At 71.0% G+C, this 115343-nt stretch carries 96 protein-coding genes (2 of these 96 only partly in view); 50 read left to right on the top strand and 46 right to left on the bottom strand.

From position 1 onward, the window contains the following. On the top strand, window positions 1-1934 hold the 3' portion of the coding sequence (locus AB0N80_RS10670) for an alpha/beta fold hydrolase (protein ID WP_363578726.1). Its footprint begins 736 nt before the window's first position; 1934 of the gene's 2670 nt are visible here — the last part of the coding sequence; its start codon lies off the left edge, out of view; its stop codon occupies window positions 1932-1934. Further along, window positions 1931-2890 carry an NAD-dependent epimerase/dehydratase family protein gene (locus AB0N80_RS10665; protein WP_363578725.1) on the top strand — a complete coding sequence of 320 codons (960 nt, stop codon included), beginning with the start codon at window positions 1931-1933 and terminating at the stop codon, window positions 2888-2890. The genes AB0N80_RS10670 and AB0N80_RS10665 overlap by 4 nt, the downstream gene beginning before the upstream one ends. A gap of 723 nt (window positions 2891-3613) precedes the next feature. Here the strand turns inward: AB0N80_RS10665 and katG are convergent. The 3 genes from katG to AB0N80_RS10650 form a co-directional block, all read right to left on the bottom strand. Further along, window positions 3614-5866, bottom strand: coding sequence for a catalase/peroxidase HPI (gene katG / locus AB0N80_RS10660; RefSeq protein WP_363578724.1), 2253 nt, complete (start codon window positions 5864-5866; stop codon window positions 3614-3616). Then, the gene (locus tag AB0N80_RS10655) at window positions 5863-6324 is read right to left on the bottom strand and encodes a Fur family transcriptional regulator (RefSeq protein ID WP_315993314.1); all 462 of its coding nucleotides are present in this window, start codon (window positions 6322-6324) and stop codon (window positions 5863-5865) included. Before AB0N80_RS10655 ends, katG begins: the two co-directional genes overlap by 4 nt. Window positions 6325-6513: 189 nt before the next feature. Then, complete coding sequence (locus AB0N80_RS10650) at window positions 6514-7509, bottom strand: stage II sporulation protein M (RefSeq protein WP_315993315.1); 996 nt, start codon at window positions 7507-7509, stop codon at window positions 6514-6516. A 16-nt stretch (window positions 7510-7525) separates the two neighbouring features. On the opposite strand from AB0N80_RS10650, the gene AB0N80_RS10645 reads away from it, so the two are divergent. Then, window positions 7526-8356, top strand: a complete 831-nt coding sequence (locus AB0N80_RS10645; RefSeq protein ID WP_363578723.1) for an RDD family protein — start codon at window positions 7526-7528, stop codon at window positions 8354-8356. Window positions 8357-8522: 166 nt separating this feature from the next. Here AB0N80_RS10645 and AB0N80_RS10640 read toward each other — a convergent pair whose 3' ends face one another. Beyond that, a complete protein-coding gene (locus AB0N80_RS10640; protein WP_136587001.1) occupies window positions 8523-8729 on the bottom strand; it encodes a DUF3499 family protein in 207 nt (68 codons plus the stop codon). 260 nt (window positions 8730-8989) lie between these two features. Here AB0N80_RS10640 and AB0N80_RS10635 point away from each other — a divergent pair, with 260 nt between their 5' ends. Further along, window positions 8990-9424, top strand: a complete 435-nt coding sequence (locus AB0N80_RS10635) for a hypothetical protein (RefSeq protein WP_315993317.1) — start codon at window positions 8990-8992, stop codon at window positions 9422-9424. Window positions 9425-9457: 33 nt separating this feature from the next. On the opposite strand, the gene AB0N80_RS10630 is transcribed toward AB0N80_RS10635, so the two are convergent. The 4 genes from AB0N80_RS10630 to manA form a co-directional block, all read right to left on the bottom strand. Continuing rightward, window positions 9458-10849 (bottom strand): DUF5719 family protein, encoded by a 1392-nt coding sequence (locus tag AB0N80_RS10630; RefSeq protein ID WP_363578722.1) that lies wholly within the window; start codon window positions 10847-10849, stop codon window positions 9458-9460. After that, window positions 10846-13689, bottom strand: a complete 2844-nt coding sequence (locus AB0N80_RS10625) for a glycosyl transferase (protein ID WP_363578721.1) — start codon at window positions 13687-13689, stop codon at window positions 10846-10848. The genes AB0N80_RS10630 and AB0N80_RS10625 overlap by 4 nt, the downstream gene beginning before the upstream one ends. A 101-nt stretch (window positions 13690-13790) precedes the next feature. Beyond that, entirely contained in the window at window positions 13791-14114 is a 324-nt protein-coding gene (locus tag AB0N80_RS10620; protein ID WP_058232110.1) for a WhiB family transcriptional regulator, read from the bottom strand. 143 nt (window positions 14115-14257) lie between these two features. Further along, on the bottom strand, window positions 14258-15421 hold the full coding sequence (manA, locus tag AB0N80_RS10615; protein WP_363578720.1) for a mannose-6-phosphate isomerase, class I: 1164 nt from the start codon (window positions 15419-15421) through the stop codon (window positions 14258-14260). Between the two features lie 61 nt (window positions 15422-15482). Between manA and AB0N80_RS10610 the strand changes: the two genes are divergently transcribed. From AB0N80_RS10610 to AB0N80_RS10595, 4 genes are read left to right on the top strand one after another with little or no spacing between them, the layout of a single operon-like run. Continuing rightward, entirely contained in the window at window positions 15483-16883 is a 1401-nt protein-coding gene (locus tag AB0N80_RS10610) for an O-antigen ligase family protein (protein ID WP_363578719.1), read from the top strand. Beyond that, the gene (locus tag AB0N80_RS10605; RefSeq protein ID WP_363578718.1) at window positions 16880-18256 is read left to right on the top strand and encodes an O-antigen ligase family protein; all 1377 of its coding nucleotides are present in this window, start codon (window positions 16880-16882) and stop codon (window positions 18254-18256) included. The genes AB0N80_RS10610 and AB0N80_RS10605 overlap by 4 nt, the downstream gene beginning before the upstream one ends. Before the next feature lie 51 nt (window positions 18257-18307). Beyond that, window positions 18308-20221, top strand: coding sequence for a glycosyltransferase (locus AB0N80_RS10600; RefSeq protein ID WP_363578717.1), 1914 nt, complete (start codon window positions 18308-18310; stop codon window positions 20219-20221). Window positions 20222-20223: 2 nt separating this feature from the next. Further along, complete coding sequence (locus AB0N80_RS10595; RefSeq protein ID WP_315993324.1) at window positions 20224-21189, top strand: glycosyltransferase; 966 nt, start codon at window positions 20224-20226, stop codon at window positions 21187-21189. Window positions 21190-21199: 10 nt separating this feature from the next. Here AB0N80_RS10595 and AB0N80_RS10590 read toward each other — a convergent pair whose 3' ends face one another. Genes AB0N80_RS10590 through glf form a run of 4 tightly spaced genes read right to left on the bottom strand, consistent with a single transcriptional unit; the run spans window position 21200 to window position 25940 of the window. Beyond that, window positions 21200-21940, bottom strand: coding sequence for an ABC transporter ATP-binding protein (locus AB0N80_RS10590; RefSeq protein ID WP_363578716.1), 741 nt, complete (start codon window positions 21938-21940; stop codon window positions 21200-21202). Continuing rightward, window positions 21940-22731: an ABC transporter permease gene (locus AB0N80_RS10585; protein WP_315993326.1), complete on the bottom strand. Its 792-nt coding sequence runs from the start codon at window positions 22729-22731 to the stop codon at window positions 21940-21942. The genes AB0N80_RS10590 and AB0N80_RS10585 overlap by 1 nt, the downstream gene beginning before the upstream one ends. 22 nt (window positions 22732-22753) lie before the next feature. Further along, a complete protein-coding gene (locus tag AB0N80_RS10580; RefSeq protein WP_363578715.1) occupies window positions 22754-24796 on the bottom strand; it encodes an acyltransferase family protein in 2043 nt (680 codons plus the stop codon). 7 nt (window positions 24797-24803) lie between these two features. After that, window positions 24804-25940, bottom strand: coding sequence for a UDP-galactopyranose mutase (gene glf / locus AB0N80_RS10575; RefSeq protein WP_315993328.1), 1137 nt, complete (start codon window positions 25938-25940; stop codon window positions 24804-24806). A gap of 148 nt (window positions 25941-26088) precedes the next feature. Between glf and AB0N80_RS10570 the strand changes: the two genes are divergently transcribed. The 7 genes from AB0N80_RS10570 to AB0N80_RS10540 all read left to right on the top strand — a co-directional run bounded on the left by AB0N80_RS10570 (window position 26089) and on the right by AB0N80_RS10540 (window position 36128). Next, complete coding sequence (locus AB0N80_RS10570) at window positions 26089-28014, top strand: DUF6541 family protein (RefSeq protein ID WP_363578714.1); 1926 nt, start codon at window positions 26089-26091, stop codon at window positions 28012-28014. A 1-nt stretch (window position 28015) separates the two neighbouring features. Further along, on the top strand, window positions 28016-29212 hold the full coding sequence (locus AB0N80_RS10565) for a glycosyltransferase (RefSeq protein ID WP_363578713.1): 1197 nt from the start codon (window positions 28016-28018) through the stop codon (window positions 29210-29212). Continuing rightward, window positions 29209-30405, top strand: coding sequence for a glycosyltransferase family 2 protein (locus AB0N80_RS10560; protein ID WP_315993331.1), 1197 nt, complete (start codon window positions 29209-29211; stop codon window positions 30403-30405). Before AB0N80_RS10565 ends, AB0N80_RS10560 begins: the two co-directional genes overlap by 4 nt. A 5-nt stretch (window positions 30406-30410) precedes the next feature. Then, on the top strand, window positions 30411-31544 hold the full coding sequence (locus AB0N80_RS10555) for a glycosyltransferase family 1 protein (protein WP_363578712.1): 1134 nt from the start codon (window positions 30411-30413) through the stop codon (window positions 31542-31544). Further along, window positions 31537-32775, top strand: coding sequence for a hypothetical protein (locus tag AB0N80_RS10550; RefSeq protein ID WP_363578711.1), 1239 nt, complete (start codon window positions 31537-31539; stop codon window positions 32773-32775). Before AB0N80_RS10555 ends, AB0N80_RS10550 begins: the two co-directional genes overlap by 8 nt. Window positions 32776-32806: 31 nt before the next feature. After that, window positions 32807-33784: a glycosyltransferase family 2 protein gene (locus tag AB0N80_RS10545; protein WP_363578710.1), complete on the top strand. Its 978-nt coding sequence runs from the start codon at window positions 32807-32809 to the stop codon at window positions 33782-33784. Window positions 33785-33923: 139 nt separating this feature from the next. Next, window positions 33924-36128, top strand: a complete 2205-nt coding sequence (locus AB0N80_RS10540) for a hypothetical protein (RefSeq protein WP_363578709.1) — start codon at window positions 33924-33926, stop codon at window positions 36126-36128. Window positions 36129-36177: 49 nt separating this feature from the next. Here the strand turns inward: AB0N80_RS10540 and AB0N80_RS10535 are convergent, their stop codons facing one another. The 5 genes from AB0N80_RS10535 to rfbA are packed head-to-tail and all read right to left on the bottom strand — an operon-like array spanning window position 36178 to window position 43109. Continuing rightward, window positions 36178-37386 (bottom strand): ABC transporter ATP-binding protein, encoded by a 1209-nt coding sequence (locus tag AB0N80_RS10535; RefSeq protein WP_363578708.1) that lies wholly within the window; start codon window positions 37384-37386, stop codon window positions 36178-36180. Between the two features lie 5 nt (window positions 37387-37391). Then, window positions 37392-38312 carry an ABC transporter permease gene (locus AB0N80_RS10530; RefSeq protein ID WP_363578707.1) on the bottom strand — a complete coding sequence of 307 codons (921 nt, stop codon included), beginning with the start codon at window positions 38310-38312 and terminating at the stop codon, window positions 37392-37394. A 42-nt stretch (window positions 38313-38354) separates the two neighbouring features. Next, on the bottom strand, window positions 38355-40286 hold the full coding sequence (locus AB0N80_RS10525) for a rhamnan synthesis F family protein (protein WP_363578706.1): 1932 nt from the start codon (window positions 40284-40286) through the stop codon (window positions 38355-38357). Further along, window positions 40283-42250, bottom strand: a complete 1968-nt coding sequence (locus AB0N80_RS10520) for a rhamnan synthesis F family protein (RefSeq protein WP_363578705.1) — start codon at window positions 42248-42250, stop codon at window positions 40283-40285. The genes AB0N80_RS10525 and AB0N80_RS10520 overlap by 4 nt, the downstream gene beginning before the upstream one ends. Beyond that, on the bottom strand, window positions 42234-43109 hold the full coding sequence (gene rfbA / locus AB0N80_RS10515; protein WP_363578704.1) for a glucose-1-phosphate thymidylyltransferase RfbA: 876 nt from the start codon (window positions 43107-43109) through the stop codon (window positions 42234-42236). The genes AB0N80_RS10520 and rfbA overlap by 17 nt, the downstream gene beginning before the upstream one ends. An 80-nt stretch (window positions 43110-43189) precedes the next feature. Between rfbA and rfbB the strand changes: the two genes are divergently transcribed. From rfbB to AB0N80_RS10500, 3 genes are read left to right on the top strand one after another with little or no spacing between them, the layout of a single operon-like run. Next, a complete protein-coding gene (gene rfbB, locus AB0N80_RS10510; protein WP_363578703.1) occupies window positions 43190-44188 on the top strand; it encodes a dTDP-glucose 4,6-dehydratase in 999 nt (332 codons plus the stop codon). Then, a complete protein-coding gene (locus AB0N80_RS10505; RefSeq protein ID WP_363578702.1) occupies window positions 44188-45612 on the top strand; it encodes a bifunctional dTDP-4-dehydrorhamnose 3,5-epimerase family protein/NAD(P)-dependent oxidoreductase in 1425 nt (474 codons plus the stop codon). Before rfbB ends, AB0N80_RS10505 begins: the two co-directional genes overlap by 1 nt. Then, window positions 45609-46067: a GtrA family protein gene (locus AB0N80_RS10500; RefSeq protein ID WP_363578701.1), complete on the top strand. Its 459-nt coding sequence runs from the start codon at window positions 45609-45611 to the stop codon at window positions 46065-46067. The genes AB0N80_RS10505 and AB0N80_RS10500 overlap by 4 nt, the downstream gene beginning before the upstream one ends. Window positions 46068-46119: 52 nt before the next feature. Here AB0N80_RS10500 and AB0N80_RS10495 read toward each other — a convergent pair whose 3' ends face one another. Together AB0N80_RS10495 and AB0N80_RS10490 are read right to left on the bottom strand one after the other, a co-directional pair. Beyond that, window positions 46120-46524, bottom strand: a complete 405-nt coding sequence (locus AB0N80_RS10495; protein ID WP_363578700.1) for a DUF2304 domain-containing protein — start codon at window positions 46522-46524, stop codon at window positions 46120-46122. Further along, complete coding sequence (locus tag AB0N80_RS10490; protein ID WP_363578699.1) at window positions 46521-47252, bottom strand: glycosyltransferase family 2 protein; 732 nt, start codon at window positions 47250-47252, stop codon at window positions 46521-46523. Before AB0N80_RS10490 ends, AB0N80_RS10495 begins: the two co-directional genes overlap by 4 nt. A gap of 155 nt (window positions 47253-47407) precedes the next feature. Here AB0N80_RS10490 and AB0N80_RS10485 point away from each other — a divergent pair, with 155 nt between their 5' ends. After that, window positions 47408-48916: a DUF2142 domain-containing protein gene (locus AB0N80_RS10485; RefSeq protein ID WP_363578698.1), complete on the top strand. Its 1509-nt coding sequence runs from the start codon at window positions 47408-47410 to the stop codon at window positions 48914-48916. Between the two features lie 88 nt (window positions 48917-49004). Here AB0N80_RS10485 and AB0N80_RS10480 read toward each other — a convergent pair whose 3' ends face one another. The 9 genes from AB0N80_RS10480 to AB0N80_RS10440 all read right to left on the bottom strand — a co-directional run bounded on the left by AB0N80_RS10480 (window position 49005) and on the right by AB0N80_RS10440 (window position 59217). Continuing rightward, window positions 49005-51719, bottom strand: a complete 2715-nt coding sequence (locus AB0N80_RS10480; RefSeq protein ID WP_363578937.1) for a hypothetical protein — start codon at window positions 51717-51719, stop codon at window positions 49005-49007. Further along, window positions 51719-52084 (bottom strand): hypothetical protein, encoded by a 366-nt coding sequence (locus AB0N80_RS10475; protein ID WP_315993343.1) that lies wholly within the window; start codon window positions 52082-52084, stop codon window positions 51719-51721. The genes AB0N80_RS10480 and AB0N80_RS10475 overlap by 1 nt, the downstream gene beginning before the upstream one ends. A 229-nt stretch (window positions 52085-52313) precedes the next feature. Then, window positions 52314-53264 (bottom strand): glycosyltransferase, encoded by a 951-nt coding sequence (locus AB0N80_RS10470; protein ID WP_363578697.1) that lies wholly within the window; start codon window positions 53262-53264, stop codon window positions 52314-52316. 60 nt (window positions 53265-53324) lie between these two features. Continuing rightward, a complete protein-coding gene (locus tag AB0N80_RS10465) occupies window positions 53325-54428 on the bottom strand; it encodes a glycosyltransferase (RefSeq protein ID WP_363393127.1) in 1104 nt (367 codons plus the stop codon). Next, the gene (locus AB0N80_RS10460) at window positions 54425-55849 is read right to left on the bottom strand and encodes an LCP family protein (protein ID WP_315994584.1); all 1425 of its coding nucleotides are present in this window, start codon (window positions 55847-55849) and stop codon (window positions 54425-54427) included. The genes AB0N80_RS10465 and AB0N80_RS10460 overlap by 4 nt, the downstream gene beginning before the upstream one ends. A gap of 38 nt (window positions 55850-55887) precedes the next feature. Continuing rightward, window positions 55888-56355 (bottom strand): 5-(carboxyamino)imidazole ribonucleotide mutase, encoded by a 468-nt coding sequence (gene purE / locus AB0N80_RS10455; protein WP_363578936.1) that lies wholly within the window; start codon window positions 56353-56355, stop codon window positions 55888-55890. A gap of 119 nt (window positions 56356-56474) precedes the next feature. Next, the gene (locus tag AB0N80_RS10450; RefSeq protein WP_363578696.1) at window positions 56475-57608 is read right to left on the bottom strand and encodes a 5-(carboxyamino)imidazole ribonucleotide synthase; all 1134 of its coding nucleotides are present in this window, start codon (window positions 57606-57608) and stop codon (window positions 56475-56477) included. A gap of 191 nt (window positions 57609-57799) precedes the next feature. Next, the gene (locus AB0N80_RS10445; protein ID WP_315993347.1) at window positions 57800-58354 is read right to left on the bottom strand and encodes a PH domain-containing protein; all 555 of its coding nucleotides are present in this window, start codon (window positions 58352-58354) and stop codon (window positions 57800-57802) included. 80 nt (window positions 58355-58434) lie between these two features. Beyond that, window positions 58435-59217 (bottom strand): biotin--[acetyl-CoA-carboxylase] ligase, encoded by a 783-nt coding sequence (locus tag AB0N80_RS10440; RefSeq protein ID WP_363578695.1) that lies wholly within the window; start codon window positions 59215-59217, stop codon window positions 58435-58437. A 139-nt stretch (window positions 59218-59356) separates the two neighbouring features. Here AB0N80_RS10440 and AB0N80_RS10435 point away from each other — a divergent pair, with 139 nt between their 5' ends. Both AB0N80_RS10435 and AB0N80_RS10430 read left to right on the top strand, forming a co-directional pair. Beyond that, the gene (locus AB0N80_RS10435; RefSeq protein WP_315993349.1) at window positions 59357-60955 is read left to right on the top strand and encodes an acyl-CoA carboxylase subunit beta; all 1599 of its coding nucleotides are present in this window, start codon (window positions 59357-59359) and stop codon (window positions 60953-60955) included. Continuing rightward, window positions 60952-61188 carry an acyl-CoA carboxylase subunit epsilon gene (locus AB0N80_RS10430; protein WP_315993350.1) on the top strand — a complete coding sequence of 79 codons (237 nt, stop codon included), beginning with the start codon at window positions 60952-60954 and terminating at the stop codon, window positions 61186-61188. The genes AB0N80_RS10435 and AB0N80_RS10430 overlap by 4 nt, the downstream gene beginning before the upstream one ends. 284 nt (window positions 61189-61472) lie before the next feature. Here AB0N80_RS10430 and AB0N80_RS10425 read toward each other — a convergent pair whose 3' ends face one another. The 4 genes from AB0N80_RS10425 to AB0N80_RS10410 form a co-directional block, all read right to left on the bottom strand. Then, the gene (locus AB0N80_RS10425) at window positions 61473-62510 is read right to left on the bottom strand and encodes a hypothetical protein (protein ID WP_315993351.1); all 1038 of its coding nucleotides are present in this window, start codon (window positions 62508-62510) and stop codon (window positions 61473-61475) included. Next, on the bottom strand, window positions 62507-63763 hold the full coding sequence (locus AB0N80_RS10420) for an ATP-binding protein (RefSeq protein WP_363544044.1): 1257 nt from the start codon (window positions 63761-63763) through the stop codon (window positions 62507-62509). Before AB0N80_RS10420 ends, AB0N80_RS10425 begins: the two co-directional genes overlap by 4 nt. Next, window positions 63756-64421 carry a response regulator transcription factor gene (locus tag AB0N80_RS10415; protein WP_315993353.1) on the bottom strand — a complete coding sequence of 222 codons (666 nt, stop codon included), beginning with the start codon at window positions 64419-64421 and terminating at the stop codon, window positions 63756-63758. The genes AB0N80_RS10420 and AB0N80_RS10415 overlap by 8 nt, the downstream gene beginning before the upstream one ends. Window positions 64422-64507: 86 nt before the next feature. Continuing rightward, on the bottom strand, window positions 64508-65770 hold the full coding sequence (locus tag AB0N80_RS10410) for a TRAM domain-containing protein (RefSeq protein WP_315993354.1): 1263 nt from the start codon (window positions 65768-65770) through the stop codon (window positions 64508-64510). 221 nt (window positions 65771-65991) lie between these two features. Here AB0N80_RS10410 and AB0N80_RS10405 point away from each other — a divergent pair, with 221 nt between their 5' ends. Together AB0N80_RS10405 and AB0N80_RS10400 are read left to right on the top strand one after the other, a co-directional pair. Next, the gene (locus AB0N80_RS10405) at window positions 65992-66639 is read left to right on the top strand and encodes a Maf family protein (protein WP_363578694.1); all 648 of its coding nucleotides are present in this window, start codon (window positions 65992-65994) and stop codon (window positions 66637-66639) included. Between the two features lie 77 nt (window positions 66640-66716). Beyond that, window positions 66717-68483, top strand: coding sequence for a biotin carboxylase N-terminal domain-containing protein (locus AB0N80_RS10400; RefSeq protein ID WP_315993356.1), 1767 nt, complete (start codon window positions 66717-66719; stop codon window positions 68481-68483). A gap of 139 nt (window positions 68484-68622) precedes the next feature. Here the strand turns inward: AB0N80_RS10400 and AB0N80_RS10395 are convergent, their stop codons facing one another. Next, a complete protein-coding gene (locus AB0N80_RS10395; protein WP_315993357.1) occupies window positions 68623-70083 on the bottom strand; it encodes an NAD(P)H-quinone dehydrogenase in 1461 nt (486 codons plus the stop codon). Window positions 70084-70191: 108 nt separating this feature from the next. On the opposite strand from AB0N80_RS10395, the gene AB0N80_RS10390 reads away from it, so the two are divergent. From AB0N80_RS10390 to AB0N80_RS10380, 3 genes are all read left to right on the top strand, one after another. Next, window positions 70192-71025, top strand: coding sequence for a purine-nucleoside phosphorylase (locus tag AB0N80_RS10390; protein WP_363578693.1), 834 nt, complete (start codon window positions 70192-70194; stop codon window positions 71023-71025). After that, window positions 71022-72713: a phospho-sugar mutase gene (locus tag AB0N80_RS10385; RefSeq protein WP_363578692.1), complete on the top strand. Its 1692-nt coding sequence runs from the start codon at window positions 71022-71024 to the stop codon at window positions 72711-72713. Before AB0N80_RS10390 ends, AB0N80_RS10385 begins: the two co-directional genes overlap by 4 nt. A 171-nt stretch (window positions 72714-72884) precedes the next feature. Continuing rightward, a complete protein-coding gene (locus AB0N80_RS10380; RefSeq protein WP_363578691.1) occupies window positions 72885-73844 on the top strand; it encodes a type IV toxin-antitoxin system AbiEi family antitoxin domain-containing protein in 960 nt (319 codons plus the stop codon). Between the two features lie 101 nt (window positions 73845-73945). Here AB0N80_RS10380 and AB0N80_RS10375 read toward each other — a convergent pair whose 3' ends face one another. Further along, window positions 73946-75874 carry a PTS sugar transporter subunit IIA gene (locus AB0N80_RS10375; protein ID WP_363578690.1) on the bottom strand — a complete coding sequence of 643 codons (1929 nt, stop codon included), beginning with the start codon at window positions 75872-75874 and terminating at the stop codon, window positions 73946-73948. A 202-nt stretch (window positions 75875-76076) separates the two neighbouring features. On the opposite strand from AB0N80_RS10375, the gene AB0N80_RS10370 reads away from it, so the two are divergent. The 7 genes from AB0N80_RS10370 (at window position 76077) to AB0N80_RS10340 (ending at window position 82731) form a co-directional block, all read left to right on the top strand. Further along, a complete protein-coding gene (locus tag AB0N80_RS10370) occupies window positions 76077-76403 on the top strand; it encodes a PTS sugar transporter (RefSeq protein ID WP_315993362.1) in 327 nt (108 codons plus the stop codon). Between the two features lie 17 nt (window positions 76404-76420). Next, complete coding sequence (locus AB0N80_RS10365) at window positions 76421-76696, top strand: HPr family phosphocarrier protein (RefSeq protein ID WP_076674181.1); 276 nt, start codon at window positions 76421-76423, stop codon at window positions 76694-76696. Window positions 76697-76710: 14 nt separating this feature from the next. Beyond that, window positions 76711-78396, top strand: a complete 1686-nt coding sequence (ptsP, locus tag AB0N80_RS10360; RefSeq protein ID WP_363393168.1) for a phosphoenolpyruvate--protein phosphotransferase — start codon at window positions 76711-76713, stop codon at window positions 78394-78396. Window positions 78397-78496: 100 nt separating this feature from the next. Then, window positions 78497-80161: a PTS mannitol transporter subunit IICB gene (locus AB0N80_RS10355; protein WP_363578689.1), complete on the top strand. Its 1665-nt coding sequence runs from the start codon at window positions 78497-78499 to the stop codon at window positions 80159-80161. A 104-nt stretch (window positions 80162-80265) separates the two neighbouring features. Then, window positions 80266-80703 (top strand): PTS sugar transporter subunit IIA, encoded by a 438-nt coding sequence (locus tag AB0N80_RS10350; protein ID WP_363578688.1) that lies wholly within the window; start codon window positions 80266-80268, stop codon window positions 80701-80703. Further along, complete coding sequence (locus tag AB0N80_RS10345) at window positions 80700-81851, top strand: mannitol-1-phosphate 5-dehydrogenase (RefSeq protein WP_363578687.1); 1152 nt, start codon at window positions 80700-80702, stop codon at window positions 81849-81851. Before AB0N80_RS10350 ends, AB0N80_RS10345 begins: the two co-directional genes overlap by 4 nt. A 109-nt stretch (window positions 81852-81960) precedes the next feature. Then, on the top strand, window positions 81961-82731 hold the full coding sequence (locus AB0N80_RS10340; protein ID WP_363578686.1) for an alpha/beta hydrolase: 771 nt from the start codon (window positions 81961-81963) through the stop codon (window positions 82729-82731). Window positions 82732-82831: 100 nt separating this feature from the next. Here the strand turns inward: AB0N80_RS10340 and AB0N80_RS10335 are convergent, their stop codons facing one another. The 3 genes from AB0N80_RS10335 to AB0N80_RS10325 are packed head-to-tail and all read right to left on the bottom strand — an operon-like array spanning window position 82832 to window position 86073. After that, entirely contained in the window at window positions 82832-84493 is a 1662-nt protein-coding gene (locus AB0N80_RS10335; protein ID WP_315993368.1) for a tripartite tricarboxylate transporter permease, read from the bottom strand. Window positions 84494-84505: 12 nt separating this feature from the next. Continuing rightward, the gene (locus tag AB0N80_RS10330; protein WP_363578685.1) at window positions 84506-85060 is read right to left on the bottom strand and encodes a tripartite tricarboxylate transporter TctB family protein; all 555 of its coding nucleotides are present in this window, start codon (window positions 85058-85060) and stop codon (window positions 84506-84508) included. Then, window positions 85057-86073: a tripartite tricarboxylate transporter substrate binding protein gene (locus AB0N80_RS10325; protein WP_363578684.1), complete on the bottom strand. Its 1017-nt coding sequence runs from the start codon at window positions 86071-86073 to the stop codon at window positions 85057-85059. The genes AB0N80_RS10330 and AB0N80_RS10325 overlap by 4 nt, the downstream gene beginning before the upstream one ends. A gap of 170 nt (window positions 86074-86243) precedes the next feature. On the opposite strand from AB0N80_RS10325, the gene AB0N80_RS10320 reads away from it, so the two are divergent. Both AB0N80_RS10320 and AB0N80_RS10315 read left to right on the top strand, forming a co-directional pair. Next, complete coding sequence (locus tag AB0N80_RS10320) at window positions 86244-87830, top strand: ATP-binding protein (protein ID WP_363578683.1); 1587 nt, start codon at window positions 86244-86246, stop codon at window positions 87828-87830. Further along, on the top strand, window positions 87830-88510 hold the full coding sequence (locus tag AB0N80_RS10315) for a response regulator (RefSeq protein ID WP_363578682.1): 681 nt from the start codon (window positions 87830-87832) through the stop codon (window positions 88508-88510). Before AB0N80_RS10320 ends, AB0N80_RS10315 begins: the two co-directional genes overlap by 1 nt. A 296-nt stretch (window positions 88511-88806) precedes the next feature. Here the strand turns inward: AB0N80_RS10315 and AB0N80_RS10310 are convergent, their stop codons facing one another. The 8 genes from AB0N80_RS10310 to AB0N80_RS10275 all read right to left on the bottom strand — a co-directional run bounded on the left by AB0N80_RS10310 (window position 88807) and on the right by AB0N80_RS10275 (window position 98475). Next, window positions 88807-89919 carry an adenosine deaminase gene (locus tag AB0N80_RS10310; protein WP_363578681.1) on the bottom strand — a complete coding sequence of 371 codons (1113 nt, stop codon included), beginning with the start codon at window positions 89917-89919 and terminating at the stop codon, window positions 88807-88809. Window positions 89920-89945: 26 nt separating this feature from the next. Beyond that, a complete protein-coding gene (locus AB0N80_RS10305) occupies window positions 89946-91247 on the bottom strand; it encodes a thymidine phosphorylase (protein ID WP_363578680.1) in 1302 nt (433 codons plus the stop codon). Further along, on the bottom strand, window positions 91244-91645 hold the full coding sequence (locus AB0N80_RS10300; RefSeq protein WP_298874382.1) for a cytidine deaminase: 402 nt from the start codon (window positions 91643-91645) through the stop codon (window positions 91244-91246). Before AB0N80_RS10300 ends, AB0N80_RS10305 begins: the two co-directional genes overlap by 4 nt. A gap of 43 nt (window positions 91646-91688) precedes the next feature. Then, entirely contained in the window at window positions 91689-92984 is a 1296-nt protein-coding gene (locus AB0N80_RS10295) for an ABC transporter permease (protein WP_315993375.1), read from the bottom strand. After that, complete coding sequence (locus tag AB0N80_RS10290; RefSeq protein WP_315993376.1) at window positions 92981-94345, bottom strand: ABC transporter permease; 1365 nt, start codon at window positions 94343-94345, stop codon at window positions 92981-92983. The genes AB0N80_RS10295 and AB0N80_RS10290 overlap by 4 nt, the downstream gene beginning before the upstream one ends. Continuing rightward, complete coding sequence (locus AB0N80_RS10285) at window positions 94342-95862, bottom strand: ABC transporter ATP-binding protein (RefSeq protein ID WP_315993377.1); 1521 nt, start codon at window positions 95860-95862, stop codon at window positions 94342-94344. Before AB0N80_RS10285 ends, AB0N80_RS10290 begins: the two co-directional genes overlap by 4 nt. A 163-nt stretch (window positions 95863-96025) precedes the next feature. Then, window positions 96026-97132, bottom strand: coding sequence for a BMP family ABC transporter substrate-binding protein (locus tag AB0N80_RS10280; RefSeq protein ID WP_315993378.1), 1107 nt, complete (start codon window positions 97130-97132; stop codon window positions 96026-96028). 224 nt (window positions 97133-97356) lie between these two features. Then, window positions 97357-98475, bottom strand: coding sequence for a mannose-1-phosphate guanylyltransferase (locus AB0N80_RS10275; protein WP_076674157.1), 1119 nt, complete (start codon window positions 98473-98475; stop codon window positions 97357-97359). 227 nt (window positions 98476-98702) lie between these two features. Here AB0N80_RS10275 and sdhC point away from each other — a divergent pair, with 227 nt between their 5' ends. From sdhC to AB0N80_RS10200, 15 genes are all read left to right on the top strand, one after another. Beyond that, a complete protein-coding gene (sdhC, locus tag AB0N80_RS10270; protein ID WP_074615813.1) occupies window positions 98703-99137 on the top strand; it encodes a succinate dehydrogenase, cytochrome b556 subunit in 435 nt (144 codons plus the stop codon). Then, window positions 99137-99595: a succinate dehydrogenase hydrophobic membrane anchor subunit gene (locus AB0N80_RS10265; RefSeq protein ID WP_315993379.1), complete on the top strand. Its 459-nt coding sequence runs from the start codon at window positions 99137-99139 to the stop codon at window positions 99593-99595. Before sdhC ends, AB0N80_RS10265 begins: the two co-directional genes overlap by 1 nt. A gap of 46 nt (window positions 99596-99641) precedes the next feature. Further along, window positions 99642-101471 carry a succinate dehydrogenase flavoprotein subunit gene (sdhA, locus tag AB0N80_RS10260; protein WP_315993380.1) on the top strand — a complete coding sequence of 610 codons (1830 nt, stop codon included), beginning with the start codon at window positions 99642-99644 and terminating at the stop codon, window positions 101469-101471. Window position 101472: 1 nt separating this feature from the next. Then, a complete protein-coding gene (locus AB0N80_RS10255; protein ID WP_116536175.1) occupies window positions 101473-102258 on the top strand; it encodes a succinate dehydrogenase iron-sulfur subunit in 786 nt (261 codons plus the stop codon). Between the two features lie 201 nt (window positions 102259-102459). Next, window positions 102460-103659 carry a YihY/virulence factor BrkB family protein gene (locus AB0N80_RS10250; RefSeq protein WP_363393210.1) on the top strand — a complete coding sequence of 400 codons (1200 nt, stop codon included), beginning with the start codon at window positions 102460-102462 and terminating at the stop codon, window positions 103657-103659. Between the two features lie 59 nt (window positions 103660-103718). Continuing rightward, window positions 103719-104567, top strand: coding sequence for an exodeoxyribonuclease III (locus tag AB0N80_RS10245; RefSeq protein ID WP_315993382.1), 849 nt, complete (start codon window positions 103719-103721; stop codon window positions 104565-104567). A 43-nt stretch (window positions 104568-104610) separates the two neighbouring features. Continuing rightward, window positions 104611-105615 carry a tryptophan--tRNA ligase gene (gene trpS / locus AB0N80_RS10240; protein WP_315993383.1) on the top strand — a complete coding sequence of 335 codons (1005 nt, stop codon included), beginning with the start codon at window positions 104611-104613 and terminating at the stop codon, window positions 105613-105615. A gap of 182 nt (window positions 105616-105797) precedes the next feature. Then, window positions 105798-106661, top strand: a complete 864-nt coding sequence (locus AB0N80_RS10235; RefSeq protein ID WP_315993384.1) for a DNA-formamidopyrimidine glycosylase family protein — start codon at window positions 105798-105800, stop codon at window positions 106659-106661. Between the two features lie 424 nt (window positions 106662-107085). Further along, a complete protein-coding gene (gene ribD / locus AB0N80_RS10230; protein ID WP_363578679.1) occupies window positions 107086-108159 on the top strand; it encodes a bifunctional diaminohydroxyphosphoribosylaminopyrimidine deaminase/5-amino-6-(5-phosphoribosylamino)uracil reductase RibD in 1074 nt (357 codons plus the stop codon). Further along, entirely contained in the window at window positions 108159-108815 is a 657-nt protein-coding gene (locus AB0N80_RS10225) for a riboflavin synthase (RefSeq protein ID WP_315993386.1), read from the top strand. The genes ribD and AB0N80_RS10225 overlap by 1 nt, the downstream gene beginning before the upstream one ends. Continuing rightward, complete coding sequence (gene ribA, locus AB0N80_RS10220; protein ID WP_363578678.1) at window positions 108812-110080, top strand: GTP cyclohydrolase II; 1269 nt, start codon at window positions 108812-108814, stop codon at window positions 110078-110080. The genes AB0N80_RS10225 and ribA overlap by 4 nt, the downstream gene beginning before the upstream one ends. Beyond that, window positions 110080-110553 (top strand): 6,7-dimethyl-8-ribityllumazine synthase, encoded by a 474-nt coding sequence (ribH, locus tag AB0N80_RS10215; protein ID WP_315993388.1) that lies wholly within the window; start codon window positions 110080-110082, stop codon window positions 110551-110553. The genes ribA and ribH overlap by 1 nt, the downstream gene beginning before the upstream one ends. 307 nt (window positions 110554-110860) lie before the next feature. After that, window positions 110861-111214, top strand: coding sequence for a Fe-S protein (locus AB0N80_RS10210; protein WP_363393223.1), 354 nt, complete (start codon window positions 110861-110863; stop codon window positions 111212-111214). A gap of 204 nt (window positions 111215-111418) precedes the next feature. Continuing rightward, window positions 111419-112870 (top strand): MFS transporter, encoded by a 1452-nt coding sequence (locus tag AB0N80_RS10205; RefSeq protein ID WP_315993390.1) that lies wholly within the window; start codon window positions 111419-111421, stop codon window positions 112868-112870. 308 nt (window positions 112871-113178) lie between these two features. Beyond that, window positions 113179-115053: an ABC transporter ATP-binding protein gene (locus tag AB0N80_RS10200; RefSeq protein ID WP_363578677.1), complete on the top strand. Its 1875-nt coding sequence runs from the start codon at window positions 113179-113181 to the stop codon at window positions 115051-115053. Window positions 115054-115192: 139 nt separating this feature from the next. On the opposite strand, the gene AB0N80_RS10195 is transcribed toward AB0N80_RS10200, so the two are convergent. Further along, window positions 115193-115343 carry the 3' portion of a phosphoenolpyruvate carboxykinase (GTP) gene (locus AB0N80_RS10195; RefSeq protein WP_363578676.1) on the bottom strand. Its footprint extends 1739 nt past the window's final position, so the window shows 151 of its 1890 coding nt (coding positions 1740-1890); its start codon lies beyond the right edge, outside the window — the gene reads right to left on this strand; its stop codon occupies window positions 115193-115195.

Raw genomic sequence — 115343 nt, 5'->3', positions numbered from 1 at the left:
TCAGCACCCCCGCCCTGCACCGCATGTCGGCGGGGCTGCGCGAGCTCGAGGTGCCCGCGCTGCTCCTGCGCGGTCCGAAAGACCCCGTGTTCGGCGAGGACCACCTCGACGATCTCACCGAGCGTCTCCCCCACGCCGACGTGCACCGCTTCGAGGGCGCGGGCCACCTGATCGCCGAGGAGCGCCCCTACGCCGACGTGGTGCTCGATTGGCTCGACGAGAAGATCGTGGATGCCGCAACGGCACCCGCGCGCTCGCGTCGCTCGTCCCCGACGAAGCGCGCCGGCACCGGCACCGGCACTGCCCCTGCCGGTCGCCTCTGGGACGCCCTCGACGCCCGCCGCGATGACGACGACACCGCCGTCATCGACATGACCACGGCCTCGGGCGACGGCGGACCGCTGCGGGTGAGCTGGCGACAGCTCGCCGCGCGGGTCGACGAGATCGCCGCGGGACTCGACGCGTTCGGCGTCCGCGCCGGCGACCGCGTCTCGCTGCTCGTGCAGCCCGGCCCGACGCTCACGGCCGCGCTGTACGCGTGCCTGCGCATCGGCGCCGTGGTCGTCGTGGCCGACCGGGGTCTCGGCATCCGGGGGCTGTCGCGCGCGGTGCGCGGTGCCGTCCCCGACGTGGTGATCGGCGAGGTCGCGGGGCTCGCCGCGGCGCGCGCCCTGGGGTGGCCCGGGCGCCGCATCTCGTCGGCGTCCCTGCCCGCCGCGACCTCGCGCGCACTGGGGGTCGAGGCCAGCCTGTCGGATCTCGCGCGCGCCGGTCGGGGGCGGACGCTGCCGGAGCCGCCCGCAGCCGACGCCGAGGCGGCGGTGCTCTTCACCTCGGGCTCGACCGGTCCCGCCAAGGGCGTCGTGTACACGCACGCGCAGTTGACAGCCTTGCGCGACACCCTCGCCACGCACTTCGCGGTGTCGGCCGACACGGGGCTCGTGACCGGCTTCGCGCCCTTCGCGCTGTTGGGCCCGGCGCTCGGCACCCGCTCGGCGACGCCCGACATGGACGTCTCGGCTCCGCGCACCCTCACCGCCGCCGCGGTCGCGGCCGCCGTGCGCGCCTCCGATGCGAAGATCGTCTTCCTCTCCCCCGCCGCCGTCGCCAACGTCGTGGCCACCGCCGACCGTCTGACGGATGCCGATCGCTCGGCGCTGGCGCGTGTGCAGACGTTCCTCTCGACCGGCGCTCCCGTGGGCGTCGACCTGCTGCGGCGGGCTCAGGCGCTCATGCCGAACGCCGTCGCGCACACGCCCTACGGCATGACGGAATGCCTGCTGGTGGCCGACGTCACCCTGCCCGAGATCGAGGCCGCTGCGGGAGACCGCGGAGTGTGCGTCGGTCGTCCCCTCGGGACGGGCGAGGTGCGCATCTCGCCCCTCGACGACCGGGGCCGCGCGGCCGATGAGACGACGACGGATGCCGGGGTCACCGGCGAGGTCGTCATCTCGGCGCCGCATCTCAAGCGCGGCTACTTCCGCCTGCACCTGACCGACCGCGACGCCCGGCGCGGCCTCCCCGCCCGCTGGCATCGCACCGGCGACGTCGGTCACCTCGACGCCGAGGGGCGCCTGTGGGTCGAGGGGCGCCTCCCCCACGTCATCACCACCGCGGAGGGGCCCGTCACCCCGGTCGGCGTCGAGCAGGACGTCGAGACCGTCTCCGCCGTCGTCCGCGCCGCCGCGGTCGGCGTGGGCCCCGTCGGCCGACAGGTCGTCGTCGCCGTCGTCGAGTCCGCCGTCCGGCGTCCCGGCCTGGCATCCCCCGAGCTCACCGACGCCGTCCGCGCGGCCACCGCGCAGTCGCTGGCCGCCGTGCTGGCCGTGCCGAGCCTGCCGACCGACATCCGCCACAATTCCAAGATCGACCGCTCCCGCGTGGCCGCGTGGGCCGAGCGGGTGCTCGCGGGCGAGAAGGCGTCGGCGCTGTGAGGGTCCTCGCCACCGGTGCCTCCGGCTTCCTCGGCCGTGCCGTCGTCCGCGCCCTCCAGCACGACGGTCACGACGTGCGCACGCTGCAGCGCCGCCCCTCGGGCGTCGACGGCGCCGACGACCGTCTCGGTTCGGTGACGGATGCCGACGCCGTGGCATCCGCTCTCGACGGCGTCGACGCGATCGTGCACCTCGCCGCGAAGGTCTCCCTCGCGGGGGACCCGGCGCAGTTCCGCGCCGTGAACGTGGAGGGGACGCGCACGCTTCTCGACGCCGCTGCCGCCGCGGGAGTCTCGCGCATCGTGCACGTGTCGTCGCCCTCGGTCGCGCACGCCGGACACGCCCTCGCGGGCGTCGGCGCCGAGCCCGCCGACCCGGATGCCGCGCACGGCGAGTACGCCCGCACCAAGGCCGAGGCCGAATTGCTCGCGCTCTCGCGCGCCGGCGACGGCACCGCGCTCGTCGCCATCCGACCGCACCTGGTGTGGGGGCCGGGTGACACCCAGCTCATCGCGCGCGTGGTCGACCGCGCTCGTCGCGGCACGCTGCCGCTGCTGGACGGCGGCACGGCGCTCATCGACTCCACGTACGTCGACAACGCGGCATCCGGCATCGTCGCCGCCCTCGACCGCGTCGAGGACGTCAGCGGGCGCGCCTACGTGCTGACCAACGGCGAGCCGCGGCCCGTGGGCGACCTGCTCGCCGGGATCTGCCGCGCATCGGGCGTGACACCGCCGCGATTCAGCGTGCCCGCGGGACTCGCCAAGGCCGCGGGATCGCTCATCGAGCGCGTGTGGGCCGTGCGCCCGGGGCAGGACGAACCGCCCATGACGCGTTTCCTCGCCGAGCAGCTGTCGACCGCGCACTGGTTCGATCAGACCGAGATCCGCCGCGACCTGCGCTGGCGTCCCTCGGTCTCGATCGACGAGGGCCTGCGCCGCCTGTCGCGCGCCTGATCCCGCGCGGCTGCGGACCCGCGCGGTCCTGACCGGACGCGGTTCCGGCTCCGCGCGGCCCGGCCGGACACAACGCAGGAGCTGTGCCGACCACCCAGCGCGGAGACCGCGGAAACCCGCCCCGCCCGGACTCTCGGTCCTGCACGGTGCCCCCGCGGCCCCGCACCCCGCACAACTCCGGCAGAACCCTGGCCTAGGCACCGCCGACGGGCATCAGCCGACCACAATGCAGGAGTTGCGCCGGCCACCCCGGGGAAACCGCCGAAAAGCGGCCCGCCCGGTGGCCGGTGACCCCACGCCCCGCACAACTTCGGCACAACCCCGGCCGGTTCCCCCGAGACAGGCCCCGGCCGCGCACAATGCAGGAGTTGTGCCCGCGGCTCCGCCGAAACCGGCTCCGCACCCGCCCGCCGCGCCCAAAAATCCTGCGCCGTGTCGCCCGAAAGCACCCGCCGGCCCACCACACACGTGTCGACCCGGGACCGCCCCGCACGCGCACCACCCCATCCCGGCAGCGCCCCGCACGCGCACCACCCCATCCCGGCAGCGCCCCGCACGCGCACCACCCCATCCCGGCAGCGCCCCGCTCCAGCGCCTCCCCGCACGGGCACCGCCCCATGCCGCCGCCGCAACGGCGGAAGGCCCGCCCCCGCGAGGGGACGGACCTTCCGGATGCCGCGACGACCGAGCCGCAGCGCGAACCCCGCCGCAGCGGGGTCGATCTCAGACCAGGTCGAACCGGTCGAGCTCGGTGACCTTGCGCCACGCGGCGACGAAGTCGCGCACGAACTTCTCCTTCGCGTCATCCGAGGCGTACACCTCGGCGAGCGCGCGCAGTTCGGAGTTCGACGAGAACACCAGGTCGACGCGGGTTCCGATGCCGACCTTCTCGCCCGAGCCGTCCTTCGTGCCCTCGAAGGCGTGCTTGCCGCTGTCGAGCGGCTTCCACGTCGTACCGAGGTCGAGGAGGTTCGCGAACACGTCGTTCGTCAGCGCACCGGGGGTGTCGGTGAACACGCCCCAGTCGCTGCCGTCCCAGTTCGCGCCGATCGCGCGGAGGCCCCCGACCAGCACCGTCATCTCGGGCGCGGTGAGCGTCAGCAGGTTGGCCTTGTCGAGCAGCAGGAACTCCGCGGGCAGCCGCGCCTCGCGCGAGGCGTAGTTGCGGAACCCGTCGGCGATCGGCTCGAGCCAGCGGAACGACTCGATCTCGGTCTGCTCCTGCGAGGCGTCGGTGCGACCGGGGGCGAAGGGCACCTCGATCTCGACGCCGCCGGCGAGGGCGGCCTGCTCGACACCGGCGTTGCCCGCGAGCACGAGCAGGTCGGCGATCGAGACCTTCTTCTCCCCCTGAGCATCGAACCCGGCCTTGATCTTCTCGAGCACCTCGAGCACGGATGCCAGCTGCTCGGGGTTGTTCACCGTCCAGCTCCTCTGCGGCTCGAGGCGGATACGCGCGCCGTTCGCGCCACCGCGCTTGTCGCTCCCGCGGAACGTGGATGCCGCCGCCCACGTCGTGGTGACGAGCTGCTGCACCGTGAGGCCGCTGTCGAGGATCTGCTGCTTGAGCGCCGCGGCATCCGCGGAATCGATGAGCGGGTGGTCGACGGCGGGCACCGGGTCCTGCCACACGAGCACCTCGGAGGGCACCTCGGAACCGAGGTAGCGCTCGCGCGGGCCCATGTCGCGGTGGGTCAGCTTGAACCACGCGCGGGCGAAGGCGTCCTGGAACGCCGCCGGGTCTTCGGCGAAACGCCGCGAGATCTTCTCGTACGCCGGGTCGACGCGCAGCGCCAGGTCGCTCGTGAGCATGCGGGGCTCGCGGCGTCCGGCCGAGTGCGCCTCGGGGACCATGTCGGCTCCCCCGCCGTTGACGGGACGCCACTGGTGCGCTCCCGCGGGGCTCTGGAAGAGCTCCCACTCGTAGGCGAAGAGGATGTGGAAGAACTCGTTGTCCCACCGGGTCGGGTGGTAGGTCCAGGTGACCTCGAGACCGCTGGTGATGGTGTCGTCGCCCTTGCCGGTGCCGTGGTTGTTCTTCCAGCCCAGGCCCTGGTCCTCGATGTCGGCGGCCTCGGGGTTGACACCCACGTGCGAGTCGCTCGCCGCACCGTGCGTCTTGCCGAAGGTGTGTCCACCGGCGATGAGGGCGACGGTCTCCTCGTCGTTCATGGCCATGCGGCCGAACGTCTCGCGGATGTCGTGGGCCGACAGCTGCGGGTCGGGGTTGCCGTTGGGCCCCTCGGGGTTGACGTAGATCAGGCCCATCTGAACGGCGGCGAGCGGACGCTCGAGCTCGCGGTTGCCGGTGTAGCGCTCGTCGCCGAGCCAGGTGGTCTCGGGACCCCAGTACACGTCGTCGTCGGGCTCCCACACGTCGGTGCGGCCACCGGCGAAGCCGAAGGTGGGGAAGCCCATGTCCTCCAGCGCGACGTTGCCGGCGAGGATCATGAGGTCGGCCCACGAGATGGACTGGCCGTACTTCTTCTTGACGGGCCAGAGCAGGCGGCGCGCCTTGTCGAGGTTGACGTTGTCGGGCCAGCTGTTCAGCGGGGCGAAGCGCTGCATGCCCGCGCCCGAGCCGCCACGACCGTCGGTCACGCGATAGGTGCCGGCGCTGTGCCAGGCCATGCGGATCATGAGGGGGCCGTAGTGACCGAAGTCGGCGGGCCACCAGTCCTGCGAGGTCGTCATGACGGCCTGCAGGTCCTTCTTCACGGCCTCGAGATCGAGCGCCTCGAACGCGGCCTTGTAGTCGAAGCCCTCGTCGAGCGGGTCGCGGAGGGCGTTGTTCTTCGCGAGGATCTTCACGTTCAGGGACTCGGGCCACCACACGCGGTTGGCGGATCCCTGGGTCGGGTGCGGCAGGGCGCCGGCGGGCTCGCTGTCGGCGGGGGCCTCGCCCACCGGCAGTCGGTTGTCGTCGGGGGCGGCGCCGTCGTGGAAGACGGGGCATCCGTTCAGAGTGTCGCTCATCGGGATCCTCTCGGTTTTTCGGCTTCGGACTCGGCCCGGCAGTCGGGGCACACGCCCCAGAACGTCACCTCGGCGGTCTCGATGACGAAACCGCTCCCCTCCGGCACGTGCAGGCACGGTGCCGCGCCGACGACGCAATCCACGTCGTCGATGCGTCCGCATCCGGTGCACACCACGTGGTGGTGGTTGTCTCCGACGCGCAGCTCGAACGTGCCGGAGTGCCCGGCCGGTTCGATGCGGCGCGCGAGACCCGCGTCGGCGAAGTCGCCGAGCGCGTTGTACACGGATTGCTTGCTCGTGCCGGCGAGGGTGCCGCTGACCCGTGCGAACACGTCGTCGGCGGTGGCGTGCGGCCGGGCGCGCAAGGCCTCGAGCACGGCGACGCGCGTCGTCGTGACCCGCAGACCCGCACCACGGATGAGGGCATCCGCGGGGGCGTCCGGCTGACTGTCGAGCATGCGTCGAGCCTACCTAGTTTTGAATGAATCAAAAATGACACGCCGGTGAACGGCGTGATCGGGGTGCGGGCGGCACGACGCAGGGCGTTTCCGCTGCGCTGCGCGCACGGCGCCGGAGCCGCCCGTCCCCGCGGAACGCCGGGGAACCCGAAGCCTCCGCGGCGCCCCCGGGTCGGCATCCGGATGCCGTCAGCCGGCCGTCAGCGTGGGTGTGCCGGCCTCGTACTCGGTGAGGTCGCCCGTCTCCCCCGCCCGGACCGCGCGGCGTCCGACCCACAGCATGTAGAAGAGGAAGACGCCGAGGGCGGCCGCGCCGATCGCGATCTTGACAGGCCAGGGCCACTCGCGCGGGGTGACGAAGCCCTCGACGAGACCCGACAGCGCGAGCGCGAACACGAGTCCGACGGCGACGGTCGCGAGAGAGCGCCCCGCCGCCGCCAGCGCCGCCGCGCGGGTGCGACGCCCCGGGGCGACCCACGCCCAGAAGATCTGCAGCCCCGCCGCCCCCGCGACGAAGATCGCCGTGAGCTCCAGCAGGCCGTGCGGGAGGATGAACTGGAAGAACACGTCGGCCCGGTCGAAGGCGATCATGATCGCGGCCGAGGTCCCCACGCCGACCGCGTTCTGCATGATGACCATGAGCGGCCAGAACCCCGTCACCCCGAACAGCACGCACTGCGCCGCGATCCAGGCGTTGTTCGTCCACACGGTGCCGGCGAAGATCGCATTCGGGTTCTCGCGGTAGTAGTCGACGAACTGCTCGTCGGCGTAGCGCTGCAGATCGCTCTGCGCCCCGAGCGCGGCCACGGCCTGCGGGTCGCCGGAGATCCACAGCGCGACGAGGGTGGCCACGACCAGGAAGAACACCGTCACCGCCAGCGTCATCCACCGCACGCGGTACAACGCCGCGGGCAGCTGGAGGAGGAAGAAGCGCGGAAGCTGCTTCAGCACGTTCTCGCGCACGCCGGTGAGACGCAGACGCGTGCGCGCGAGCAGGATCGAGACGTAGTCGCCCTGCGGGGTGCGGCCGGCCGAGGTCTTGATGTCGGCCAGATCCGCGGAAGCCGCCCGGTAGCGGGTGACGAGCTCGTCGACCTCCTCGCCGCTCAGGCGACGGCGTCTGCCGAGCTCGTCGAGCCGCTCCCACTCGCGGCGGCGCGCGGCCGTGAGCGCGTCGAGGTCCATGTGGTCAACTGTACGCATGGCATCGACCCCGGTCCCCTCCCCCGCGGTCTCCCTCGTGCACACCACCGCCGAGGAGACGCTCACCGGTGAGGCCGTCGCCCTCGACGTCCAGCCGATCGGGTTCTTCCTGCGCGCGGTGGGCGCAGTCATCGACGTCGTGATCGGCGCGGTGCTGCTCTTCGGCGGTGCCCTTCTGCTCGCCACCCTCACCGCCCAGGGCTCGCTGCCGGAATCCGCCCTCGGCATCGGCGTGATCACGCTGCTCGTCCTCGTGATGGTGGCGGTGCCCACCACGGTCGAGACGCTGTCGCGCGGGCGCAGCCTCGGTCGCCTCGCGGTGGGGGCGCGCATCGTCCGCACCGACGGCGGCGCCTCCGGCTTCCGTCAGGCGCTCATCCGCGCGCTGACGGGGGTGCTCGAGATCTGGTTCACCTTCGGCGCGATCGCCGCGGTCGTCGGGATGTTCACCCCGCGCTCCCAGCGCCTCGGCGACCTCCTCGCGGGCACCGCCAGCGAACGGACGCGCACCCCTCGCCTGCCCCTCGAAGCCCCCGGCATCCCGCTCGGTCTCGAGACGTGGGCGCAGGTCGCCGACGTCTCTCGTCTGCCCGACCGCCTCGCCGCGCGACTGTCGCAGTTCGTGCGCGGGGCCGACGCGCTCACCCCCGCCGCACGCGCGCGCGTGGCGGTCTCGCTCGCCGAGGCGGTGCGGCCCTTCGTCTCGCCGATCCCCGCGGTGGATGCCGAGAGCCTGGTCCGCGCGGTGTCGGCGGTGCGACGCGATCGCGAGTATCGCGCCCTCCTGCTCGAGAACGAGCGGGCCGCCGCCCTCACCGAGCGCCTCTGAGCAGGGGGTCACGGGCAAGGGAGCGCCGCCTTCGGGGAGCATCGGGGCGGATCACCGGCATTCCGGGCACCAATCCCCTGCCCCACGGAGCGGAACGCACCTTCAACCGGAAGCCGGCGCCACGACGCGAAGGGCGCATCGGGTCAGACGCGCGGTACGGCCGGCCTCAGGCGCGCAGCGTCTCGTGGCGCACGACGACCCAGCCCTTGGGGACCGACAGGCGGTCGGCGTGGATCGCGCACAGGTCGTGCGCGTGCGGGTCGCCCGCAGGCCCCAGGGGGCCGAGGGCCGCCATCTGGTCGCCGTAGTCGTAGGTGAGGGTGCTCATCGCCTCGCGGGCGCATCCCACCTTCGAGCAGAGTCTGTCGCGCATCGCGGTCAGCCTACTCAGCCCCTCCGGCACCGCCACGACGCCGCGCCGGGATGAGGAGCACCCCGGATGCCGGGAACCGGCGCCGCAGAAGACGGCTGAGGCGGGGTGCGCACAGGCATACCCCGGCGATGCAGGGGCCCGGGACCGATCGCCGTGCGGCGGAGGACACCGACGCGGAGCGCACGCGCGGACGGCTCCCCGCCGGCCCCGACCGTTGTCCGACGCCCGGCGCGACCCGCCGACGAACGTAGGATGGGCGGATGATGCGTCGTCGATCCCGCGAAGCGCGTCCGGTCGTCCGCCCCTCCCGTCACGGTCGGCACGGCCGCGAGAACCGCAGCCCGGTCGTCCGTCCGCCGCTGCCCCCGATCGACACCCGCGTCGAGCGGTTCGACGTCGCCGTCAGTACGGCGGCGGAGTTCCTGCGCTCCGCCTGGCCCGAGCTGCGCGAGGTCTCGTTCGAGATCGGCATCATGCCTCCGGCGGCCGGTGACGGCATCCCCCGCTGGACGGTGCTGCGCGATGAGAAGCGCATCATCCTGTACCGCGTGCCGATCGAGCGCCTCGGTCACCCGCACCACGACGACGACCTGCACCGTCGCATGATGATCGAGGGCGCCGTCTTCCGCGCGGCCGCGGAGTTCCTCGATCGCGACCCGTGGGACCTCGGGCCCGAGCGCTTCCGCTTCCTCTGACCGGTCGGGAGGCCGTGACCCGGCGCCCCGGGCCTAGGGCAAGACGGTGACCGCCGAGGCCGCGGCGTCCGCCGGCCACAGCGGGTACGACGCGAGTGCGCCGGCCCCCGCGTACGACACCGCGGCGCGCACCGGCGCATCGGTGTCGAGGCGGTAGACCCCCGTGCCGACGGGGAGGGCGACGCTCGCGCCGGCCCCCACCGCGGTCGTCAGCGGGTCTCCCCCGTCGACCGGCGTGAGGGTGACCGTCGCGTCGCTCGCGTCGCCGGCGATCACCACGGCGGCACCGACGCCCGAGGCGACGGCGATCACTCCGGACGACGAGAACGCGGGGGCGGCGGCGTACCAGGCGAAGTCCGCGCCCTCACCGAAGCCCGTGGTCGACCACGCGCCTCCGACGACGGGAGCGGCGGCCGTCACCTCGACGGTGTAGGCCCCGGCCGCGACGCCCGAGAGGTCGAGCGAGGTCGGGAGTCCTGCCGTGAGCGGCACCGAGCGGGCCTCCGGCACCGCGGTCGCGGCATCCAACGGGGTCATGGTCACCGTCGCCGTGGTGTCGGCCCCCGGTGCGAGAAGGCGCAGGACGGTCCCCGCCTGGCCCTCGCCCGTCGTCAGCACCTGCACCCCGGGGATCACCAGGCGCGTGTCGGCCTGGGCGAAAGGCGCGACCTGGTCGCTGCCGCCCGGCAGCAGCACGCGCGTGAGGCTCGCCTGCAACGAGGCGTGCACGGGGGCACCGGATGCCACCACCCGCACCACCGGGCTCTCCTCGCCCAGCAGCAGGCCGGCCAGGGGCACGACGCGGCGCTCACCGGGCGGGACGACGAGGTTGCTGCCACCGGGAGGGGTCGAGACGCCCTGGGCACCGTAGACCGACAGCTGGACGGTCGCCGGGACGGTTCCCGGGTTGGCGAGGACGACGAGGTCGTTCGACCCGGTGGTGGAGGCGCCGCCCACGAGCCACGACTCGGCGAGGGGCGCGCGGCAGGCGGAGGCGGCGAAGCCGGTGAGGTCGTCCGACACCGCGGTCGCCGAACCGGCAGCGGCCAGCGGGGTCTGCACGCCGTCCTGCGGGGCGGCGCGCAGGGCGTCGGCGGAACCGTCGTCGCCGCCCGTCGCCCCGGTCAGCGCCGATGTGTCCGCGGAAGCGGAGGAGGGACCGCTCACCACCTGCTGCGCGGCGGCGGCGCTCAGGCTGTTCGCCGCGTCGGCGCTGCGACCGAGCGCCAGCAGCGGGCCGTCGCACGCGAGGACGGTGTCGGAGGGCGCGGGGGTCGCCTGCACCCGGACCGGCTCGGCGGCGTACTCGGGCCAGGGCGCGGCGATACCCGCGACGGTGCCGACGACCGCCGCCGTGGCGACGGCTGCCCCCGCCACGACGCGGGCGCTCGTGGCGGCGAAGCGGACGAGACGACGATCGCTCATCGTGATCCTCCCGAGATCGGGCCGACCGTGCGCGGCGTCCGCCGGGCGACCCGGCGCGAGGCGGCGGTGGGCACGGCGAGCAGGAGCGCGACCAGCACCACGCCCAGCGAGGCGAGAGTGACCAGGCGCTGGAGACGCACCTGGTGATCGTCGATGGGCGCACGGGCGACGATGGTGGTGTTCACGCGCCAGAGGTCGCCGCGGGAGGTGGCCCCCACCGGGTCGAGCAGGTCGCGCTGGTCGAGCGACGTGGCCGCACCGAGACGCGCCCCGCGGATCACGTCGTCCTCGCCCGCGGGCGCCGACGCCAGCAGCACGAAGCCGATGCCACGATCGGCCAGACGCGTGACGACGTCGTCGGCGGACGGAGTGACGAGATCGGCGGCGAGCGCCGCGAGCTCCTCGTCCGCGGGCGACGCGGCGGTGCGCGTGGCCTGCACGGTGCTCTGACCGGACAGGGTGGCGCTGCCGCCCCAGACGACGTCGACGCGCATGCCGTCGGCGCGGGGGTCGAGCACGATGGTGCCGATGTCGGTGGAGCCGCGCCCCTCGGCGGCGACGAAGGCCGGCAGGGTCGACACCGGACCGTTTGTCAGCACCGAGCGACCGCTCTCGACGGAGGCGGTCTGCGCGGTCAGCGCCGGGGCCACGGCGACGAGCAGCGCCGCCAGAGCGGCCAGCGCGCCGATCGGTCGCAGCACGCGCACGCGCTCCACGAGGCCGGCGTCGAGCGCGACGACGGCGGCACCGACCAGGCCGATCCACGCGAGGCTCAGGCCCGATCCGGCCCACACGGGCACGGCGATCGCGTCGCGGAACGACACGGCGACGCCCACCGCGGCGAAGGCCGTGGCCAGCCCCGTGACCGCGATCACCAGCAGAGCGGATGCCGTCACCCAGCGGGGCGTCAGCACCGCGAGCAGCGCGAGCACGGCGAGAGGCGCGACGAGCAGTCCCACCCACCACACGGGCCCGTCGAACACGGCGGCCCACCCGCCGGGATCCGACGTCGGGAAGCCGGCCGCCAGGAGCGCCCGACCCAGGGGGTCGGCCGTGGCCTCCGCCCCGGCATAAGGCACGCCCGGATCCGCGAGGAGCGCCCACGGCGTCCCGCGACGCACCTGCGTCCACACCAGGGGCGCGAAGATGACCGCCGACGGCACGAGCAGCCAGACCACACGGGCCACTCCGCGGCCCGCGACGAGCGCCACCACGATGAGCGCCGCCGACCACAGCACGACCACCGCGGGTGCGAGAGACGGGGCGCACGCGAGCACGGCGACCAGGAGGAGGGATGCCGCTCCGGCCGGCGCCCACGACCGATGGGCCACGCTCGCCGCGAAGAACAGCCACGGCAGCAGCAGGTGCAGCAGCACGGCAGCGGGGCGGCCCTCCACGAGGGCGGCGAGGAAGGTGGGGGCGAGGGCCCACGCGAAGGCGGCGGTGATGCGCAGCAGCGACGACTCGGTCACCCGCGTGGCGGCGAACCAGCCGCCCAGCACCGCCAGCGGGAGCGCGAGCACCCACAGCACGACGAAGGCTCGCGAGGGGTCCCCCGGCGAGAGCGTGCCGAGGAGCGCGACGAGCGCCGAGAACGGGTCGGCCGGTCCCACGGCATCCAGACCGAGGGGGCGAGCGCCCCAGGCGGCGTCCTGCCAGAGCTGAGCGATGTCGGCACGGAGCGGCAGCAGCGCTCCCCCGCCGAGGACGGGCCAGGCCAGCAGGGGGGCGAAGAGCGCCGCCGACACGGCGAGCGCGCCGAGGACGGCCCACGCGCCGCCCCCGACGAAGAAGCGCAGCTCCGAACGAACGGGGGCGTCGGGGTCGGCGCCGTCGGCGTCGAGACGCAGGCGCATCTGCGCCCGCGAGATGCGCAGCGGCGCGATGCGCGACCACCCCACGCGGCGTACCGTCCGGATGCGGCGACGGGCGCGCGCGACGGCGGCGGGTCGGAAGAGGACGAGCAGCGTCGCCCCCCACTCCGGCAGCACCCGGTAGGGCATCTTCGTCACGAGGTGCATGACCGTGCGCCACAGGGCGAGCGGCAGGAACGAGAGCCAATGCAGCAGCACGGCCGCGGACGGCGCGTACGCCAACCGCCGGTGCAACTGCGCGGTGCGCGTGGCGAACGCGCGACGACGCGCCCGACGGCGACCGCGCGCCATCGCGGCCACGCCGTCGCCCGCGACCGCGACGCGCGCCGCCGGCACGAGCGAGACGAGATCGCCCGCCAGGCGCGCGCGCACGCCGAGGTCGAGCCCCTCGTCGGCCCCACCGAGGGCGGGGTCGAGACCACCGAGCGCGCTCCACGCCTCGCGACGCACGAGCATGCCGCGCACGTCGGCACCGAGCACGTCGGCATCGGCGTCGTGCTGACCCTGGTCGAGCTCGCCCTTGGCGAGTTCGACCGTGCCGCCGTAGCGGTTCATGCTCACACCCAGCGACACGATCTCGTCGCGGTCGTCCCACGACACGAGCTTGGGCGCCGCGATCACGAGCGACGACGACAGCTCGAGGGCACCCGCGAGACGGACGAGGGCGTCGGGATCGGGCGCGGTGTCCTGTGCGAGCAGCCACACGGCGTCCCCGGTCAGACGCGGCGTGGCCAGGGCCGTGGCGACGGCGAACGGGGTGCCGGCCGGAGCCGTGATGACGCCTTCGGCGCCGGAGGAGGCCGCGACCTGCGTCAAGGCCGGGTCGGCGCCGCACAAGACGATGGTCAGGGCGTCGACCGGACGGGTCTGGGCCGCGAGGGCTGCGAGCGTGCGCTGCAGATGGTTCGCGGCGGGGGTGCGTCCTTCGGGACGCACGACGAGGATGGCGTGTACACGGGCGGGCATGACCGGATCAGCCTAAGTCGGCTCCTCCGCGATCACGGACGCCGCGCCGTCGGGACGCCGATCGCTCACCCCTGGGTCACCCGAGGGCGACGGGCGGCGGATCAGGCGCGACGCTTGAGCTTGCGGCGCTCGCGCTCGCTGAGACCGCCCCAGATGCCGAAGCGCTCGTCGTTCTGCAAGGCGTACTCGAGGCACTCGCTCTTGACGTCGCACGAGGTGCAGATGCGCTTCGCGTCGCGGGTCGATCCGCCCTTCTCCGGGAAGAAGGCCTCGGGATCGGTCTGCGAGCACAGCGCGTCGGTCTGCCAGGCGAGGGTGTTCTCCTCGGTCGCGTCGATGTCTCGGCGAACGCCGGGCACTCCCAGATCGACCGGGTCCACGAACCAGTTGTCCGGGACACCGGACCGGTACTGCGACGTCGCCATATCGTCCTCCGCCTCGTTCAAGCCCCCATGACGCGGTTCCGCGTAGACATAATTACACCCGTGTGATTCGGTTTGGTCAAGTCGCGGATCGTAAACCCTCAAGGCCGAGGTGAAGCTTCACACCCCCTCACGGCGTGTCGCGATCAGGCCCCCGGCATCGCGACGAAGACCTCGCCGCCACCGTCGCCCGACAACGGGGACTCGTCGGGGGTCACGAGCGCGGCCTGCCCGGGCTTCAGGCTCACCTGCGCTCCCGAGGCTCCGGTGATCGTCGCCTCCCCGGCGACGCCGAGCGCGATCGCGACGCCGCGCAGGTCGAGCGACCCCGACGCCTCGGCGGCCAGGTGCCCGAGGGCGAAGTCGGCGATCCCGGGTGCGAACACCTCGGCACCGTCGCCCGCCGGGGTCGGCCGCAGGAACGGCGGCTCGGCGGGCCGGAGGTCCACCAGCGCCAGCAGTTCGTCCACGTCGATGTGCTTGGGGGTCAGCCCCCCGCGCAGCACGTTGTCGCTCGCGGCCATGATCTCCACACCGAGACCGGCGACGTAGGCGTGCAGCACGCCGGCGGGCACGAAGATCGCCTCACCGCGCCGCAGCTCGACGAGGTTCATCAGCAGCGCCACCACGATGCCGGGGTCGGCCGGGTAGGCGGTGTGCAGCGAGCGGGTCAGGGCCAGCTCGGCGGCGAACTCCCCCGGATCGGCGGATGCCGCGGCATCCACGATCTGCTCGATCGCGGTCGCGTCGGCCTCGCCGAGGAGCCAGGCGATGCTCGCGCGCAGGGCGTCGGCGGCGTCGGGCGCGGACAGGTGGGTGCGCAGCGTCTGCACGCCCGGGGCCTCACCGAGGGTCGCGACGAGCACGCGCGTGCGCTCGATGTCGCGGAGTCCCGCGAGAGCGGTGAAGGTCTCGCTCAGCGCCACGATGACCTCGGGCTTGTGGTTGTCGTCCTTGTAGTTGCGCTCGCCCGCATCGCGCGGGACCCCCGCGGCCTCTTCGCGCGCGAAGCCCTCGACGGCCTGCTCCTTCGAGGGGTGCACCTGGATCGACAGGGGCGCGCCGGCGGCCAGGAGCTTCAGCAGGTAAGGAAGCGCGGCGGGCACGCCGTGCTCGCCGGCGGCGGCCGGGAGCCACGCGTCGAGGGTGCGCTCCGAGCCGTCGTGCACCCGCGCGGGCGAGCCCGGGTGATCGCCGAACCACACCTCGGCCTCGGGAGCACCGGAGGGCTCACGACCCTCGAGGTCGGCGATGAGCGTGGGGCTGCCCCAGGCGTAGTCGCGGGGCGTGTTCGAGATCGGGATCAGCACGGCGTCAGCCTAGTGGTCCGACCGGACGGTCCCGGATGCCGCCCGCTACCCTGAGATCACCATGGCGATGCACACGAACCACCCGGTGTCGGCGCTGCCGACCGCGCCTGCGCGCGAGACGACCGGGCACCTGCTGCTGCGCGCCTGGTGCGTGTTCGTCCTCGTGCTGGCGCTGGGCGGTGTGGGACTCGTCAACGCCGTCGGCCCCGTGCCGACGGCCGTCGTCGTCGTCGCCTCCGCCGTGGTCTCCGCGATCCTCTGGCTCGTGACCCGACCGCCGCTGGCCGTGCGCCGCCTGCCGTGGCTGGCGTTCGGCTACGTCGCGTGGGCCACCGCGTCGCTCGCCTGGAGCGCCTGGCCGGCGGCATCCGTGCTCACCTGGCTCCTGCTGGTGATCACGACCTTCCAGGGCCTGTTCGTGGGAGCCGTGCTCACCTGGCGCGACGTCGTTCGCGCCGTCGCGTCGGCCGCCAAATGGATCGTGGGGTTGTCGTTGCTCTTCGAGCTCGTGGTGTCGGTGTTCGTGCGGGGGCCGGTGCTCCCGGGCTTCGTGATCCCCGACGAGCGCCTGGATCCGATCGTCTACTGGTCGCGCGACAACCTCTTCGACGGCGGCCGCATCCAGGGCGTCTTCGGCAACGCCAACCTCCTCGCCGCCGTCATGCTCGTCGCGATCATCGTGTTCGCGATCCGGCTGGCCGTGGGCGCCCCCCGACGGGTGCTGCTCGGGGTGTGGATCGCGATCGCCGCCTTCCTGTTCGTGCGCGCGGGGTCGGCCACCGCCTTCCTGGCCGCCGCGTTCGTCGCGCTCGTGCTCGGCACCGTGCTCGTGATGCGCACGGCGCGGCGCCCCGGCGAGCGCACCCGCTGGTACCTCCTCTACGCGGCGATCGGTCTCGGTGCGGCCGCTGCGCTGTGGTTCGGCCGCGACGCCCTGTTCGGCCTGCTCGGGCGCGGCGCCGATCTGACCGGACGCGAAGGGATCTGGGCCGACGTGATCGCCCGCGCCGACCAGCATCCCGTGATCGGCTGGGGCTTCTCGACCCCCTGGATCGCCTCGGAACCGCTGATCGACGGCTGGATCGTCGACCACGGCCAGACGGTCGTGCAGGCGCACAGCATGTGGCTCGACGTCTACCTCCAGCTCGGCGGTGTCGGCGTCGTGCTCCTCGCGCTCGTGTACCTCGCCTACGTCTGGCGCTCGTGGTTCTTCGCCGTCGACCGGCCGCGGTGGGACCTCCGCGACGACCGCCCGCACTCCCCGCTCACGCTCCTGCCCACGCTGATCGGCGCCCTCCTCGTCGTGCAGGGACTCACCGAGTCGGGCCCGCTGCTGCTGTGGGGCTGGATGTTCGTAGTGCTGTTCGGCGCGAAGATCAAGCAGACGCCGCTGGTCGGAGTGGGGCCCAGCGAGCAGAGCATCTCGATCGAACGCGGCGAACTGCAAAGACCCGCCCCGTGACCGCGGAGCCCGACGCGCTCCGCCCTCGCCTGTTCTCCCTGCTCTCCTCGGCGGCGCTCGCCCGCGCGTTCACCCTGACGGTCTTCACCACGGTGTTCGGCGGCTTCGCCCTGACCGCCGTCGCGGGTGCGGTCACGCTCGCGACCGTCCTCGCGGGGCTGTGCATCCTCGGCGCGGCGATCCTGTTCGCGCGGCGCGACGAGATCGAGCTGGTGCGCCTCGCCCCCACGACCCTCGTGCTGCTGGTGGCGTGGGCCGCCGCGAGCGTCTTCTGGAGCGCCGCGCCGACCGCCGCCCTCGCCGGATGGATGCAGCTGGCGGGGATCGCCCTCCTGGCCGTCGTGATCGGCCACGTGCGCGACGCCCTGCAGACCGTGCGCGCCCTCGGCGACGTCCTGCGCTGGCTGCTCGGCATCTCGCTCGGGCTCGAGGTGCTCAGCGGCATCCTCCTCGATCTGCCCATCCCGTTCCTCGGTATCCAGGGGGCGATCGCCGACCTCGGCCCCATCCAGGGCCTGTTCGGCACGCGGAACGCGCTGGGCTTCGTCACCGTCATCGCGCTGATCACCTTCCTCGTGGAGTTCCGCACCCAGTCGGTCGGCGTGGGCGTCGCGATCGGATCCGTCGTGCTCGGCGGCGTACTGGCCGCGCTGAGCGGATCGCCGACGGTGATCGTAGTCGCGCTGGTCACGGCCGTCGCGGCACTCGCCCTGTGGGGCGTGCGGCGGGTGCCGACCGATCGACGACGCGGGGTGCAGGTCGGACTCGGCATCGGGGTGGCGGTCGTGGTGGCCGTCGCGTACGCCGCACGGGCGTCGCTGGTCGCCGCCCTCGGGGCCCAGGACGACCTCGAGACGCGCACGCGCGTGTGGACGCGCGTCCTCGACATCGCCGACATCCGCCCCGTCCAGGGCTTCGGGTGGTTCGGGGCGTGGGACCCCGACGCCGTCCCTTTCGCCCTCGTCACCCTCGCCGACGGCGCGCGGCACGCCTCGGCCCTCAACGCCTACCTCGACGTGCTGCTGCAGCTCGGCTGGGTGGGCCTGCTGCTGTTCCTGGCGCTCGGCGGCCTCGGCCTCGCACGCGGATGGCTCGTCGCGGGCGAGCGGCGCGCCGTCGTCCACGCCTGGGCGCCGCTCATCCTGGTCGCTCTGCTCACCGTGTCGCTGTTCGAGAGCTTCACGCTCACGGGTCCGGGATGGCTCCTGCTCGCCTTGTGCGCCGTGCGGGCGGGGCAGTCCCGGTCGTGGCGCGAGCGCCTCGAGCAGCGGATGACGGATGCCGCCCGCCCCGCGACCGACGGCCGCCCCGGCCCCGACGGGCGGCGCGGGCACGCTCCCGACGCTCAGGGCGGCGCCGGTGACGCCGGGTAGACTGCGGGCGGCCCCGCCGAGGCCCCCTCGCCTGAGACGAAAGACCTCTTCGTGACGTACACCCTGCAGAACGCCGTGCTCCCGCTCGACCGCGATCCCGACCTTCTCCCCCTGTACGTCGACCCCGAGACATGGTCGACGATCGACGAGGAGCCGGTGCGCGTCACCAACGTCGCACAGCTGAGCAACATCCTCGACCGCACGCGCGCCCGCATCGTCGCGGGTCGGCGCGTGTCGTTCGGCACCTACTTCAACGCGTTCCCGGCGTCGTACTGGCAGCACTGGACCGCCGTCCGGCAGGTGCGCCTCACGGTGCGCACCACGGGAGACGCCACGATCCTCGTCTACCGCTCGAACGGCGGCGGGACCAAGCAGCGCCTGGACACCCGTGAGGTGCGCGGCGACGCGAACGAATCCTCCTTCGACCTCGTGCTCGACCAGTACAGCGACGGCGGGTGGATCTGGTTCGACGTCGCCGCCGACCGCGCTGACGCGATGTTCGAGGGCGCCGAGTGGACCACCGAGCAGGAACCGGTCCGCGCGGGCAAGGCGAGCATCGGCATCACCACCTACAACAAGCCCGACTACTGCGTCGAGACGCTCACGGCTCTCGCCGACTCCCCCGACGCTCTCGACGTGATCGACCGGGTCTTCCTCATCGACCAGGGAACCGATCTCGTCGCCGACCAGGACGCGTTCCCCGCGGTCGCCGGACGCCTGGGTGAGACCCTCGAGGTGGTGCGCCAGCCCAACCTCGGCGGCTCGGGCGGCTTCGCCCGCGCGATGGTCGAGACCCTCGCCCGGGAGGGGAGCGACTTCGTGCAGCTCCTCGACGACGACGTGCGCATCGAGCCCGAATCCATCCGACGCTCCGTCGTCTTCGGCCGCTACGCCTCTGTGCCCACCATCGTGGGCGCGCACATGTTCGACCTGCTCGACCGACCCAAGCTGCACGCGTGGGCCGAGGTCGTCGACGACGCCCCGTTCATGTGGCGAGCGCTGTTCCAGGAGCGCCTCCCCCACGACTTCAGCGTCGCGAACCTGCGCCAGTCCCCCCTGCTGCACATGCGCCTCGACGCCGACTACAACGGCTGGTGGATGTGCCTCATCCCCACCAGCATCCTGCGGGAGATCGGGCTGTCCCTGCCCGCGTTCATCAAGTGGGACGACGCCGAATTCTGCGTGCGGGCGCGGGATGCCGGTTACCCCACCGTCTCGGTCCCCGGCGTGGCGCTCTGGCACGTGTCGTGGCTCGGCAAAGACGACTCGATCGACTGGCAGGCCTACTTCCACGCCCGCAACCGCATCGTGTCGGCACTGCTGCACTCGCGTTCCCCGCAGGGCGGCACGCTCATCCGTCACAGTCGACGCGTCGACCTCAAGCACCTGATGATGATGCAGTACTACCCGGTGGAGCTGCGCCACCGTGCGCTGCGCGACATCCTCTCCGGCCCCGAGCACATGCGGGCAAATCTCGCCACCGCGATGCCCGCCGCCCGTGCCGTCGCGAAGAAGCATCCCGAGACGGTCATCCACAAGGATTCCGGCGTCCCGCTGCGCTCCCGCCGCGGTCGGCAGGTGTTCAAGCGTCTGAAGAACCACCAGTTCGACAGCCCGACCGGCATCGCCCTGCGCACCTTCACACTGCGCACGCTCCTCTCGCACTGGTTCCACACTCCGCGCCCCGAGAACGTCGAACAGCCCGAGGTCGAGTTCGGCAAGGGCGACGCCAACTGGTGGCGCGTTCCGCTCTACGACAGCGCCCTCGTGAGCGCCGCCGACGGGTCGGGGAAGAACATCTACACGCGCGACCGCGCGCTGTTCCGCCGCATGCTCGTCGACAGCTGGCGGCTGCACCGCCGCCTGCAGCGGGAGTGGCCCTCCCTCTCGCGCCGTTACCGTCGCGCCCTGCCCGATCTCGTCTCCGAGTCGCAGTGGCGCGCCACCTTCGAGGAGCGTTCCTGACCGTGGCATCCTTCGATCCGACGTCGGCGACCATCGTCGTCGTCACCTATAACCGCACGCCCCTGCTGACCCGGTTGCTCGAGAGCATCGAGCAGATGGATCCGGCGCCCGGGCACCTCGTGGTGGTCGACAACGCCTCGACCGACGACACCACCGCGGTCGTGGAATCCTTCCGCGACCGTCTGCCCACGACGCTGGTCTACCGCCGTCTCGAGACCAACACCGGAGGATCCGGCGGGTTCAGCGAGGGCATGCGCGTGGCGTACGACCTCGGATCCGAGTGGATCTGGCTGATGGACGACGATGTCGAGGTCGTCTCCGACGGACTGGCGCGCATGGGTCACTGGGCGCCGCGCTTCCGCAGCATCCAGGGTCGTCGGTACGACTCCGACGGCAGCGAGTTCTACTGGCAGTACCGCGTGGCGGAGTCGATGGCGATCCCCATCCCCTTCGCCCCGGCCGGCTTCGACTCCTCGGGCTACAAGCCGATGAATTCGGGATGCTTCGAGGGCATGTTCATCCACCGCGACATCGTCGCGAAGATCGGCCTGCCCGACCCGCGCTTCTTCATCTACTGGGACGACCAGCTCTACGGATGGCTCGCCTCCCGGCAGACACCCTCGGTGATCGTGAACGAGTTCGTGCTGCGCCGCACGCGCGAGATCAAGCAGTGGGACATGGGCATCCGCCACATGAACGCCTCCAGCGACGCCTATCGGTACTTCATCATGCGCAACCGCGCGTATCTGGCGAAGTACTACCGCGAGCTGGGCGTCTATCGGCCGCTGCCCTTCCTCACCGGCACCGCGCTGACCTTCGTCAAGGAGCTCATCCGGCTCGTCGTCGTCGAACGCAAGGTCCGCGGCACGAGCCACCTCTTCCGGGGGCTCCGCGACGGACGGGCGATCGCCCGCGACTCCTCGTGGAAGCCGATGCCGCCTTTGGAGCAGGCGCAGCCCGCGTCCTGAGCGCTCGCGCTCAGCGTGTGGCGTAGTCGGTGTTGTAGCGGTCGAGCACCTCGGCGATCGGGGCGTCCAGCTGCAAGGCGCCGCGGTCGAGGTAGAGCCCGCGCGTGCAGAAGCGGCGCAGGTCCTTCTCGTTGTGACTGACGAAGAAGAGGGTGCGTCCCGCGGCGAGCATCTCGTCGATGCGCCGGTAGCACTTCTCGCGGAACGCACGGTCGCCCACGGCGAGCACCTCGTCGACGAGAAGGATCGGCTCGTCCAGCTGCGAGACGACCGAGAACGCCAAGCGCACCTTCATCCCGTTGGAGAGGTGCTTGTAGGGCGTGTCGACGAAGTCGCCGATCTCGGCGAACGCGATCATGTCGCCGAAGCGACGCGCGACCTCCGCACGCGGCATCCCGTGCAGTCCCGCCGTGAGGCGCACGTTCTCGCGCACGGTCAGGTCACCCACGAAACCGCCCGTGATCTCGATGAGCGGTGCCACACCGCCCTCGACCTCGACGCCGCCCTCGTCCGGCAGCAGCACGCCCGCGACGAGCTTGAGCAACGTCGACTTGCCCTGGCCGTTGCGCCCGACCACGCCGATGGACTCGCCCGGCTGCACGCGGAACGACACGTCGCGCAGGGCCCAGAACTCGTCGGGACGCGAGCGGCGCGCGGAGCCGGCGAACAGATCCTTGAGGCTGCGGCTGCCACGGCGGTTGCGGCGGAAGCGGACGCCGAGGCCCTCGACCTCGATGGCGGGTCGCGTCATCACAGCTCCTTCAGCACGGGACGCTCGAGACGCGGGAACACCATCAGGCCGATGACCAGGATGCCGACGCTCACCGCCGCGCCCACGACGACGGTCAGGGTGTCCCACTGGTCGGGGAAGAAGCCCACGCGGTAGAGGGTAAAGATGCCGGCGAGCGGGTTGAACGCGGCGATGTCGGCGAAGACCCCGGGGAGATTGCCGACGCCGTAGATGATGGGCGAGGCGTAGAACAGCGCGCGCAACACGAGGCGCGTGGTGCGCTCGAGGTCGCCGAACATCACGCACAGGGGCGCGACGATCAATCCGAGTCCCACCAGCAGGATCGATTGCAGCAGCACGGCGAGGGGGAACGCCAGCAACGCCCACGACACCTGCGCTCCGCCGAAGACGGCGAACAGGGCGAGCACCGGCACGGAGAAAAGGAACTCGATGCCCTTGCTCAGCACGATGCGGTTCACCCAGATCCACCGCGGGATCGCGGTCGAGCGCACCAGGCGGGCGTCCTTCTTGAACGCCTTGGTGAAGTCGGTGACCGCTGAGTTGAACCACACCCACGGCAGCAGCGCCGTGATGAGGAAGACGATGTAGGGGTCCTCTCCGACCGACCGGTGGAAGACCTGCGTGAACACGAACCAGTAGATGCCGGTCATCACCAGCGGGTCCAGCACCGACCACAGGTAACCCAAGGCGCTCGTCGAATAGCGCACGCGGAGGTCGCGCGCCGACAGCAGCCACAGGGAGTGGAGCGAGCGCCGCACCGATCCGGGGGCGCCGACGGCGGCGGAAGTCACCACGAAATCCTATGCGGGCGCGTCATCCGAGGCTGGACGGAAGCTGCTCGGCCAGCGAGGGACCGAGGGTGCGGGCGTACAGACGCGTGAGGTGGTTGTCGTCGCGGTACACGGAGACGTTGCCGATGACGCCGACGCACAGGTCGTCGGGGCAGATCCAGGGAGTGAGGTCGAGCAGGTCGACACCCGGGCGGTCGAGCACACGGGCGGGGTTCTCGTCGGCGAGGGACGCCGCACGGGGTGCGGCGCAGTCGAGCGGATCGTCCGCGTCGATCACGCAGCCGTACATGTCGAACGCGAACCGCGGGTTGTCGCGCACCGCCAGCACCGGGATGCCGGCATCCCCCATGCGATCGAGGAACAGCTCGATGCCGGGGCGCACGACCTCGTCGTCCTCCCCCGCGTCGGAACGCGTGACGACCGTCATGACGGCGTCGGGCGCGACCCGCTCGACGAGATCGATCGCTTCCTCGCGCCACGCGTCGCAGCGCTCGTCCATTCCGGGTTCCGCCAGTCCCATCGAGCAGCCGCCCTTGATGAGACTGACGACTCCCCACCCGTTCTCGTCCGCGAGCGGCAGCAGCGCTCCGGTGATCTGCTGCGCGTGGGAGTCGCCGATGACCGCGATCGTGAAACCGGCTCGTGCGGTGCGAGCGGTCTCGAAGCACGTGCCGAGGAGGATGTCCGTGTCGACGCTCCATCGACCGGCGCACGGGTTCTCCAACTGGACCCACTCGTCGTCGAGCAGGGTCGGGAGGGGCAGCAGCTCGGCATCCGTCGGGATCTCCGCCAGCGACGGATCGCGCAGCACCGCGGCACCGGGGTTATCGCGTACGGCCTGCGCCTCGATCGCCCGCTCCTGCGCCCACGTCGACACCTGCCAGGCGCCGAGGGGAAGGGCGACGACGCTCGCGGCGACGGCGACCACCGCGACCGGCACCCACGGCGAGCTGTCCGACCGACGCCACGCGCGCACCGGTCGATCCACCGCCCACGTCAACGCGCGCGCGAGCAGCAGCGACAGCGCGATGATCGCGGCACCTCCCACGAGACCGACCTCGACGCGCTCGTTGACGACGAGGAAGGTGACGAGGATCGGCCAGTGCACGAGGTACAGCGCGTACGCGTCGCGCCCCACCGCCTGCAGCGGCCGGGAGGACAGCAACCGCGCGGGCCCCCTGCCCCGGTCATCGCCCGACCCCGACACGACGATCGCGGCCGCGCACAGGACCGGCCACAGCGCGAGGAACCCCGGGAAGCCGCCGCGCACGTCGAGCACCGCGCCGAGGACGAGCAGGCCCGCCAGCCCGGCCCATCCCAGGATCGCCCGGGCGACGGCGCCAACGCGCACGTGCGGGAGGGCGACGACCAGGAGGGACCCGGCCGCGAACTCCCACAGCCGCGCCCCCGTGTCGAAGTACGCCATCTCCTGCGCCGTCGCGGTGCGCACCACCGAGTACACGAACGACAGCGCGAAGACGGCGCCGAACACGACACCCACGACCCGGTCGGGAGAGAGGCCGCGCCGGCGGACGACGAGCTGGCAGAGTCCGAGCAGCACGACCCACAGGACGAACGCCTGCCCCTGCACCGACATCGACCAGAAGTGCTGCAGGGGGCTCGGGATCTCGGTGCGGGCGTAGTAGTCCACGGCATCCGCCGCGAGCACCCAGTTCTGCACGTAGGCGAGCGACGCCCAGGTCTGATCCCAGACCGCGCGCCAGGCGGTAGGAGCGTAGGTGAACCAGACGAGCGCGAGGACGCCCGCGAGCGTCACCGCCGCGGCCGGCAGAAGGCGGCGGAAGATACCGAGCAGGTGAGGGAGCGGTCGGACGGGGTTGGGCCCGGCCATCCGCCGGACGAACCCCCGGGTGAGGAAGAACGCCGACAGCATCAGGAAGACGTCGACCCCGCCCGAGACGCGTCCGAACCACACGTGGTACGTGACGACGAGGAGGATGGCGACGGCACGGAGGCCGTCGACGTCGGGCCGATACGCCCACCGCCCCTCGTCCGCCCTCCCGCCGATCGACGGGAGGGTCTGCGGACGCAGCGTCAGACGCACGAACCCGTCACGCGAGCTGGTTGTTCCACATCGACAGCGCCGACCCGATGGCCATGTGCATGTCGAGGTACTGGTAGGTGCCCAGGCGTCCGCCGAAGTACACCTCGCTCTCGCCCTTGGCGAGCTCGCGGTACGCGAGCAGACCGGAGCGGTCGTCGGCGGTGTTGACCGGGTAGTAGGGCTCGTCGGCGCGCGTGGCGAAGCGCGAGTACTCCCGCACGACCACCGTCTTGTCGGTCGGGTAGCGGTCCGCGCGCTCGGGGTGGAAGTGCTTGAATTCGTGGATGCGCGTGTAGGGCACGTCGGCATCGGCGTAGTTCATGACGCTGGTGCCCTGGAAGTCGCCGATCGGCAGCACCTCCTGCTCGAAGTCGAGCGTGCGCCACGACAGCTCGCCCTCGGCGTAGTCGAAGTACCGGTCGACCGGACCGGTGTAGACGACCGGCACCTGACCGACGGTCGCCTTCTTGTTCAGCGGCTGCGCCTCGTCGAAGTAGTCGGTCGACAGCTTCACCTCGATGTTCGGGTGATCGGCCATCCGCTCCAGCCACGCGGTGTATCCGTCGACCGGGAGACCCTCCCAGGTGTCGTTGAAGTACCGGTTGTCGTACGTGTACCGCACGGGCAGCCGCGAGATGACCTCCGCGGGGAGGTCCTTCGGGTCGGTCTGCCACTGCTTCGCGGTGTAGTCGCGGATGAACGCCTCGTACAGCGGGCGTCCGATCAGGGCGATGCCCTTCTCCTCCAGGTTCGCGGCATCCTTCGCGTCGAACTCGCCGGCGAGCTCGTGCACGAGCGCCTTCGCCTGGTCGGGCGTGTAGGCGGCCTGGAAGAACTGGTTGATGGTGCCGAGGTTGATCGGCAGCGGGAACACCACGCCCTTGTGCGTCGTGTAGACGCGGTGGACGTACGAGGTGAAGTCGGTGAAGCGGTTGACGTACTCCCACACCGTCGGGTTGGAGGTGTGGAACAGGTGCGCGCCGTACTGGTGCACCTCGATGCCCGTCTCGGGCTCGTTCGCGGAGTAGGCGTTTCCGCCGATGTGATGACGACGATCGATGACCGTCACCTTGCGGCCCGCAGCGGCCGCGCGCTCGGCGATCGTGAGACCGAAGAAGCCGGAGCCGACGATGAGGAGATCCATGAAGTGGTGCGTCTTTCGTGTCGCGGACACGCGGAGAGCGATCCCGCGCCCCTCCAGTCTAAAGGGGCACCTCGCCGCGGCCTTCAGGGGCGGGTCAGCGACCGTCCGTTAGCATGGCTGACTGTCGTCCAGCGAGAAATGGGAGTGCATGAGCGATTCCTGGTGGGTGATCGTGATGCCTCTCATCATCTCGATCCTCGCTCTCGTCGTCCCCGGAATCGTGGTCCTCGCCGCCGGGTGGGGCGTGCGGCGTCTGCGCATCCTGGCCCTGGCACCGGTCGTCTCGATCGCGATCCTCGCCGTCGCCGCGATCGCCGCCCCGCTCGCGCGCCTGTCGTGGTCGGTCGTGCCGATCGCGATCGTCACGATCGTCGCAGCGGCTGTGGCGTACGCCCTGCGCCGATGGGTCGGACCCGAGTCCGGCGACCGCACCCCGGGGCGCACCCTCCTGTGGGGCGGCCTGTCCCTCGTGGTCGCGGGCGTGGTCATCGCCCTCCAGCTCGCCTGGGTCTTCGGTGGTCCCGCGCACATCTCGCAGACCTTCGACGCGATCGTCCATCTGAACACGGTCGCCTTCGCCGTCGACACGGGCGACGCGTCGGCCTTCCACATCGGACTCACCTCCGACATCGGCTTCTACCCCAACGGCTGGCACACCGTCGCCGCGCTCGCCGCCCAGGCGACCGGAGCCGCCGTCCCGGTCGCCGTCAACGCCGCCAACATCGCGCTCGCAGCCGTCGCCTGGCCGCTGTCGGTGGTCGCCCTGAGCACCGCCCTGCTGTCGGAGCGCACCGCCGTGGTCGTCAGCGCCGCAGCACTGTCGACGGGGTTCGGCGCTTTCCCCCTGCTGCTGATGTTCTTCGGCGTGCTCTACCCGAACGCCATGGGCTACGCGGTCCTTCCGGGCGGTGTCGCCGTCGTCGTCCACCTGCTGCGGGCGACCGGACTCGCCGCGCGGGTGCGCGCCGCCGTCCTGCTCCTGGTGGCGGCCGCGGGCGTGGGCCTCGCCCATCCGAACGCCTTCCTGTCGATGGCGGCCCTGGGCGCCGGTGTCGCCGTCGTCGAGCTGGTCGGCCGTGCGGTGCGGCATCCGTCCCGCCGTCGGTGGCTCTCGACCACGGCGATCCTGCTGGCTTTGTTCGTCGTGCTCGGCGTGCTGTGGCGCGTCATGCGCACCAACGCCGAGATGTCGATCTGGGCGCCGTGGCAGACCACGGCCCGCGCAGTCGGCGAGGCCCTCCTGCTCTCCCCCGGCGGCTACACGATCACCCTGACGGTCTCGGTGATGATCGCGGCGGGCATCTTCGCCATCGTGCGCCGACCGCGCCTCCTCGTCGTCGCCGCGCCCATGGCTGTCGCGACGGTGCTCTTCGTGGTGGCCTCGGGCACCGCCGGGGGCAACGCGCTGCGGGAGTTCCTGACGAACCCCTGGTACAACGACTCCTATCGCCTCGCCGCCCTCCTGCCGGCCGCCGGGATCCCGGTCGCCGTCCTCGGTGCGGTCACGATCGCCGACGCCGCCGGGCGCGTCCTCTCCCGCGCCCGTGCCGGGCGCGTGCTGCGCGTCGCGGTCGCCGCGGTCGGCGTCCTCGCGGTGTTCTCGGTCGGGGTCAGCCCGAACATCCTCCGCACCGCCGCCGACGCGCGCGGCGCCTACGCTCTCGACGCCACCTCGCCGCTGCTCACGAGCGATGAGGAGGCGCTGCTGGAGCGCCTGCCCGAGACCACGCCCGCTGACGCGGTCATCGCCGGCAGCCCCTGGACGGGAGCCTCCTTGGCGTATGCGATCGGCGACCGCGAGGTGCTGCGCAAGCACGTGTTCGGTGCGATCGGAACCGACGAGGAGTACCTCGACAACCGCTTGAGCGCGATCGACTCCGATCCGCGCGTGTGCGAGGTCGTCGACCGCCTCGGCGTCGACTACGTGCTCGACTTCGGCGCGCAGAACGTCTGGAACAACCCCGGCGTCGGACTCGAGCGCCAGGGGCTCTACAACCTCTCCCCCTCGGAGCACCTCGTCCTCGTCGACTCCGAGGGACCGTCGGCGCGCCTGTTCAAGATCGAGGGGTGCTGACGTGTCCCGCGAGAGCCGCGTCGCCGTCGCGTACGACTGCCTGTTCCCCTACTCCACGGGAGGGGGCGAACGGCAGTATCGTGCGGAGGCCGTCGAGCTCGGCCTGAAGGGGTTCGAGGTCGACTACCTCACCGCCACGCAGTGGGACGGCCCGGCACCGGTCGAGGACGCGTTCCGCATCGTCCCCGTCACCGGGCGACTCTCGCTCTACTCGGATGACGGGGTGCGCCGCATCCCCGCGGCCCTCCGGTACGCCGGTTCGCTGTTCGGCGCTCTCCTCCGCCGCCGTCGCCGCTACGCCGCGGTCATCGTCAGCGGCCTGCCGATCTTCAACGTCTTCGCCGCGCGGGCGGCGCTGCTGGGTTCGGGGACGAAGCTCGTCGTCGACTACCTCGAGGTCTGGCACCGTCGTCAGTGGGTCGAATACTCCGGTGCGGTGACCGGAACGATCGCATGGCTGCTGCAGCGGGCCGCCATCGCGATCACGCCGATCGCGACCTGCCATTCGCAGCTCTCGGCCACCCGGCTGCGACGCGAGGGCCTCCGCGGAGAACCGCTGGTCAGCCCCGGACTCATCGACGGTGCCGCCGAGGTGCCGCCGCCGGGTCCGGCCGCGGCCCCGCCCTACGTGCTCTACGTGGGTCGCCACATCCCCGACAAGCGCGTCGAGGTGCTCCCCGCCGCCGTCGCCGCCGCTCGCGACGGCGTTCCCGGCCTGCGACTCGTCGTCCTGGGCACCGGCCCGAGCTCCGACGCGGTGCGCGCCGAAGTCCGCCGCGTGGGCGGCGAGGCCTGGACGCGGTTCCCGGGCTTCGTCTCCGACGCCGAACTCGATGAGCTGCTGCACGGGGCCGCGTGCCTGGTGAACCCCTCCCGCCGCGAGGGCTACGGACTCGTCGTCGTCGAGGCCAACGCCCACGGCGTTCCCGTCGTGCTCGTCGCCGACGAGGGCAACGCGTCCACCGAACTCATCGACGACGGCGTCAACGGCGTCGTCTCCCCGACCACCTCACCCGCCGACCTCGCCCGGGCCATCCGGGTCGCCGTCGACGGCGGTGACGACCTGCGCCGCTCCGCGCGCGCGTGGTACGACGCCGCCGTCGGCACCCGCACCATCCGCCGCACCGTGGAAGGGATCCTGTCGGCACTGCCGCTGCCGACGCCCGCCGCGGTGAAGACGAAAGAAGACAGCCCGTGACCACTCCCGCTCCCACGGACGTCGAACTGACGATCCTCATGCCCTGCCTCAACGAGGCCGAGACCCTCGAGGTCTGCATCCGCAAGGCGCAGGGCTTCCTGCAGCGCAGCGGCATCCGCGGTGAGGTCCTCATCTCCGACAACGGCAGCACCGACGGCTCCCAGGCGATCGCCGAAGGCCTCGGCGCCCGCGTGTCGCACGCCCCGCGCCGCGGATACGGCGCGGCCCTCATCAACGGCATCGAGCAGGCGCGCGGGACGTACGTCATCATGGCGGATGCCGACGACAGCTACGACTTCGAGAACCTCGAGCCGTTCGTCGACCGCCTTCGCGCAGGAGCCGACCTCGTCATGGGCAACCGCTTCCGCGGCGGGATCGCCCCGGGCGCCATGCCCCCGCTGCACAAGTATCTCGGCAACCCGGTGCTGTCGTTCATCGGCGAGCTGTTCTTCCGTCCCGGCATCCGGGACTTCCACTGCGGTCTGCGCGGATTCAACCGCGCGCGCATCCGCACTCTCGATTTGCAGACCACGGGGATGGAGTTCGCCTCCGAGATGGTCGTGCGCGCCTCCCTCGCGCGCTACCGCATCGAAGAGGTGCCGACGACGCTGAAGAAGGACGGCCGCTCGCGGCCTCCGCACCTGCGCAGCTGGCACGACGGCTGGCGCCACCTGCGCTTCCTGCTGCTGTTCGCCCCGCGCTGGCTCTTCGTCTACCCGGGCCTGGTGGCGTTCTTCCTCGGCGCGATCGCCGTCGGTGTCCTCTCCTTCGGCGGTATCAACGTCGGCGGCGTCGGATTCGACGTCACGACGATGGTCTACGCCAGCGCCCTGTGCGTGATCGGGTTCCAATCGCTGCTGTTCTTCTGGTTGACCAAGCTCTACGCCACGCAGGAGGGGTTCCTCCCCACCAGCGAGCGTTATCGCCGGATCGTGGCGAAGTGGTCGGCCGAGCGCGGCCTGCTCATCGGCGTCGGACTCTTCGTCCTCGGCGTGGTGATCGGCATCGTGCAGGTCATCCTGTGGGGCAGCCTCGACTTCGGGCAGCAGAATGCGGCCCAGGCCGTGCGCATCGCCGTGCCGAGCGCGCTGCTGATCATCCTCGGTTTCCAGACCGTCATGATGAGCTTCTTCTCGGGCGTCCTCACCACGCCCCGGCGCGAGCAGCGCCCCGAAGCCGTCATCGAGAGCTGACCGCCGTGCGGATCCTCGTCGATCTGCTCGGCTACACCGGCGGTCGCGGCGGCACCGAGACGTACGTGCGCGAGCTGCTGCCGCGCCTGGCCGACGAGATGCCGGATGCCGGCTTCGTCGCCCTGACCGGAGCGTCCGGCGCCGCCGGCGTGCGGGCGTTCTTCCCGGGCGAGGTGCGCGTGGTCGAGTGGGTCGGCGACGGACGCGCCTCGTGGGCCGCGGGTGAGATCGTCGCGGTGGAGCGGGCCGCGAAAGCGACGGATGCCGACCTCGTGTGGAGCCCCGCGAACTTCGGTCCCCTGACCGCCGGCGCCGTCCCCCGCGTGGTGTCGGTGCACGACGTCATCTACCACGAGGTGCCCGGCACGGGCCTCGAGCGGATCACGCGCGCCGTGACGGCCTGGCTCATGACGCGCACCGCGCAGACCGCGCGGGAGGTCGTCACCGTCTCCTCCACTGCGGCGAGCGCGATCTCCCGTCATCTCGGCGTCGCGCGCGAGCGCATCACTGTCGTGCACAACGGCGGGAGCGACATCACCCGCGTCGACGACCCCTGGCGTCTGCTGGCACCCCTCGGCATCCGCCCGGGAAGACCGGTCCTGCTGTCGACGGGCAACCGGATGCCGCACAAGAACTTCGCGGGTCTGCTGGCCGCTGTGGCGCGGATCCCCGCCGACCGGCGTCCTCTCACGGTGATCGCGGGCGGCGGAGCCGACGATCCTCTGAGCCCGACGGTCGAACGCCTCGGCCTCACGGCCGACGTCGTGCTGCCGGGCTGGGTCGGCGACGACCAGTTGCGCGCGCTCTACCAGGTGGCCGACGTCTATGCGTGCCCGTCTCTGACCGAGGGCTTCGGCCTGCCCGTCGTCGACGCCCTCGGCGCGGGAGTGCCCGTGGTGGCCCACGACACGGCGGTGCTGCGCGAAGTCGGCGGGGAGTGGGCGCGCTATGCCGACGCGACGGATCCCGCTGCATTCGCCCGGGCGATCCTCGCGGTGCTGTCCCTCGACGACGAGACGCGCGTGGCGCTGCGCACGGGTGGGCGGGAGTGGGCGAGCCGCTTCAGCTGGTCGGCTGCGGCCATCGCCCTCTCGGTCGTGTTCCGTCGCACGGCGGCGCGGGGGAACAGCCGTGGCTGAACCGGCGTCCCTGCGCTCGCGACTGTTCGGCTTCACGCTGATCCCCGCCGTCGCGGCGGTGTCGCCCCTCGTCGTGCTGCCGGCCGTCTCGCGCGCGGCACCCGACGGCTGGTCCAGTGCGATCGCGGGGGAGTCGATCGGAACGTTCGCCGCCATCGCCGTGGCCTACGGCTGGACGACGGTGGGACCGGCCCTCGTGTCGATCGCGGCCGACGACGTCCGTCGCGGCCGCCTGTACCGCGACGCGCTCGTCGTGCGGTTGGCGACCTCGATCGTCGCCCTGCCCGCCCTCGTGGTGGTCTGCGCCCTCGTCGCGAGTCCCGGGTACGGCCTGCTCGCCGCCCTCATGGGTCTGCAGGGCGCGATGATCGCCCTGTCGTTCACGTGGTTCTCAGTGGGCGTGGGCGACCCGCGGTCGATCCTCTTCTACGATGCGATCCCTCGGCTCGTGGTGGCCGTGGGATCGATGCTCGCCATCGTCAACGGCGCTCCCGTCGAGGTCTACCCGATGGCCGGCATCGCGGTCACGGTGGTCGGGACGACGCTGTTCTCGCTGCGCCTGCTGCGCCGGTATCCGTCGGCGTGGCCGCCCGTCCGCGAGATCCCGGACCTCTTCCGGGTCGGCGCGCCGGTGGCGCTGAACGACGCCGCCCTGGGGGCGTACTCCGCCGTGCCCACGCCGCTCGTGAACGTGCTGTCGGTCGGGACGGCCGCCTCCGGCTTCGCCTCGGCCGACAAGATGGCCAAGCTCGGGCAGTTCCTCCCGCTCACCCTCGCCAACGCCCTGCAGTCGTGGTCGGCCGAGGTCACGGGTCCCGCGCGGCGGTCGCGGCTGCGACTGGCGCTGCTGATGCACGGCGGCTTCGGCGTGCTCGGGATGCTCGTGCTCGGCTTCGCCGGTCCCCCGGTCAGCGCGCTCATGTTCGGCGCGCCGGCGGCGGCGCCTTTCCTGGTCTGCCTGGCACTCGGCGTCGCCTTCGCCCTGTTCTCCCTGCGCACCTCGATGACACGGCACGTGCTCTTCCCCGCGGGTGAGCAGCATGCCGTGATGCGGGCCACCGTGACGGCCACCGTCGTCGGCATCCCCCTCATGATCGGCGCGGGCCTGCTCCTCGGCCCCGTGGGGGTGGCCGCCGGGCTGGCCGTGACCGAGGCGATCTCCACGCTCATCCTGGTCGGGCGCACGCGCCGCCAGGTCGACCTCGTCGCCGCCGAAGCATCCACCCCGTGATCTCACCGACCGCTCGAAGGGCAGGTCTCGCATGACCGACGCACCCGACATCGACATCGTCATCCCCGTGTACGGCGGGTGGGATTTCGTCCGCTCGTGCCTGCTCGCGGCCACGCGGCAGAGCGTCGCGGCGCGGATCATCGTCGTCGACGACCACTCACCCGACGACACCGCCGACCGCGTCGCCGCCGAGTTCCCCGAGGTCACCCTCATCCGCAACGACCGCAACCTCGGCTTCGCCCGCGCGTGCAACGTGGGTCTGGCGGCCGGTTCGGCGCGACTGGTCATGCTGGTCAACAGCGACGTCGTCCTCGAGCCGGATGCCGTGGAGCGTGTGCTGGCGGCGATGACCGCCGGCGCGGAGTCGCGTCGCGTCGGTAGCGGAGCGACCCTCCTGTTGGCCCCCGACGGCACCGTCGATTCCTACGGCATCGTCGCCGACGTCACGGGAGCGGGTTTCGTGCGCTTCCACGGGGCGGAGCCGGCGGCGGCGGACCCCGTCGATCCCCCCGTCCTCGGACCGTACGGCGCCGTCGCCGTCTACGTTCGCGCCGCCCTCGACGAGATCGGCCTGTTCGACACCAACATCTTCATGTACGGCGAGGAGCTCGATCTCGCGTTCCGGCTGCGCGCGGCGGCGTGGGAGTGCGTCGCAATCGAGGGCCCCCTCGGCACGCACCTCGGCGGGGCCAGCGCGGGCCGGGAGTCGGCTCGCCAGCGCCGCCTGTCGGGCTTCGCGCGCGGCTACCTGCTGCGCAAGTACGGCGTGCTCCGTTCGCGCTGGGCGCTGCGCGCGCTGGCCGTCGAGCTGGTCGTCAGCGCCGCGCGCCTCGTGCTGCGGCGAGACGTCCTCTCGCTCCGCGGTCGATGGGAGGGCTGGCGCCGCGGCGCCGCCGCGCCCACCGCGGTCCTGCCGCTCCACGCGGTCGACCGCACGATCGGCCTGCGCGAATCGATGCGCATGCGCGGCGACCGATACTGGGCCGATCGCCCCGTCTCGCCGCGGTGACGGCATCCGGGTGTCGCCCAGGCGGGCCCGCCGTCCCGTCCCCCGTCCGCACGGGCCGGGTGGCCCAGCTCTCGCCCGGGCGGGCCGGCGGGCCCGCGTCTCGCTCGGGAGGGCCTGACGCCCTGCCTAAACTCGAAGAGTGCTGACCGCCCTCCGCTCGCGCGTGCGCGCCGCGCGCGACTTGCCGCTGCTCCGCCCGCTCGTCGCCCGCGCCGACCGGCTGTGGTGGGCGCGGGTCATCCGCCGCGCCGGCGTCGTCGACCTCGCGTACGTGCGCGCCCAGGTGGGCAGGCCCCTGAGCGAAGCAGCGGCCGTCCGTCGGTACGTGAACGGGGGCTTCCGCGACGGGCTGCGCCTGTCGCCGCTCTTCGTCGACACGGCGGTCGGCGACCACCTGCCCGAGGCATGGCGCGTGCCCGCGCTGTACGCCTACCTCGTCGCCGATCCACGGGGGCTGCAGGTGAGTCCGCTGTGGGATGCCGTGGCCTACGGCACCGCTCATCCCGAGGCCTGGGAGGCTCCCGGCGGACCTCTCGGCCACGCCTGGCGCCACCGTGAGACGCACTCGCTCCCCCTCGGTCCGCGATCCGAGCCCGCCGCGGCATCCTGGCCCGACTTGTCGCGCGTGATCGTCGAGGCCGCCCGTCGCGCCCGAGTGGGCGGCGAGGTCGGCCCGGCGCCGTCGGCGGAGCCCGTCGATCGCGAGTTGATCGTCGCGATCGGCCCCGAGGAATGGGACTTCGACGAATCGTTCGCCGAAGCGGTCGCCTTCTCGGACGTCCCCGGACAGGGGGTTGCGATCGCCGTGCTCGACGACCGCGCGGAGGATTGGACGCTCGCGTCGCTGTGGGCCGCGGGCCGCCCCCGCGTCCGCATCAGTCGGCGACGTCACGACGACGCGTCCCTCGCGCTCGACGAACTCGTCGCCTCCTCCCGCGCCGAGATCATCATCGTGAGAGGACCGAACCAGACCCTCACCGCCGCCGACGCCACGCGTCTGGCGGATCGCGTGGAGAAGAGCGCCGCCGGGACGGTGCTCGGTCCGGTGTGGAGGGACGGCGACGGCACGATCGCCGCAGTCGGAGCCACCGTCGATGGACGCTTCCTCGCCGGACACCCGATCGAAGACCTCGCCGCCCTCGCTCCGGCGACCGATCTCGAGGTCCCCGCCCTGGCCGGGAGCACCTTCGCCGCGCGCCGCGCGGAGGTCACCGTCGCGCTGCGCGGTCCCGACGCGGCTGCCCGCCTCGACGGACGGGCCGTCGTCGCCCTGGACGTCGAGACGCGCACGCGCTCGCGTGCCGAACCGGCGCATCTCCCACCGCACCTGACGGGCGGTGGGGATCTCCTGCTCCGCGCCGGGTGGGAGCGCCTCGCCCATGGCCCTCTGCCCCGTGTGAGACGTCCGCAGCGCCAGGTGGAGCTCCCCGACGGCACGCACGTGCCCGCCCTGAGGTGGGCGCTGCGGACGGCCGCACCGGTGGGCCCTCGCGCGGAGGGCTGGGGCGACACCCACTTCGCCCGGGCCCTCGCCGACGCCCTCCGGCGCCTCGGACAGGAAGTCGTCATCGACTCGTACGCCGCCCGCACCCGCCCCACGCGGCATCTCGACGACGTGACCGTGGCCCTGCGCGGTCCCGAACCGCTCGAGGCCTCCCCCACCGGTGTCTCGCTGCTGTGGGTCATCAGTCATCCCGACCAGGTGGGTCCGGACGACGTCGCGGGGTTCCACGAGGTCTTCGCCGCGTCCGCGCCGTGGGCCGAGGCGACAGGCCGCGAACTCGGCGTGCCCATCACCCCTCTGCTGCAGTGCACCGACGCGACGCGCTTCCACCCCGCCGGACGACCCCGCGGCCATGACATCCTCTTCGTCGGCACGGCGCGCGGCATCCTGCGCCCCTCCGTCGTGGAGCCCATCAGAGCCGGCATCCCCGTGACCGTGATCGGCCCCGACTGGCGCGGATGGATCCCTGCCGAGCGCATCGCCGCCACCGGGGTGGGCAACGACGAGCTTCCCGCGCTCTACGAGACCGCGGGGGTGGTGCTGAACGATCACTGGCCCGCCATGCAGGAGCGGGGGTTCATCGGCAATCGCCTCTTCGACGTCGTCGCCGCCGGTGGTCGCGCCGTCAGTGACCGCGTCGAGGGAATCGAGGAGCTCTTCGGCGGTGCGGTGCGCACATGGGAGGGGGTTCCCGACCTGCTCGACCTGCTCACCGGCGACCTCGACGCCGCCTTCCCCTCTGCGCCCGACCTGGATGCGGTGTCGGCGCGTATCCGCGCCGATCACTCCTTCGACGCCCGCGCACGGACGCTGCTCGACGCGGCGCTGCGGCGCCGCTAGGAGGCCCGTCCGGCAGTTCAGGGGGCCCGCGGGTCCCGGTCAGCCGTGATCAGCGGAAGCGCACCTCGGCCGGGACCGAGCCGAGCGAGTCGGAACGCCCGTGCACAGTGAACTCCGCGCCCTGCATGAGCGCGTGCGAAGTGGACTCGCTGATCCCGTGCAGGTTGGCGTTGATCCAGTAGCTCCCGGGATTGAAGCGGGCACCGTCCACGTCGATCTCGATCGTCACCGTCTCGCCCTCGTGCAGCGGCGGTACGGAGGCTCCGAGCATGCTCGTGTTGGAGGCGAGGGCGAGGACGCCCGACGAGGTGTCGATGCTGAAGCCGAGAGCCCACTCGTCGAGCCGACGGAGCCCCCGCACGGTGATCGCCACGCGGAACGAATCGCCGCTGTGGAAGTCGTTCGATCGGCGGCCATCGGCGGCGCGCACGTCGACCGAGATGATCTCCGCGGCGCGGGTGATCTGGTCGGGGCGCGCAGCGACCTTCCCGGACCCCTCTTCGAGCAGCTCGCGGAAGCGTTCGACGGCCGCGTCGGCCAGGCCGTCGAACGCGACGCGGCCCTTGTCCATCAGGATGACGCGGTCGCACAGCTCCTCGATCTGGTCGAGCGCGTGGGAGACGATGATGATCGTCCTCCCCTGCCTCTGGAATTCCTTGATCTTGTCGAGGCACTTGCGCTGGAACTGCTCGTCGCCGACCGCCAGCACCTCGTCGACGAGGAGGATGTCGGGGTCGGTGTGCACCGCGATCGCGAAGGCGAGGCGCACGAACATGCCCGAGGAGTAGAACTTGACCTGGGTATCGATGAAGTCGCCGACGCCGGAGAAGTCGAGGATGTCATCGAAGCTCGCGCGTGTCTCCTCGCGGCTGAGCCCGAGGACGGAGGCGTTCAGGTAGACGTTCTCACGGCCGGTGAGATCCGGGTGAAAACCGGCACCGAGCTCGATGAGCGCCGCCACGCGGCCGCGCTGGCGCACATCACCGGAAGTGGGCTGGATGATGCCGCCGATGACCTTGAGCAGCGTGCTCTTCCCCGAACCGTTGTGCCCGATGAGGCCGATCGTGTTGCCCGCGCGGATGTCGAGGCTCACGTCGCTGAGCGCCCAGAAGTCCTGACGATGACGACGTCCGGCGCGGCCGAGCGTGACGAGACGTTCCTTGATCGAGGTGTCCTTGCGGACCACGAACCGCTTGGACACATCGCTGAGCACGACCACTTCCGGGCGCGCCGGGGCGGGGGCGACGTCGAAGGACATATCGATCACAATTCCTGGGCGAAGTTGCCCTGCAGGCGGACGAAGACCCGGTGGCTCAGCACGAGCAGGACGAGCCCGATGAGAAGAGCGATGGCCATGCGCAGGACGAGATGGGCGGGCTGTTCGAGACCGTCGCCGGCGAGCCAGAACGCCCGCTGGAAGCCGAGCACGGCGAGGGTCAGCGGATTGTTCGTGTAGATCTCCAGCAGGGTGGGGCTGGTGATGATCTGGCTTGCGAGATGCCACGCATAGAGAACGGGCGAGAGCCACAGGAGCAACATCGTCACGACCTCGACGAGGTACTGCACGTCGCGGAGATAGACGTTCACCGCAGAGAAGAACAGGGCGAAGGCTACGCCGTAGACCAGGATCAGGAGCAGAGAGGGGACCGCGTACACGATCTGCCAGTGCAGTGGCGGCTTTCCGGCGATGATCGTGGCGACCAGCAGCACACCGAGTTGGATCATGAAGTTGAACAGGGCCGACCCCGTTGCGGCGAGCGGGAAGATCTCTCGCGGCATGTAGACCTTCTTCACCACACCGCCGTTGGCGATGATGGATCCCGTGCCGCCGACCGCGATCTCCTGGAACAGGCTCATGGCGGTCAGGCCGGTGAAGATGAAGATCGCGAAGTCCGGGATGCCACGCGCCGCGCCCAGGAACTGCCCGAGAACCACGAAGTAGATCGCCAGCAGGATGAGTGGGCGGATCAGCGCCCAGACGAAACCGAGCGCCGAGTCCTTATACCGGGCCTTGATGTCGCGCTTGACCAGAAGGTCGAGCATCTCGCGCCGCGCGAAGATGTCGCGAAGCGTCGTCCAGAGCGAGGCGAGCCCCAGGCCGGGTGTGACGCCGACGGAACGCATCGGCATCTCCGCGAGGCGGGCGAAGCGCGCGTCGTCCGCGGCGGGTGAAGGACTGGGCATGGGGACCGATTCTACTGGTGAGATTCTGCACGTGGACTGGACTCAACGGCGCCGCAGGCGCCGGCGCGCCCGCCACAACACCCCGCGAAGCCGCTCGGTCCGGCGGAACAGCCGATCGACCCGATCCTCGGCGCCAGGGCGGTGCAAACGCACCCAGATATCCACGAAGTCGCGGAAGCGTCCCCAGCCGATATAACCGGCCCGGTGCAGGAACTGCACCTGGTGCTGAGTGTCCTCGGGCATGGTCGCCGACATCTGGTCGAGGTTGTAGTCGAGGGCCGTATAGCTTTTCGCGAGATACGCGGGCGTCGCGATCGTCATCGAATGGAAGCCCCGTTCGCCGGCCGCATAGACCGGCATCCTCTCAAGGATGTGCGCGAGGCCGCCGTCGACGTAGGCCTCGACACCGCCGAAGTCGTCGTACGTCCACTCGCGTTCGACGAGCAGCCGGAGGGCCTGCGGTCGGGCGAAGAACATCGAGCCGAACGGCGCGAGCGGCGAGATCTCATCGAGCGGCACGCGAATCCCCAGTTCGGCGCACAGCTCCGCGACGCCGGGACGATTGGCCCACCAGCCGTGCCCCATCGTGGGGTGGCCCAGGTGGACCGTCGGGGGGAACGCGAGACCGAGCCCCGGCTGCTGCTGGAAGAGCGCGACGACGTTGGCCACCTCGTGCGGACCGGCGAGGAGGTTCTCGAACTGGTGACGGCGGAAGTGCCGCCCCACGTTGGCACCGTCCTGCGGCGTCTTCTTCGAGTGGACCTTCACGACGAGGTCGTACTCGTCGGACATCAAGACGTCGCGGCATCCGATCAGGAAGGCGGCCTGGTCGCGACCGTTGTTCGACGCCACGACGCGCACGTCGACACGGCCGGGGAACCCCCGCTCCCGGATGATCCGCTCGATGGCCGCGGCACGCTCGCGTTCGGGTGTCGTGACGATGAGGTCGACGTCGCCGGGGAGGTAACCGGCCCGATCGAGGATCTCGTCCGTCATCTCCACGTAGAAGATGTGCGCGAACACGGCGGTACGCAAGGGCTTCGTGGGATCGTAGGCGTCGTCCGTCGCCGACAGCACGCGCAGGAGGGCGGCGTCGGCGTTGAGCACCCGGGGCTCGACGTTACGGGCGAGGTCATCGAAGATGAGCTCAACGGGGTAGCCGTTGCGCTCCACCGCCTCGAGCGTCCACTTGCCGACGACGGCGACGCGGTCGAGGAAGACGGGCCATTGGAAGAACGGGCGCCGCTTGAGGGTCGGACATCCCGCGTCGATGAGTTGCTCGGCGTAGAGCACCGCATGATTCTCGATCTTGTCCGTCAGGGTGGGGAACGCCACCTCCCCCGAGAACCCCTCACGCGTGAAGTACTGCGTGAAGATACCCTCATGCTTCGTGACGGCGTCCGAGTACGTCGTCATCGCCGGGAGGTTGCGCCAGTAGGCCTGCCACTCGGGAGACGTGAACATGTGCCGACGCACCGCCACCCAGTACGACTGCAGGTGGTACGGAAGATAATCCTCGTCGGCGGTGAAGGGATGCGGCTCGACGCGCAGGTGGTCCGTCATCCCCCAGAAATGCAGGGGATGGGCGTTCATCCTCTCGAAGATCGGCTCGAACGGGCGGATGGGCCCGAACCACGTGTCGTTCACCAACAGGAGTTCGTCGAACTCCTGGACGCGCTCTCCGATGGCATCCAGACCGTGCTTGTAGCCCCAGATGTCGTAGCCCTCGTTCGGGCGTTCGAGGACCAGGTCGCCGACCGTCTGAAGCCGCTCGCGGCCCTGAGATGTGAGCGGGCCGTTGGAGACCACGACGATCTCGTCGCAGAAGGCGCGCAGGTGCTTGAGCGCGTACAGGACGAAATCCCCCGCCTCGCCCCGCCTGTCGAAGACGACGTAGATCAGAAGGCGCTTGCCGTCATCCGGGAAGGTGTCGGCGGGGCGCGTCCAGTCGCCGATCAGCTCTGCGGTCTTCACGACGACACCTCTCGCTCGTTCTCGCTCCGCTCGCTGCTCAGCCGCGACGCCACCCGACGGGCGGCAGACAGCACACGATGCCCGCGCAGAGCGATCCGGTACGCGGGGCGGAACGCATCGGCCACCCGAGGGTGGTTGGTGCGGACGTACATGCGCACCAATGCCACGGTCCCGCCGTATCCGGTGTAACCCGCCCGATGCAGGAATCCGATCTGCTCGACGGGCCAACCGCGCGTCGTGGAGAACATCTGGTCGACCTTGTACTCCAGCGCCGTGTGAGCGATCTCGGCGTGCGCGTGCGAGAGGACCGTACGGCAGTAGTAGCCGCACTCCCCCGCCGACGCGCTCACGAGCCGCTCCTGCAGGTGGGCGAGGTGACCGTAGCGACGTTCGCCCTTCCATCCGTAATCGGCGAAGGTCCACCGGCGCCGCGTGAGCGCTCGGAACGCCGCGGGGCGTCCGACCCACATGCCGCCGTATGGGGCCAACGGGGAGACCGTGTCGAGCGGGACGCGGATGCCGAGCCGCGTCACCAGACGCTGCGCGTGCGGCTCGAGGAGCGCCCAGCCGCGGCCCATCGTCGCGTAGCCCACATGGATCATCGGCGGGAACACCACGCCCAGTCGCTCCTCCTTCTCGAAGAGGGAGAGGAGGTTGCGCACGTAGCCGGGGCTGCCGAGCAGGTTGTCGAACTGGTAGCGACGGAAGTACCGCAGCCGGTTCATGGTCTTCCACGGCGCCCGTCGCATGTGGAGCTTGACGATGAGGTCGAACTGGTCGGATTGGATGACGTCGCGGCATCCGACGAAATAGTCGGCCATGTCGCGTCCCGGACTCTGCGGGGTCACGCGGAGTTCGTACGTGTGCGAGTTCGTCGACGCCCACGCCTCTAGGAGACGTTCCAAGCGCGCCGCTGTGACGCCTTCGGTCGTGGTGACGAAGACGGAGGCACCCGACGGGAGGAACTGGAGTCGGCGCAGCACCTCGTCGATCTCGTCGAGATCGCTGACGTGCACCACCGCGGCGAGCCTCAACGACGACCCCGCCTCGGGGTCGACCGCTCGGTCGGGCAGAATCGAGAGCAGTCCGAGGTTGGTGTTGAGCGCCTTCGGCGGCACGCAGCCGGCGAGGCTCGAGCGCAGCACGTCGACGGGGTAACCGCTCTCGCCCATCAGCTGCTCGATCTCACTGCCGATGATGGCGAAGCGATCCAGGAACGGCGGGTAGCTGGTGAACACGGCGCGATCCACGAAGGGCACTCCCATGTCGAGCAGATCCTCGGGGGCGAACAGGCCCGGGTCGTTCGCGTGCAGGTGCGCGGTCTCGTAGGCGCGCGCGTGCCGGAAGCCCGCACGCTCGACCGCGCCGCCGAGCGCACGTTCGCGCTCGCCGGCCGCGAGGTCGTGCCCCCACCAGCGATGCCACGCCGAGCTGGCGAACAACTCGCGGCGGATGACGGTCAGGAACCACGGGCGATCCGTCACCGCGGGGAAACCCTCACCCGGGAACGCTTCTCGGGGGGCGGCGGGCGGCAGGACGTCCCAGACATCGGCCACGACCGTGGACATCCGATCGAAGAGGGCGGCGACGTCACCGACGGGGCCGAACCACGAATCCCCGGTCAGCACGATCTCCTCGACCGAGGGGACGCGTCGATGAACGAGGTCGATCGCAACCGCATAGGAGTCGGAGGAGAACTCCTCCGACTCCGTCTCGAGGATGTCGTCTACGAGCGGGGCGACACGACCACGGACGTCGGCCGCCAAAGCGCCCGGGTGGACGAGGACGATCGTCGCTGCGATCTGCCGCAGAGCCTGAAGCGCATGGACGGCCGTTTCCTCGACGCGACCCCGGGCCCTCACCGCGAACACCACGGCGCGCTCGACCGAGCCGCCCGTCGGAGCAGCATCGGTCCGAACGGCGCTCAGGTGCGTCTCGGCGCCCGCCTCAGCGCTCGGCGCCATGCTCGAGGGCACTGAGGAGATAGCGGCCGTACCCGCTCTTGACCAGGGGCTCCGCGCGCTCCCGGAGCTCGTCGTCGGTGAGGAAGCCCATACGCCACGCGACCTCTTCCGGGCATCCGATCGACAGACCCTGGCGCTTCTCGACGGTACGGATGAACTCGGTGGCCTCGCTCAGCGAGTCGAAGGTTCCGGTGTCGAGCCACGCCGTGCCGCGCGGCAGCAGTTCGACGCGCAGCCGTCCCTGTTCGAGGTACGCACGGTTCACGTCGGTGATCTCGAGCTCTCCGCGCGGAGAGGGAGTGAGACCGCGGGCGATCTCGATCACGTCGTTGTCGTAAAAGTAGAGACCGGGGACCGCGTAGTTGCTCTTGGGGTGCTCGGGCTTCTCTTCCAGCGAGACCACGCGCCCCGCGGCGTCGAACTCGACGACCCCGTACGCGGTGGGGTCGGCCACCCGGTACCCGAACACGACGCCGCCGTCGAGCTCGCTGTACTGGCGCAGTCGCGTACCCATGCCCTGGCCGTAGAAGATGTTGTCGCCCAGCACGAGAGCCGCCGAGTCCGACCCGATGTGCTCCTCGCCCAGCAGGAAGGCCTGTGCGAGACCGTCGGGCGAAGGCTGCACCTTGTACGTGAGCGAGATGCCGAACCGGGAGCCGTCGCCGAGTAGCCGCTGGAACTGCTCGGAGTCCTGGGGCGTGGTGATGATGAGGATGTCGCGGATACCGGCCAGGATCAGTGTCGACAGCGGGTAGTAGATCATCGGCTTGTCGTAGACGGGCACGAGCTGCTTCGAGATGCCCTGTGTGATCGGGTGGAGTCGGGAGCCCGTGCCGCCCGCCAGAATGATTCCGCGCATGGGGTCATTTTCCCCTATGCGGCTGTACGCGCCAATCCACCACGGAAGAGGCGGAGGACGACGCCGCTAATCTGGAGCGCATGAGTCGTCTTCTCGTCACCGGTGGTGCCGGTTTCATCGGGTCCAACTTCGTGCACCATGTCATCGCGCACACCGACCACACGGTGACCGTGCTGGACAAGCTCACCTACGCCGGGAACGAGGCATCGCTCGCGGGGGTTCCCGAGGACCGCGTGCGCCTGGTCGTCGGCGACATCGCGGACGCCGCCGTCGTCGACCCCCTCGTCGCGGAGGCCGACGCCGTGGTGCACTACGCCGCGGAGTCGCACAACGACAACTCGTTGCACGACCCCCGCCCGTTCCTCGACACGAACATCATCGGGACGTACACGCTGCTCGAGGCGGCCCGCCGTCATGACGTGCGCTTCCACCACATCTCCACGGACGAGGTGTACGGCGACCTCGAGCTCGACGATCCGGCCCGCTTTACTGAGAGCACGCCGTACAACCCCTCATCGCCCTACTCCTCGACCAAAGCCGGTTCCGACCTCCTCGTTCGAGCATGGGTGCGATCGTTCGGGGTCCGCGCGACGATCAGCAACTGCTCCAACAACTACGGGCCGTACCAGCACGTCGAGAAGTTCATCCCCCGGCAGATCACCAACGTGCTGCGAGGAATTCGTCCGAAGCTGTACGGCACCGGCGAGAACGTCCGCGACTGGATCCACGCCGACGACCACTCCTCGGCCGTCCTGACGATCCTCGACAAAGGCGAGATCGGCGAGACGTATCTCATCGGCGCCGACGGCGAGAAGGACAACAAGAGCGTCGTCGAGCTGATCCTGCAGATCACCGGGAACCCCACCGACGCTTACGACCTCGTCACCGACCGCCCCGGTCACGACCTCCGTTACGCCATCGACTCGACCAAGCTGCGCACCGAACTCGGGTGGACGCCGACCTACGGCGACTTCGAGTCGGGCCTCGCCGCGACGATCGACTGGTACCGCGACAACGAAGCCTGGTGGGCTCCCACCAAGGACGGCGTCGAGGCGTTCTACGCCAGCAAGGGGCAGTGATGGTGGCCACCGTCTTCGGCAAGACCCTCAACGCCCGCAAGACACCGATCCCGGGACTCCTGCTGCTCGATCTGCCGGTCCATGGTGACTCCCGCGGGTGGTTCAAAGAGAACTGGCAGCGCGAGAAGATGGCGACCTCGGAGATCGGGCTGCCCGACTTCGGACCCGTCCAGAACAACATCTCGTTCAACGACGCCGTGGGCACCACCCGCGGCATCCACGCCGAGCCCTGGGACAAGTACGTGTCGGTGGCGACCGGCCGGATCTTCGGCGCGTGGGTCGATCTGCGCGAGGGAGAGACGTTCGGCGCGGTCTTCACCGCCGAACTCGACCCCTCGACCGCCATCTTCGTACCGCGGGGCGTCGGCAATTCCTATCAGACGCTCGAGGCCGACACGGCTTACACGTACCTCGTGAACGACCACTGGTCTCCCGATGCGACGTACACCTTCCTCAACCTCGCCGATGAGACCGCTGCGATCGCATGGCCCATCCCCCTCGACGATGTCGAGATCAGCGCGAAGGACAAAGATCACCCTCGTCTGGCCGACGTCGTTCCGATGCCGCCGAAGAAGATCCTCGTCACGGGTGCGAATGGCCAGCTCGGACGCGCGCTGCGGGCGGAATTCGGCGAGCACCCCTGGATCGAGTACGCCACCCGGGCCGATCTCGACCTCACCTCTCCCGACCTGGATGCCGCGCGTCGGTGGCGCGATTACTCCACCATCGTCAACGCAGCCGCGTACACGAAGGTCGACGCAGCCGAGACGCCCGACGGCCGTGCCGAGGCCTGGGCCGCGAACGTCACGGCGGTCGCCGCTCTGGCCCGTATCGCGACGGCCAACGGCATCACGCTCGTCCACGTCTCGAGCGACTACGTCTTCGACGGAATGAAAGGCGACGCGTACCGCGCCGACGACGCCCTCTCCCCGCTGGGCGTCTACGGCCAGACGAAGGCCGCGGGCGACGCTGTCGTGCAGACGGTGCCGCGCCACTACGTCCTGCGCACGAGCTGGGTCATCGGCGACGGCAACAATTTTGTGCGCACGATGGCATCGCTCGCCGGTCGGGGAATAGATCCTCGGGTGGTGGACGATCAGTTCGGTCGCCTGACCTTCACCTCAGACCTCGCTCGCGCCATCCGCTTCGTCCTCGACGGCGACGTGCCCACCGGGGTCTACAACGTCACCGGACAGGGTGAGCCCACCTCCTGGTTCGACATCGCCCGCCGCGTGTATGAGCTCTCCGGTCACGACCCCGCCCGCGTCACGGGCGTCAGCACCGACGACTACTTCGCCGGTGCAACCGCCCCCGTCGCGCCGCGTCCGCGCAACAGCATGCTCGACGCCACGGACACGGCCGCCGTCGGCATCCCCCTCGGAGACGCCGACGCGCGGCTCCGCGAATACCTCGCTCGCGCGTGAGCGGCGACGAGCGCCGGGGGGCGCAGCGCCCCGGCGCCGTCGCGCGGGCGGCGCATCGCGTATGGTCCCACAGCGCGGTACGTTATCTCATCGTGGGTGGCGGGGCGTTCCTCATCGATGTCGGGCTGCTTGCCTTGCTCCACGACGTCATCGGCTTACCTCTGGTCGTCGCGACCCCGACGGCGTTCCTCCTGAGCTTCGCCATCACCTACCTGCTACAGCGCACCTTCACGTTCTCATCCGACGCCGGTGTGGCCTCGAGCGCGATCAAGTACACCGCACTGGTGGCCTTCAACACCGTGGCGACGACCGGTATCGTCGCCGGCGTCGCAGCGCTCGGGCTGCCCTGGGTGGTCGGCAAAATCGTCGCGGTCGGGTCGACGACCGTATGGAACTATTTCGCGTATCGCTACTGGGTGTTCCCCGTCCGACGGCCCGGCACTGACGCGCCCTGATCCGACCCGGTGCGGCGTTGTAGCGCCCAGGACACGGCTACTCAGAGGGCGATCAGGCGCGTTCGGACCCGGCCTGCGTGGAGTCGCCCGGAGTGCGCGCAGATTCGAGATCCGCGACGCGTCGGGTCAGCGCCTCGACGTCCGCACGATTGATGGCGGACTCCTCCGCGAGGCTGCGGATCTCCTCCTCCGCGCGGGAGAGCTCCCAGGAGAGATGCAGCGCAACACCGACGAGCAGGGCGATCGAAATCGCGAAGATCAGGTTGGCCGGGACCTCCACCCCGAGCAGATGCGTCACCTGCACCAGCAGTCCCGGGAAGATCGAGATCACGAGAAGGGCCAGACCGATGACGAGCCACAGCGTGGCGTACTTCTCGCGCAACTGTCGACGCAGGAGCAAGACCACGATCAGTCCCAGCACCAGAACGGCGAAGGTGATGCCGGCGATGACGATCACGCGCGCACTCCCGTCTTCGAAGCGGCTCCTCGCATGATCGCCAACGACAGGGCGAAGACGGAGCGCAGGAGGTAGAGGGAGGCACCCAGCGGGTTCTGGCTGGGTCGGCCCGCGGCGCGCGGACGCATCGCGACGGGGACTTGAACCACCGTCAGACCCGCGTGCACGGCGTTGACAAGCGAGTCGACGGTGTCGCCGAGATATTCGGCGGGGTAGTAATCGACGTACTGGTCGATGGCGCGGACGTTGGCCGCCCGGAAACCGCTCGTGACGTCGGTCAGTCGCGTACCGGAGATACGGGTGAGAACGGTCGCCAGCATGCGCATGGCCCACCGCCTCGGGCCCCGCGCGGAATAGTCGCCGACTTCGGCGAATCGAGCGCCGATGGAGATGTCAGCCCTCTCGAGGCCGTCGAGCACGGCTGCGATGTCACGCGGGTTGTGCTGCCCGTCGGCGTCGACCTGGATCGCCCGGGTGTACCCGTGGCGCTGGGCGTAGCGGAAACCCGCCCGCATCGCTCCACCGACACCGAGATTGAACGGAAGGGACAAGATCGTGGCCCCGGCCTCACGCGCTCTGTCGGCCGTGTCGTCCCGAGAACCGTCATCGACGACGAGGATGTCCCAGGCCTCAGGCTGCGCCAGGATCTCCCGGATCGTCGGACCGACGCTCTCGCCCTCGTTCCATGCCGGAACGATGACCAGAGTGCTCGATGGTGCCGCAGACATCGCCCTCATCGTAGCAGCGCGCCTCGCTCCATCCGGGGGCCACGGCGTCGACTGGAGGAAGCCGGCCGGGTGGTGAAACCGCCTGCTTGTAGGATCGCACGGGCCGCCATCGACTCCCCCACGTCGGCGGAGGGACGCCCAGAAAGATCCACCTCATGCCTGCACTTCTCGCCCGCCTCGCCGTCCCCCGGCGTCCCCTGGCGGACATCGCCGTCGTCTTCGCCGCCCTGCTGGCGATTCTGCTCTCGGGGGCAGTGTTCCTCCCGATCGCCTCCGGTGCCGACGAGGCAGCCCACTACGTCTACGCGGCGGCCGTGGTGCGCGGTCAGCCGGGCACGCTCCATCCGACTCTGCCGGCCCGGTTCGCGAACATGGATGTCTTCGCCGGGTGCATCGCCTTCCACCCCGACGTGACCGCCGCCTGCCAGGGCCCCCTTCGCATCAGCTCCACCGCCGAAATCCTCTCTCAGACGAACGCCGGCCTGTACAACCCGGTCTTCTACTTCTGGACCGGTCTGGGCACCCTGGCCGTGCCCACGGAGTACGGCCTCTATATCTCCCGCGCCCTGGCGGCCGTCGTCACGGCGTTCTTCCTGGCCTGGGGCCTCTCGCTGTTGCGACGTTCCTCCCGCTCGCCCCTGCCCGTGGTCGCGGCCTCGCTGTTCCTGACGCCGATGACGCTCTACGTCGGCATGGTGCTGAATCCCAGCGCGTGGGAGATCGCGACGCTGTTCGCCGCCACGGTCGCCGGTTTCGCCGTCGCATGCGGTCCGCCGCGGGCCGGGTGGCGTGAGGAGCACTCGCTCCTTCTCGCCGCCTCGTGCGTGCTGGTGGTGACGCGTGGTCTGTCCCCGCTCTTCCTCGCGGTGACCGCACTGGCGCTCCTCGTCGTGGCGGGCGCGGAACGTACGCGGCGACTCATGACCGACCGGCGTGCGTGGATCGTCGCGGGCGGCATCGCCGCGGTCACCGTCTTCAGCGTCCTGTGGGTGCTCGCGCACGGAACGAACTACGTCGGTGTCGAAAAGCCGGCGTCGCTCGCGGACGGGTTGACGGGCATCTCGGTGTTCTATTCGAACTACCACGAGCAGGTCACGCAGATGTACGGAAACCTCGGGTGGCTCGACCTGCGCAGCCCCAATATCCTGTCGACGTCATGGATCCTCCTCCTCGGCGGCGCACTCGTGTTCTGCTTCGGCCTGGCGACGCGGCGCGCCCGCTGGGCGATCCTGCTCGCGTTCGGTTCCGCCACCCTCATTCCGGGCGTGCTGTCGGGCCTGCAGTGGTCGGGGTACGGCTGGCAGGGACGGTACACGATGCCGCTCGTCGCCGCCCTGCTCGTCATCGCCGCCCTCGCTGTGGATCTGGCTCCGGGGCCGAATCCGGTGGATGCCGGCACCCGACGCGTCGTGACCATGCTGCGGTGGTTGCTTCCGACGTTCCTCGTCGTGGGTGTGACGATCACGACGGTGCGTACCGGTCACCGCTATCTCGCCGGTGACACGAGCGCCCTCACGGCCGCCTGGCAGTGGACGCCGCCTCTGGCCGTACCGGTCCTCGCCGTGACGTTCTTCGGCGGACTTCTGATGCTCACCGGCGTTTTCCTGAGCCGTGGGAGCGACCTGGTCGATCGAGCGCCGATCTCGAGCGTGACGGCGCGTTGACCGGCTCGCGCCGGCCACGGCGTGTCATCCCCCCACGCCGCCGCCTTGCGGGACGCGTCGGGTCGATGCGCCCCGCTCGCGCAGCGACTCAGCGCACGGCGACCGAGAGACAGCCGAGCGACACCGTGAAACCGCCCTTGTCGTCGACGACGCTCGCACACACCTGACGGTCCCCCTTCGAGGCGGTGTACCGCTGCTCGAAGCCGTGGTTCGATCCCGCCGCGGGGAAGGCCGCGCCGACGTCGGGGCGCGATCGGTCGGCGCGAATCGTGCGGACCGACCCATCGATGGAGACGCGAACGGTGACGGGTCCTGCCACGTCGGGGTCGAAAGCCCATCCGCGCACCGTCAGAGCACCTGTGGTGGCCGTGACGGCGTCCAAGCGCCCGATGGGGGCTCCCGCGACGCCGGTCACCGTGCGGCAACCCAGCAGCGGATTCGCCCCCGAGGTGTTGATCGCATAGATGCATAGGCGTGAGGTGCCCACCGGGATCGGAACGGACGACTGGTACCCATGCGCCGAGCCGTACAGCGGGTAGGCCGCGCCGACGTCGGGGCGGCTCGTGTTGGCCGTGAGCACCGACGCCGATGCGCCGACGTAGACGTGGACGTCGATCGGTTTCGCGGTGTCGGGGTCGATCGCCCACCCGCGGATGTTCGCGGAGGTTCCGGACACGGCGACCTCGTCGACCGCACCGATGGGGGTCTTGCCCTCATCCGGCGTCGTGATCGACCGGCAGCCGAGGTCGGTGTCGGGTCCGCTCGTGTTGACCGCCTTCACGCACACTGTGGACGGACCGATGGGGATGTCCACTGTGCGGGAGTAGCCGTGCGTCGCCCCGTACACCGGGTACGCCGCGGCCACGTCGGGCCGCGACGCCTGAGCCGTGACCCTCGTGGATTTCCCGTCGACGGAAATGCGCACGGCGATCGGCCGGATGGTGTCGGGGTCGATGGCCCAGCCCGTGACCGTTGCGCTGCGCCCGGAGACGGTGACCGACTCGAGGTTTCCGATGGGCGCGCGGCCCTGGTCACCGCCGGTGACCGATCGGCATCCCAGGGTCGTGTTATCGCCCGAGGTGTTGATCGCGTAGACGCAGACGGTTGTGTTGCCCGCGGGGAGGTCGACGACCTCGGAGAAACCGTGGTTGCTGCCGTACGCCGGGTAGGCCTCACCGACGTCGCTTCGCTTGTCGTCCGCGGTGAACGCCCGGCCGGCACTGCCGACGTAGATGTGCACCGGGATGGACTTCTTCGTGTCCGGGTCGATGGCCCACCCGCTCACCCGGGCGGTCGTACCCGCGACGTCGATGCCGTCGATGTAGCCGAGGGGCGCACGGCCGATGTCCTGCGAGGCAGGGGTCATGATGCTGCGGCACCCGAGGGTCGTGTTGTCGCCGCCGCCCGTGTCGATGCCATAGACGCAGACCTGGCGGGCATTTAGCGGCACCTTCAACGTCGCACTGTACCCGTGCGCCGTGCCGTGGGCGGGGTAAGGCGTCGCCAGATCCGCGCGAGCGCGATTGGCGGCGAGGGCCGTCCCGACGCCGTCGACGTAGACATGGACGGCGATGGACGCGGCCGTGTCCGGGTCGATGGCCCAGCCCGTCAGCGTGATCGATCCGGAGGACACCGCGACGGAATCGAGTGCACCGACGGGGGAACCGGTGTAGAACGGCATCTCTCGGCATCCGAGACTGACATCGCTTCCCGAACCCGTGTTCACCGCGGTGAGGCAGACCTGCCCGCTGCCGCCGGTCGTCACGGGGATGCGTGTATCGAACCCGTGCCTGCTTCCCGCCCCGGGATATGCAGCACCCACGTCCGGACGATCCGCATTGGCCGTCAGCGTCGTGACTGCCCCCGCGAGGGAGACCCGCACCTGGATCGGGTCGGACGTGTCGGGGTCGATGGCCCACCCGCGTACGCGGATCCCACCGGGATAGGCCTCGATCGCGTCGGCAGATCCGAAGGGGCGGCCACCGGCCTTCGTGGAGCCGAACCAGTCGGTGAATGTGCGCCAGAAGTTGCGGTTGCCGTATGCGCTGCACCCGTCGCCCTCGCCGTAGAGATTGCGCAGCGCGGCTTGGTTGGGGACGTAGGGCGTGTAGATGTACAGACCGGCGGTCGCCTGGTTCTCGATGTACACCCGCTGCGTGCCGCAGCTCGCGGACGGGTTGTAGAGGATGTTGTTCCACCGGCCGGCCTGGTACCCCCACCAACTCGGATTCAGGCGGTAGACCTCGAACTGACGGGCGCCGTAGTAGACCTGGTAGAAGAACCCCTGGGTCGACGCATCGCAGGGGGCGGTGTCGGGGCAGCCCTGGCCCGTGGCCGCCGAGTAGTTCCACGCCGACGGAGCGGTCGAGGTGACCAGCCCCTGCTCCTTCTGCAGGAGGACGAGAAGTGCTTTCTGACTGATGCCGCAGGAGCGGGCCACCTTGTCGATGATGGTGGCGGCGCTCTCGTTCGCCGCTCCGGAGTAGCCGTTGCAGTACTTGTCGGCGGGACGGTTGTCGGTGCTCTGCCGGTAGTCCTTCAGGCACGTGTAGCCGGACTGGCACGAGCGGACCTTGCCGTCGAGGAAGGTCTGGATCTCGCCCGCCGACATCGCGGTGCCGTCGTAGAAGACCGCATCGTCGATGATGCTGCCGGGGTTCCAGTCCGACGCGTCGGCGGCCGCGGCGGCAGGTGCGGGGGCGACCGTGGCGGGCAGCGCGAGGGGAGCTGCGGCGAGGAGCGCGATGGCGCACGCCCAGGAGGCGATGACCGCCGCGACACTGCGGCGGCGGGAACGACGCATCACGGCGTCGTCTCGATGGTGGTGATGGACGACTGCGCCCGGAGATTCGCGGAGGTGTACGAGACGGTGAAGGCGGCGTCGTCCCCTTCGGCGACGGGGATGGACATGAGACCGCAGTAGGTGACCTCTTTGCCCTCGTTACCGGATACCGACACCGACCGCTGCGACTGCTCGAGGGTCAGGGTGCAGGTGCCGCCGGATTCGGAGACCCCGGGCACCATCGCCGTGACCTCGAGCGATCCGTCGCGCACCTCGGAGGTGATGACGAGGATCTCCCCGTTGTACGGCGAATCGGTCGCGCTCCCGCTCGGCGCGGGAGAGGGGTCGGCGGTGGCCGTCGGTGAGGGCGAGGAGGTCGGAGGCACGGAGGGGGACGCGCTCGGCGATGCCGTGTCGGATGCGACGGGAGCAGCGCCGGGCGCCGGGGTCGCGCACGCGGACAACGAGATCACCGCGAGGACCAGGAGTGAGGACGACGCGACACGCGCGCGCCTCGAGGGAGACGGGACGACGGTGCCGAGAAGGTGCTTCACGCGTTCATTATGCGTTGCGCAAGTGACGGATGGGAATATTGTGAAGGAAGAGGGGCATATGTTAGCGCCCCCCGAGCCGCCGCCGCGCCCGCCGTAGCCGCGACATCACCGGCTGATGCGCGTCGATCTCGCGCCGGACGTCGTCGCGGATGTCGGTGCGCAGCCGCTCGACGATCCGCTCCACGGCGTCCTCGATCGACCGGTCGACGTGAGCCGCCAGCTCGGCCTGCGACGCGGCGACGAAGAGAGGGAGCCCGGCGCCCTCCCGGCGCACCCACTCCGCCAGCGCGCGGTCGCGGACCAGGGCGTCGTCGCGCGCGTGCTCCGCGGCCAGACCGAACATGCTGTTGGCGTCGAGGCCGACGGCATCCGGTCGTTGCGTCCAGAAGGCAAGGGGCTCGCCCGGGAGGAAGCCGATCCCGTGCACGCGCAGGATGCGCAGGTAGAGGTCCCAGTCCTCGACGGCGTCGAGCGTCTCGTCGTACCAGCCCACCTCGGCGTGCACGGCACGGCGGTACAGCACCGCGATCGGCACCACGCGATTGATGCTCATCATCTCGGTGAGCGAGACCCGCTGCATCCCCGCCCAGAAGGGCGCGCGCCCGACCTCGACCCAGTCCCCGTCGCGCTGCTCCTCGTAGACGATCTCGGTCGGTACCGCGACGCCGGCGTCGTCGGGGTGCGCGTCGAGCCACGCGACGGTACGGGAGAGGAATTCGGGATGCCACCGGTCGTCGTCGTCGTGCAGCACGACGTGGTCGGTGTCGAGCGCGCGCACGCCCGTGTTCGCGGCGACGCAGCGACCGCCGTCGCCGTCGGCGATGTGCACGATCTCGACATCCGAGAGGCCGGATTCCGCGACCACGCGGTCGACCTCGGCGGCGACGCCGCCGTCGTTCACGACCACGACCCGCCGGTCGGCGAAGGTCTGCGCGGCGATGTCGGCGAGCGCACCGCGGAGGAATCCGGGACGGTGGCGGGTGCGGACGACGATCCCGACGCGAGCAGGCATACGTCGAAGCCTAGGGTCGCCTCGTCCGCGGTCGCGGGAGCCTCGCGGGAGGTCGATCGATCACAGCTCCGCGTGCAGCGCCCAGACGCGCTCGGCCGCGGCTGCCCAGGCGAACCCCTTCGCGCGATCACCGGCGAGCACGCGCAGACGCTCCGCCTCGTCGCCCAGGGCGAGGGCGAGGGCCTCGCCGAGTTCCTCCGGGGCCGCATAGGCCGCCGCGTCGTCGAGCACCTCGCGGTGCGCGACGGTGTCGACGGCCACGACGGGAACGGCGAGCGCGAGCGCATCGACCGCCCGCCAGGGCCAGTCGGTGCGGGCGCACGGGGCGATGAACGCCGCGGCGTGCGAGAGCACGGCCGCGCGGTCCCACCGGTCGAGCGAACCGCGCGCGTGAACGCGTGTCTCCGCCACGCCGGCCGCCGCCGCGATGTCGGCCACGCCGGGCTCCTCCCCGTCCGGCACGTCGAGCACGACCACGTCGCCGTCCCAGCCCGCCGAGACGACCGCTTCGAAGGCGTGGGCGAGGTCGTCGGAGGCGGCGACGCCTCCCGCGGTGGCGACGAACGTCGACGGCAGATCGAGGGCGCGCAGGCGCCCCACGGCATCCGAGGGCACGCGGAGTCCCGCGGCGGGAGCACCGCCGATCACGCGGACCTTCTTCACGAGCTTCGCCTTGGCCGTCTCGGCGAGCCGGTCGGCCATCGCGTGGGTCGGCACGATCACCGCGTCCGCGTGCTTCGCCACGCGCGAGAGCAGGGCCCGCGCGGCGAGGCTCTCGGTCCTCGGCAGCTCGTCGGGGGTCTCGAACGCCCGCAGGTCCCAGAGCGTCACGACGATCTGGTGCGTCTCGTTGACCCGGTCGTGCCGGACCAGCGGGGCCAGCGCCGTCGGGGAGTGGATGAGCCCCTTGCCGATCCCCGGGGCCACCCCCAACTGCCACGACGCCGCGAGTTCGCGGCGACGCACCGCCAGCCGCGTCTCGGAGCTCAGCCCCTCGATCGTCTGATCGTCGGCGAGGCCGGGGGCGGGCACGATCGCCGCGACGTCGCAGCCTCGTGGCGCCGTCGCGATGAGTGCTTCGGTGAGGGATGCCGAGGCCTCGGCGAGGTCGCGGGAGGTCGGGGCGACGAGCTGATCGAGGACGACGCGGAGGGTGACGGTCACGGCGCGGGGCTCTCCGTTTCGGTCGGCGGGTGCAGGGCGTCCTTCACCATCTGCTGCACCTGCGCGTAGTCGGGGTCGAACTCGTCGACGCCGCCCGCGGGGGTGAGCTCGAGGGTGCCGACCGTCTGGTCCTTCGCCTTGAGGGCGAGATCGACCAGTGTCGGGGCGATGAGGCTCTGCGGCAGATCGGTCTGAAGGATGTTCGTGGTCGAGGTGGCCACCTGCTGGAAATGCGCGAGCACGTTCTGGGGCGTGAACTGCGCGAGGATCGCCTCCTGCAACTCGCGCTGGCGACGCATACGGTCGAAATCGCTCGTGGTGTAACGCGAGCGGGCGTACCACTGGGCGGTGTCGCCGTCCATGTGCTGCTGACCGGGTTCGATCCATCCGAATGCCCAGTCGTCCACCGGCTGGCCGTCGTAGGCGGGTCCGCCCTTGGGCAGGCGCTCCTGGACGTTGATGTCGACCCCGCCCAGGGCGTCGATGACGTCGGCGAAGCCCTTCATGTCGATGAGCACGTAGTACGGGATCTGGATGCCCATGATGCCCTCGGCGGCGTCCTTGGTCGCCTCGATCCCGGGCTCGGAGTCGTGCGCCTCGGCCTCGGGGTAGAGGGCGTTACCGTCCTGGCAGATCTCGACCTCGGTCTTGAGCTGGTTGATGCCGCTGCCCCAGCCGCACGTCGCATTGGCGTATCCGGTGTGTCCGTCCGGGTACTTGTCCTGCATGGGCCCCGGGGCGAAGGGGAAGTGCGGCATGTCGCGCGGGATTCCGGTGATCGTCGTCGCGCCGGTGGCGGCGTTGATGGAGACCACGGAGATGCTGTCGAAACGCATCGAATCGCGACCTTCGCCGGAGTCGGCGCCGAGAAGGAGGATGTTGTAGTAGCCGTCGGACGGCGGCACGACGGGGGCCGACTGCGCGAACAGCGTCGAGAACGCGTCGCGGGTGCTCCCCGCGATCTGAGCCGCCCAGGCGGCTCCCGAACCGGTGAGCACCAGCATCCCGACGGACACGATCGCGAGGGCGACGCGCGAGAGGGGACCGACCTTGACCAGGCGGATCAGGCGCAGGGTGTCGATGGTGAGCACGACCCACAGCACGACGTAGGCGGCGATCACGACCTGCACGAGGGTCAACGGCAGGGGTCGGAACCACGACAGGAAGTCGGGGAAGAACGAGCCGGTCGCGAGGGTGAAGAGGCCGGTCGGCCACAGGATCGCCCCCAGGCCCGCCAGCACGAGCAGCGTCCACAGCGCGAGGGTGGCGCCGAGTCCGAAGCGACCGAGGCGCCGGTTGCCGGCGAGCACCTGCGCCGACCCGGGGATGAGCAGGTTCAGCACGACGAGCCACCAGCCGCGGCGGGTCATGACCTCGACCGACGACGCGTCGGGGTTGCGCAGCGGCCGCGCCTCGATCATCGGCGCGTGTGCGCGCGGGCGGGCGGGCGCTGCGAGGGTCACAGCGAGTCCTTCAGACGCCGGTTCTTCTCGTCGACCTGGGCCTCGAGGTCTCGGGCGTATGCCTCCACGCGCTCCGCGAGCTCTGCGTCGGCACTGCCGAGGATGCGGGCGGCCAACAGCCCGGCGTTCTTCGCGCCGTTGATCGACACGGTCGCGACGGGGATGCCGGCCGGCATCTGCACGATGCTGAGCAGCGAGTCCAGCCCGTCGAGGGTCGCCAGCTGCACCGGGACGCCGACCACGGGGAGGGCGGTGACGGATGCCAGCATGCCCGGCAGGTGCGCCGCTCCCCCGGCCCCGGCGATGATGGCGCGGAGCCCCCGGCCGCGCGCCTCGCGTCCGTAGCGCATGAGCTTGTCGGGGGTGCGGTGGGCGGAGACGACCTCGACCTCGTGCGGGATGCCGAACTCCGTCAGCACCGCGGAGGCGGCATCCATCACCCGCCAGTCGGAGTCGGAGCCCATGACGACGCCGACCACGGGCGTCTCGGAAGAATGCAGCGGCCGGGTCACCGCACCAGGCTAGGGGGGCTCGCTGGAAGATCGCGGAACGGCGCGCTCAGGAGTGCCGGTCGGTCGCCCATTCAGTCGAAGAAGGCCGCGGCCGCGCGGCCCTCGTACACGACGTCGTCGAGGTCGTCTCCGACGACGTTGACGTGCCCGACCTTGCGGCCCGGCCGCGGCGCCTTGCCGTAGGTGTGGATCTTGGCCGACGGGTGAGCGGCCATGGCGGCGGGGAAGCGTTCCTCGAGCGTGCCCTCCGCCGGCCCGCCCAGCACGTTGATCATCACGGTCCAGGGGGCGACGGCATCCGTCGATCCGAGGGGCAGGTCGAGGACCGCGCGCACGTGCTGCTCGAACTGGCTCGTGACGGCGCCGTCCTGCGTCCAGTGCCCGCTGTTGTGCGGACGCATGGCGAGTTCGTTGATGAGGATGCGCTCGTCGGTGGTCTCGAAGAGCTCGACGGCGAGCATGCCGGTCACCCCCAGGCCCTCCGCGACCGCGACACCGATCCCGGCGGCCGCGCGCTGCACGCGCTGGTCGGCGCGCGGGGCGGGGGCGACCACCTCGGCGCACACGCCGTCGCGCTGGACGGTCTCGACGACCGGGTAGGCGCGGACGTCGCCGGAGGGGCGACGGGCGACCTGCTGGGCGAGCTCGCGCGTGAAGTCGACGAGTTCCTCGACGAGCAGCGACCCCCCGTTGCCGTCTTCCGCGAGGGCGGCGAACCAGTCGTCGGCCTCGGTCGCGGCCGATACGACCCGCACGCCCTTACCGTCGTATCCGCCGCGGGGGGTCTTGACGACCGCGCGACCGCCATGGGCGTCGAGGAAGTCCTGGAGCGCCGCGGAGTCCGCGACGGCGGCCCAGTCGGGCTGCGGCAGGCCCAGCTCGGCCATGCGGGCGCGCATGACGAGCTTGTCCTGCGCGACGCCGAGGGGCGCGGGGCCGGGGTGCACGGCGACGCCCGCGTCGACGAGGGCGGCGAGGACGTCCTGCGGGACGTGCTCGTGGTCGAAGGTGATGACGTCGACGTCGCGCGCGAACGCGAGCACGGTCGCGGCGTCGCGGTAATCGCCGACGGCGGTTGCGGCGAGGGCCGCCGACATGCCCTCCTGCTCGGCGAGCACGCGGATCTCGACGCCCAGCTCGACCGCCGGCGCGATCATCATCCGCGCCAGCTGCCCGCCACCGACCACTCCGACTCGCAGCGCCATGCCGCTCCTTCCGTCGGCATCCATTCTGTCGGGACGTCCGCGCGCGCGCGAGCCGGGGCCGCCCCGGGGCGTCGGGAAGCGCCGACGCCGAGCCCGGCTCCGGGGGCGCGGACGCGACGCCCGGCGGCTTCGACGGGCTCCGCCACCTCCGCTCGAAGCCTGAGCCCGTCGAAGGACCGGGCCCCCTCGAGTCAGAGGCCGACGGAGCCCGAGCCGAAGGTCTGCGAATCGCGGTGGGCGAGGATCTGGTTGACCTCGACCTGATCGACCAGCGTCTCGTGCACGAGCACGGCGTGCGGGATGTTCTTCAGGCGCAGCGGGGGCTCGACGCCGTTCGACAGCGACAACGTCCCCGCACCCCAGAGGCGCTGAAGGAGGCCGCGACGCATCTGGATCGCGTAGCCCCGCACGTGGGAGATCTCGCGCTGGGTCGAGCCGAACGGCCCCGAGCGCTCGATGACGCGGCGCGTCGTGATGGTCCACGTGTGGCAGAGCCACACGAGGAACGGGATGACGACCAGCAGCAGGATGACGACCGCGGCGGCGGTCAGCAGCATCCAGTTCTCGTACGGCGCGGGGAGATTGTCGTAGAAGTAGGCGGTCGCCCCCGCGACGGCGATGAGCACGAGTGCGGACCAGAACAGCCCGCGGGCATGGGCGTGCAGCCGGGCGATGCGCAGCTCGGGCGCGTTCGTGCCCGGCGCCGGCATGCGCGGGCGCCCGATCGAGCTCGACGGCTGGGTCACCCTCTCATTGTGCGACCCCGTGGCCGACGATCGCGGCGCACACGCGGGCGGCGGTCGCGGCGGAGCAGCGCGGCACCGCGTCAGCGCACGTGCACGACATCGCCCGCGGCCACGACCGTCTCGATCGTGCCGGCGGCGACGACGAGGCGACCGTCGTCGTCGAGTCGCTCGGCGCGCCCCTGCAGCGTCGTGCCGTCCGGCATCGACACCGTCACCTCGCGCCCGACCGTCGCGCACAGCCCCTCGATGTCGCGGTGCACGCCCTCGACGTCCCCGGATGCGAGGGCGGCGAGGCTGTCGCGCAGGTGGCCGAGGTAGTCGGCCATCAAACGGTCGTCGTCGCACTCCGCCCCGATCGCCGGGAACGACGTCGCGGTCGTCACGGGGAGATCGGCGCGGGACATGCGCGTGTTGACACCCGCTCCGACCACCACCGTGTCGAACGTGCCCGGCACCGCCTCGGCCAGGATGCCGCAGATCTTGGCGCCGTCCACGAGCACGTCGTTCGGCCACTTCAGCTCGGCGCTGCCGCCGTGGCCGGTCAGCTGCGCGCGGACAGCGCGGGTCATGGCCGCCCCCGCGGCCAGCGGGATCCACCCGCGCGACGACATCGGGATGCCGGACGCGTCGACCACGACGGACACGGCGAGCGCTGTGCCCGCCGGCGCCGTCCACGTGCGGTCGAGGCGCCCCCGGCCCGCGCGCTGGTCATCGGTGACGAGCAACGAGAGGTGGGGCCAGCCGGCGGGGTCGGCGGTGACGGCGGCCACGACGTCGGCATTGGTCGAATCGGTGGTCGTCACCACCTGGACGCGGGGGCTGATGTCGGCGGTGCGGGGGTATCCGGACGCGGGGATCGGCATGTCCACACCTTAGGGAAACGGCGGCGCGGCGGCATCCGGTTGCGTGCGACGACCGACACCACCGATGGCCGGATGCCACAGCCCGCGGACGATTCGCTTGTGCGCACCCTCCAACGCCGGTGCCGGTGCGGTCGCTAGGGTGGAAAGCGTGACCGACCAGCCCGATCTCTTCACCACCGCCGGCAAGATCGCGGACCTGCGCAGCAGGTTCCAGGAGGCGGTCGTCGATGCCGAAGCCGCCGCGCGCCAGAAGCAGCACGCCAAGGGCAAGCTCACCGCCCGCGAGCGCCTCGAGATGCTGGTCGACCCGGGCTCGTTCGTCGAGCTCGACGAGTACGTGCGCCATCGCACCACCGCGTTCGGCATGGACAAGTCCCGCCCCTACGGCGACTCGGTCGTCACGGGCACCGGCACCATCCACGGCCGCACGGTCGCGGTGTACGCGCAGGACTTCTCCACCTTCGGCGGATCGCTCGGCGAGGTCGCCGGCGACAAGATCATCAAGGTGATGGAGCTCGCGCTGCGCAGCGGCATCCCGATCATCGGCGTCCTCGACTCCGGCGGCGCCCGCATCCAGGAGGGCGTCGTCGCCCTCGGCAAGTACGGCGAGATCTTCCGCCTGAACACCGCCGCCTCAGGCGTGATCCCGCAGATCTCGATCATCATGGGACCCGCCGCGGGAGGCGCGGTGTACTCCCCCGCCCTCACCGACTTCGTCATCATGGTCGACAAGACGAGCCAGATGTTCGTGACCGGCCCCGACGTCATCAAGACCGTCACCGGCGAAGACGTCGGCATGGAGGAGCTCGGCGGGGCGCTCACCCACAACACCCGCTCCGGCGTCGCGCACTACCTCGCCGACGACGAGGACGACGCGATCGACTACGCGCGCGGTCTCATCGGCTACCTGCCCGACAACAACCTCGCCGAGATCCCCGTCTACGAGACGCCGTTCGAGTTCGAGACGACGGATGCCGACCGCTCGCTGAACACGGTCATCCCCGACTCCCCCAACCAGCCGTACGACATCCACACCGTGATCGACGGGATCGTGGATGCCGGGGAGTTCCTCGAGGTGCAGCCGCTGTTCGCGCCGAACATCGTGATCGGCTTCGGGCGGATCGAGGGGCGCACCGTCGGCGTCATCGCGAACCAGCCCTCGCAGATGGCCGGGACGCTCAACATCGACGCGGGCGAGAAGGCCTCGCGCTTCGTGCGCTTCTGCGACGCGTTCTCGATCCCGATCGTCACCCTCGTCGACGTGCCCGGATACCTCCCCGGCACCGACCAGGAGTGGACCGGCGTCATCCGCCGCGGCGCCAAGCTGCTCTACGCCTATGCCGAGGCCACCGTCCCCCTCGTGACCGTGATCCTGCGCAAGGCCTACGGCGGCGCGTACATCGTGATGGGCTCCAAGCAGCTGGGCGCCGACATCAACCTCGCCTGGCCGACCGCGGAGATCGCCGTCATGGGCGGCCAGGGCGCCGTCAACATCCTCTACCGCGGCGAGATCAAGCGCGCCGAGGAGGCGGGAGAAGACGTCGCTGCGGTGCGCACGCGCCTCGCGAACGAGTACACGTACAACGTGGCATCCCCGTTCCTCGCCGCCGAGCGCGGCGAGCTCGACGGCATCATCGAGCCCGCGCAGACGCGCGTGTCGATCGCCAAGGCCCTGCGCGCGCTGCGCAACAAGCGCGCGAGCCTTCCCGCCAAGAAGCACGGGAACATCCCGCTGTGAGCGACGCGTCTGCGAACACCGGCCTGCCGCCCGTCGTGGCGGAGGTCGTGCGCGGCACACCGACCGAGGAGGAGTTGGCCGCGGCGATCGTCGTGGTCAGCGAGGCGTACGTTCGCGAGGTCGCCGAGGCCACGGCGCCCGACGACGCCCCGCGTTCGCGTTGGGAGCTGTCGGCGCGCGGCCTGCGCACCCCTCTGAACCGCGACGCGGGATGGAACGGCTTCACCGGCTGACCGTTCGGCCGGAAAGTGTCCCCCGAAATACCTACAGACGCCGCGGGACAGCTCGCGAATACTGGAGGAGCTGGAACGCATCATGCGTTCGGTCGGACCGCTCCTTCGAGCCGGATCCGGCCGCACGGACGGTTTTCGGGTAACCGTTCGTCCGGGTGGGGGGCAGGCGACATCGCCGCCCCTCACCCCTCATCCTCGGCAGCGTCGACGAATCCCCCCTCTGCGTCGGTCGGACCGGCGGATGAGGGGTGTGCCGCTGATGCGGCGCGGGCCGTCGGGTGCGCTCAGCGCGGTCGGCGGATCTCGCGCCAGAGATCGACCTCGTCGTCGTCGCCCCCGTCGCCGTCGCCCTGGGACCGGCCGACGATGGTCACCGCGACCTCGTGGTGCGGCGACGTGCGGATGATGACGCGCTGAGAGACGGACTCGTGCAGGACGGATGCCAGCTCGGTACGGATGGCGTCGAGGTCGGCGGCCCGCAGCCCCTCGAGTCCGCCCTCGTCGAACAGGCTGACGGCCGCTCCGCGGCGACGGGCAGCCTCGATCTCGACGCGCACGCCGTCATCGAGGAGACGGTTGCCGCGCAGTTCGTCGCGCAGACTCGCCTCGGCGCGGCGCGCCGCCTCCTTGTCGGCGGCACGGAGGTTGCCACCGTTCTCGATGGTGCGGGCGAGGATCGGACCCGCGGCCTGCAGGGCACGCTGGACATGCAGCCGGCGCTCGCGCTGCCGTCCGCTCTGCGACGCCTGCCATGCGGAGGCGGCCTGCTGCAGCTCGGCGAGCCGCTCGGCGTCGCGCGCGGCACGATCGAGCGCGATCGTCACCAGTTGCGCCGCGGCCACCCACATGAGGGAACCGACGAGGCCGAGGCTGAGGGCTTGAAGGGGCCCCAACCAGAGCGAGGTCGACAGGGTGAGCAGTGCCATCCCGGTCCAGGCAACGATGGGGCGACGGCGCACCATGACGATGGTCATGAGGGCGCCGATCGCTCCGATCACCCAGGTCACGAAGGGCTGGGAACGTCCGGCTTCGGTGACCGCGAGGAACGGGGCGTTCGGCACGATGACGGCGGCCATCAACGCGAGCGCGACACCCCATCCGGGGAGCTTGGCCGGCGAGGTGACCGGCGACGACGAGTCGGTGCGCTCGCGCGCACCGATGGCGAAGATCCAGAGCCAGGTGACGGGCAGGTAGAAGAGCAGAGCGGCCACGATCAGCCACCCGCGCACGACGGTCTCGGGCGAGGTCCAGATGAGTCCCCTCGCGGCGAGGTAGGCGGTGAAGGCCAGACCGATGACGGACAGCACCGAGCGGACGGTCACCAGCGGTCCCCGCTCTCCCACTCGAGGGTGACCGTCGTCCCGGCGGAGGTCGAGTCGATGTCGCTGCGTCCCCCGACGGCCGCCAGACGGGCGTTGATCGACCCGCGGATGCCGAGACGGTCATCGGGGATCGCGGCCACGTCGAAGCCGGCTCCGGTGTCGCGCACGCGCACGGCGACGCCACCGGGCGCGCTGTCCCCCGTCAGCTCGACCGTGAGCCCCTGCGCGTCGGCGTGCTGCACGGCGTTGGCGACGGCCTGCATGGCGGCGAGGACCAGGGCGCGGGCCACGCGCCCGGGGACGCGAGGCGTTCCCTCCTCCACGGCCCGGGTGACGACGAGGTCGATGCCCAGCTCGCGAGCGGCGACCTCGATGTCGTCGGCGAGGCGCAGGGCGGGAACGGGCTCGTCACTGCCCTCGAGCGAGTCCTTCTCGGCGTTGGCGAGTCGCGTCAGCGCCTCTCGTGCCATGCTGACCGCGAGCGTGCGTTCGCGCGGGCTGGAGGCGCGTTCCGCGGCGAGCAGGGCGCCGAGGACGCTGTCGTGCATCAGGGCGGCGACCGCGACGCGCTCGTGCTCCGTGGCCGCGGTCGCCGCCGCCGCCGCATAGCTCGACACGGCGACGGCGCGCGCCTGATCGACGTTGGCGGCGATCGAGCGATACATCCACCCGAGGGTCAGCAGCACGCTGCCGAGGATGAGGGCGAACGTGACGTCGAGGATGACGGGGAGCACGAAATCGGGCTGCCCGCCGGCCTGGAGCAGACGCACGACGCCGAACAGCAGCGGGGTGGCGATGGTCCACACGATCTGCAGCGCGAGGGGGAACGCGACAATCGTCGACACCGTCGCCACGTTGACGAGGTAGAAGATCCAGGGGTTCTCCGTGGGCGCCGGCGCCGGACCGCCCGCGGTCGCGAGCGGCCACAACGCGAGGGCCAGCAGGAACACCACCGCGAAGATGCCCGAGAACACCCGGGCGAAGCGCCCCACACTGCACGCGATGATCATCGCGACGAGGGGGAGGAACACCCCGAGCACCAATGGGAGGTGCCACCCCTGCGCCTCATCCCCGGGCCCGAAAGCGGCGAAGAACGCCTGCGCTCCGAGGACGAGCGAGCCCGGTCCCACGATGAGCGTGATGACGCGCTCGATGCGCGTCTGGGTGAATGTCCCCTGGTCGGCCTGGCTCTCGCGCGTGTGCGGGATGCGACCCCACGCCTCGTCGAGCACCGACCGGTCCGATTCAGCCACGGCCGACGTCATCTGGCGCATCCTGGAGGATGCCGTCTTCCATGGCGCGTCTCAGCAGGTCGACCTTGGTGGGTGCGGGTCGCCCCACCTCCACGTACTTCACGCGCACCCGGGTGATGTTCTCCTTCGCCGTGGAGTACGCCACCCCGAGCCGCTCGGCCACGGCCTTCAGCGGCAGTCCCGCCGCGTACAGGCGGAGCACCTCGCGCTCGCGAGCGGAGAGCTGCGCGTCGGCGAAGTCGCGGTCGCCCTCGACGGCGCTGGCCCATTCGACGTTGTCGAGCAGCTCGCCGCGAGCGACGGTGCTGATCGCGCCCAGCACCTCGTGCGTGGGAGAGGACTTGCTCACGATCCCGGCCGCACCCGCGGCGAGGGCTTCGCGCACCGCCCCGGCACGGTCGGCGACGCTGTGGATGATCACGCTCGAGCCGTCGCGGACGACACGGTCGACGTTCTCCGACACGGTGGTGCCGTCGCCGAGGGTGAGATCGAGCACGACGACGTCGGCCGGCGTCTCGGCCGCGCTCTGGCGCCACGTCAGGTAGGCGGCGACGTTCGCGCCCGAGAAGACGACCGTGGTGGCTTGCGTGCGCGCGAGGGCGGCCTCCAACCCGAGCCGGACCGACTCGTGGTCATCGATGAGGGCGACGCGCGTCATTCCGTCATCGTATCGGCGCTGCCCTCCGCCGCGCAGGAGGACCTTCCCCGCACGGCGCGTCCTCGCTCGCGCGCCCGCGACGCGCTTCAGCGACGGAGGACGGTGACCGCCTCGACGTGGTGCGAGTTCGGGAACAGATCGACGCCCCGGATGCCGCGATCGGCCCGATAGCCGAGCTCGGCGAAGGTCGCGAGATCGCGGGAGAGGGCCACGGGGTCGCACGCGACGTACACGACCGCGGTCGGGGCCAGGGCGGCGATGCCCTCGACGACGGCGCGACCGGCGCCGGCGCGCGGCGGATCGAGGAGCACGACGCCGCGAGAGAGACGCTCGCGTTCCCGGGCGGAGGCGCCAGCGGCGAGCGCCGCGACGAACCGGTCGACGCGCGCCGTCTCGGCACGGGCCCCGATCCACTCCGCGAGGTTCTCACCCGCATGCTCGGTGGCGCGCGGATCGCTCTCGACGCTCACCACGCGCGTTCCGCTCCCGCCCATCTCGCCGAGCGTGGCGGCGAACAGGCCCACTCCGCCGTAGAGGTCGAGGTGGGTGGCGTCGGGATCGAGTCCGCCGAGGGATGCCGTGAGCTCCGCTGAGACGAGCGAGGTCAGCGTGCGGGCGGCCAGACGGTGCACCTGCCAGAACCCGCCGGCCCCGACGCGGAACACGCGATCGCCGACGCGCTCCTCGATCACCTCGGGCTCCGAGGACGGGCGCTCCCCCTCGGGACGGGGCAGGACGCGCACGCGACCGTCGGCGGGCTGGACGAGGTCGATGCGTCCGGGGAGGGCGCGACCGGCCCGCACCTCCGACGCGGCGAGGGCGATGGCCTCGGTCGCCAGGGGAAGGTCGACGGTCTCGACGACGTGGTGCGAGCGGGCGGCGAACGCGCCGACGCGTCCGCCGTCGTCGACGTGCAGGCTCACGCGGGTGCGCCATCCCGTGCCGTCGGACGACTCGCGCTGCGCGTCGTCGCCCGCGATCGCGACCTCGACGGGGAGCTCCAGCCGACCGACGCGTTCGACCGCCTCGCGGATGACGCGCTCCTTCAGCGCCCGCTGGTGGGCGAGGGCGATGTGTCCGAATTCGGCGCCGCCGACCCGCTCGGACGGATCGACCTCGATCGCCGCCGCCTGCCACACGTGCGGCTGCCGTTCGGGCGCCGCCTCGAGCACCTCGATCGCCTCGGCCCGCCAGAACGCCTTCTTGCGGGTGTCGGTGAGTCGAGCACGGATGCGCTCGCCCGGCAGGGTGTCGGGGACGAAGACGACGCGCCCCTCGTGCCGCCCGACGAACACACCGCCGTGGGCGATGCCGGTGATGTCGAGTTCGATGAGGTCGCCGTCGTGCATCCCCCGAGCCTGTCACACGAGGCCGTGAAGCAGCCGGGCCTCGGTCTTCGCGCCGGGTGGCTTCTACAGGCTCAGCCACCTCGCCGCCCCAGGGCCCCGAGGCCGTCGAAGGGTCCGGGCCCACGCGAGCGCGGGGGCTTCGACAGGCTCGGTCGCCTCGCTGTGGCACGACGTAAGGTCTGCGGGCCTCCGCCGGGGCATCGCGTCGGTAGCGTGGACGCATGCGCGTGTGCCTGGCATCCACTTCTCCCGCCCGTCTGATGCTGCTGCGCCAGGCGGGGATCGAGCCCGAGGCGCGTGCGCCCCGGGTCGACGAGGAAGCGGTGATCGCCGAGGTCGAGGCGTCCGAGGGGCGGCGCTTGCCCGCCCCCGAGCACGTTCTGCTGCTCGCGCGCCGCAAGGCCGCCGACGTCGCCCACCGCGTCCGCGACGAGGACCCCCTCTTCGACGGCTTCGTCATCGGCGGAGACTCGATGTTCGCGCTCGACGACGAGATCCTGGGCAAGCCGTACACCGCCGATGCGGCGACGGCGCGCTGGCGCGGGATGCGCGGGCGCACGGGCGTGCTGCACTCCGGGCACAGTGTGTTCCGCCTCTCCCCCGGCCTCGAGCCGCGCGAGGCCCACGCCGTCGCCGAGGCGTCCGTGACCTTCGCCGCCGACGTCGACGACGACGAGATCGCGGCCTACGTCGCCAGCGGCGAACCGCTCCTCGTGGCGGGCGCCTTCACGGTCGACAGTCTCGGCGGTGCCTTCATCGAGCGCGTGGAGGGCGACCCCTCCACGGTGGTGGGGATGTCGCTGTCGACCGTGCGCCGCCTCGTTCGCGAGCTCGGCGGCTCCTGGACCACGCTCTGGAATCGTTCGTAGACACCCGCTCACGTTTCTCGGCGTTTCTTGTCGAGGAGTGTCAAAAGACGCGCGGTCGCCCTCGCTAGGCTGGACGAATGCCGAAGATCGCCAAGGTCCTTGTCGCCAACCGCGGCGAGATCGCCGTCCGAATCATCCGCGCCGCCCGTGATTCGGGCAAGGCCTCCGTCGCCGTCTACGCCGATCAGGACCGCGACGCCCTTCACACGCGTCTCGCCGACGAGGCGTACGCCCTGGACGGCGCCACCAGCGCCGACACCTACCTCTCGATCGAGAAGATCCTCTCGGTCGCCCGCCGCTCCGGCGCCGACGCCGTGCACCCCGGCTACGGCTTCCTCGCCGAGAACGCCGACTTCGCCCGCGCCGTCATCGGCGCCGGCCTCATCTGGATCGGGCCCTCGCCCGACGCGATCGAGGCGCTCGGCGACAAGGTCACCGCGCGACACGTCGCCGAGAAGGTCGGCGCTCCCCTAGCTCCCGGCACGCCCGGCCCCGTCTCGGGCGCCGACGAGGTCATCGCCTTCGCCGAAGAGGTGGGCCTGCCCATCGCGATCAAGGCCGCCTACGGCGGCGGAGGACGCGGGTTGAAGGTCGCGCGCGAGCTCGACGAGGTCGCCGAGATGTTCGAGTCGGCCACGCGCGAGGCGGTCGCCGCCTTCGGTCGCGGCGAGTGCTTCGTCGAGAAGTACCTCGACAAGCCGCGCCACGTCGAGACGCAGTGCCTCGCCGACTCGGCGGGCAACGTCGTCGTCGTCTCGACCCGCGACTGCTCGCTGCAGCGCCGTCACCAGAAGCTGGTGGAGGAGGCCCCGGCCCCCTTCCTCAGCGAGGAGCAGAACGCGGTGCTGTACTCGGCATCCAAGGCCATCCTCAAAGAGGTCGGCTACGTCGGAGCGGGCACCTGCGAGTTCCTCATCGGCGCCGACGGCACCATCTCATTCCTCGAGGTCAACACGCGCCTGCAGGTCGAGCACCCCGTGTCCGAGGAGGTCACCGGTATCGACCTCGTGCGCGAGCAGTTCCGCGTCGCGGAGGGTGAGGAGCTCGGCTACGACGACCCCGCCCCCGTCGGTCACTCGATCGAGTTCCGCATCAACGGCGAGGACCCCGGCCGTGGTTTCCTCCCGCAGCCCGGCCCCATCCACGTCTTCAAGACGTTCGGTGGTCCCGGCATCCGCCTCGACTCCGGTGTCACCGCCGGCGACAGCGTCTCGGGCGCCTTCGACTCGCTGCTCGCGAAGATCATCGTCACCGGTCGTGATCGCGCCGAGGCGCTCGAGCGCGCCCGCCGCGCCCTCGACGAGTTCGAGGTCGCCGGGATGCCGACGGTGCTGCCGTTCCACCGCAAGGTGGTGCGCGACCCCGCCTACACCGCCGAGGACGGCACCTTCGGCGTCTTCACCCGCTGGATCGAGACGGAGTTCGTCAACGACATCCCCGCCTGGGACGGCGAGCTCGACGCTCCCGCCGCGGAGACGGGCCGTCACACGGTGGTGGTCGAGGTCGGCGGCAAGCGCCTCGAGGTGAGCCTGCCCGACCGCATCACTGCCGCCGCCCCGCAGGCGGGTCGCCCCGCCGCCGCTCCCCCGTCGCGCCGCTCCCACGCGGCCTCGCCCGCCGCCGGGGCGACCGGCGACGCGGTCAAGTCCCCGATGCAGGCCACGATCGTCAAGGTCGCGGTCGAGGAGGGCCAGCAGGTCGTCAAGGGCGACCTCGTCGTCGTGCTCGAGGCGATGAAGATGGAGCAGCCCATCCAGGCCCACAAGGACGGGACGGTCGCCTCGATCGACGCGACCGCCGGAACGACGGTGTCCGCGGGGCACCAGCTGCTGTTGATCAGCTGAGGTTGCGTCTCGTTCGACCGGCGCCGCGCTCCTTCGGGGGCGCGGCGCCGTCGTGCGTGGGCGCCGGTGCGGAGCACCCCCACGCCCCGCGCGACGCGGAACGGCGACGGATGCCGAGAGCACGCGGCATCCGCAACACTCAGTCCTCGCCGGGATCGTCGCGGTCGACGATGTGCATCGCGCGCGCGGCGTCGGTGATGCTCGACGTCAGCGACGGGTACACCGCGAAGACGCGGGCGACCTGGTCGACCGTGAGGCGGCGCTCGACGGCGATCGCGATCGGGTAGATGAGCTCGGATGCCTTGGGGCCGACGATGACGCCGCCCATGACCGTGCCGCTGCCCTCGCGGGCGATCAGCTTGACGAAGCCGTCGGTGATGCCCTGCATCTTGGCGCGCGGGTTGGCCGAGAGCGGGAGCTTGCGCACCTTTCCGGCGATGCGCCCCTCGGTGACGTCCTGCTCGCTGAAGCCGACCGTGGCGATCTCGGGGGCGGTGAAGATGTTGGCCGTGATGCGGCGGGTCTCGAGCGGGATGACGATGTCGCCCAGCGCGTGGAAGATCGCCTGTCGCCCCTGCATCGACGCCACCGACGCGAGCGGGTAGAAGTTGGTGCAGTCGCCGGCGGCGTAGATGTTCGGCACCGAGGTGCGCGCCACGCGGTTCACGCGGATGTGTCCGGATGCCGTCATCTGCACCCCCGCCTGCTCGAGGCCGAGCCCCGCGGTGTTCGGGATGGAGCCCACCGCCATGAGGCAGTGGCTGCCCTCGATCGTGCGTCCGTCCGCCAGGGTCACGGTGACGCCGTCGCCCGTGTTCACCACCGACTCGGCGCGCGCCTTGGCCAGCAGCGTCATGCCTCCGCGCTGGAAGACGCGCTCGAGCACCGCCGCGGCATCCTGGTCCTCTCCGGGCAGCACCTGGTCGCGGCTCGAGACGAGCGTGACCTTGGCACCGAGGTTCATGTACGCCGAGGCGAACTCGGCGCCGGTGACGCCCGAGCCCACCACGATGAGGTGGGTGGGGACCGACTTCATGTTGTAGAGCTGCGTCCACGTGAGGATGCGCTCACCGTCGGGCTTGGCCGAGGGGAGCTCGCGGGGAGACGCCCCGACCGAGACGACGAGGGTCTCGGCCTCGACCCGGTCGAAATCGGTGCCGCCGGCCTCGGTCGAGACCACCACGGCGCCGTTGCCGTCGAGGCGGCCGTGCCCGGAGATGATGCGGACGCCCGCCTCGAGCAACGAGGCGCGCATGTCGTCGGACTGCTGGCGCGCGAGCGAGAGCAGACGCTGGTTGACCGCGGCGAGGTTGATCGCGACCTCGGGGGTCAGAGGCTTGCCGCGGTCGTCTTTCGCGAAGAGCTGCACGCCGAGGCTGCTCGCGTTGCGGATCGCGACGGCCGCGTCGGCCGTGGCGATGAGGGTCTTCGAGGGCACGACGTCGGTGATGACCGCCGAGCCGCCGACTCCCGCGCGCTCGACGAGGGTGACGTCGGCGCCGAGCTGAGCCGCGGAAAGGGCCGCCTCGTATCCGCCGGGGCCGCCGCCGACGATCGCCACGGACTGCTTGCGCTCGAAGCTCTGCACCATGGCATCCATTCTGTCAGCGCTGGGCGGATGCCGATGCGCCACCCAGGTCGGTCCGACACGCTGACCGCACGCGTGTGCCGTCTGGCCCGCGGGCCCCGCAGTTTCTAGAGTGGGGGAATGTCCAACAGCACATCTCACCCGCTCGACGACCCGGCGGTCGACCCCTTCGAGGTCGCCGCGGCCGCAGCGGCCGACATCGCCCGCCTCTCCGGGGTCGAGCACCACGACATCGCCGTGACCCTCGGGTCGGGCTGGGGGCGCGCCGCCGAACTCATCGGCGAGGAGACGGCGTCGTTCCCCGCCACCGAGGTCACCGGCTTCAGCAAGCCCGCGCTGGAGGGCCACGTCGGCACCCTGCGCAGCGTCCGCACCCCGGGCGGCAAGAACGTCCTCGTCATCGGAGCGCGCACCCACTACTACGAGGGCCACGGCGTGCGCCGGGTCGTGCACAGCGTCCGCACCGCGGCGGCGACCGGTGCGACCACCATGATCCTCACCAACGGCGCGGGCGGCATCCGCGAGACGTGGAAGCCCGGCCAGCCGGTGCTCATCAGCGACCACATCAACCTCACCGCCGACTCCCCCCTCGAGGGCGCGACCTTCATCGACCTCACCGACCTCTACTCGACCCGCCTGCGGGAGCTCGCGCGATCGATCGACCCGACCCTCGACGAGGGCGTCTACACGCAGTTCCGCGGGCCGCACTACGAGACGCCGGCCGAGGTGCAGATGGCCAAGACCATCGGCGGCCACATCGTGGGCATGTCCACCGCTCTCGAGGCGATCGCCGCCCGCCAGGCCGGCATGGAGATCCTCGGCTTCTCGCTCATCACGAACCTGGCCGCCGGCATCCAGAAGACCCCCCTCAGCCACGAAGAGGTGCTCGAGGCCGGCCGCGAGGCCGAGCCCGTCATCTCCGCGCTGCTCGCGCGCGTGATCGGCGCGTTGTGAACGCCCACCTCGACGCCGCGCGGGCCTGGATCGCACAGGACCCGGATGCCGTGACCCGGGCCGAGCTGGAGGACCTCGTCGCCCGCGTCGAGACGGGGGATGCCGAGGCTGCGGCGGACCTGGAGGATCGCTTCTCCACCCGCCTGGCGTTCGGGACGGCGGGACTGCGCGGCACGCTCGGCGCCGGCCCCAACCGCATGAACCGGGTGCTCGTCGCCCAGGCGGCGGCGGGATTCGCGGCGTACCTGCGCGAGCGGTCGTCGGGCACGCCGACCGTCGTGGTCGGGTACGACGGGCGTCGCAACTCGGACGTGTTCGCGCGCGACTCGGTCGAGATCTTCGCCGGCGCGGGACTGAACGCCATCCTGCTGCCCCGCCTGCTGCCCACGCCCGTGCTCGCCTTCGCCGTGCGCCACCTCGGTGCCGACGCGGGCGTCATGGTCACCGCCAGCCACAACCCGCCCGACGACAACGGCTACAAGGTCTACCTCGGCGGCGCCGACGAGGGTGCACAGATCGTCTCCCCCGCCGATGCGGAGATCGCCGCCCACATCCAGCGGATCGCCGACGAGGGCGACGTCACCGTGCTGCCCCGCTCGGTGGGCTACGCCAACGCCCCGGAGTCGGTCGTCGAGGCCTACGTCGCCGCGACCGCCGCGGTGGCGCCCGCGCCCACCGGCGCCGAGGGCCTGACCTGGGTCTACACCGCCATGCACGGCGTCGGATGGGAGACCGTCTCGCGCGTGCTCACCGAAGCCGGCTACCCCCAGCCCACGGTCGTCGAGGCGCAGATCCACCCCGACGGGCGCTTCCCGACCGTCGCGTTCCCCAACCCCGAAGAGCCCGGGGCCATGGACCTGTCGTTCGAGACCGCGCGCGCCGTCGACGCCGAGCTCGTCATCGCCAACGACCCGGATGCCGACCGCCTGGCCGTCGCGATCCCCGACGCCGACGCCGAGGGCGGGTGGCGCCGGCTCACCGGCAACGAGATCGGTCTGCTGCTGGGGTGGCGCGCGGCGCGGGCCGCGGCCGGCTCGGGCGGCTCCGATGCGGACGGTCCCGGGGCTGCGGCATCCCTCGCCTGCTCGCTCGTCTCGTCGCCCGGGCTGCAGGCGGTCGCGGAGCACTACGGTCTGGACTTCCACTCGACCCTCACGGGCTTCAAGTGGATCTCGCGGGCACCGGGCATGGTGTTCGGGTTCGAGGAGGCCCTCGGCTACCTCGTGAACCCCGGCACGGTGCGCGACAAGGACGGCATCTCCGCCGCCGTGGCGCTTCTCGGCATGGCGTCCGCGGCGCGCGCCGAGGGCCGCACGGTCGCGGACCTGCTGCAGGAGTTCCGTGAGACGTTCGGCGCGTTCGCGAGCGACCAGATCTCGATCCGCGTGAGCGACGTGAGCGAGATCGCCGGGATCATGGCATCCCTTCGCGCCCAGCCCCCGTCCGCCGTCGGCGAGGTCGCGGTGTCGCGCATCGACGACCTGCTGCAGGGCGTCGACGGCCTGCCCCCCGGAGACGTGCTGCGACTGTGGCTCGACGACGGCTCGCGCCTCATCGTGCGCCCGAGCGGAACCGAGCCCAAGCTCAAGCTGTACCTCGACGTGCGCGGTTCGTCGGCGAAGAAGGCCGCGCGGCGCCTCGCCGCGCTGCGCGCCGGCGCGGAGGAGCTGCTGGTTTCGGTGCGCTGAGGCGGCGTTCTCCTGGTTTGGGGCGCGCGATTCCGTTTGGGGCGGGGTATTCCGCGCCCCAAACGGTAGAACGCGCCCCAAACCAGATCGAGGTGTTCTCCACAGCGGCGGTTATCCACCGCGGCAACGAGCGGGGCACCACGCGAAAGTGGACTTCGCGAAGGTGGGGCGATGGATGCGGCATTCGAGCTCCCTCTCCTCCGCCGGGCTGAGCTGCTCGAGGCGGGAATCGACCGGCACGGCCTCGACGCCCGGCTTCGCGCCGGGGTCCTGGAGCGCGTGCGTCCCGGCGTCTACGTCGACCCTCAGCGAGCCGCGAGCCTTCGTCCCGAACAGTGGATGGTCGTTCGCGCCCGGGCACTCGCGCTGATGTGCAGCGAGGCGCCCGTGTTCTCCCATCAGACGGCCGCCGCACTTCACGGCCTCCCCGTGCATCCGCCCTCGGGCGAGCGCGTCCACCTGATCCTCGACGAGCATCGCCGGGGCCCGATCGCCTCAGCCGTCCGGCACCGGGGAGAACTCCAGCCGGACGAGGTCGTGGAGAGGAACGGCCTCAAGATGACCGCCCTCACCCGCACCATGGCCGATGTCGCACGTACCTCGCCCTTTGCGAACGCGGTGTGCTCGCTCGACGGCGCACTACGACAAACGGCGGGCCGAGGCAACGGAGGGTATGACGAAGACGCGGCGCACGCACTCAGAGCCGCGGCACTCGCGATCTCGATGCGGTCGGCGCACGGTCGCACAAGAGCAGCACGCGCGCTCGCATTCGCTGACGGTCGCGCGCAGCTTCCCGGGGAGAGCATCAGCCGCATCCGCCTGACCGAGCTCGGCTTCCGGTCGCTGCGTCTGCAGGTCCCGGTGGCGACGCCCACGGGAGGCTCGTACGACGTCGACTTCGGCATCGAGGACGTGAACGCCTGGGGAGAATTCGACGGGCGCGGGAAGTACGTCGATGACGGCCTCCGCGGTGGTCGGACGGCGGCCGAGGTGGTGCTCGCCGAGAAGCAACGCGAGGACTGGATACGCGGAGCCACCGGGAGGCCCGTCGTCCGCTGGGGCTGGCCCCACCTCCGCGACGCCGCGACTCTGGCCTCCCGCCTGCGGGCGTTCCACATCCCACTCCCCTGATCGCGCCCTCAACACGCGGTTCGGGGCGCGCGGTTCCACTCGGGGCGGAGTATTCGGCGCCCCGAACGCGACATCGCGCCCCGAACCCGGGAAAGGCCGCGTCAGCCGTCGATCACCGCGACCAGCTCGTCCAGAAAGGCCGGGAACGACGTCGCGCGGCGGACGATGCGCTGCACGCTGTCGCGCTCGCTGAAGACCTCGACGAACTGCTCGAACACCGTCTGGAAGGCCTCGCGGTCGGTCTCGCTGAACGCCACGAGAGCCACCACCTGCACGCGTCCCTCGCCCCACGCGATGGAAGGGTCGGCGATGCCGATGGCGATGCGGGTCTGCGTCGCGGTCATCCCCATCGCGTGCGGCACGGCGAGGGCATCGGTGAACGCGGTCGACGAAATCGACTCGCGCTCTACCGCACGGGCGACGTAGGCCTCGTCGATGACGCCCTGCTCCACGAGCAGACCGCCCAGGCGACGGATGACGCCGGCCTCGCCGTCGGCGGCATCCAGGCCCCGCACGAACGCGCCCGGCGCGAAGTAGCGCTCGAGCTCATCGCGCAGGCGCGCCAGGCGTCGCCCGCGGCGGATGCGTCCCGCAGCGGCCTGGACGCGTTCGACGTCGGCGTCGGTGAGGAACGGCTGGATCCGCACGAACCGGTCACCGGGCCGCGGCGGGTCGATCGTGGTCAGCACGAGGTCGGTCTCGATCGCATCCCACGCCGGGTCGATGCGCGTCTCGACGCCGACGACCTCGATCGCCTGCCCGAGGGAGCGGTCGACGCTCGAGCGCAGCAGCTCGTGGAGTTCGTAGTACCCGGGGCACACGATGGTCGCCGTCAACAGCTGGTCGGCGCGACGGCTGCGCTCGAGGCGCCCGCCGACGTGCATGGCGATGTAGGCGATCTCGTCGTCGAGGATCGGGATGCCGAGACCGTCCTGCAGACCCTTGGCGATGTACACGGCGACCTCGAAGATCATCGGATACGTCGACTTCAGCGACCGCGTCAGCGGATTGCGCGACCACGCCTGCTCCCGGGATCGGGCGAGGAGGTTCTGCACGTGCAGCGCCAGCCGCAGGATGAAGTCATCGTGCGCGATGTCGACGAGGAACTCGGATGCCGCGTTGTCGACGACCAGCCGAACGGCCGCCTCCACCGCGGGGTCGAGGCGCGCGCGCACGTCGTCGCCGCCCGGCGAGCCCGGGGCGACGATGCGCGTCAGCACGAGGGTGGCGAGGTGGCGGAGGTCGCCCGAGCCGAGCTGCACGCCGATGTGCTTGACGGTCAGGCGGTCGAGCAGCTCGACCACCGCCGCGGCGGCGTCGGAGGAGTCGCCGCCGGGAGACCCGAGCGCGCGGTCGCGGGTGGTGCGGTCGGCGGCGATCGCGATGTGCATCACGACGTCGCCGATGCCGATCTCGTTCACGTAGTAGCCGAGCGCCCCCAGCTCGGCGACGAGCTCCGCCTTGAACGGACCGAACGCCCGCGCCCCGACCGAGCGCGCGCCGAGCGTGCGCCGCAGCGCGTCGAGATCGAACAGGCCGGCATCCATCTCGTCGTGCGCGAGCTTCGACAGCAGGCGCCGCTGGGCGACCTCGGTCCCGCGCAGACGGGCGGTGGATGCCGAGCGCTCCAGCGTCAGCTCGGTCCCGCCGAGAAGGCCGCGCACGCGCGACAGGTCGGCCTCGAGGGTGGCGGTGCTCACGTGCAGCACGTCGGCGGTGTCGAAGACGTCGATGCCGTCGGCGGAGTCGAGCAGGCGCCGCACGAGGGTGTGCAGGCGGTCGCGCGGGGTGCCGGCATCCGACCCGGAGAGGGAACGCAGCGCCGCCGCGGCATCGCCGCCCGCGCGGTACCCCAGGGGACCCGACTCGATCGCGGCACCGGACGACACCCGGGCGTTGATCGCCGTGACGTACGACCGGATGCTGCGCGGTGTGACCCCGAGCGCGTCCGCCAGCGATGCGGCGGTCGACCATTCCCCGTCCCGCAGCAACAGGGCCAGCAGGCGGTCTTGGCGAGCCTTCGTCGTCACGATCCGTCCTCCGCGCCGCCCCGGTGGGCGGCGATCCGTCCATCCTTTCACGCCCCTCCCCACCGGGCGCGGGAACGCGCGCGACGGCACGCGCGGCGCGAGCGCGCGGGGCCGCGGCATCCGCGTTCCGGGGGGTGGGAAACGAACCTGGTTGTCTCCTGTGAGGCGGGTGCGCACAATCGAGAGGAAGAAAGGCCGGTCGATGAGGATCCTCGTGGTGTGTGGAGCGGGTGCGTCGAGCACGTTCGTGGCGCAGCGCGTCCGTCGTGCTGCGCGGGACCGCGGCCTCGACTACAACGCCTCGGCCGGGACCGCACGATCGCTGCCCATCGACCTCGACGGCGCCGACGTCGTGCTCGTCGGCCCGCACCTGGCCGACGATCTCCCGCACATCCGCCGCGACGCCGAAGCCCGCGGTGCCACCGTCGTGCTGCTCCCGGACGATGTCTTCGCCGACCTCAGCGGCACCCGAACCCTCGCCCTGGTCGAGGACTCCCTGCGCTCCCGCCAGCCGGCGGACACGATCTGAGTTCGACGGAGAGACCCATGCCCCATCTGACCCGCACCGTCCGCATCGGATCGTCGCACGGCCTGCACGCGCGCCCCGCGAAGCTGTTCGCGCAGGCGGCGAAGGAATCCGGCATCCCGGTGACCCTCGCCAAGGACGCGGGCTCCCCCATCAACGCCGCGAGCATCCTCGGCATCATCGCGCTGGGGCTGGAGCAGGGCGACTACGTCACCCTGACCGCCGACGGCGACAACGCCGACGCGACGCTCGAGCGCCTCGCCGAGCTGCTGACCACCGACCACGACGCCGAGTAAGGAAGACACACACCATGACGGAACTCCGTGGAGTCGGAATCGGACTGGGAGTCGCCCAGGGACCCATCGCGCGCATGGCCGAGCCCCTGCCCGCCCCGAAGGATGCGAAGAGCGAGCTGAGCGTCGAGGACGAGACCGCCCGCGTCCGCGAGGCGATCGGCGCCGTCGCGCGCGAGCTCGAGGCCCGCGGCGCGCAGGCGGGCGGCGCCGCCCGCGACGTGCTCGAGGCGCAGGCGATGATCGCCGAGGACCCGACTCTCGAGGCGGAGGTCGACAGCCGCCTCGCGAGCGGCAAGACGGGCGAGTTCGCCGTGCACGACGCCTTCGCCTCGTTCCGCGAGCAGCTCGTGGCCCTCGGCGGCTACCTCGGCGAGCGCGCCGCCGACCTCGACGACGTCGCCCAGCGCGTGATCGCACGGCTTCGCGGTGTCGCGGCCCCCGGCATCCCGGATCCCGGCCACCCGTTCGTGCTGGTCGCCAAAGACCTCGCCCCCGCCGACACCGCCCTGCTCGACCTCGACAAGGTGCTGGCCCTGGTCACCACCGAGGGCGGGCCGACCTCGCACACCGCGATCCTCGCGCGCGAGAAGTCGATCGTCGCCGTGGTCGGTGCGAGCGGTGCGAAGGACCTCGTCGACGGGCAGTCGGTGATCGTGGATGCCGCCGCCGGCGTCGTCACCGTCGACCCGACCGACGACGAGAAGACCCGCGCGGCGAACCGTGCCGAGGCCCGTGCGGCCGCGGCATCCGCCCCCATCACCGACGGCGCCCTCGCCGACGGCACGAAGGTGCCCCTGCTGGCCAACCTCGGAAAGCCCGGCGGTGCCGCCGAGGCCGTGGAGCTGGGCGCGGAGGGCGTGGGCCTGTTCCGCACCGAGTTCCTGTTCCTCAGCTCCAGCTCGGCTCCCACCGTCGAGGAGCAGCGCGCGGCGTACACCGAGCTGCTGAGCGCCTTCCCCGGCAAGAAAGTCGTCGTGCGCGTGCTCGACGCCGGCGCCGACAAGCCGCTGCCCTTCCTCAATGACGCGCACGAGGAGAACCCCGCGCTGGGCCTCCGGGGCCTTCGTGCCCTCCGCGCCAGCGAGGACATCCTGCGCGAGCAGCTGACCGCCCTCGCCGAAGCGGATGCCGCGACCCGCGCGTCCGAGGCCGGCCCCGCCGACCTGTGGGTCATGGCGCCCATGGTCTCCACCGTCGAGGAGACCCGCTACTTCACGGCACTCGCGAAGGACTACGGCCTCAAGACGACCGGCGTCATGGTCGAGGTCCCCTCCTCCGCGCTCCTGGCGGATCGCATCCTCCAGATCGCGGACTTCGCCTCGATCGGCACGAACGACCTGACGCAGTACACGCTCGCCGCCGACCGCCTGCTCGGTTCGGTCGCGTCGTTCCAGGACCCGTGGCATCCGGCCGTCCTCCGCCTCATCCGCGAGGTCGGCGCCGCGGGCCAGGCGCACGGGAAGCCCGTCGGCATCTGCGGCGAGGCCGCGGCCGATCCGCTGCTCGCCGTCGTCCTCGTCGGACTCGGCGCGACCACGCTGTCGATGGCCCCCACGGCCCTCGCCGACGTGCGCGCGACCCTCCTCCGCCACACCCTCGACGACGCCCGCCGCATCGCCGAGGCCGCCCTGTCCGCCGACGACGCGGCATCCGCCCGCGAGGCCGCCCAGGCTGCCTCCGCTCTCGTTCCCACCCCGTAAACCCCGGGGGGGCGGCGACCGCCGCCCCCTTCTGCACCGCGGCGCACGCCGTACCCCCATCGCGCGGCTCCCGCCGTGCACCTACCAAGGAGACACAGCAATGACGACGACGTCACCCGCCAAGAAGCCGGGAGGGGCTCGGATCGCGGTTCAGCGATTCGGCACGTTCCTCTCCGGCATGATCATGCCGAACATCGCGGCATTCATCGCATGGGGCTTCATCACCATGCTCTTCATCCCCGCCGGGTTCTTCGGTGCGAACAGCCCCTTCGGCTGGCACTGGGCCCCGGTCGCCGAGATCCTCGGCGGCGGCGGTGACGCCGCCACCATCGGCTGGCCCGGAGCAGCGACCGCGCTGACCGCGAACGCCGACGGCGGCACCTACCAGGGCTATGTCGGCCTGGTCAGCGTCATGATCACCTACCTGCTGCCCCTGCTCATCGCCAACACCGGTGGACGCATCGTCTACGGCGCGCGCGGTGGCGTGGTCGCGACCATCGCCGTCATGGGCGTGATCGTGGGCACCAACATCCCGATGTTCCTCGGCGCGATGATCATGGGCCCGCTCGCGGCCTGGATCACCAAGCAGATGGACAAGCTGTGGGACGGCAAGATCCGCCCCGGCTTCGAGATGCTCGTGAACAACTTCTCCGCCGGCATCCTCGGCATGATCCTCGCGATCGTCGGCTTCTTCGCCTTCGGTCCCGTCTTCCTCGGCATCAGCGCGGTCCTCGGCAGCATCGTCGCGTTCCTCGTGCAGTTCAACCTGCTCCCGGTGCTGTCGATCATCGTCGAGCCGGCCAAGGTGCTGTTCCTCAACAACGCCATCAACCACGGCGTCTTCACCCCGCTCGGCATCGAGCAGGCGGCTGACACCGGCAAGTCGATCCTCTTCCTCATCGAGGCGAACCCCGGCCCCGGCCTGGGTCTGCTGCTCGCGTTCACGTTCTTCGGCGTGGGTGCGGCCAAGGCCTCGGCTCCCGGCGCCATCGTGATCCAGTTCCTCGGCGGCATCCACGAGATCTACTTCCCCTACGCCCTCGCCAAGCCGATGACGATCCTCGCGCTCATCGCGGGTGGCGCCTCGGGCGTCGCGGTCAACATGATCTTCGGCGGCGGCCTGGCCTTCCCGGCCGCTCCCGGCAGCATCATCGCCGTCACCGTCGCCGCCATCGGCGCCGGCCCCGCCAACCTGCTGGTGGTCTACCTGTCGGTGATCGTCGCCGCCGTGGTGACCTTCCTCGTCGCCGGTGTCATCCTCCGGGCCTCGCGCAAGCGCGACCAGGAGGCCGAGGGCGACAGCTTCGCCGCGGCCATCGACCAGACCGCCGCCAACAAGGGCAAGGAGTCGTCGGCGCTCGGCGCCCTCCGCACGCGCGCTGCCGGCACCACCGGTTCGGGTACCACCGAGTCGGCCGACCACGACGTCGACGCCGCCCTGGGCGGTCTCGGGGGCGGGGTCGCCACGAAGCAGCTGAACACCATCGTGTTCGCCTGCGACGCCGGCATGGGCTCCTCCGCCATGGGCGCGAGCGTCCTGCGCAACAAGATCAAGAAGGCCGGCATCGAGGGGGTCACGGTCACCAACCAGGCCATCGCGAACCTCGACGGCTCGGCCGACCTGGTCATCACGCAGAACCAGCTCACCGACCGCGCGAAGGCGCAGTCGCCCGACTCCGTGCACGTCTCGGTGGACAACTTCATGAACTCGCCGCGGTACGACGAGGTCGTGGAGATGGTCCGCTCGCAGCACGAGGCCAAGTAACCCAATAGCACGCCAGGGGTCGGAGCGTCAGCCCGGCCCCTGGCGTCTTCCCGTCCGGCCCGCGTTTTGCGAGGCTGGACAGCACGACGAGAAAGGCGAGAACCATGTCGAACGTCCTCCGCATCGAATCCGTCCGCATCCACCCCGGAAGCGCCACCCGCGAGGAGGCGATGAAAGAGGCGGCCGATCTGCTGCAGGCCACCGGTTCGGTGACCGCCGACTACTTTGCCGCCATGCAGCAGCGCGAGCAGACCGTGTCCACCTACATGGGCAACGAGCTCGCCATCCCCCACGGCACCAACGAGACCAAGCAGGCGATCCTCGAGTCCGGTCTGTCGGTCGTGCGGTACGACGGCGGCGTGGACTGGGGCGGGGAACCCGTCACCTTCGTCATCGGCATCGCCGGCAAGGGCGACGAGCACCTCGAGATCCTGTCGCAGATCGCCATCCTCTTCTCCGAGGAGGACGATGTCGCGCGCCTGAAGGCCGCCTCCTCCCCTGAGGAGCTCTACGAGGCCCTCGCGGGCTCCGTCAACGCATGAAGGCCGTCCACTTCGGCGCGGGCAACATCGGCCGTGGCTTCGTCGGCCTCCTGCTGCACGAGGGCGGGTACGACCTCGTGTTCTCCGACGTCTCCGCGGCGCTGGTGTCCGCCATCAACGACGCGACGTCGTACACGGTCCACGAGGTGGGCGAGGGCGGCGTCGACAAGCAGGTGACGAACTTCCGCGCGATCGACAGCTCGGTGGATGCCGAGGCCCTCGTCGACGAGATCGCCACCGCCGACGTGGTGACCACCGCCGTCGGCCCGACCATCCTGAAGTTCGTGGCTCCGCACATCGTGGCCGGTCTCGCGCTGCGCGACCCGTCGCTGCCGGCGCTGCAGATCATGGCGTGCGAGAACGCGATCGGCGCGACCGACCAGCTGCGCGACCACGTCGTCGAGCTCGCCGGCGAGTCGTGGGATGCCCTGGCGTCCCGGGCCGTCTTCGCGAACACCGCGGTCGACCGCATCGTGCCGGCCCAGGCTCAGGGCGGCGTCGACGTCACCGTCGAGCCGTTCTACGAGTGGGCGATCGAGCGGGCCCCGTTCGGCGACACCCCTCCGCACATCCCCGGCGCGCACTTCGTCGACGACCTCGAGCCCTACATCGAGCGCAAGCTCTTCACGGTCAACACCGGTCACGCCACCACGGCGTACTTCGGGGCGCAGGCGGGCATCGAGCGCATCTCCGACGCCCTCGCCGACCCGGCGATCTCGGCCAAGGTCGAGGCGGCGCTCGAGGAGACCAGCGCGCTGCTCGTGCAGAAGCACGAGTTGGATGCCGGCGTGCAGGGCGAGTACCGCGCGACGATCCTGCGCCGCTTCCGCAACACCGCGCTGCCCGACACCGTGTGGCGCGTCGGACGGCAGCCGCTGCGCAAGCTCTCGCGGCACGAGCGTTTCGTGGGACCCGCGGCCGAGGCGATCGAGCGGGGCCTGAGCGTCGATGCGCTCGTCGCCGCGATGGCCGCGGCCCTGGAGTTCCAGGATGCCGAAGACGCCCAGGCCGTCGAGCTGCAGCGCCTGCTGCGCGAGCTCGACGCCGACGCCTTCACGGCGCAGGTGACCGGACTCGACGCCGCGCACCCGCTGTTCGCCCGGATCGTCGAGGTCGTCGCCGCCCGGCAGACGGCTCTCTCGGCCTGAACCCTTCCGACACCGCCGACGCGGCCGCATCGGGCGGCGCGTCGGCGGTGTCGTGTTCGCGGGCAGGACCGACGCTGCACGGCCGGCGGCCGGGGATACGCTCGAATACGTGACAGACAGCGCTGCCCCCGCCGCCCCTGCTCCCCGCCGCCGTCGCCGATGGCTGCGGTGGACCCTCGGCGGCCTGGGCGCCCTCGTCGTGGTGCTGGTCGGCGGCATCCTGATCTACAGTCAGGTCGGTGTCATGGGCGCCGAACCGGGCCCGCTCGCCTCGGCCGAGGCGGATCCCGGGCTGACGATCACCGACGACGGTGCGGGGATCGTGCTCTCCCCCACCGCGGGAGCGACCGGCCAGGGACTGGTGTTCATCCCGGGCGCGAAGGTGCAGGCGGAGGGCTACATCGCCACCCTCGCCGACGTCGTCGTCGACGACGGCGTCACGGTCGTGATCACGAAGCCGTGGCTGAACCTCGCCTTCTTCGACCCCCGTCCCCTGTCGACGTTCACCGACCTCGCGCCCGACGTCTCGACCTGGGCGGTGGGCGGCCACTCGCTCGGCGGCGTGCGCGCGTGCCAGCTCGCGACCGACGCCGACGCGCTCGTGCTGTTCGCCTCGTACTGCGCGAACGATCTCTCGGCATCCGGGCTCCCCGTCCTGAGCCTGTCGGGCTCGGAAGACGGGCTGTCGACCCCGCAGAAGATCGCGGATGCCAAGGGCGAACTGCCCGCGGATGCCGCCTTCGTCGAGATCCCCGGCGCCTCGCACGCGTCGTTCGGCGCGTACGGCCCGCAGCCGGGTGACGGCACCCCCACCGCCGATCCGGCCGAGGTCGACCGGGTGATCGCCGAGCAGCTCGCGGGGTTCCTCCCCCGTCCCTGACCGCCGCCCCGTCTCTCGCCGCACACGGCGGTGAGTGTCCAAGACACGCCGCTTCCCGGGTTCGGGCACCGGCGTGTCTCGGACACTCGACGAGAAGGGGTCAGTCCCGCGGAGGCTCACCCCGTGCGGCGCGGGCCTGCTCGGCCGCGAGCTCGGCGCGGATCGTGTCGGTGCGCACGTCGGTGGGGCGCTCCCCCGGCTCCCACAGGCGGTCGACACCGGCCTGCGGGTGCCCCTCGGTCGCGGCGAGCGAGGCCTCCAGCGCCCGCTCGTAGCGGCTCTGGCGACGCTTGAGCCACAGCCCCACCACGAGGAACACCGCCAGCAGCACGTAGGCCGATGCGGCGAAGGGGTGCAGCACGAGGTCGGCGACGTTGCCCTGGCTCAACTGCAGCGCCTTGCGCAGCTGCTGCTCCCCCATCGGCCCCAGGATGAGCCCCACGATGAGCGGTGCGATCGGGAAGCCGAAGCGCCGCATGAAGTACCCCAGCGCCCCCACCACCAGCAGGATGACGATGTCGAGCGTCGAGAAGCTCACGGCGTAGGCGCCGAGCACGGCGAAGGTCAGGATGCCGGCGTACAGGTACGGACGCGGGATCTGCAGCACCTTCACCCAGATCCCCGCGAGCGGCAGGTTCAGCACGATGAGCAGCACGTTGCCGATGTACAGACTCGCGATCAGGGCCCACACCAGGTCGCCCTGGTTCTGGAAGAGCTGGGGCCCCGGCTGGATGCCGTAGGACTGGAACGCCGTGATGATGATGGCCGCGGTGGCCGTCGTCGGAAGGCCCAGCGTCAGCAGCGGCACGAGCACGCCGGCCGCAGCGGCGTTGTTGGCCGCCTCGGGGCCTGCGACACCCTCGATCGCCCCGCGACCGAACTGCTCGCGGTTCTTCGACAGCTTCTTCTCGCTCGCGTACGACAGGAAGGTCGCGACGTCCGCACCGCCGGCGGGGATCGTCCCGATCGGGAAGCCGATGAAGGTGCCCCGCAGCCACGGCTTCCACGAGCGGCGCCAGTCCTCCTTCGTCATCCAGTTGCGCCAGCCGCGGGTGACGGGGATGACGGGGATGGGCCCGTGGCGCAGGCGCGCGGCGACGTACAGGGTCTCCCCCACCGCGAACAGGCCGACGGCCACGAGCACGACGCTCACGCCGTCCGACAGCGCGAGCACACCCATCGTGTACCGCGCCTGACCGGTGGTCGCCTCGGTGCCGATGAGTCCGACGAGCAGGCCGATGCCGAGCGAGGCGAGACCGCGAGCCGGCGACGACCCGAGCAGCGCACCCACGGTGACGAAGGCCACGACGATGAGCGCGACGAAGTCGGCGGGAGACAGGTTCACCGCGAAGCGCGCGAGCAGCGGAGCGAAGAGGGTCAGCAGCGCCGTGGCGATCGTGCCGGCCACGAAGGAGCCGATCGCCGCGGTGGCCAGCGCCGCCGCGCCGCGACCGAGCTTGGCCATCTTGTTGCCCTCGATGGCGGTGATGACGGATGCCGATTCACCCGGCGTGTTCAGCAGGATGCTGGTGGTCGAGCCACCGTACATCCCGCCGTAGTAGATCCCCGCGAAGGTGATGATGGCCGCCGTCGGGGACAGCGAGTAGGTCAGGGGCAGCAGGAGGGCGACGGTCATGGCCGGGCCGATGCCCGGGAGCACGCCGACGGCGGTTCCGATGACGACGCCGAGCAGCGCGAACAGCAGGTACTCCGGCTGCAGCGCGGTGGCGAAGCCCTCCATGAGGGAGTTGACAGCATCCATGTCGACGGTCTCCTAGCCGAACAGGGGTCCGGGGCCGTACCACCAGTCGAAGGCGGCCCCGCGGGGAAGGAAGAGGCCCAGGCCCTCGCCGAAGAGGAGCTGGGTGCCGATGCCGATGACGAGACCGGCGAGGAAGGCGACCCACGGACGCTTGGCGCCGAGGGTCCAGGCCACGCCGCCGAACAGCAGAGCGGCGACCATCCACCAGCCGAGCAGTTCGAGCAGCAGCAGAACGGCGACCATCAGCGCGACGAGCTTCAGGATCGTCCACCAGTCGGTCTTGGCATCCGGATCGATGTCCTCACCCTCTTCGCGCGGAGCCACCCGGCCCCGCAGAGCGGCGATGACCAGCGTGATTCCGGAGCCGAGCAGAATGGCGGCGACGGCGAAGGGGAACACCTGGGGGCCGATCGCCTGACCGGCGGGGACGCGGATGGCGAACGCGCCGACGAGGGCGAACACGCCCAGCCCGACCACGACGCCGGCGAAGGCGACGTTGCCGATGCGCTCGGCGCCCCACCGGGGGCGGCTGGTCGCCGCCGCCCCCGATGCGTCGGTGGTCGTCACGACACGAGCCCGATGTTCTTCAGGGTTCCGGAGACGTCGACGACGTTCTCCTCGACGAAGGAGGTGAACTCGTCGCCGGTCAGGAAGGCATCGGTCCAGCCGCGCTCCTCGAGCACGCTCTTCCACGCGTCGGACGCGTGCATGTCGGTGACGAGCTTCGTGAGGCCCTCGGCATCCGCCTCGCTGATCCCGCCCGGGGCGAGCAGGCCGCGCCAGTTCGTGTAGACGACGTCGTAGCCCTCGGCGGTCATGGTGGGCACGTCGGGCAGCAGCGTCGCCGCCTCCTTGCTCGAGACGGCGAGGGCGCGCAGGTCGCCCGACTTCACGTATTCGGCGAACTCCCCCACGCCCGAGATGCCCGCCGCGGCGTTGTTGCCGAGCAGCAGCGACACGGCCTCGCCGCCGCCGGCGTTCGGCACGTAGTTGAGCTTCGAGGTGATGTCCGCCCCGGTCAGGCCGGCTTCCTCGAGGAGGAGCCCCGCGAGGATGTGGTCCGCGCCGCCGGCCGAGCCGCCCGTGATGGTGACGCCCTGCCCGTCGGCGACGACGGCGTCGACGAGGTCCTTCAGCGTTTGGTACTGGCTGGCCGCGGGCACGACCACGACCAGCGGCTCCTCGGTCAGGCGCGCGATGGGGGTGGTGTCCTCGATGCGGTTCTCCGCGGCGTTGGTCTCGACCGCGCCGACCATCACCAGGCCCGTCACCATGAGCGTGTACGGGTCGCGCTCGGTCGCGAGCGAGGCGAGGCCGACCGTGCCGCCGGCGCCGCCGACGTTGCTCACGGCCGCGGTCCCGACGAGCTTGTCGCCGGTGAGCACGTCGGAGACGGCGCGGCCGGTCTGGTCCCAGCCGCCGCCCGGATCGGCGGGGACGACGATGTTGACGGAGTCGATGGAGGCGGCATCCTGCGAGGCGGCCGCCCCGCCGGCACCCGCGCCCTGCGGGTTGCAGCCGGTGAGGGCCGCGAGCGACAGCGCAGCCAGGGGGACGAGGGCGATGGTGGTGCGACGCATGCGCGATACTCCTCTTCGAGTTCGGGGGAGGCGCCGTCGCCTCCCCGCTGATCGCTCACGGTAGGCAGAGCGCACGGATGCCGTCTCGCTTGCGCAAGTAACGACGAGTTCGGCAACTATTGGTCGCGGGCGGGTGTGGGCGGCGGTCGACGCCCGGGAGACAATGGAGCGTGGTCCGAGCACTGTCGCTGAGACTGCAGCTGTTGCTGCTGCAGGCGCTGATCGTGTGCGTCGTGACCCTCGGTGCCGGCCTCGTCGCCGTCTGGATCCAGGAGAGCGCGATCCGGGACTCGTACCGCGAGCGCATGGTCGGCGTGGCCCTGTCGATCGCCCGTCTGCCCGTCATCGTCGAGGCGTTCGACGACCCCGACCCCTCGGCCGCGATCCAACCGGTCGCGGAGGTGATCCGGGAGGCGTCGTCGCTGACCTACGTCGTCGTCACCGATGTCGACGGCATCCGCTTCTCGCACCCTCACCCCGACCGCATCGGAGAGAGCGTGTCGACAGACCCCTCGATCCCGCTCTCGGGGCAGGTGTGGTCGGGCACCGAGACGGGCACGCTCGGCGAGTCGTACCGGGTGAAGGTGCCGGTCTACGCCGACGGCGACACCGGTGAGGACGACGCGGGGGCCGAGATCATCGGGTCGGTGTCGGTGGGCGTGCTGGAGTCCGAGCTCGCGGCCGACCTGCAGTCGCGCCTGCCGGGACTGCTGCTGGCGTTCGGCGGAGCAGCGGTGGCGGGGGTCTTCGGTGCGGCCTGGGTCGCGGCCCTCATCCGTCGCCGGATCTTCGGGCTCGAACCCGACGAGATCGCCGAGATGGTCGGCGAGCGCGAGACGATGCTGCACCGGCTGAGCGAGGGCGTCATCCGCGTCGATCACCGCGGCATCGTCACGAGTGCGAACGACGCCGCCGAGCGCATCATCGACCGCGGCGCTCTGCGGGGCCGCCGCGCCGACGAGACGCTCGACGGGCCGCTCCTGCAGGTGATGGAGGACGGCGAGCCCGAGGGGCGCCTCGTGCTCGCCGGCGAACGTCCCGTGATCGCCCGCTCGACGGGACTGCGAGACGACCGCGGGCGCCTGGTCGGCGCGACGCTCCTGCTGCGCGACCACAGCGAGCTGCACGAGGCGCTCCGGCAGATGGACGGCCAGCAATCGCTCACCGAGGGGCTGCGCGCCCAGGCGCACGAGTTCGCCAACTCGCTGCACGTGGTCTCGGGCCTGCTCGAACTCGGAGCCTACGACGACGCCCGGGAGTTCATCGCGCGCGTGCGCCCGGGCGGGTCGCTGGACCTCGGTCCGGATGCCGCCGGTCTGGGCAGCGAACTGACCGCGCTGTTGTCGGTGAAGCTCGCGCGATCGCGTGAGCTCGATGTCGCGCTCGAGATCATCGCCGACGGCACCCCGCCGGCCGAGGCCGTCGGCGACATCGTCACCGTGGTGGGCAACCTCGTCGACAACGCGCTGGAAGCCTGCCGCCCCGGCGACCGCCTCCGCGTGACGGTGGATGCCACGGCGCCCGCCGTGCGCATCGTCGTCGACGACAGCGGCGCGGGGGTGCCCGACTCCCTCCACGACCGCGTGTTCGACGAGGGCGTCAGCACGAAGGATGCCCGTCGTCGCGCTCGCGGGATCGGCCTGGCCCTGGTGCGGCGCGTCGCGCGGCGGCGCGGCGGCGAGGCCCGCGTGTCGCGCTCCCCGCTCGGCGGTGCGCGGTTCGAGGTCGTCCTGCCCGAGCCGGAAAGGGTCTCATGATGGTCCTGCGCGTCCTCGTCGTCGACGATCAGCCCGCGGTCGCGTCGCTGCACGGCCTCTTCGTCGCCGGTCACGCCGCGTGCGAGGTCGTGGGCTCGGCGGGCAGCGGTCCGGATGCCGTGGCGGCCGTCACCGATCTCCGTCCCGACCTGGTGCTCCTCGACGTGCACCTGCCGGGCTTCTCGGGGCTGGACGCCCTGCGCGCCGTGCGAGCGGATGCCGGGATCGTGCAGCCCGAGGTGATCGCCGTCACCGCCGCGCGCGACGTCGACACCGTGCGCACGGCACGGCTGATGGGGGTGCAGCACTACCTCGTCAAACCGTTCACCGCGAGCGAGCTGCACGCGCGCATCGACGATGTCCTGGCGGAGCGCAGGTCGTCCGCCGCCATGGAGGGATCGCTCAACCAGCGGGGCGTGGACGCGGTCCTGCGACCCGTGACGCGACGCCCGCTGCCGAAAGGGCTCTCGCGTCCGACGCTCGACCTCGTGCGTACCGCGCTCGACGACCTCCGCTCGGCGAGCGCGGCCGAAGTCGCCGACCACCTCGGCCTGTCGCGGGTGAGCTGTCGGCGGTATCTGGAGCACCTCGCCGACGACGGCGAGTGCGTCCGCACCCTCGATTACTCCACCGCCGGTCGCCCGAGCACCCGCTACACGCTCGCGACCCCGCCGGCGTAGTCCCCGGCCCCCGTCCGCCCCGGCGCGGCGCGGCGCCTTGCAGGCTCTCGCCCTCCCCCCGGCATCCCCTTCGTCGAGTGTCCAGGACACCCCGCATCCCGGCGCGAGGCGCGGCGTGTCCCGGACACTCGCACGCGCTGACGCGAGCGAGACGCGTGGGTCCCCCTTCATCGAGTGTCCAGGACACGCCGCGTTCCGGTGCCCGGGGCGGCGTGTCCTGGACACTCGACAGGGGCGAGGGCATCGCACGACGACGTGGCGCGCATCCGCGGGTACGCGCCACTCGACGCCGCGACTCAGCGCTGGAAGCCGTCCGAGATGATCTCGATGAGCTCTTCGCGCTCCTCCACCGGGAGGAACGCCCCGGCAGCGGCGTTGAGCTGGAAGGCCTCGAGATCGTCGAGGCCGTACTCGAACGCCTCCGCCAGCAGCCCCAGCTCGCGCGTGAGCGTCGTCGCACTCATCAGGCGGTTGTCGACGTTCACCGTGACCGAGAAGTCGAGCTGGTACAGCAGGTCGAAGGGGTGGGCGTCCATGGTGTCGCCCCAGGCTTTGACGGCGCCCGACTGCAGGTTCGACGTCGGCGACAGCTCGAGCGTGATCTCGCGGTCGCGCACCCAGCGCGCCAGGTCGCCGAACGTGACCTGCACGTCTTCTCCCTCGCGGGACACGACGTCGAGGTCGTTGGCGATGCGCACACCGTGGCCGAGGCGGAGGGCGCGCCCGTCGATCAGTGCGGAGCGGATGGACGCCAGACCGGCGCCCTCCCCCGCGTGCACCGTGGTCGGGAAGAACTGCTCGGCGAGGTAGTCGAACGCGGCACGGTGGCGGCTGGGGAGGAACCCGTCCTCCGCCCCCGCGAGGTCGAACCCGACCACGCCCCGCCCGCGCCACGAGACGGCGAGCTCGGCGATCTCGCGCGAATTGTCGGCGTGGCGCATCGCGGTGAGGAGCTGGCCGACGCGGATGTCGTGTCCGCGGGCGTCCGCGGCATCCTCTCCCTCCTCGATGCCCTCCTGCACGGCGTCCACGACGTCGTCGAGGCTGAGACCGCGGGTCAGGTGCTGCTCGGGCGCCCAGCGCACCTCTCCGTACACGACGCCGTCGGCGGCGAGGTCTTCGACGAACTCCTTCGCGACGCGCACGAGACCCTCGCGCGTCTGCATGACGCCCACCGTGACGTCGAACTTCTCGAGGTAGTCCTCGAGCGAGCCGCCGTCGATGTGGTCGCTGAACCAGGCCTTCAAGCCCTTCGCATCGTCGGCGGGGAGGTCGAGGTCGATCTCGTCCGCGAGCTCGAGCACGGTCTGCGGACGCAGTCCCCCGTCGAGATGATCGTGCAGCGACACCTTCGGGAGGTTCTTCACTTTCACGCCGTCGACGCGGAAGTCCTCGGTGGCTGTGCCCATGGGGGTGCTCCTCTTGCTGGATGCCATCACGCGGTGATGCGTTCGCGCACGATCGACGTCGCCGCCGGGGCGGTGTCGCCGATCTCCCACGCACCGCCGACCGCGTCGAGGGCGCGCGCGAAGCGCGTCTCATCGTCGGCCGACAGGGTGAACAGCGGCTGGCCGGCGGCGATGGACTGGCCCACCGTCACGTGCAGGTCGATACCCGCCGCGTGCACGACGGCATCCTCCGCCCGCGCGCGACCCGCGCCCAGACGCCAGGCCCCGATGCCGAAGGGCAGGGCGTCGACGCGCGTGACGACACCGGAGCGATCGGCGACGACCGTGTGCGTCTCGCGCGGAGTGGGGAGGGCGGCATCGGGGTCGCCGTCCTGGGCACGGATCATGCGCTTCCACACGTCCATCGCGCGACCGTCGCGAAGCGCCGCCTCGACGTCGGCATCGGGCCGGCCCGCCAGCGTGAGCATCTCGCGGGCGAGGGCCACGGTCAGCTCGACCACGTCGGCGGGTCCGCCTCCCGCCAGCACCTCGACCGACTCGCGCACCTCGTTGGCGTTGCCGATGGCGAGGCCCAGCGGGGTGTTCATGTCGGTGAGCAGCGCGGTGGTGTTCACACCCGAGTCGGTGCCGAGCGCGACCATCGTCTCGGCGAGCTCGCGCGCGCGGTCGATGTCCTGCATGAAGGCACCCGAGCCGAACTTCACGTCGAGCACGAGCGAGTCGGTGCCCTCGGCGATCTTCTTCGACATGATGCTGGAGGCGATGAGCGGGATGGCCTCCACTGTGCCGGTGACGTCGCGAAGCGCGTAGAGCTTCTTGTCGGCGGGGGCGAGCCCCGTGCCCGCGGCGCAGATGACCGCGCCCACGTCACGCAATTGGGCCATGATCTCGTCGTTCGACAGCGCCGCACGCCAGCCGGGGATCGACTCGAGCTTGTCGAGAGTGCCACCGGTGTGGCCGAGCCCCCGGCCCGAGAGCTGCGGCACGGCGACGCCGAAGGCGGCCACCAGCGGCGCGAGCGGCAGGGTGATCTTGTCGCCCACGCCTCCCGTCGAGTGCTTGTCGACGGTCACCTTGCCGAGGGAGGAGAAGTACATGCGCTCGCCCGACGCGATCATGGCGTCGGTGAGCACGCGGATCTGGTCGCGACCGAGGCCGTTCAGCAGCACTGCCATCGTGAACGCCGACATCTGCGCGTCCATCACGTAGCCGCGCGTGTAGGCGTCGACGAGCCAGCGGATCTCGCCCTCGGTGATCGCGCGTCCGTCGCGCTGAGCGCGGATGATGTCGACGGCGTCGTACGACTCCACCGATCCCTGACCGCTCATCGCGCCGCCTCCTCGAGGTCGCGGGGCCCGAACGCGTCGGGCAGCACCTCGTCGATCGTCCGGATGCCGCTGACCGTTTCGAGCAGCATCCCGGGGATCGCGTGCTCGAAGAGCAGCTGACGGCAGCGACCGCACGGCATGAGGGTGCGTCCCTCGCCGTCGACGCAGACGAAGGCCACCAGCTGACCGCCGCCCGACATGTGCAGCTCGGAGACCAGGCCGCACTCGGCGCACAGCGTCACGCCGTACGAGGCGTTCTCGACGTTGCAGCCCGAGACGATGCGCCCGTCGGCGACGAGCGCTGCGGCGCCCACCTTGAAGCGGGAGTAGGGCGCGTACGCGCGGTGCATGGCATCCGTCGCCGCGGCGCGGAGTTCATCCCAATCGATGTCGGTCATCGTGGTGCGGGGGGTCCTCTCGTGAAGGGGGAAGCGGGCTGGGTCAGCCCTTGATGTACGGTTTGCCGGCGGCCGCGGGTCCGCGGACCTTTCCGACGAGACCGGCGACGGCGAAGATCGTCACGACGTACGGCAGCATGAGCATGAACTCGCTGGGCACGGGCGATCCGATCACGCCGAGGGTGTTCTGCAGGTTCGATGCGAAGCCGAACAGCAGAGCCGCGAGCGTCGCCCGGATCGGGTCCCACTGGCCGAAGATGACCGCGGCGAGCGCGATGTAACCGGCACCCGCCGTCATCTCCTTGTTGAAGGCGCCGACCGAGCCGAGCGTGAAGAACGCGCCGCCGAGGCCCGCGATGGCCCCGCCCAGCGAGACGTTCCAGAAGCGCGTCTTGGCGATGTTGATGCCGACGGTGTCGGCGGCCTGGGGGTGCTCTCCCACCGCGCGCAGGCGCAGGCCCCAGCGCGTGTGGAACAGCCCGAGGTAGACCAAGGCGACCGTGACGTACATCAGGTAGACGATGACGGTCTGGTTGAACAGCATCGGTCCGATGATCGGGATGTCGGCCAGGAAGGGGATGGGCAGACGCGGAAAGCGGGGCGGCGAGTTCAGCGTCGCGGCGTTGGGCGCGAGGACCTGCGAGAACAGGAAGCTCGTCAGGCCCACCACGAGCACGTTGAGCACGACACCGACGATGACCTGGTCGACGAAGTACTTGATCGCGAAGGCAGCCAGCACGAACGACACGAGCACGCCGGAGACCCCGGCCGCGAGCAGCCCGATGAACGGGTTGCCCGTCGCGGTGGCCACGATCGCGGAGGTGAACGCCCCCGCGAGCAGCTGGCCCTCGATGGCGATGTTCACGACGCCGACGCGCTCGCTGAGCACACCCGCCATGGCACCGAAGATGAGCGGAACCGACAGGCTGAGTCCACCGGCCAGCAGACCGGTCAGCGGGATCACCGAGGTGGTCGCCCCCGCGGCCGCCCAGGTGAGGAAGCCGACCATGAAGACGAGGGCGAAGATCACGGCGAGCCAGATCGGGGGGCGGCGGCGTGCCCGCACCATCATCACGCTCGCGAGCGTGACCACGGCGAGCAGCACCGTGCAGACGATGCCGGTGACGACGCCGCCGAGGACGACCTCGGGCAGTTGCAGGAACTCACCGGGACTCGAGATGCGGAAGACGGCATCGCCGTCCTGCCGGGCGACGATGAACAGCACGGCGGCCAGCACCGTGATGACGCCGTAGACGATGGGCGCCTTCCAGCTGACGACGACAGCGGTGTCGAGCGTCTCCGGAGCCGTGGCCTCGGGGTGTGCGGCGGTGGTGCTCACCGGGCCGCCTCCTTCTTCTTGGCGGCGCGCACCTTGGGCTGGCGCGCCCCGGGGGCCGGCAGACGGAAGATCGCGCGCACCAGCGGCGGCGCCGCGATGAAGAGCACGATGAGCGACTGCACGACCAGGACGATGTCGACCGGAACGCCGTTGGCCGCCTGCATGGCGAAGCCGCCGGCCTTGAACGCGCCGAACAGGATGCCGGCGACCAGCACGCCGACGGGGGTGGAACGACCGAGCAGGGCCACGGTGATGGCGTCGAAGCCGATACCGGCGTCGATGCCGCTCGAGAAGCCGGTGGTCACCGTGCCGAGCACCTGGTCGACGCCCGCGAGGCCCACGAGGGCTCCCGAGATGAGCATCGCGTAGACGTACATCGACTTCACGTTGATGCCGGCTACGCGCGCCGCGTTCGGGTTCAGGCCCACGGCGCGGAAGCGGAAGCCGAGCGACGAGCGCTCGAGGATCCACCAGACCACCGCGACGGCGACGAGCGAGAGCACGAAACCGAAGTGCAGGTTGTACCCGGAGCCGAAGAGGTCGGGGAACACCGCGGTGTCCTTCATCGGAGGGGTCGTGGGGTTGTTCGATCCCGGTGCCTGCAGCAGCCCGGGGGTGCGCAGGAGGTAGTACACGATGTAGAACGCGACGTAGTTCAGCATGATCGTCACGATCACCTCGTGCGCCCCGGTGCGCGCCTTGAGCACACCGGCGATACCGGCCCAGACGGCTCCCGCGACGACACCCGCGACGAGGGCGACGATCATGTGGATGCCCCACGGCAGGTCGAACGCGAAGGCGACCCATCCGCCGGCAGCGGCGGCGACGAGCATCTGGCCGCGACCACCGATGTTGAACATGCCGACGCGGAAGGCCAGGGCGACACCGAGACCGGCCGCGATGAGCGGCGTGGCGAAGGTGAGCGTCTCGGTCAACGGCCGGATGCCGGTGGCGAACTCCGGACGACGGAAGTTGTAGATCGCGCCCTGGAAGAACGACGAGTACGCACCGGAGACCGACTGCCAGATGGCGGCGAGGGTGTCGCCCGGTCGCGCGAAGAAGTACCCCGCTGCGGCCTGCACGTTCTCGTCGGTGGCGGCGATCATGATGGCGCCGACGAGCAGCGCCAGGATGACGGCCAGCACCGAGATGATGGCGTTGCCGGTGGCGATCTCGCGGAACGCCCGCCGCCAGCGGTTCTCGTCGTCCGCCGGTTCGGGGGCGACCACGCGTGCCTCCGTGGCGGGATCGATGCGGGATTCGCCCTCGAGGGCGAGGTCGGCCTGACCGGCCTCGGCGACCTCCGCGGCGCGCTCGGCGCGCGCGGCGGTCGGGTCGTGCGGGCTGTGCGGATCGCTCACGCCGCGACTCCTTCGTTCTGGGGCGCTTCGCCGGCCATCATGAGGCCCAGCACGTCGCGCGAGGTGTCGCCGGGGACGATGCCCACGACGCGACCGCGGTACATCACCATGATGCGGTCGGCGAGGGCGGTCACCTCGTCGAGCTCGGTGGAGACCACGATGACGGGGACTCCGGCGTCGCGCGTCTCGATGACGCGCTTGTGGATGAATTCGATGGAGCCGACGTCGACGCCACGGGTCGGCTGGGCCGCGACGAACAGGCGCAGGTCACGGCTCAACTCGCGCGCCAGCACGACCTTCTGCTGGTTGCCGCCCGACAGACGCCCCACCGGGGTCTCGATCGAGGGAGTGCGCACATCGAACTCGGTGACCTTCTCGCGCGCGAAGTCGGCGAGGGTGGACAGCTGGATCGCGCCGCCCTTGACGAACGGCGCGCCGTCGGCGCGGTCGAGCATGAGGTTCTCGGCGATGGAGAACTCCCCCACCAGACCGTCTTCCTTGCGGTCTTCGGGGACGAAGCCCACCCCCGCGTCGAGGACCGCGCGCACGCTCCGTCCGTTCAGCTCCGTCCCGTCGAGAACGACGGAACCCTCGACGCGCTCCTGCAGCCCGAGCAGCGCCTCGGTGAGCTCGGTCTGACCGTTGCCCTGCACACCGGCGATGGCGAGCACCTCGCCCCGACGCACGTCGAAGCTCACGTCGTTGACGACCAGCTGTCCGATGGGGTCGACGACCGTGAGGTTCGACACCGAGAGGCCGACGTCGCCGAGCGTCGGCTCCTCCTTCTGCACGGTGAGCTCGACCGCGCGGCCGACCATGAGCGAGGCCAGCTCGGCGTTCGAGGCGCGCGGGTCGGCCTCGCCCACGACCTTGCCGAGACGAATGACCGTGATGCGGTCTGCGACCTCGCGCACCTCGCGGAGCTTGTGGGTGATGAAGACGATCGAGGTCCCCGCGGCCTTGAGCTGGCGCATGATCGCCATCAGCTCGTCGGTCTCCTGCGGGGTGAGCACGGCCGTGGGCTCGTCGAAGACGAGCACCTTGGCATCCCGGGAGAGGGCCTTGATGATCTCGACGCGCTGCTGCACGCCGACGGGCAGGTCGTCGACGAGGGCGTCGGGGTCGACGTCGAACCCGAAGCGATCGGAGATCTCGCGCACCTTCGCGCGGGCGGCCGCGAGGTCGAGGCGACCGCCGACCTTGGTGGGCTCGTGGCCGAGCATGACGTTCTCAGCCACCGTGAAGACGGGGATGAGCATGAAGTGCTGGTGCACCATGCCGATTCCCGCGCGCATCGCGTCGCCGGGACCGGAGAAATGCTGGACGGCGTCGTCGAGCAGGATCTCTCCCCCGTCGGCCTGGTAGAGGCCGTAGAGGACGTTCATCAGGGTGGACTTGCCGGCACCGTTCTCGCCGAGCAGGCAGTGGATCTCTCCGGCCTCGACGGTGAGGTCGATGTGATCGTTCGCCACCAGGGACCCGAAGGTTTTCGTGATCCCGCGGAGTTCGAGCTTCATGTTCCCGATCCTAAGTTCTGTGGCATCGGACGAGGGAGGCGTCCGACGAGACCGACCCGCCTCGTGAGCGGATCGGCGTCTGAGGAGGAGGGGCGCAGGGCGCCCACTCCATGAGGAGGGGAGGCCGGCATCGCGCCGGCCTCCCCTGGAGAGTGGAGTTCTCTCAGCCGGCCAGGTAGGACTCGACCTTGATCTTCCCGCTGATGACGTCGGCCTTCAGCGCGTCGACCTTCGACGACAGGTCGGCCGGGACACGGTCGGACCAGTCGTGGAACGGGGCCAGGCCCACGCCGTCGTTCTCGAGCGTGCCGACGAACGGGGCGGTGTCGAACGAGCCCTCGCCCGCGGCGACGATCGCGTCCTTGGTGCCCACGTCGATGCCCTTGAGGATCGAGGTCAGCAGCAGGTCGCCGATGCCGGGGTCGGTCTCGTACACGTCGGCGTCCACGCCGACGAGCGCGATCTCGCGGCCGGAGTCCTGGATGGCGACGGCGGCCGACTGGTAGATCGGGCCACCGACGGGCAGCAGCACGTCGACGTTCTGGTCGATGATCGCCTGCGCGGTCTGGCGCGCGGTGTCGTTGGCCTCGAAGCCACCGGTGAACGAGCCGTCCTTGGCGGTGCGGTCCCACCCGACGACGCGCACGGACGCGTTGTTGTCGGTGTTGTACTTCTCGACGCCCTGGGCGAAGCCGTCCATGAAGATCGTCACGGTCGGGATGTTCATGCCGCCGAAGGTGCCGACGACGCCGGTCTTCGACGTGCCCGCGGCCAGGTAGCCGGCGAGGTACGCCGCCTGAGCGGTGTCGAAGATGATCGGCTTGATGTTCGGGGCGTCGGTGGTGCCGTCGAAGTTCTGGTCGACGGTGTCGTCGATCGAGACGTACTGCAGGTCGGGGTTCGCCGTGGCGGACTCAAGCGCGGCGGGGGCGAGCAGGAAGCCGACGGTGATGATGGTGTTGCAGCCCTGGTCGACGAGGTTCTGCAGGTTCGACGCGAAGTCGGTCTCGGACTGCGACTGCACCTCGATGGGCTTCTTCGAGCCGAGCTCGGAAGCGGCGGCGTCGAGGCCCTCCTTGCCGAGCTGGTTGAACGACTTGTCGTCGAATCCACCCGAGTCGGACACCATGCAGGGCAGGTAGTCGCTGGCGCCGGCGGCGGCACCACCGGATGCGCCGTTGCTCTCGGGTGCGGCGCCGCAACCGGCGAGCAGCGCCGCGGCGCCGATCATGGCGAGGCCGCTGACGACGGCCTTCTTCGTGGTCTTCACGAATGGTCCTCCAAGACGGATGCCCCCAACGGGTTCGGGGGACGATCCCGTCACGTTACCTACTGTGTCGGCGGGCTTGCGTCCCCGAGAGCCTCGCGCGCATCAATGGTTACAAAGACGCAATCTCGCGTCACGCGACCGCCACACGCCACAGCGGGCGAGACACTGGATGCCACGCGGGGCGGCATCCGGTGTCAGCGGCGTCCGAGCCGAGGCCTGCCGTGTCAGAGGACGTCGCCGCGGCCGGTGAGCTTGAGGGCGTCGACGACGCCCTTCACGCGCTGCGCGTTCTCGCTCGTGGTCACCAGGAGCGCGTCCGGGGTGTCGACCACGACGATGTCGCGCACGCCGATGAGGCTGATCACGCGCTTGGTCTGCGAGACGACGATGCCGCTGGAGGCGTCGGAGAGCACGCGGGCGTCCTCACCGAGGATCGCCAGCTCGTTGCGGCCGCCCGAGGAGTTGAGTTTCGACAGGCTCGCGAAGTCCCCCACGTCGTCCCAATCGAAGTGCCCCGGGATGACCGCCAGGCGCCCCTTCTCGGCGGCCGGCTCGGCGACGGAGTAGTCGATGGCGATCTTCTTCAGTCCCGGCCAGATGCGGTCGACCGCGGGGCCGCGACGATCGCGGTCGTCCCACGCCTCGGCGAGCTCGAGCAGCCCCGCATGCAGCTCGGGCTCGTTTACGGCGAGCTCGGCGAGCAGCACGTCGGCGCGGGTGATGAACATGCCCGCGTTCCAGAGGTACGCGCGGTCCGAGAAGTACTCCTTCGCGGTGTCGAGGTCGGGCTTCTCGACGAAGCGCTCGACCATGTACGCCTCGGGGGCGTCGTCGACGATGAGCTCGTCGGACTGCTTGATGTAGCCGAAGCCGACGGAGGGCTCGCTCGGCTGGATGCCGATGGTGCAGATGTATCCGGCCCGTGCGACGGCCACGGCCTGACGAACGGCGAAGTCGAACTGACGGGTCTGGCGGATGACGTGGTCGGCGGCGAACGAGCCGATGATGACGTCGGGCTCGCGGCGCACTAGGATGGCGGCGGCGAGACCGATCGCCGCGGAGGAGTCGCGCGGCTCCGATTCGAGGAAGACGTTGTGGTCGGGGACGCCGGGGAGCTCCCGTTCGACGGCCGCGCGGTGGGCACGGCCCGTCACGACGGCGATGCGGTCGGCACCCGAGAGCGGGGCGAGGCGATCCCACGTGTCGCGCAGCAGCGTCTGGCCCGACCCGGTGAGGTCGTGGAGGAACTTGGGGGCGTCGGCGCGCGACAGCGGCCACAGGCGGCTGCCGATCCCACCGGCGGGGATCACGGCGTAGAAGTCGTCGATAGCGATGTCGGCCATGGCTCCGACCCTACTGCCCGCGCGCACGCGCGCTTTTCCGCGCGGTGACGGGTGATCGACGGCACCGGAACGCGGCGTCGGCGGCATCCGAAGATATCTCGATGTCGAGAGAGTCTTAGGCGGCCCTAATCCCCGCCGTTCATAGGCCGGACGTAGTATTCGATGGCGCCCGTGTGACGCTCGGACCCGCGTGGGTCCCACACCGTGTTCGATCAGGGAGGACGACCGTGTCAGCACCAGCACGTGCCACGCCGTCGGTGAAAGAGACCACTTCGAAGAGGCCTCGCGGCACTCTCTACCGCGGCCGTGAGGGCATGTGGTCGTGGGTCCTTCACCGCATCACCGGCGTGGCGATCTTCTTCTTCCTCCTCGTGCACATCCTCGACACGGCGCTCATCCGGGTCTCGCCCGAGGCGTACGACGCCGTCATCGGCACCTACAAGAACCCGGTCATGGGTCTCGGCGAGGTGGCCCTGGTCGGCGCGATCGCGTACCACGCGTTCAACGGCCTGCGCATCATCCTGGTCGACTTCTGGCCGTGGGCCACGCGCCACCAGCGCCAGCTGTGGTGGGGCGTGCTCGGTCTCTGGGTCGTCACCATGCTCGGGTTCACCCCGCGCCACCTGATCAACGTCTTCAGCGCCGTCACCGGGAGCCACTGATGTCCGTCGCCCAAGAAGCCGCCACGATCCCCGCGCCCCGCACGCCCTCCGTGCGCAAGAAGGGCACCAATCTCGAGAAGTGGGGCTGGATCTACATGCGCGCCTCCGGCGTGCTGCTGATCGTCCTGATCTTCGGCCACCTCTTCGTCAACCTCATGACGGGCGAGGGCATCCACCAGATCGACTTCGCGTTCGTCGCGGGCAAGCTCGCCTCGCCGTTCTGGCAGTGGTGGGACGTGCTGATGCTCTGGCTGGCCCTCATCCACGGCGCCAACGGCATGCGCACGATCGTGAACGACTACGTCACGAACGCCCGCATCCGCACGATTCTCGTGGGCTCGCTGTGGGTGTCGGCCGGGTTCCTCATCCTGCTCGGCACGCTCGTCGTCTTCACCTTCGACCCCTGCCTCGGCGTGACCGAGAGCAGCTCCCTGTGGGACGTGTGCCAGGCGGCCTGAGCCGACGGCATCCCTTCTTTCCCCTGACAGCAGAGGTATCGCACACGTGAGCACTCAGACCAGCTCGGACTCGATCGTCAAAGACGGCGTCCACTACCACCAGTTCGACGTCGTCATCGTCGGCGCGGGCGGCGCAGGAATGCGCGCGGCCATCGAGGCCGGCCCCGGCGCGAAGACCGCCGTCATCTCGAAGCTCTACCCCACGCGCTCGCACACCGGTGCGGCGCAGGGCGGCATGGCGGCCGCGCTCGCGAACGTCGAAGAGGACTCCTGGGAGTGGCACACCTTCGACACCATCAAGGGCGGCGACTACCTCGTCGACCAGGATGCCGCGGAGATCCTCGCCAAAGAGGCCATCGACGCCGTCATCGACCTCGAGAACATGGGCCTGCCCTTCAACCGCACGCCCGAGGGCAAGATCGACCAGCGCCGCTTCGGCGGTCACACGGCCGACCACGGCAAGACGCCCGTGCGCCGCGCGTGCTACGCGGCCGACCGCACCGGCCACATGATCCTGCAGACGCTGTTCCAGAACTGCGTGAAGCTCGGCATCAACTTCTTCAACGAGTTCTACGTGCTCGACCTCATCACGGTGAAGGATGCCGCGGGCAAGACGCAGGTCGCCGGCGTCGTCGCCTACGACCTCGCCACCGGCGAACTGCACGTGTTCCAGTCCAAGGCCGTGGTCTTCGCCACCGGCGGCTTCGGCAAGATCTTCAAGACCACCTCCAACGCCCACACCCTCACCGGCGACGGCGTCGGCATCGTCTGGCGCAAGGGCCTGCCGCTGGAGGACATGGAGTTCTTCCAGTTCCACCCGACCGGTCTCGCCGGTCTCGGCATCCTGCTGACCGAAGGTGCCCGCGGTGAGGGCGCGATCCTGCGCAACGCCAGCGGTGAGCGCTTCATGGAGCGCTACGCCCCCACCATCAAAGACCTCGCGCCCCGCGACATCGTCGCCCGCTGCATGGTCCAGGAGGTGGCCGAGGGCCGCGGAGCAGGCCCCCACCGCGACTACGTGCTGCTGGACTGCACCCACCTGGGCGCCGAGGTGCTGGAGACCAAGCTCCCCGACATCACCGAGTTCGCCCGCACCTACCTGGGCGTCGACCCGGTCGTCGAGCCGGTCCCGGTCATGCCGACCGCGCACTACGCGATGGGCGGCATCCCGACCAACATCAAGGCCGAGGTGCTCGCCGACAACGACACGGTCGTGCCGGGCCTCTACGCGGCCGGCGAGTGCGCGTGCGTCTCGGTGCACGGCTCGAACCGCCTGGGCACCAACTCGCTGCTCGACATCAACGTCTTCGGCAAGCGCGCCGGTCGCAACGCCGTCGAGTACGTCAAGACCGCCGACTTCGTTCCGCTGCCCGAAGACCCCGCCGCCGAGGTGCGCGGCCTCATCGAGGGCCTGCGCAACAACAGCGGCACCGAGCGCATCGCGGTGCTGCGCAAGACGCTGCAGGACGAGATGGACAAGGGCGCGCAGGTGTTCCGCACGCACGAGTCCCTCGCGCACGTCATGGACGTGATCGCGGACCTCCGCGAGCGCTACAAGAACATCCACGTCGACGACAAGGGCAGGCGCTTCAACACCGACCTGCTCGAGGCCGTCGAACTGGGCTTCCTGCTCGACCTCGCCGAGGTCGTCGTCTACTCGGCGCAGAACCGCGAGGAGAGCCGCGGCGGTCACATGCGCGACGACTTCCCGACGCGCGACGACGAGAACTACATGCAGCACACCATGGCGTACCTGTCGGGCGACCCCCACTCGTCGCACCCCGCCGACCACATCGAACTCGGCTGGAAGCCCGTGGTCTTCACCAAGAACGAGGCCGGGGAGCTGCGCTACCCGCCGCTGGAGAGGAAGTACTGAGATGGCATCCACCGTCATCGAGCAGGTCGACACCTCGGAAGAGGTCGAGCAGACTCCTGAGGACACCGGCATCCAGTCGTTCCTCGTCACCTTCAACATCCGCCGCTTCGACCCCGAGGTCGACGACGAGCCCCGCTGGGTCGACTACGACGTGGAGTTGTACTCCACCGACCGCGTGCTCGACGCCCTGCACAAGATCAAGTGGGAGGTCGACGGCTCGCTGTCGTTCCGCCGCTCGTGCGCGCACGGCATCTGCGGTTCGGATGCCATGCGCATCAACGGTCGCAACCGCCTCGCCTGCAAGACCCTAATCAAGGATCTCGACATCTCGCAGCCGATCTACGTCGAGGCGATCAAGGGTCTCCCCCTCGAGAAGGACCTCATCGTCGACATGGAGCCGTTCTTCGCCTCCTACCGCGAGGTGCAGCCCTTCCTGATCTCGAACTCGAAGCCCGAGGCGGGCAAGGAGCGGGTGCAGTCGATCGTCGACCGCGAGGTCTTCGACGACACCACGAAGTGCATCCTGTGCGCCGCGTGCACCTCGTCGTGCCCCGTGTTCTGGACCGACGGGCAGTACTTCGGCCCCGCTGCGATCGTCAACGCGCACCGCTTCATCTTCGACTCGCGCGACGACGCAGGCGACGTGCGCCTCGACATCCTCAACGACAAAGAGGGCGTGTGGCGCTGCCGCACCACCTTCAACTGCACCGAGGCGTGCCCCCGTGGCATCGAGGTCACCAAGGCCATCGCCGAGGTCAAGCAGGCCGTCCTCCGCGGCGGTCGCTGACCCCTCCCCTCTCGAACGGCGGGTGCGCGCAGGCGGACCCGCCGTTCGGCGTTCGCGGCGACCCTCTCTCGCGTGAGTCGCCGGAAATCGTCGCGTCGATGCCCGCGGAAGCGACAGATCCCGGCGACTCACGCAGGGGCGGGCGGATGCCGTGGCCCGGGGGACGCCGAGGCCTCGGCATCCATTCATTAGGCTCGACGGGTGACCGAGACGCACGCCGACCCGCGACCGCTGCCCGCGGTGCGCGACGACGACCCGTCCCTGCGCAACAGGTTCGAAGCGGCGCAGGTCGCGGTGCGGGAGCGGCTGGATCAGCCGATCGCGCGCGCGGCGAAGATCGCGCAGTGGTTCCCGATCCGGGTGTGGCGGCACTTCCTGCGGCACAACGGGTTCCTGCTCGCCGCGGGGATGAGCTACCAGGGACTCTTCGCGGTGTTCTCGGCGCTCTATCTCGCGTTCGCGGGCGTGGGGATCTGGCTGGGCGGCAGCACCGCAGCGATCGACGGTCTCATCCGCATCATCAACAGCTACATCCCGGGCCTGATCAGCAAGAACGGCCTCGTCGACCGCGACCAGGTCGAGGCCGTCGCCCAGGAGAGCGGACGTCTGCTGACCATCACCGGCATCGTGGCCGTCGTCGTGGTCGTGTGGACCGCGATCGGGTTCGTCACGTTCACCCGGCGCGCCGTGCGCGACACCTTCGGCCTGCCCTTCGACCTGCGCAACTACGTCATGCTCAAGGCGCGTGACTTCGTGGCATCCGTGCTCTTCGGGGTCTCTCTGCTCGTGGGTGCCCTGCTGGGGTCGGTCACGACCGGTGCCGTCGACCTGATCTTCGGCCTCATCGGCTGGGACCGCGAAACCCTCGGTTGGTCGATCGGCGCACGTCTGGTGTCGCTCGTCGTCGCGTTCGGCATCAACACGGTGGCGCTCGCCTCGCTGTTCCGTTTCCTGACGGGGACGACGCTGTCGTGGCGCCGCGCCTGGCCGGGAGCCGTCGTCGGGGCGACGGGCATCGTGGTGCTGCAGGTCGGCGCCGGGTTCCTGTTCGTGTACACGCCGTCGAACCCGCTCCTGGCGACCTTCACAGTGCTCATCGGCTTCCTGCTGTGGTTCCGGTTCATCGGCATCGTCATCCTCGTGTCGGCCGCCTGGATCGCCGTGGCCGCGGGCGACCGCGACGTCCCTCTGCGCTCCCCCGAGGACCGCCGGGCGATGGAGCAGGCGGCGCTCGTCATCGCCGCGCAGGTGGGGGTGCGCGAGGCGGAGAAGGCGCTGGCGCTGGCGCGCTGGCCCTGGCGATGGCGCGCACGCCGACGGCTCGCGGCGGCCGAGAAGGTGCTCGCCCGCGCCGAGGCCGACGTGCCGGCCCCACGGCGCACGACGCTCGTCCTCGACTGAGGACCGCGGGCGGCTGTCCAGCCCGGAGGGATGTCGGAGGTCGCGGTTAGGCTCGTCGGGTGGCTCGTTCCGTGCGTATCGTCTCCGTCAACGTCAATGGCATCCGTGCCGCCGTCCGCAAGGGCATGGTCGAGTGGCTCGACGCCTCCGGCGCCGACATCGTCACCCTGCAAGAGGTCCGCGCCTCCGCCGAGCAGCTCGCCGAGGCCCTTCCCGGCTGGGAGATCGTCAACGACGAGGCGCTCGCGAAGGGGCGCGCCGGCGTCGCGATCATCAGCCGCCTCCCCGGCGTCGAGACCCGCACGCACCTCGGTCCCGAGCCGCTCGACGCGTCGGGCCGCTGGATCGAGACCGACTTCGACATCGACGGCGAGACCCTCACCATCGTCAGCGCCTACGTGCACAGCGGCGAGGTCGACACCCCGAAGCAAGACGCCAAGTGGTTGTTCCTGGATGCCATGGAGCAGCGCCTCGCCGCGCTGAAGGCCGAGCGCGAACTGGCTCTCGTCACCGGCGACCTGAATGTCGGCCACCGCGAGCTCGACATCAAGAACTGGCGGGGCAACCGCAAGAACGCCGGCTTCCTCCCGCGCGAGCGTGCGTACTTCGATCGCTTCTTCGGCCCCGCGGGCGAGCAGGTCGAGGGCGTCGACGGCTCGACCGGCACGGGCCTGGGCTGGGTCGACGTCGGCCGCCGCGTCATGGGCGAGGTCGACGGTCCGTACACGTTCTGGTCGATGCGGGGGAAGGCGTTCGACACCGACAGCGGCTGGCGCATCGATTACCACGTCGCCACCCCTGAGCTCGCCGAGCGGGTCACGGCGTACCGCGTCGACCGCGCGCCGTCGTACGACACGCGATGGAGCGACCACTCCCCCGTCGTCGTGGACTACACGCTCGGGCGCTGAGCCGGCGACCACCGCCGCGCGGCGCGCCGCCTAGGATCGTACGGTGACCACCGAGCGCCTCTACTCCGGAATGCAGCCCTCCGCCGACAGCCTCCAGATCGGCAACTACATCGGGGCCCTGCTGCAGTGGCGCGACCTGCAGGATCAGTACGACGCGTTCTTCTCCGTCGTCGACCTGCACGCCCTCACCCAGCCCGGCGACCCCGCCGAGCGTCGGGAGAAGACCCGCCGCACCGCCGCCCAGTACATCGCCGCGGGCATCGAGCCCTCCCGCTCGACGCTGTACGTGCAGTCGCACGTGCCCGCCCACGCAGAGCTGCAGTGGGTGCTCTCGACCCTCACCGGCTTCGGCGAGGCCGGACGCATGACGCAGTTCAAGGACAAGTCGGCGCGCTACGGCACGGATGCCACCAACGTCGGCCTCTTCACCTATCCGGTGCTGATGGCCGCCGACATCCTGCTCTACCAGACCGACGTCGTGCCCGTCGGCGACGACCAGAAGCAGCACATCGAGCTCACGCGCGACCTCGCCGAGCGCTTCAACCAGCGCTTCGGCGAGACCTTCACGATTCCCAAGCCCGTGATCCGACGCGAGACCGCCCGCATCTACGACCTGCAGAACCCGACCTCGAAGATGTCGAAGTCGGCCGAGTCCGACGCGGGCGTGCTGTGGCTGCTCGACGACCCCAAGGTCAGCGCGAAGAAGATCATGCGCGCCGTCACCGACTCCGAGGGTGCGGTGCGCTTCGACCGCGACGAGAAGCCGGGCGTCTCGAATCTGCTCGTGATCTACTCGGCTCTGACCGGCCGCGAGATCACCGCGATCGAGGACGAGTACGCCGGCCGCGGGTACGGCGACTTCAAGAAGGGCCTGGCCGAGGTGGTCGTGAACGAGTTCGAGCCGGTGCGCACGCGCGCCCTCGAGCTGCTCGACGACCCCGCCGAGCTCGACCGCGTGCTGGCCGTCAACGCCGGGAAGGCGGCATCCGTCGCCGAGAAGACCCTCTCCGACGTGTACGACCGCATCGGCCTGCTCCGCCGCGGCTGATCCGTTCCGTTCGACGCCCGTGCGACTCTCCGCGAGTCGTGCGGGCGTCGTCGTTCCGCCCGGGTGCTGCCGCCTCGGGCGAGCTGCCGCACGACGACGACCCCCCGCCGCGGTCGTGGGCGGTGCTCGGCTAGGGCGCAAGGCCCGTCCCCGATGTCGGAGGTGCGTGGCAGCATGGGCGCATGCCGGAGATGCCTGAGGTCGAGGGGCTCGTCGAGTTCCTGCGCGATCGCGTCACGGGGCTGCGCATCGACAAGGCCACCGTGTCGGCGATCAACGCGCTCAAGACGTTCGACCCGCCGCTGTCGGCGCTCGTGGGCTCCGCAGTGATCGACGCCCGGCGGCACGGCAAGTTCGTCGACCTCACGACCGATGCCGGCATCCACCTCGTCTTCCATCTCGCCAAGGCGGGATGGCTGCGGTGGTACGACACGCTTCCGGCGACGATCATCAAGCCCGGCAAGACCCCGATCGCCCTGCGCGTCGGCTTCGACGACGGGTCGGGCTTCGACCTCACCGAGGCGGGCACGAAGAAGTCGCTGGCCGTGTACGCGGTCCGCTCCCCCGACGACGTCCCGGGTATCGCCCGCCTCGGCCCCGACCCGCTGAGCGAAGGCTTCGACCGCCAGGCCTTCGGCGCGCTCCTCATCGGCCGCCGCACGCAGATCAAGGGCGTGCTGCGCGACCAGTCGGTCATCGCGGGCGTCGGCAATGCGTACTCCGACGAGATCCTGCACGCGGCGAAGATGTCGCCCTATGCGCTCGCGGCGACCCTCGCGGACGACGAGGTCGATCGCCTGTTCTCCGCGATGACGACGACGCTCACAGAAGCGGTCGAGGCCGCGCGCGGCAAGCCGCCCGCCGAATTGAAGGATGCCAAGCGGCGGGGCATGCGCGTGCACGGGCGGCGCGGCGAGGCGTGCCCCGTGTGCGGCGACGAGGTGCGCAGCGTCTTCTTCGCCGACAACTCGCTCGAGTACTGCCCCACCTGTCAGACCGGCGGCAAACTGCTGGCCGACCGGCGGTTGTCGCGCCTGCTGAAGTGAGACCGCGGCGCGAGGGCCGCCGACCGACCGGAGCGCACGCGCGGGCGCGTTGCCACTCCGGGGCCTTCCACGACGCTGCCCGTGCGCGCAACGCCGGTGCCACCGCGATCGAGGCCCGCATCCGCCCCGTCATCGCCGCGCGGGATACCGGAAAACGTCGTCAGAAGTCGGGGAATGAAACCGCAAACCCCGCGTTGACTACACTTCGAAGAGCAAACAACGTGCTCCGGGGTCGGTGAGAATCCGAACCGGCGGTGATAGTCCGCGAACCCTTCCGCCCATGGCGGTGGGGCCGATCCGGTGGAATTCCGGGACCGACGGTGATGCGGGGGTCTCCCCTCGCTAGTCCGGATAGGAGGCAGCACGGACGGCGCGTCGCGCCTTCCCGCTGGCCCTGCCCCGACGGCGCGGGAAGGACAGGGAAATGGCATCCGCCGTCGAGATCGACGCCATGCGGCGAGCGCTGCAGCTCGCCCGGCGCGGCCCGCGCGGGCTCAACCCGCAGGTGGGCGCCGTCATCCTGTCCCCCGCCGGCGAGATCCTCGCGGAGGGCTTCCATCGCGGCGCCGGCACGGCGCACGCCGAAGTCGACGCCCTCTCCCAGCTCGCGCCCGGCGCCGCCCGCGGCGCCACCGCCGTCGTGACCCTCGAGCCGTGCAATCACACCGGTCGCACCGGTCCGTGCGCCCTCGCTCTCATCGAGGCGGGCGTCGCTCGCGTGGTCTACGCGCTCGACGACCCGACCGATGCCGCGTCCGGAGGAGCCGACCGGCTGCGTACGGCCGGCGTCGACGTCGAGTCGGGACCCGAGGCGGATGCCGCACAGGCGCTCGTGCGCGATTGGACCCACCTGCAGCGCACCGGCCGCCCGCGCGTCACGGTCAAGTGGGCCCAGAGCCTCGACGGCCGCGCCGCGGCCGACGACGGCACGAGCCAGTGGATCACCGGGCCCGACGCCCGCCGCGACGTGCACGCCCGCCGCGCGGCGGCCGACGCGATCGTCGCCGGAACCGGCACCGTGCGCACCGACGACCCCGCCCTGACCGCCCGGGACGACGACGGTTCGCTCCTCGCGGATCAGCCGATGCCGGTCATCATCGGTGAGAGTGAGACGGCACCGGATGCGGCCGTGCGCCGCCATCCGCGAGACCCCTTGTTCTACACGACGCACGATCTGCACGCGGTGCTCGCCGATCTCGCCGAGCGGGGCGTGCAGCGCGTCTTCGTCGAGGGCGGACCGACCCTCGCGAGCGCGTTCGTGCGCGAGGGTCTCGTCGATGAACTGCTCGTCTACGTCGCCCCCGTGCTGCTCGGCGGCTCGCGCCTGGCGCTGGGCGATGTGGGAGTGCCGAGCATCGGCGCGGCCAAACGGCTGGTGGTGGCATCCGTCACTCCCCTCGGCGACGATCTGCTCATCGTCGCCCGCCCGGCCGAGGCCGGACCCCGAAGCCCCGAGACTGTGCCCGCGGCCGCGGGCGAGAACGAAGGAGACGCCTGATGTTCACCGGAATCGTCGAAGAGATCGGCGCCGTCACCGCCGTCGAGCCGTCGGGCGACGGCGTGCGTCTGACACTGCGCGCCCCCCTGTCGGTGTCGGACGCCGGTCACGGCGACTCGATCTCGGTCAGCGGCGTGTGCCTCACCGTCGTCGACCAGGGCGACGACTGGTTCACCGCCGATGTGATGAAGCAGACCCTCGACATGTCGACCCTCGCCGATGTGGCCCCCGGTCGCGCCGTGAACCTCGAACGGGCCACCGCCGCCCACGGTCGCCTGGGCGGGCACATCGTGCAGGGCCACATCGACGGCACGGGCGTCGTGCGCGAGGTGCGACCCGGCGCGCAGTGGAGCGTCGTACGCATCGGCATCCCGGCCCCCCTCGCCCCGCTCGTCGTCGACAAGGGCTCGATCGCGATCGACGGCGTCTCGCTGACCGTCAGCGCCGTGAGCGCAGCCTCCGAGCCCGAGCCGTGGCTGGAGGTCTCGCTCATCCCCGAGACCCTCGAGGCCACGACCCTCGGACGCGCCGAGGCCGGAACGCCCGTCAACCTCGAGACCGACATCCTGGCCCGTCATGTGCAGCGCATGCTCGCCTTCCGCACGACAGAGAACCCCGCGGCGACCGCCGCACAGACCGAGAGGGGCTCCGAATGAGCCTGTCCACCATCCCCGAGGCCCTGGAGGCTCTCCGTCAGGGCCGACCGATCCTGGTCGCCGACGACGAGAACCGCGAGAACGAGGGCGACGTCATCATCTCGGCCCAGCTCGCGACACCCGAGTGGCTCGCCTGGACCGTCCGCTGGTCGAGCGGCTACGTCTGCGCGCCCATGCCCGCCGAGTGGGCCGACCGCCTCGACCTGCCCCCGATGGTCGAGGTCAACCAGGACGCCCGCGGCACCGCCTACACGGTCAGCGTCGACGCGGCATCCGGGGTCACCACCGGCATCAGCGCCGCCGACCGCGCGCGCACCCTCAACGTGCTCGCTGCACCCGACTCCGAGCCGTCGAGCCTGATCCGGCCCGGACACGTGCTCCCCCTGCGCGCGGTGGACGGCGGCGTGCGCGAGCGCGCGGGGCACACGGAGGCCGCCGTCGATCTCATGCGCCTCGCGGGGCTCGAGCCCGTCGGTGCGATCGCCGAGGTCGTCGCCGAGGACGGCAGCATGATGCGCCTGCCCGGACTGTTCGAGCTCGGCGAGCGCGACGGCATCCCGGTGATCACGATCGAGCAGCTCATCGCCCACCTGAACGACACCGACCCGCTGCCCGCCACGGCGGCGCCGAGGCGTCGCGTGAGCCTGCGCGCCGAATCCAATGTGCCCACCTCGCACGGCACGTTCCGCTTCCTCGCGTACAAGGACCGCGTCACCGGCACCGACCACCTGGCTGTCGTCTCGGGCGACCTGACCGAAGAGGCGCCCCTCGTGCGCGTGCACTCGGAGTGCCTGACCGGCGAGGCGTTCGACTCGCTGAAGTGCGAGTGCGGACCGCAGCTCGAGGCGGCACTCGACACGATCGATCGCGACGGCGGCATCGTCATCTACATGCGCGGTCACGAGGGCCGCGGCATCGGCCTCATCAACAAGCTGCGCGCGTACAACCTGCAGGAGCGCGGCATGGATACGGTGGATGCCAACCTCGCCCTGGGCCTCCCCGCCGACGCGCGCGACTACGCCGCCGCCGCCGGCATCCTGACCGACCTCGGCGTCGAGAAGGTGCGCCTGCTGACGAACAACACCGACAAGGTCGCGCAGCTGCGCGGCTTCGGCCTCGACGTCGTCGAGCAGGTCCCCCTGCTCGTGGGCGTCGGCCCCAACAACCACCAGTACCTCGAGACGAAGCGCGACCGGATGGGTCACATCATCGCCGAGGACGACCTGCGCGACGCCCTCGCGCACATGAAGGAAGAGAGCGCCTGATGGCCGGCAGTGGAGCACCCGAGACCGGCGGCGTCGACGCGTCGGGACTGAACGTCGTCGTCATCGCCGGCACGTGGCACGAGGTCATCACGAACGGCCTCATCGCCGGAGCGGAGCGCGTGCTGGACGCCACCGGCGCGACCTACCGCGTCGTGCGCGTGCCGGGTTCGTTCGAGCTGCCCGTGGCCGCCAAGGCGGCCCTCGACGCCGGGGCGGACGCCGTGGTGGCGCTGGGCGTGATCATCCGCGGCGGGACCCCGCACTTCGACTTCGTCTCGTCGGCCGCGACCGACGGACTGACGCGCGTCGCGCTCGACACGGGCAAGCCCGTCGGTTTCGGCGTGCTCACCCTCGACGACGAGCAGCAGGGGCTGGACCGCGCGGGGCTCGAGGGCTCCAAGGAGGACAAGGGCGAGGAGGCCGCGGACGCGGCGATCCGCACCGCCCTCGTGCTGCGGGAGCTGCGCGGCTGAGACGGTCTGATCACGGGCCCGGCGACCACTGCGGTCGCCGGGCCCGTTCTCGTTCGCGGGGCGGGACGGAAGTGGCTGAGCCTGTCGAAGCCAACGGGGGTCCGCGAGTCGGGGGCGGGTCCTTCGACGAGCTCAGCGACCGCGCGCGCGGGGCTCAGGGACCGCGCGCGGGGCTCACGGGCCACGCGCGGGGCTCACGGGCCACGCGTAGGGCTCACGGGCCACGCGTAGGGCTCGGTCAGGACCGCGCGCGGGGTGAGGACCGCCTTGCTGGCGGCGCACCCGCGCCGTCCCTACCCTGACGGGTATGGAGATCCTGCGGAACGTCGTCGTCCTCGTCCACCTCGTCGGCTTCGCGATCCTCTTCGGTGCCTGGGTCGTCGAGGCGGTCTCCCGGCGCGTGCGCGTGACGCCGCTGATGAACTACGCGCTCGTGATCTCCCTCATCACGGGCGTCGCTCTGTCGGCGCCGTGGGGCCTGGACCACGACCTCAATTACGCCAAAATCGGCATCAAGCTCGTCGTCCTGCTCGTGATCGGCGCGCTGCTGGGCATCGGGTCCGCACGTCAGAAGCGCACGGGCTCGCTCTCCCCCGCGATCTTCTGGCCCATCGGCATCCTGGCTCTGCTCAACGCGGGCCTCGCGGTCATCTGGCGCTGACGACTTCCGCGGTCTCGCGCGACCTGCCTGCGGGACGGGGCACGTTCAGCGCGCGCATAGACTGGAGGGTCTAGACGCCCCTCACTCGGGGACGTCGCCGGTGCCCCCGCCCGCGCGCTCTCTCACCACCACCCCCGTGACCGCTGCGTGCCACCGCTGCGCCCCACCCCGGACGCGAACGAAGAATCTTCCCGTCAGGCAGTCATGACCACGTCATCCCCCTCCACCCGTTCGGCCTCGGCCCCGGCCAATCCGCGTTCGCGCGTCATCACCGCGAGCCTCATCGGCACCACGATCGAGTTCTACGACTTCTACGCGTACGCGACCGCGGCCGTGCTCGTCTTCCCGATCCTCTTCTTCCCGACCGGCAACGAGACCACCTCGCTGCTGCTGTCGTTCAGCGTCTTCGGCGCCGCCATGGTTGCGCGTCCCCTCGGTGCCGTCGTCTTCGGCCACTTCGGCGACCGCTTCGGCCGCAAGGCGACCCTCGTGGCATCCCTGCTGACGATGGGCGTCGCGACCTTCCTCATCGGTCTGCTGCCGACCTTCAACGAGATCGGTGTGTGGGCGGCGATCCTGCTGCTCATCATGCGCCTCGCGCAGGGCTTCGCCCTCGGCGGCGAGTGGTCGGGCGCGGCGCTCGTGGCGACCGAGAACGCTCCGAAGGGCAAGCGCGCCCTGTTCGGCACGTTCCCCCAGCTGGGCGCCCCCATCGGCTTCATCATCGCCAACGGCATCTTCCTCATCATCAACTTCGCCCTGCCGCACCCCGACGGCACGGCGCAGCGCTCCGCGGAGTTCCTCGCGTGGGGCTGGCGCGTGCCGTTCCTCTTCTCGGCCGTCATGGTCATCGTGGGCCTCTGGGTGCGCCTGCGGCTCGTCGAGAGCGAGTCGTTCTCGAAGGCCGAGAAGAGCGGCGTCATCCGCAAGTTCCCGCTCGGCGAGGTCATCCGCCGCAACTGGAAGCAGCTGATCCTCGGCACGTTCATCATGCTGGCGACCTACGTGCTCTTCTACCTCATGACCAGCTTCACGCTGTCGTACGGCACCAAGCCGACCGCCGAGGGCGCGGCGGCCGCCGCGGAGAAGGCCGGAACCGCCTTCGACGCCGCCGCCTACGTTCCGGGCCTGGGCTTCGGCTACACCGACTTCGTCATCATGCAGATCATCGGCGTGGTGTTCTTCGGCGTCTTCACGATGCTGTCCGGGCCGCTCGCCGACCGCTTCGGTCGCAAGCGCCTGCTCATCGTGGTGACCGCGGCGATCATCGTGTTCGGTCTGACCTTCGCGTTCTTCCTGCTCCCGCAGGCCGACGCGACGCTGACCCACGTGTACGTGCAGGCGTTCCTCATCATCGGGTTCCTGCTCATGGGCTCGACGTTCGGCCCCATGGGTGCCGTGCTGCCCGAGCTGTTCCCCACGAACACGCGCTACACGGGTTCGGCCATCTCGTACAACGTCTCGTCGATCCTGGGCGCGGCGCTCGCACCCATCGTCGCCGTCGCGCTGTGGGCCGCCGGTGACGGCAACCCCTGGCTGGTGGGCGTCTACCTGTCGGCGATGGGTGTGCTGACCCTCGTCGCCCTCGTGCTCTCGCCCGAGACGAAGGACGTCGACTACGACGACAACATCGCCGCCGGAGCGACCGCACCGTAACGCGGAGTTCTCGACGACGGATGCCACGGGGCCTCGGCCTCGTGGCATCCGTCGTTCCCGGCGCGGGACTCCTGCTCATCCGGCACCGATGGGTCGTGACGGGCCGGAGGGGTCGCCTTCGCCGGAGGTGTGCGCCGAAGGACCGTTCCCGCCGCGATGGGCCCTCCGCCTCGTCGGCGCGGACGGGCGCAGCACTCCTCCCCGCCCGGGGCCCCACCGGGTTCTCCCCCATCACGCCTCGCGGGGGCGAAGCGCACAGCCGCGGAAGGTACGGTCGAAGTACCCCGATCCCTTTCCCGAGGATGAGCATGTCTTCACCCGCTCTCGCGCGCGGTCGGCGCGGCCGCCGCACCCCCGAAGGTCCGCGCGCGTCGTTCCGTCAGCTGCTGCCGTTCCTGCTCGAGCACAAGCGCACGCTCGCTGTGGTCGCGGGCCTCAGCGTCCTCGGGGCGGGGGCGACGCTCGCCCAGCCGCTGCTGGTCGGTCAGGTCATCACGCGCGTGCAGAACAGCATCCCGCTCGGCGCCCTCGTCTGGCTGCTGGTCGCGTTCGTCGTGCTGTCGTCGGTGATCTCGGGCTTCCAGCACTATCTGCTCCAGCGCACCGGCACCGCGGTGGTGTACTCCTCGCGGCGCCGGCTGATCGCGCGCATCCTGCGCCTGCCCATCAGCGAGTTCGACGCGCGTCGCACGGGCGACCTCGTCTCGCGCGTGGGCACCGACACCACGCTCCTGTACGCCGTGCTGACGCAGGGCTTCGCGGATGCCGTGGGCAACGCGCTGATCCTGCTCGGCGCCGTCATCGCGATGGCGTTCATCGACCCCCTGCTGCTGGTGCTCATCGTCGTGGTCGTCGGAGCGTCGCTCGGCATCGTGGTGCTCCTCAGCACGCGCATCCGCGCGGCATCCGCGATCCAGCAGGAGAAGGTCGGCGAGCTGTCGTCCGGTGTGGAGCGCGCGGTCGGGTCGGTCCGCACCATCCGCGCATCCGGCGCGACCGAGCGTGAGACCACCGCCGTGACGGAGAGCGCGACCGCCGCCTACGACGCGGGAGTGCGCATCGCCCGCGTGTCGGCGCTGATCGTGCCGATCGCCTTCGTCGCCCTGCAGGTGTCGTTGCTCGTCGTGCTCGGTGTCGGCGGGTACCGCGTGGCATCCGGGGCCATCGACGTCGCCTCGCTGGTGACGTTCGTGATCTTCCTGTTCCTGCTCGTGCAGCCGCTCGCCTCGGCGATCGGAGCCATCACGTCGGTGAACCAGGCCCTCGGCGCGCTGGGGCGCATCCAGGAGGTGCTCGACCTTCCGCTCGAAGACGACGGCGATCGACCGACGTCGGCGGCGACGGTTCCGGATGCCGCGGCGATCGCGTTCCGCGACGTGCGCTTCCGCTATCCCGACCACGTCGTCCGGGCACGGGAGGCGGCGGCGAAGGAGGCCCGATCGGTGCTCGCCGAGGTGCACCTGGACGCCGCCCCGAGCGAGGCGCCGGCTCCCGAGACCGACCGCGACGTGCTGCGCGGAGTGTCGTTCACCGTGCCGCGCGGCGCGCGCGTCGCTCTGGTCGGGCCGTCGGGGGCGGGCAAGAGCACGATCCTCTCGCTCGTCGAGCGCTTCTACGACCCCACGGACGGGGAGATCCTCGTCGACGGCATCGACGCCCGCGACCTTCCGCGCGACGACCTGCGCGCCCGCTTCGGCTACGTCGAGCAGGACGCCCCGACCCTGGCCGGAACCATCGCCGACAACCTGCGTCTGTCCTCTCCCGACGCGACCGACGCCGACTGCGAGCGCGTGCTGCAGGCCGTGAACCTCGGCGAGGTGCTCGAGCGCAACCCGCTCGGCGTCGACGCCCCCGTCGGCGAAGACGGCGTGATGCTGTCGGGCGGAGAACGTCAGCGCCTCGCGATCGCCCGTGCGCTGCTCGCCGCTCCCCCGGTCCTGCTGCTGGACGAGTCGACGTCGTCACTCGACGGCGTGAACGAACAGCGCATGCGCGAGGCGATCGACGCCGTGGCGACCGGGCGCACGCTGCTCGTCATCGCGCACCGCCTGTCGACGGTCGTGGACAGCGACCTCATCGTGGTGCTCGAGAACGGCCGCGTCGTCGGCCAGGGCACGCACAGCGAGCTGGTGGCATCCACTCCCCTGTACCGCGACCTGGCGAAGCACCAGCTGCTCGTGTGAGCAGCGGCGTGGGGCCGCGGCTCCCTCGAACGCACCGACGCCCCTCCCGCGCGCCAAGAACGGGAGGGGCGTCGATTCCAGGGCTCGCCCCGCGGCGCGGCACGGGTCAGGACCGTGCGGCGCGGCGGGCGAGCCGGTCTCAGGAGCGCTGCAGGCGGTAGCGCAGCGACGCGAGCTCGGCGCGCAGCGCGGCCGGCAGGTGCGCGCCGAAGGTGTCGTAGAACTCCTCGGTCAGCTCGGCCTCCGCCAGCCACGAGTCGCGGTCGATCGCGAACAGTTCGGCGAGGTCG

Source organism: Microbacterium sp. NPDC089188 (genome assembly GCF_040685155.1).
In the GTDB taxonomy this organism is placed as follows: Bacteria; Actinomycetota; Actinomycetes; order Actinomycetales; family Microbacteriaceae; genus Microbacterium; species Microbacterium galbum.
The sequence above is the reverse complement of the archived record's forward strand: the minus strand, read 5'-3'. Positions and strand labels throughout refer to the sequence as shown.

Bases quoted from the DNA above. Each gene is read 5' to 3' on its own strand.
- katG (WP_363578724.1), bottom strand. From the start codon at position 5,866: ATGAGCGACACTCTGAACGGATGCCCCGTCTTCCACGACGGCGCCGCC.
- AB0N80_RS10655 (WP_315993314.1), bottom strand. From the start codon at position 6,324: ATGCTCGACAGTCAGCCGGACGCCCCCGCGGATGCCCTCATCCGTGGT.
- AB0N80_RS10650 (WP_315993315.1), bottom strand. From the start codon at position 7,509: ATGGACCTCGACGCGCTCACGGCCGCGCGCCGCCGCGAGTGGGAGCGG.
- AB0N80_RS10645 (WP_363578723.1), top strand. From the start codon at position 7,526: ATGGCATCGACCCCGGTCCCCTCCCCCGCGGTCTCCCTCGTGCACACC.
- AB0N80_RS10640 (WP_136587001.1), bottom strand. From the start codon at position 8,729: ATGCGCGACAGACTCTGCTCGAAGGTGGGATGCGCCCGCGAGGCGATG.
- AB0N80_RS10635 (WP_315993317.1), top strand. From the start codon at position 8,990: ATGATGCGTCGTCGATCCCGCGAAGCGCGTCCGGTCGTCCGCCCCTCC.
- AB0N80_RS10630 (WP_363578722.1), bottom strand. From the start codon at position 10,849: ATGAGCGATCGTCGTCTCGTCCGCTTCGCCGCCACGAGCGCCCGCGTC.
- AB0N80_RS10625 (WP_363578721.1), bottom strand. From the start codon at position 13,689: ATGCCCGCCCGTGTACACGCCATCCTCGTCGTGCGTCCCGAAGGACGC.
- AB0N80_RS10620 (WP_058232110.1), bottom strand. From the start codon at position 14,114: ATGGCGACGTCGCAGTACCGGTCCGGTGTCCCGGACAACTGGTTCGTG.
- AB0N80_RS10610 (WP_363578719.1), top strand. From the start codon at position 15,483: ATGGCGATGCACACGAACCACCCGGTGTCGGCGCTGCCGACCGCGCCT.
- AB0N80_RS10590 (WP_363578716.1), bottom strand. From the start codon at position 21,940: ATGACGCGACCCGCCATCGAGGTCGAGGGCCTCGGCGTCCGCTTCCGC.
- glf (WP_315993328.1), bottom strand. From the start codon at position 25,940: ATGGATCTCCTCATCGTCGGCTCCGGCTTCTTCGGTCTCACGATCGCC.
- AB0N80_RS10570 (WP_363578714.1), top strand. From the start codon at position 26,089: ATGAGCGATTCCTGGTGGGTGATCGTGATGCCTCTCATCATCTCGATC.
- AB0N80_RS10545 (WP_363578710.1), top strand. From the start codon at position 32,807: ATGACCGACGCACCCGACATCGACATCGTCATCCCCGTGTACGGCGGG.
- AB0N80_RS10535 (WP_363578708.1), bottom strand. From the start codon at position 37,386: ATGTCCTTCGACGTCGCCCCCGCCCCGGCGCGCCCGGAAGTGGTCGTG.
- AB0N80_RS10530 (WP_363578707.1), bottom strand. From the start codon at position 38,312: ATGCCCAGTCCTTCACCCGCCGCGGACGACGCGCGCTTCGCCCGCCTC.
- AB0N80_RS10520 (WP_363578705.1), bottom strand. From the start codon at position 42,250: ATGGCGCCGAGCGCTGAGGCGGGCGCCGAGACGCACCTGAGCGCCGTT.
- rfbA (WP_363578704.1), bottom strand. From the start codon at position 43,109: ATGCGCGGAATCATTCTGGCGGGCGGCACGGGCTCCCGACTCCACCCG.
- rfbB (WP_363578703.1), top strand. From the start codon at position 43,190: ATGAGTCGTCTTCTCGTCACCGGTGGTGCCGGTTTCATCGGGTCCAAC.
- AB0N80_RS10505 (WP_363578702.1), top strand. From the start codon at position 44,188: ATGGTGGCCACCGTCTTCGGCAAGACCCTCAACGCCCGCAAGACACCG.
- AB0N80_RS10490 (WP_363578699.1), bottom strand. From the start codon at position 47,252: ATGTCTGCGGCACCATCGAGCACTCTGGTCATCGTTCCGGCATGGAAC.
- AB0N80_RS10485 (WP_363578698.1), top strand. From the start codon at position 47,408: ATGCCTGCACTTCTCGCCCGCCTCGCCGTCCCCCGGCGTCCCCTGGCG.
- AB0N80_RS10480 (WP_363578937.1), bottom strand. From the start codon at position 51,719: ATGCGTCGTTCCCGCCGCCGCAGTGTCGCGGCGGTCATCGCCTCCTGG.
- AB0N80_RS10470 (WP_363578697.1), bottom strand. From the start codon at position 53,264: ATGCCTGCTCGCGTCGGGATCGTCGTCCGCACCCGCCACCGTCCCGGA.
- AB0N80_RS10460 (WP_315994584.1), bottom strand. From the start codon at position 55,849: ATGATCGAGGCGCGGCCGCTGCGCAACCCCGACGCGTCGTCGGTCGAG.
- purE (WP_363578936.1), bottom strand. From the start codon at position 56,355: ATGGGCTCCGACTCCGACTGGCGGGTGATGGATGCCGCCTCCGCGGTG.
- AB0N80_RS10450 (WP_363578696.1), bottom strand. From the start codon at position 57,608: ATGGCGCTGCGAGTCGGAGTGGTCGGTGGCGGGCAGCTGGCGCGGATG.
- AB0N80_RS10440 (WP_363578695.1), bottom strand. From the start codon at position 59,217: ATGCCGATCCCCGCGTCCGGATACCCCCGCACCGCCGACATCAGCCCC.
- AB0N80_RS10415 (WP_315993353.1), bottom strand. From the start codon at position 64,421: ATGACGCGCGTCGCCCTCATCGATGACCACGAGTCGGTCCGGCTCGGG.
- AB0N80_RS10410 (WP_315993354.1), bottom strand. From the start codon at position 65,770: ATGCACGACGGCGACCTCATCGAACTCGACATCACCGGCATCGCCCAC.
- AB0N80_RS10405 (WP_363578694.1), top strand. From the start codon at position 65,992: ATGCGCGTGTGCCTGGCATCCACTTCTCCCGCCCGTCTGATGCTGCTG.
- AB0N80_RS10400 (WP_315993356.1), top strand. From the start codon at position 66,717: ATGCCGAAGATCGCCAAGGTCCTTGTCGCCAACCGCGGCGAGATCGCC.
- AB0N80_RS10395 (WP_315993357.1), bottom strand. From the start codon at position 70,083: ATGGATGCCATGGTGCAGAGCTTCGAGCGCAAGCAGTCCGTGGCGATC.
- AB0N80_RS10390 (WP_363578693.1), top strand. From the start codon at position 70,192: ATGTCCAACAGCACATCTCACCCGCTCGACGACCCGGCGGTCGACCCC.
- AB0N80_RS10380 (WP_363578691.1), top strand. From the start codon at position 72,885: ATGGATGCGGCATTCGAGCTCCCTCTCCTCCGCCGGGCTGAGCTGCTC.
- AB0N80_RS10370 (WP_315993362.1), top strand. From the start codon at position 76,077: ATGAGGATCCTCGTGGTGTGTGGAGCGGGTGCGTCGAGCACGTTCGTG.
- AB0N80_RS10365 (WP_076674181.1), top strand. From the start codon at position 76,421: ATGCCCCATCTGACCCGCACCGTCCGCATCGGATCGTCGCACGGCCTG.
- ptsP (WP_363393168.1), top strand. From the start codon at position 76,711: ATGACGGAACTCCGTGGAGTCGGAATCGGACTGGGAGTCGCCCAGGGA.
- AB0N80_RS10355 (WP_363578689.1), top strand. From the start codon at position 78,497: ATGACGACGACGTCACCCGCCAAGAAGCCGGGAGGGGCTCGGATCGCG.
- AB0N80_RS10350 (WP_363578688.1), top strand. From the start codon at position 80,266: ATGTCGAACGTCCTCCGCATCGAATCCGTCCGCATCCACCCCGGAAGC.
- AB0N80_RS10345 (WP_363578687.1), top strand. From the start codon at position 80,700: ATGAAGGCCGTCCACTTCGGCGCGGGCAACATCGGCCGTGGCTTCGTC.
- AB0N80_RS10335 (WP_315993368.1), bottom strand. From the start codon at position 84,493: ATGGATGCTGTCAACTCCCTCATGGAGGGCTTCGCCACCGCGCTGCAG.
- AB0N80_RS10325 (WP_363578684.1), bottom strand. From the start codon at position 86,073: ATGCGTCGCACCACCATCGCCCTCGTCCCCCTGGCTGCGCTGTCGCTC.
- AB0N80_RS10315 (WP_363578682.1), top strand. From the start codon at position 87,830: ATGGTCCTGCGCGTCCTCGTCGTCGACGATCAGCCCGCGGTCGCGTCG.
- AB0N80_RS10310 (WP_363578681.1), bottom strand. From the start codon at position 89,919: ATGGGCACAGCCACCGAGGACTTCCGCGTCGACGGCGTGAAAGTGAAG.
- AB0N80_RS10305 (WP_363578680.1), bottom strand. From the start codon at position 91,247: ATGAGCGGTCAGGGATCGGTGGAGTCGTACGACGCCGTCGACATCATC.
- AB0N80_RS10300 (WP_298874382.1), bottom strand. From the start codon at position 91,645: ATGACCGACATCGATTGGGATGAACTCCGCGCCGCGGCGACGGATGCC.
- AB0N80_RS10285 (WP_315993377.1), bottom strand. From the start codon at position 95,862: ATGAAGCTCGAACTCCGCGGGATCACGAAAACCTTCGGGTCCCTGGTG.
- AB0N80_RS10275 (WP_076674157.1), bottom strand. From the start codon at position 98,475: ATGGCCGACATCGCTATCGACGACTTCTACGCCGTGATCCCCGCCGGT.
- AB0N80_RS10265 (WP_315993379.1), top strand. From the start codon at position 99,137: ATGTCCGTCGCCCAAGAAGCCGCCACGATCCCCGCGCCCCGCACGCCC.
- AB0N80_RS10255 (WP_116536175.1), top strand. From the start codon at position 101,473: ATGGCATCCACCGTCATCGAGCAGGTCGACACCTCGGAAGAGGTCGAG.
- AB0N80_RS10235 (WP_315993384.1), top strand. From the start codon at position 105,798: ATGCCGGAGATGCCTGAGGTCGAGGGGCTCGTCGAGTTCCTGCGCGAT.
- ribD (WP_363578679.1), top strand. From the start codon at position 107,086: ATGGCATCCGCCGTCGAGATCGACGCCATGCGGCGAGCGCTGCAGCTC.
- AB0N80_RS10225 (WP_315993386.1), top strand. From the start codon at position 108,159: ATGTTCACCGGAATCGTCGAAGAGATCGGCGCCGTCACCGCCGTCGAG.
- ribA (WP_363578678.1), top strand. From the start codon at position 108,812: ATGAGCCTGTCCACCATCCCCGAGGCCCTGGAGGCTCTCCGTCAGGGC.
- ribH (WP_315993388.1), top strand. From the start codon at position 110,080: ATGGCCGGCAGTGGAGCACCCGAGACCGGCGGCGTCGACGCGTCGGGA.
- AB0N80_RS10210 (WP_363393223.1), top strand. From the start codon at position 110,861: ATGGAGATCCTGCGGAACGTCGTCGTCCTCGTCCACCTCGTCGGCTTC.
- AB0N80_RS10205 (WP_315993390.1), top strand. From the start codon at position 111,419: ATGACCACGTCATCCCCCTCCACCCGTTCGGCCTCGGCCCCGGCCAAT.
- AB0N80_RS10200 (WP_363578677.1), top strand. From the start codon at position 113,179: ATGTCTTCACCCGCTCTCGCGCGCGGTCGGCGCGGCCGCCGCACCCCC.